This window comes from Rhodococcus sp. NPDC003348 (assembly GCF_053589375.1).
In genome coordinates, this window is sequence record NZ_JBSFRT010000002.1 from 1 (window position 1) to 113,856 (window position 113,856).

The 113,856-nt window shown below is 69.6% G+C and carries 104 protein-coding genes, 2 tRNA genes and 1 pseudogene; 66 read left to right on the forward strand and 41 right to left on the reverse strand.

The annotated features are described in order from the left end of the window. Positions 1-129 precede the first annotated feature (129 nt). On the reverse strand, positions 130-2,709 hold the full coding sequence (gene pepN / locus ACWDU4_RS01425) for an aminopeptidase N (protein WP_450112062.1): 2,580 nt from the start codon (positions 2,707-2,709) through the stop codon (positions 130-132). Positions 2,710-2,786: 77 nt separating this feature from the next. Further along, positions 2,787-4,019, reverse strand: a complete 1,233-nt coding sequence (locus ACWDU4_RS01430; RefSeq protein WP_450112063.1) for an NAD(P)/FAD-dependent oxidoreductase — start codon at positions 4,017-4,019, stop codon at positions 2,787-2,789. Positions 4,020-4,152: 133 nt separating this feature from the next. On the opposite strand from ACWDU4_RS01430, the gene ACWDU4_RS01435 reads away from it, so the two are divergent. Continuing rightward, a complete protein-coding gene (locus ACWDU4_RS01435) occupies positions 4,153-4,776 on the forward strand; it encodes a DsbA family oxidoreductase (RefSeq protein ID WP_450112064.1) in 624 nt (207 codons plus the stop codon). Between the two features lie 70 nt (positions 4,777-4,846). Here ACWDU4_RS01435 and ACWDU4_RS01440 read toward each other — a convergent pair whose 3' ends face one another. Both ACWDU4_RS01440 and ACWDU4_RS01445 read right to left on the reverse strand, forming a co-directional pair. Next, positions 4,847-6,025, reverse strand: a complete 1,179-nt coding sequence (locus tag ACWDU4_RS01440) for an acyl-CoA dehydrogenase family protein (protein WP_450112065.1) — start codon at positions 6,023-6,025, stop codon at positions 4,847-4,849. 65 nt (positions 6,026-6,090) lie between these two features. Further along, a complete protein-coding gene (locus ACWDU4_RS01445; RefSeq protein ID WP_450112066.1) occupies positions 6,091-6,972 on the reverse strand; it encodes a M48 family metallopeptidase in 882 nt (293 codons plus the stop codon). Positions 6,973-7,034: 62 nt separating this feature from the next. On the opposite strand from ACWDU4_RS01445, the gene ACWDU4_RS01450 reads away from it, so the two are divergent. Beyond that, entirely contained in the window at positions 7,035-7,514 is a 480-nt protein-coding gene (locus ACWDU4_RS01450; RefSeq protein WP_450112067.1) for a ribose-5-phosphate isomerase, read from the forward strand. Between the two features lie 6 nt (positions 7,515-7,520). Beyond that, positions 7,521-8,318 carry an Fpg/Nei family DNA glycosylase gene (locus ACWDU4_RS01455; protein ID WP_450112068.1) on the forward strand — a complete coding sequence of 266 codons (798 nt, stop codon included), beginning with the start codon at positions 7,521-7,523 and terminating at the stop codon, positions 8,316-8,318. A gap of 52 nt (positions 8,319-8,370) precedes the next feature. Here ACWDU4_RS01455 and ACWDU4_RS01460 read toward each other — a convergent pair whose 3' ends face one another. Beyond that, on the reverse strand, positions 8,371-9,189 hold the full coding sequence (locus ACWDU4_RS01460; protein ID WP_450112069.1) for a DUF1542 domain-containing protein: 819 nt from the start codon (positions 9,187-9,189) through the stop codon (positions 8,371-8,373). 164 nt (positions 9,190-9,353) lie between these two features. Here ACWDU4_RS01460 and dinB point away from each other — a divergent pair, with 164 nt between their 5' ends. Beyond that, positions 9,354-10,589, forward strand: a complete 1,236-nt coding sequence (dinB, locus tag ACWDU4_RS01465; protein WP_450112070.1) for a DNA polymerase IV — start codon at positions 9,354-9,356, stop codon at positions 10,587-10,589. Positions 10,590-10,591: 2 nt separating this feature from the next. Here the strand turns inward: dinB and ACWDU4_RS01470 are convergent, their stop codons facing one another. The 4 genes from ACWDU4_RS01470 to ACWDU4_RS01485 form a co-directional block, all read right to left on the reverse strand. After that, a complete protein-coding gene (locus ACWDU4_RS01470) occupies positions 10,592-11,728 on the reverse strand; it encodes a nitronate monooxygenase (protein ID WP_450112071.1) in 1,137 nt (378 codons plus the stop codon). A gap of 92 nt (positions 11,729-11,820) precedes the next feature. Then, positions 11,821-12,777 carry an SDR family oxidoreductase gene (locus ACWDU4_RS01475; protein ID WP_450112072.1) on the reverse strand — a complete coding sequence of 319 codons (957 nt, stop codon included), beginning with the start codon at positions 12,775-12,777 and terminating at the stop codon, positions 11,821-11,823. Further along, a complete protein-coding gene (locus ACWDU4_RS01480; RefSeq protein WP_450112073.1) occupies positions 12,774-13,706 on the reverse strand; it encodes a bile acid:sodium symporter family protein in 933 nt (310 codons plus the stop codon). Before ACWDU4_RS01480 ends, ACWDU4_RS01475 begins: the two co-directional genes overlap by 4 nt. After that, the gene (locus ACWDU4_RS01485; RefSeq protein WP_450112074.1) at positions 13,693-15,045 is read right to left on the reverse strand and encodes a flavin-containing monooxygenase; all 1,353 of its coding nucleotides are present in this window, start codon (positions 15,043-15,045) and stop codon (positions 13,693-13,695) included. Before ACWDU4_RS01485 ends, ACWDU4_RS01480 begins: the two co-directional genes overlap by 14 nt. Before the next feature lie 117 nt (positions 15,046-15,162). Between ACWDU4_RS01485 and ACWDU4_RS01490 the strand changes: the two genes are divergently transcribed. Continuing rightward, positions 15,163-16,212, forward strand: coding sequence for an Lrp/AsnC family transcriptional regulator (locus ACWDU4_RS01490; protein ID WP_450112075.1), 1,050 nt, complete (start codon positions 15,163-15,165; stop codon positions 16,210-16,212). 16 nt (positions 16,213-16,228) lie between these two features. On the opposite strand, the gene ACWDU4_RS01495 is transcribed toward ACWDU4_RS01490, so the two are convergent. Then, a tRNA-Gly gene (locus ACWDU4_RS01495) sits at positions 16,229-16,302 on the reverse strand. Positions 16,303-16,455: 153 nt separating this feature from the next. Here ACWDU4_RS01495 and ACWDU4_RS01500 point away from each other — a divergent pair. The 5 genes from ACWDU4_RS01500 to clpX all read left to right on the forward strand — a co-directional run bounded on the left by ACWDU4_RS01500 (position 16,456) and on the right by clpX (position 21,009). Continuing rightward, positions 16,456-16,532 (forward strand) — tRNA-Pro (locus ACWDU4_RS01500). A 78-nt stretch (positions 16,533-16,610) separates the two neighbouring features. Next, positions 16,611-17,975, forward strand: a complete 1,365-nt coding sequence (gene tig / locus ACWDU4_RS01505) for a trigger factor (RefSeq protein WP_450112076.1) — start codon at positions 16,611-16,613, stop codon at positions 17,973-17,975. A gap of 174 nt (positions 17,976-18,149) precedes the next feature. Continuing rightward, positions 18,150-18,779 carry an ATP-dependent Clp protease proteolytic subunit gene (locus tag ACWDU4_RS01510; protein ID WP_450112077.1) on the forward strand — a complete coding sequence of 210 codons (630 nt, stop codon included), beginning with the start codon at positions 18,150-18,152 and terminating at the stop codon, positions 18,777-18,779. A gap of 41 nt (positions 18,780-18,820) precedes the next feature. After that, positions 18,821-19,483, forward strand: a complete 663-nt coding sequence (locus ACWDU4_RS01515) for an ATP-dependent Clp protease proteolytic subunit (RefSeq protein ID WP_450112078.1) — start codon at positions 18,821-18,823, stop codon at positions 19,481-19,483. 248 nt (positions 19,484-19,731) lie between these two features. Further along, positions 19,732-21,009 (forward strand): ATP-dependent Clp protease ATP-binding subunit ClpX, encoded by a 1,278-nt coding sequence (gene clpX, locus ACWDU4_RS01520; protein ID WP_450112079.1) that lies wholly within the window; start codon positions 19,732-19,734, stop codon positions 21,007-21,009. Between the two features lie 61 nt (positions 21,010-21,070). Here clpX and ACWDU4_RS01525 read toward each other — a convergent pair whose 3' ends face one another. Genes ACWDU4_RS01525 through pcaB form a run of 4 tightly spaced genes read right to left on the reverse strand, consistent with a single transcriptional unit; the run spans position 21,071 to position 25,618 of the window. Further along, positions 21,071-22,282 (reverse strand): acetyl-CoA C-acetyltransferase, encoded by a 1,212-nt coding sequence (locus ACWDU4_RS01525; RefSeq protein WP_450112080.1) that lies wholly within the window; start codon positions 22,280-22,282, stop codon positions 21,071-21,073. A 20-nt stretch (positions 22,283-22,302) separates the two neighbouring features. Further along, the gene (locus ACWDU4_RS01530) at positions 22,303-23,082 is read right to left on the reverse strand and encodes an IclR family transcriptional regulator domain-containing protein (protein ID WP_450112081.1); all 780 of its coding nucleotides are present in this window, start codon (positions 23,080-23,082) and stop codon (positions 22,303-22,305) included. Then, positions 23,079-24,296, reverse strand: a complete 1,218-nt coding sequence (gene pcaDC / locus ACWDU4_RS01535) for a bifunctional 3-oxoadipate enol-lactonase/4-carboxymuconolactone decarboxylase PcaDC (protein ID WP_450112082.1) — start codon at positions 24,294-24,296, stop codon at positions 23,079-23,081. The genes ACWDU4_RS01530 and pcaDC overlap by 4 nt, the downstream gene beginning before the upstream one ends. Beyond that, the gene (gene pcaB, locus ACWDU4_RS01540) at positions 24,293-25,618 is read right to left on the reverse strand and encodes a 3-carboxy-cis,cis-muconate cycloisomerase (RefSeq protein ID WP_450112083.1); all 1,326 of its coding nucleotides are present in this window, start codon (positions 25,616-25,618) and stop codon (positions 24,293-24,295) included. The genes pcaDC and pcaB overlap by 4 nt, the downstream gene beginning before the upstream one ends. Before the next feature lie 211 nt (positions 25,619-25,829). Between pcaB and ACWDU4_RS01545 the strand changes: the two genes are divergently transcribed. The 12 genes and pseudogenes from ACWDU4_RS01545 to ACWDU4_RS01600 all read left to right on the forward strand — a co-directional run bounded on the left by ACWDU4_RS01545 (position 25,830) and on the right by ACWDU4_RS01600 (position 38,205). Next, the gene (locus ACWDU4_RS01545) at positions 25,830-26,579 is read left to right on the forward strand and encodes a CoA transferase subunit A (protein WP_450112245.1); all 750 of its coding nucleotides are present in this window, start codon (positions 25,830-25,832) and stop codon (positions 26,577-26,579) included. Then, a complete protein-coding gene (locus tag ACWDU4_RS01550; protein WP_450112084.1) occupies positions 26,576-27,223 on the forward strand; it encodes a CoA transferase subunit B in 648 nt (215 codons plus the stop codon). Before ACWDU4_RS01545 ends, ACWDU4_RS01550 begins: the two co-directional genes overlap by 4 nt. 123 nt (positions 27,224-27,346) lie before the next feature. Continuing rightward, a complete protein-coding gene (locus ACWDU4_RS01555; RefSeq protein WP_450112085.1) occupies positions 27,347-28,165 on the forward strand; it encodes an IclR family transcriptional regulator in 819 nt (272 codons plus the stop codon). Between the two features lie 53 nt (positions 28,166-28,218). Beyond that, a pseudogene (locus tag ACWDU4_RS01560) lies at positions 28,219-29,460 on the forward strand (cytochrome P450); the annotation flags it as partial. Positions 29,461-29,466: 6 nt separating this feature from the next. Next, positions 29,467-30,555 carry a PEP/pyruvate-binding domain-containing protein gene (locus ACWDU4_RS01565; protein WP_450112246.1) on the forward strand — a complete coding sequence of 363 codons (1,089 nt, stop codon included), beginning with the start codon at positions 29,467-29,469 and terminating at the stop codon, positions 30,553-30,555. A gap of 32 nt (positions 30,556-30,587) precedes the next feature. Then, complete coding sequence (locus ACWDU4_RS01570) at positions 30,588-32,402, forward strand: PEP-utilizing enzyme (RefSeq protein WP_450112086.1); 1,815 nt, start codon at positions 30,588-30,590, stop codon at positions 32,400-32,402. Position 32,403: 1 nt separating this feature from the next. Beyond that, a complete protein-coding gene (locus ACWDU4_RS01575) occupies positions 32,404-33,150 on the forward strand; it encodes an SDR family NAD(P)-dependent oxidoreductase (protein WP_450112087.1) in 747 nt (248 codons plus the stop codon). A gap of 13 nt (positions 33,151-33,163) precedes the next feature. Continuing rightward, the gene (locus ACWDU4_RS01580) at positions 33,164-33,484 is read left to right on the forward strand and encodes a 2Fe-2S iron-sulfur cluster-binding protein (RefSeq protein WP_450112088.1); all 321 of its coding nucleotides are present in this window, start codon (positions 33,164-33,166) and stop codon (positions 33,482-33,484) included. Positions 33,485-33,486: 2 nt separating this feature from the next. Continuing rightward, the gene (locus ACWDU4_RS01585; RefSeq protein ID WP_450112089.1) at positions 33,487-34,788 is read left to right on the forward strand and encodes an NAD(P)/FAD-dependent oxidoreductase; all 1,302 of its coding nucleotides are present in this window, start codon (positions 33,487-33,489) and stop codon (positions 34,786-34,788) included. A gap of 2 nt (positions 34,789-34,790) precedes the next feature. Continuing rightward, entirely contained in the window at positions 34,791-35,438 is a 648-nt protein-coding gene (locus ACWDU4_RS01590; RefSeq protein WP_450112090.1) for an HD domain-containing protein, read from the forward strand. After that, entirely contained in the window at positions 35,435-36,898 is a 1,464-nt protein-coding gene (locus ACWDU4_RS01595) for an aldehyde dehydrogenase family protein (RefSeq protein ID WP_450112091.1), read from the forward strand. Before ACWDU4_RS01590 ends, ACWDU4_RS01595 begins: the two co-directional genes overlap by 4 nt. Positions 36,899-36,927: 29 nt before the next feature. Next, positions 36,928-38,205: a LuxR C-terminal-related transcriptional regulator gene (locus tag ACWDU4_RS01600; RefSeq protein WP_450112092.1), complete on the forward strand. Its 1,278-nt coding sequence runs from the start codon at positions 36,928-36,930 to the stop codon at positions 38,203-38,205. Here ACWDU4_RS01600 and ACWDU4_RS01605 read toward each other — a convergent pair. Further along, on the reverse strand, positions 38,189-38,899 hold the full coding sequence (locus tag ACWDU4_RS01605; RefSeq protein ID WP_450112093.1) for an SGNH/GDSL hydrolase family protein: 711 nt from the start codon (positions 38,897-38,899) through the stop codon (positions 38,189-38,191). The two genes, ACWDU4_RS01600 and ACWDU4_RS01605, sit on opposite strands and share 17 nt — an antisense overlap. Positions 38,900-39,019: 120 nt before the next feature. On the opposite strand from ACWDU4_RS01605, the gene ACWDU4_RS01610 reads away from it, so the two are divergent. The 4 genes from ACWDU4_RS01610 to ACWDU4_RS01625 all read left to right on the forward strand — a co-directional run bounded on the left by ACWDU4_RS01610 (position 39,020) and on the right by ACWDU4_RS01625 (position 42,509). Then, positions 39,020-39,625, forward strand: coding sequence for a TetR/AcrR family transcriptional regulator (locus tag ACWDU4_RS01610; RefSeq protein ID WP_450112094.1), 606 nt, complete (start codon positions 39,020-39,022; stop codon positions 39,623-39,625). A gap of 135 nt (positions 39,626-39,760) precedes the next feature. Beyond that, complete coding sequence (locus tag ACWDU4_RS01615) at positions 39,761-40,849, forward strand: S-(hydroxymethyl)mycothiol dehydrogenase (RefSeq protein ID WP_450112095.1); 1,089 nt, start codon at positions 39,761-39,763, stop codon at positions 40,847-40,849. Beyond that, complete coding sequence (locus ACWDU4_RS01620) at positions 40,849-41,508, forward strand: MBL fold metallo-hydrolase (RefSeq protein WP_450112096.1); 660 nt, start codon at positions 40,849-40,851, stop codon at positions 41,506-41,508. The genes ACWDU4_RS01615 and ACWDU4_RS01620 overlap by 1 nt, the downstream gene beginning before the upstream one ends. Before the next feature lie 62 nt (positions 41,509-41,570). Further along, entirely contained in the window at positions 41,571-42,509 is a 939-nt protein-coding gene (locus ACWDU4_RS01625; RefSeq protein WP_450112097.1) for a barstar family protein, read from the forward strand. 3 nt (positions 42,510-42,512) lie between these two features. Here ACWDU4_RS01625 and ACWDU4_RS01630 read toward each other — a convergent pair whose 3' ends face one another. Both ACWDU4_RS01630 and ACWDU4_RS01635 read right to left on the reverse strand, forming a co-directional pair. Then, positions 42,513-42,773, reverse strand: a complete 261-nt coding sequence (locus tag ACWDU4_RS01630; protein ID WP_450112098.1) for a hypothetical protein — start codon at positions 42,771-42,773, stop codon at positions 42,513-42,515. Next, on the reverse strand, positions 42,731-44,407 hold the full coding sequence (locus ACWDU4_RS01635; RefSeq protein ID WP_450112099.1) for a DUF222 domain-containing protein: 1,677 nt from the start codon (positions 44,405-44,407) through the stop codon (positions 42,731-42,733). The genes ACWDU4_RS01630 and ACWDU4_RS01635 overlap by 43 nt, the downstream gene beginning before the upstream one ends. A gap of 311 nt (positions 44,408-44,718) precedes the next feature. On the opposite strand from ACWDU4_RS01635, the gene ACWDU4_RS01640 reads away from it, so the two are divergent. Then, positions 44,719-45,153, forward strand: a complete 435-nt coding sequence (locus ACWDU4_RS01640; protein WP_450112100.1) for a DUF6632 domain-containing protein — start codon at positions 44,719-44,721, stop codon at positions 45,151-45,153. Between the two features lie 15 nt (positions 45,154-45,168). Here the strand turns inward: ACWDU4_RS01640 and fdhD are convergent, their stop codons facing one another. After that, on the reverse strand, positions 45,169-45,993 hold the full coding sequence (gene fdhD / locus ACWDU4_RS01645) for a formate dehydrogenase accessory sulfurtransferase FdhD (protein ID WP_450112101.1): 825 nt from the start codon (positions 45,991-45,993) through the stop codon (positions 45,169-45,171). Then, the gene (locus tag ACWDU4_RS01650) at positions 45,993-48,305 is read right to left on the reverse strand and encodes an FdhF/YdeP family oxidoreductase (protein ID WP_450112102.1); all 2,313 of its coding nucleotides are present in this window, start codon (positions 48,303-48,305) and stop codon (positions 45,993-45,995) included. Before ACWDU4_RS01650 ends, fdhD begins: the two co-directional genes overlap by 1 nt. Positions 48,306-48,409: 104 nt before the next feature. Between ACWDU4_RS01650 and ACWDU4_RS01655 the strand changes: the two genes are divergently transcribed. Together ACWDU4_RS01655 and ACWDU4_RS01660 are read left to right on the forward strand one after the other, a co-directional pair. Next, positions 48,410-49,429 carry an iron-siderophore ABC transporter substrate-binding protein gene (locus tag ACWDU4_RS01655; RefSeq protein WP_450112103.1) on the forward strand — a complete coding sequence of 340 codons (1,020 nt, stop codon included), beginning with the start codon at positions 48,410-48,412 and terminating at the stop codon, positions 49,427-49,429. Positions 49,430-49,556: 127 nt separating this feature from the next. Beyond that, a complete protein-coding gene (locus ACWDU4_RS01660) occupies positions 49,557-50,357 on the forward strand; it encodes an SDR family oxidoreductase (protein ID WP_450112104.1) in 801 nt (266 codons plus the stop codon). Here the strand turns inward: ACWDU4_RS01660 and ACWDU4_RS01665 are convergent. From ACWDU4_RS01665 to ACWDU4_RS01675, 3 genes are read right to left on the reverse strand one after another with little or no spacing between them, the layout of a single operon-like run. After that, positions 50,292-50,711 (reverse strand): DMT family transporter, encoded by a 420-nt coding sequence (locus ACWDU4_RS01665; RefSeq protein ID WP_450112105.1) that lies wholly within the window; start codon positions 50,709-50,711, stop codon positions 50,292-50,294. The two genes, ACWDU4_RS01660 and ACWDU4_RS01665, sit on opposite strands and share 66 nt — an antisense overlap. Continuing rightward, positions 50,708-51,034 carry a DMT family transporter gene (locus ACWDU4_RS01670; protein WP_450112106.1) on the reverse strand — a complete coding sequence of 109 codons (327 nt, stop codon included), beginning with the start codon at positions 51,032-51,034 and terminating at the stop codon, positions 50,708-50,710. The genes ACWDU4_RS01665 and ACWDU4_RS01670 overlap by 4 nt, the downstream gene beginning before the upstream one ends. 11 nt (positions 51,035-51,045) lie before the next feature. Continuing rightward, positions 51,046-52,482: an amidase gene (locus ACWDU4_RS01675; RefSeq protein WP_450112107.1), complete on the reverse strand. Its 1,437-nt coding sequence runs from the start codon at positions 52,480-52,482 to the stop codon at positions 51,046-51,048. A 78-nt stretch (positions 52,483-52,560) separates the two neighbouring features. Between ACWDU4_RS01675 and ACWDU4_RS01680 the strand changes: the two genes are divergently transcribed. The 10 genes from ACWDU4_RS01680 (at position 52,561) to proB (ending at position 65,260) form a co-directional block, all read left to right on the forward strand. Further along, positions 52,561-53,163 (forward strand): GNAT family N-acetyltransferase, encoded by a 603-nt coding sequence (locus ACWDU4_RS01680; RefSeq protein WP_450112108.1) that lies wholly within the window; start codon positions 52,561-52,563, stop codon positions 53,161-53,163. Positions 53,164-53,187: 24 nt separating this feature from the next. Continuing rightward, a complete protein-coding gene (locus ACWDU4_RS01685) occupies positions 53,188-55,884 on the forward strand; it encodes a valine--tRNA ligase (protein ID WP_450112109.1) in 2,697 nt (898 codons plus the stop codon). After that, complete coding sequence (gene folC, locus ACWDU4_RS01690; RefSeq protein ID WP_450112110.1) at positions 55,881-57,296, forward strand: bifunctional tetrahydrofolate synthase/dihydrofolate synthase; 1,416 nt, start codon at positions 55,881-55,883, stop codon at positions 57,294-57,296. Before ACWDU4_RS01685 ends, folC begins: the two co-directional genes overlap by 4 nt. Next, positions 57,293-57,709 carry a DUF4233 domain-containing protein gene (locus ACWDU4_RS01695; protein ID WP_450112111.1) on the forward strand — a complete coding sequence of 139 codons (417 nt, stop codon included), beginning with the start codon at positions 57,293-57,295 and terminating at the stop codon, positions 57,707-57,709. Before folC ends, ACWDU4_RS01695 begins: the two co-directional genes overlap by 4 nt. 19 nt (positions 57,710-57,728) lie before the next feature. Next, the gene (gene ndk, locus ACWDU4_RS01700; protein ID WP_450112112.1) at positions 57,729-58,148 is read left to right on the forward strand and encodes a nucleoside-diphosphate kinase; all 420 of its coding nucleotides are present in this window, start codon (positions 57,729-57,731) and stop codon (positions 58,146-58,148) included. Positions 58,149-58,591: 443 nt separating this feature from the next. Continuing rightward, entirely contained in the window at positions 58,592-61,759 is a 3,168-nt protein-coding gene (locus ACWDU4_RS01705) for a translation initiation factor IF-2 N-terminal domain-containing protein (RefSeq protein WP_450112113.1), read from the forward strand. Between the two features lie 212 nt (positions 61,760-61,971). Next, positions 61,972-62,283 (forward strand): 50S ribosomal protein L21, encoded by a 312-nt coding sequence (rplU, locus tag ACWDU4_RS01710; protein WP_387470023.1) that lies wholly within the window; start codon positions 61,972-61,974, stop codon positions 62,281-62,283. A 43-nt stretch (positions 62,284-62,326) separates the two neighbouring features. Then, entirely contained in the window at positions 62,327-62,590 is a 264-nt protein-coding gene (gene rpmA / locus ACWDU4_RS01715; RefSeq protein ID WP_345343038.1) for a 50S ribosomal protein L27, read from the forward strand. Positions 62,591-62,693: 103 nt separating this feature from the next. After that, on the forward strand, positions 62,694-64,154 hold the full coding sequence (gene obgE, locus ACWDU4_RS01720; RefSeq protein ID WP_450112114.1) for a GTPase ObgE: 1,461 nt from the start codon (positions 62,694-62,696) through the stop codon (positions 64,152-64,154). A gap of 5 nt (positions 64,155-64,159) precedes the next feature. Next, positions 64,160-65,260, forward strand: a complete 1,101-nt coding sequence (proB, locus tag ACWDU4_RS01725) for a glutamate 5-kinase (protein ID WP_450112115.1) — start codon at positions 64,160-64,162, stop codon at positions 65,258-65,260. A gap of 34 nt (positions 65,261-65,294) precedes the next feature. On the opposite strand, the gene ACWDU4_RS01730 is transcribed toward proB, so the two are convergent. After that, entirely contained in the window at positions 65,295-66,131 is an 837-nt protein-coding gene (locus ACWDU4_RS01730; RefSeq protein WP_450112116.1) for an NAD-dependent protein deacetylase, read from the reverse strand. 68 nt (positions 66,132-66,199) lie between these two features. On the opposite strand from ACWDU4_RS01730, the gene ACWDU4_RS01735 reads away from it, so the two are divergent. Beyond that, on the forward strand, positions 66,200-66,661 hold the full coding sequence (locus ACWDU4_RS01735; protein WP_450112117.1) for a VOC family protein: 462 nt from the start codon (positions 66,200-66,202) through the stop codon (positions 66,659-66,661). Between the two features lie 29 nt (positions 66,662-66,690). Here ACWDU4_RS01735 and ACWDU4_RS01740 read toward each other — a convergent pair whose 3' ends face one another. After that, positions 66,691-66,855: a hypothetical protein gene (locus ACWDU4_RS01740; RefSeq protein ID WP_450112118.1), complete on the reverse strand. Its 165-nt coding sequence runs from the start codon at positions 66,853-66,855 to the stop codon at positions 66,691-66,693. Between the two features lie 161 nt (positions 66,856-67,016). On the opposite strand from ACWDU4_RS01740, the gene ACWDU4_RS01745 reads away from it, so the two are divergent. Beyond that, positions 67,017-67,646 carry a TetR/AcrR family transcriptional regulator gene (locus ACWDU4_RS01745; RefSeq protein WP_450112119.1) on the forward strand — a complete coding sequence of 210 codons (630 nt, stop codon included), beginning with the start codon at positions 67,017-67,019 and terminating at the stop codon, positions 67,644-67,646. Between the two features lie 60 nt (positions 67,647-67,706). Here ACWDU4_RS01745 and ACWDU4_RS01750 read toward each other — a convergent pair whose 3' ends face one another. The 11 genes from ACWDU4_RS01750 to ACWDU4_RS01800 form a co-directional block, all read right to left on the reverse strand. After that, positions 67,707-69,086, reverse strand: a complete 1,380-nt coding sequence (locus tag ACWDU4_RS01750) for an ABC transporter substrate-binding protein (protein WP_450112120.1) — start codon at positions 69,084-69,086, stop codon at positions 67,707-67,709. Between the two features lie 20 nt (positions 69,087-69,106). Continuing rightward, entirely contained in the window at positions 69,107-69,820 is a 714-nt protein-coding gene (locus tag ACWDU4_RS01755; RefSeq protein ID WP_450112121.1) for an SDR family NAD(P)-dependent oxidoreductase, read from the reverse strand. Then, positions 69,817-70,626 (reverse strand): TauD/TfdA dioxygenase family protein, encoded by an 810-nt coding sequence (locus ACWDU4_RS01760; protein WP_450112122.1) that lies wholly within the window; start codon positions 70,624-70,626, stop codon positions 69,817-69,819. The genes ACWDU4_RS01755 and ACWDU4_RS01760 overlap by 4 nt, the downstream gene beginning before the upstream one ends. 16 nt (positions 70,627-70,642) lie before the next feature. Further along, positions 70,643-71,182 (reverse strand): hypothetical protein, encoded by a 540-nt coding sequence (locus tag ACWDU4_RS01765; protein ID WP_450112123.1) that lies wholly within the window; start codon positions 71,180-71,182, stop codon positions 70,643-70,645. Positions 71,183-71,231: 49 nt separating this feature from the next. Further along, positions 71,232-71,702 (reverse strand): hypothetical protein, encoded by a 471-nt coding sequence (locus ACWDU4_RS01770; RefSeq protein WP_450112124.1) that lies wholly within the window; start codon positions 71,700-71,702, stop codon positions 71,232-71,234. Positions 71,703-71,719: 17 nt separating this feature from the next. Next, the gene (locus ACWDU4_RS01775) at positions 71,720-73,108 is read right to left on the reverse strand and encodes an aromatic ring-hydroxylating oxygenase subunit alpha (RefSeq protein ID WP_450112125.1); all 1,389 of its coding nucleotides are present in this window, start codon (positions 73,106-73,108) and stop codon (positions 71,720-71,722) included. A 572-nt stretch (positions 73,109-73,680) separates the two neighbouring features. Continuing rightward, positions 73,681-74,604 carry a D-isomer specific 2-hydroxyacid dehydrogenase family protein gene (locus ACWDU4_RS01780; RefSeq protein WP_450112126.1) on the reverse strand — a complete coding sequence of 308 codons (924 nt, stop codon included), beginning with the start codon at positions 74,602-74,604 and terminating at the stop codon, positions 73,681-73,683. 16 nt (positions 74,605-74,620) lie between these two features. Continuing rightward, positions 74,621-75,019 (reverse strand): ectoine synthase, encoded by a 399-nt coding sequence (locus tag ACWDU4_RS01785; RefSeq protein ID WP_450112127.1) that lies wholly within the window; start codon positions 75,017-75,019, stop codon positions 74,621-74,623. A gap of 14 nt (positions 75,020-75,033) precedes the next feature. Next, positions 75,034-76,296, reverse strand: a complete 1,263-nt coding sequence (ectB, locus tag ACWDU4_RS01790; protein ID WP_450112128.1) for a diaminobutyrate--2-oxoglutarate transaminase — start codon at positions 76,294-76,296, stop codon at positions 75,034-75,036. After that, positions 76,296-76,811, reverse strand: coding sequence for a diaminobutyrate acetyltransferase (ectA, locus tag ACWDU4_RS01795; protein ID WP_450112129.1), 516 nt, complete (start codon positions 76,809-76,811; stop codon positions 76,296-76,298). The genes ectB and ectA overlap by 1 nt, the downstream gene beginning before the upstream one ends. 278 nt (positions 76,812-77,089) lie before the next feature. After that, complete coding sequence (locus ACWDU4_RS01800; protein ID WP_450112130.1) at positions 77,090-79,186, reverse strand: DEAD/DEAH box helicase; 2,097 nt, start codon at positions 79,184-79,186, stop codon at positions 77,090-77,092. Between the two features lie 95 nt (positions 79,187-79,281). Here ACWDU4_RS01800 and ACWDU4_RS01805 point away from each other — a divergent pair, with 95 nt between their 5' ends. Then, on the forward strand, positions 79,282-80,502 hold the full coding sequence (locus ACWDU4_RS01805; protein ID WP_450112131.1) for an amidohydrolase: 1,221 nt from the start codon (positions 79,282-79,284) through the stop codon (positions 80,500-80,502). A gap of 35 nt (positions 80,503-80,537) precedes the next feature. Here ACWDU4_RS01805 and ACWDU4_RS01810 read toward each other — a convergent pair whose 3' ends face one another. The 3 genes from ACWDU4_RS01810 to ACWDU4_RS01820 form a co-directional block, all read right to left on the reverse strand. Next, complete coding sequence (locus tag ACWDU4_RS01810) at positions 80,538-82,328, reverse strand: AMP-dependent synthetase/ligase (protein WP_450112132.1); 1,791 nt, start codon at positions 82,326-82,328, stop codon at positions 80,538-80,540. A gap of 75 nt (positions 82,329-82,403) precedes the next feature. Next, positions 82,404-83,294 carry a ribokinase gene (locus ACWDU4_RS01815; RefSeq protein WP_450112133.1) on the reverse strand — a complete coding sequence of 297 codons (891 nt, stop codon included), beginning with the start codon at positions 83,292-83,294 and terminating at the stop codon, positions 82,404-82,406. An 86-nt stretch (positions 83,295-83,380) separates the two neighbouring features. Beyond that, positions 83,381-84,859 carry an MFS transporter gene (locus ACWDU4_RS01820; RefSeq protein WP_450112134.1) on the reverse strand — a complete coding sequence of 493 codons (1,479 nt, stop codon included), beginning with the start codon at positions 84,857-84,859 and terminating at the stop codon, positions 83,381-83,383. A 372-nt stretch (positions 84,860-85,231) separates the two neighbouring features. Here ACWDU4_RS01820 and ACWDU4_RS01825 point away from each other — a divergent pair, with 372 nt between their 5' ends. From ACWDU4_RS01825 to holA, 11 genes are all read left to right on the forward strand, one after another. Continuing rightward, entirely contained in the window at positions 85,232-86,506 is a 1,275-nt protein-coding gene (locus ACWDU4_RS01825) for a glutamate-5-semialdehyde dehydrogenase (protein WP_450112135.1), read from the forward strand. Between the two features lie 23 nt (positions 86,507-86,529). Next, on the forward strand, positions 86,530-87,411 hold the full coding sequence (locus ACWDU4_RS01830; protein ID WP_450112136.1) for an AAA family ATPase: 882 nt from the start codon (positions 86,530-86,532) through the stop codon (positions 87,409-87,411). 29 nt (positions 87,412-87,440) lie between these two features. After that, positions 87,441-88,889 (forward strand): vWA domain-containing protein, encoded by a 1,449-nt coding sequence (locus ACWDU4_RS01835; protein WP_450112137.1) that lies wholly within the window; start codon positions 87,441-87,443, stop codon positions 88,887-88,889. 45 nt (positions 88,890-88,934) lie between these two features. Next, on the forward strand, positions 88,935-89,636 hold the full coding sequence (nadD, locus tag ACWDU4_RS01840; RefSeq protein ID WP_450112247.1) for a nicotinate-nucleotide adenylyltransferase: 702 nt from the start codon (positions 88,935-88,937) through the stop codon (positions 89,634-89,636). Continuing rightward, a complete protein-coding gene (gene rsfS, locus ACWDU4_RS01845) occupies positions 89,637-90,101 on the forward strand; it encodes a ribosome silencing factor (RefSeq protein ID WP_450112138.1) in 465 nt (154 codons plus the stop codon). A 101-nt stretch (positions 90,102-90,202) separates the two neighbouring features. Beyond that, positions 90,203-90,784 carry a histidine phosphatase family protein gene (locus tag ACWDU4_RS01850; RefSeq protein WP_450112248.1) on the forward strand — a complete coding sequence of 194 codons (582 nt, stop codon included), beginning with the start codon at positions 90,203-90,205 and terminating at the stop codon, positions 90,782-90,784. After that, entirely contained in the window at positions 90,774-91,553 is a 780-nt protein-coding gene (gene octT / locus ACWDU4_RS01855; RefSeq protein ID WP_450112139.1) for a diglucosylglycerate octanoyltransferase, read from the forward strand. Before ACWDU4_RS01850 ends, octT begins: the two co-directional genes overlap by 11 nt. 5 nt (positions 91,554-91,558) lie before the next feature. Further along, the gene (locus tag ACWDU4_RS01860) at positions 91,559-92,446 is read left to right on the forward strand and encodes a DegV family protein (RefSeq protein WP_450112140.1); all 888 of its coding nucleotides are present in this window, start codon (positions 91,559-91,561) and stop codon (positions 92,444-92,446) included. Between the two features lie 87 nt (positions 92,447-92,533). Further along, positions 92,534-93,370: a ComEA family DNA-binding protein gene (locus ACWDU4_RS01865; protein ID WP_450112141.1), complete on the forward strand. Its 837-nt coding sequence runs from the start codon at positions 92,534-92,536 to the stop codon at positions 93,368-93,370. 50 nt (positions 93,371-93,420) lie between these two features. Further along, positions 93,421-95,715, forward strand: coding sequence for a ComEC/Rec2 family competence protein (locus tag ACWDU4_RS01870; protein ID WP_450112249.1), 2,295 nt, complete (start codon positions 93,421-93,423; stop codon positions 95,713-95,715). Between the two features lie 9 nt (positions 95,716-95,724). Beyond that, on the forward strand, positions 95,725-96,693 hold the full coding sequence (gene holA / locus ACWDU4_RS01875) for a DNA polymerase III subunit delta (RefSeq protein WP_450112142.1): 969 nt from the start codon (positions 95,725-95,727) through the stop codon (positions 96,691-96,693). 90 nt (positions 96,694-96,783) lie between these two features. Here holA and rpsT read toward each other — a convergent pair whose 3' ends face one another. Then, a complete protein-coding gene (gene rpsT / locus ACWDU4_RS01880; protein ID WP_387469975.1) occupies positions 96,784-97,044 on the reverse strand; it encodes a 30S ribosomal protein S20 in 261 nt (86 codons plus the stop codon). 217 nt (positions 97,045-97,261) lie between these two features. Between rpsT and ACWDU4_RS01885 the strand changes: the two genes are divergently transcribed. From ACWDU4_RS01885 to ACWDU4_RS01900, 4 genes are read left to right on the forward strand one after another with little or no spacing between them, the layout of a single operon-like run. Further along, positions 97,262-98,932 (forward strand): circularly permuted type 2 ATP-grasp protein, encoded by a 1,671-nt coding sequence (locus ACWDU4_RS01885; RefSeq protein ID WP_450112143.1) that lies wholly within the window; start codon positions 97,262-97,264, stop codon positions 98,930-98,932. Beyond that, the gene (locus ACWDU4_RS01890) at positions 98,919-99,887 is read left to right on the forward strand and encodes an alpha-E domain-containing protein (protein ID WP_450112144.1); all 969 of its coding nucleotides are present in this window, start codon (positions 98,919-98,921) and stop codon (positions 99,885-99,887) included. Before ACWDU4_RS01885 ends, ACWDU4_RS01890 begins: the two co-directional genes overlap by 14 nt. Then, positions 99,884-100,726, forward strand: coding sequence for a transglutaminase family protein (locus ACWDU4_RS01895; RefSeq protein ID WP_450112145.1), 843 nt, complete (start codon positions 99,884-99,886; stop codon positions 100,724-100,726). Before ACWDU4_RS01890 ends, ACWDU4_RS01895 begins: the two co-directional genes overlap by 4 nt. 54 nt (positions 100,727-100,780) lie before the next feature. Then, entirely contained in the window at positions 100,781-101,554 is a 774-nt protein-coding gene (locus tag ACWDU4_RS01900) for an aquaporin (RefSeq protein WP_450112146.1), read from the forward strand. A gap of 66 nt (positions 101,555-101,620) precedes the next feature. Here the strand turns inward: ACWDU4_RS01900 and ACWDU4_RS01905 are convergent, their stop codons facing one another. After that, positions 101,621-102,172: a type II toxin-antitoxin system PemK/MazF family toxin gene (locus ACWDU4_RS01905; RefSeq protein ID WP_450112147.1), complete on the reverse strand. Its 552-nt coding sequence runs from the start codon at positions 102,170-102,172 to the stop codon at positions 101,621-101,623. Between the two features lie 140 nt (positions 102,173-102,312). Between ACWDU4_RS01905 and ACWDU4_RS01910 the strand changes: the two genes are divergently transcribed. From ACWDU4_RS01910 to ACWDU4_RS01920, 3 genes are all read left to right on the forward strand, one after another. Further along, entirely contained in the window at positions 102,313-104,202 is a 1,890-nt protein-coding gene (locus tag ACWDU4_RS01910; RefSeq protein WP_450112148.1) for an alkyl/aryl-sulfatase, read from the forward strand. 200 nt (positions 104,203-104,402) lie between these two features. Continuing rightward, positions 104,403-106,277, forward strand: coding sequence for a translation elongation factor 4 (lepA, locus tag ACWDU4_RS01915; protein WP_450112149.1), 1,875 nt, complete (start codon positions 104,403-104,405; stop codon positions 106,275-106,277). Positions 106,278-106,360: 83 nt separating this feature from the next. After that, the gene (locus ACWDU4_RS01920) at positions 106,361-107,290 is read left to right on the forward strand and encodes an NAD(P)H-dependent flavin oxidoreductase (protein WP_450112150.1); all 930 of its coding nucleotides are present in this window, start codon (positions 106,361-106,363) and stop codon (positions 107,288-107,290) included. 110 nt (positions 107,291-107,400) lie between these two features. Here the strand turns inward: ACWDU4_RS01920 and ACWDU4_RS01925 are convergent, their stop codons facing one another. Continuing rightward, entirely contained in the window at positions 107,401-109,398 is a 1,998-nt protein-coding gene (locus ACWDU4_RS01925; protein WP_450112151.1) for a glycoside hydrolase family 15 protein, read from the reverse strand. 64 nt (positions 109,399-109,462) lie between these two features. On the opposite strand from ACWDU4_RS01925, the gene ACWDU4_RS01930 reads away from it, so the two are divergent. From ACWDU4_RS01930 to ACWDU4_RS01955, 6 genes are all read left to right on the forward strand, one after another. Further along, entirely contained in the window at positions 109,463-109,675 is a 213-nt protein-coding gene (locus tag ACWDU4_RS01930; RefSeq protein ID WP_450112152.1) for a hypothetical protein, read from the forward strand. Positions 109,676-109,811: 136 nt separating this feature from the next. Continuing rightward, positions 109,812-109,901: an Ms4533A family Cys-rich leader peptide gene (locus ACWDU4_RS01935; protein WP_354003507.1), complete on the forward strand. Its 90-nt coding sequence runs from the start codon at positions 109,812-109,814 to the stop codon at positions 109,899-109,901. A 167-nt stretch (positions 109,902-110,068) separates the two neighbouring features. Next, positions 110,069-111,115: a sulfate ABC transporter substrate-binding protein gene (locus tag ACWDU4_RS01940; RefSeq protein WP_450112153.1), complete on the forward strand. Its 1,047-nt coding sequence runs from the start codon at positions 110,069-110,071 to the stop codon at positions 111,113-111,115. Between the two features lie 7 nt (positions 111,116-111,122). Continuing rightward, entirely contained in the window at positions 111,123-112,046 is a 924-nt protein-coding gene (cysT, locus tag ACWDU4_RS01945) for a sulfate ABC transporter permease subunit CysT (protein ID WP_450112154.1), read from the forward strand. Further along, complete coding sequence (gene cysW, locus ACWDU4_RS01950; RefSeq protein ID WP_450112155.1) at positions 112,043-112,849, forward strand: sulfate ABC transporter permease subunit CysW; 807 nt, start codon at positions 112,043-112,045, stop codon at positions 112,847-112,849. The genes cysT and cysW overlap by 4 nt, the downstream gene beginning before the upstream one ends. Then, positions 112,846-113,838, forward strand: coding sequence for a sulfate/molybdate ABC transporter ATP-binding protein (locus ACWDU4_RS01955; protein ID WP_450112156.1), 993 nt, complete (start codon positions 112,846-112,848; stop codon positions 113,836-113,838). The genes cysW and ACWDU4_RS01955 overlap by 4 nt, the downstream gene beginning before the upstream one ends. The last annotated feature ends 18 nt before the right edge of the window (positions 113,839-113,856 follow it).

The following is a 113,856-nucleotide window of genomic DNA, read 5'->3' on the forward strand; positions in this document are numbered from 1 at the left end:
CATCCGCCCACCCCCTACAAACCCCCCCCAATCAACACACTCTTCCCCCCCCCACCATCTCCCTATCTAGCGCAGTCTCGACCAGAGGGGTGTCCCTCGCCCGATCGGGCGAGGGACACCCCTTTTCGGCTATTCGGCGTCGAACGCGCGGGCGGCCAGGGACCGCACGATGCCGGCCCGGCCCTCGACGACGAGGCGGCGCAGCGCCGGCGGATGCTCGCCGGCCAGGAACGCGTCCGCCGCGGCCACCGAACCCTCGCTGATCGACCACGCCGGGTACAGCCCGACGACCACCGTCTGCGCGACCTCGCTCGAGCGGCGCTCCCACACGCCGGCGATGTCGGCGAAGTAGCGCGCCACGAACGGCTCCAGCAGTTCGCCCTGGCCGGGCCCGGCGAAGCCGCCGATGATGGACCGCGCCGTGATGTTCGCGACCGAGTCGTCGCCCACGACCGTCGCCCACGCCTGCTCCTTGACCGCGGCCTGGGGGCGCGCCGCCCGAGCCGCGGCCGCCGCCCGTGCCCCGGCCGCGGTCGGGTCGCGCTGCGCCTCGGCGTCGATGAACGGCGACTCGGGACCCTCCGAGTCGACCTCACCGGCCGCCGCCAGCGCGGTCACCACGCGCCAGCGCAGGTCCGTGTCGACGGTCAGTCCGGGCAGGCCGACCGTCTCCGGCGCGGCGTCCAGCAGTTCGGCCAGCACCTCGGTGTGCCACGGCGACAGCTGCGCCCCGGTCAGCGCGTTGACGAACGCGAGCTGGTGGTCGGAGCCGGCCTCTGCCTCTCGGGCCAGTTCGAGCAGCCGGTTCGCGAAATCCGGCCAGCCGGCCTCGGTGGCCCAGCCGGGTTCGGCATAGGACGCCAACGCGGTGTGCGCCTGCATAAGCAGCCGCTGCACGACACCCACCTCGGTCTCGGCGCCGATGCCGCGCTGCACCAGGGCGACGAAGTCACGCGCCTTGAGCTCGGCCTGCCGCGTCATCTCCCACGCCGCCGACCACACCAGCGTGCGGGGGAGCGGATCGACGATGTCGCCGATCCGGGCGATCGCGGTCGCGAGCGACTCGGGGTCGAGCCGCACCGAGCAGTACGTCAGGTCGTCGTCGTTGACCAGCACCAGCTTGCCGCGGGCATTGCCGACCAGCTCGGGAACCTCGGTGCGCGGACCCTCGATATCGAGTTCGATGCGCTCGGTGCGGACCAGCTTGCCGTGCGGGCCGTCGTCGTAGATGCCGATCGCGAGCCGGTGCACGCGCGTCTCGCCCGCCCCGGGTGCGGCACCGTCCTGCAGCACCGCGAACGAGGTGAAGTTGCCGTCGGCGTCAACCTCGAACTCGGGCCGCAGGATGTTCAGGCCGGTCGTCTTGAGCCACTGCGCACCCCAGTCGGACAGGTCGCGTCCCGACGAGCGCTCCAGGGCAGCGAGCAGGTCGTCGAAGGTGGCGTTGCCGTAGGCGTGCTCGGCGAAGTAGGCGCGCAGTCCCGCCAGGAACGGTTCCAGCCCGACGTACGCGACGAGCTGCTTGAGCACCGACGCGCCCTTCGCGTAGGTGATGCCGTCGAAGTTCACCTCGACGGCGGCGAGGTCGGGGATGTCCGCGGCGATCGGGTGGGTGGACGGCAGCTGGTCCTGCCGGTACGCCCATGACTTCTCGACGTTCGCGAAGGTCGTCCAGGCGTTGGTGTACTCGGTGGCCTCGGTCTGGCACAGCACCGACGCGAAGGTGGCGAACGACTCGTTGAGCCACAGGTCGTCCCACCACTTCATCGTGACCAGGTCGCCGAACCACATGTGCGCCATCTCGTGCAGCACCGTCTCCGCGCGGCGCTCGTACGAGTAGCGGGTGACCTTGGACCGGAAGACGTAGTCCTCGAGGAACGTCACCGCGCCCGCGTTCTCCATGGCGCCCGCGTTGAACTCGGGCACGAACAGCTGGTCGTACTTTCCGAACGCGTACGGAATCCCGAAGTTGCGGTGGTAGAAGTCGAAGCCCTGCTTCGTCTCGGTGAACAGGCGCTCGGCATCCATGTGTTCGGCGAGCGAGGAACGGCAGTAGATGCCGAGCGGAACGTGGCCGTGCTCGTCGGAGTACGAGTCGGTCCACTGCGCGTACGGTCCGGCGATCAGTGCCACCAGGTAGGTGCTCATGCGTGGGGTGGTGCGGAAGTGGTGCTCACCCGGCGTCGCGACCAGGGTCTCGACGGTCGCGGCGTTCGAGATCACCTTCCAGTCCACCGGCGCGGTGACCCGGATGTCGAAGGTGGCCTTCAGGTCCGGCTGGTCGAAGCACGCGAACATCCGCTTGGCGTCCGCGGTCTCGAACTGCGAGTACAGGTAGACCGCGTCGTCGGTGGGGTCGACGAAGCGGTGCAGTCCCTCGCCGGTGTTGGTGTACAGGCAGTCGGCGTCGATCACCAGCTCGTTGCGGGCCGCGAGGCCGGTGAGCGCGATCCCGGTTTCCTCCGAGTAGCCGGAGATGTCGACCGGGAGGCCGTTGAGGGTGGCCGAGTGCACGGTCTTCGCGATCAGGTCGATGAACGTCGCGCCGCCCTCGGAGGCGTCGAACGTGACCGTGGTGCGGGAGCGGAACGTGCTCTCGCCCGGGGCCCCGGCACCGTCGGTCAGGTCCAGGTCGACGGCGTAGTTGTCGACGGTCAGCAGCGCCGCGCGCTCTGCTGCCTGCTCGCGGGTCAGGTTCGGTGGGGCCACGTTTCGACGCTCCTCGGGATTGGATTCGGTAACGGACGACCCCTATCCCATCACGCGCGGGCGACGCGATCGACCGCTCACCCGAAGACGTCGTCCAGCGCGACCGCCGGATCGGTCAATCGATCGACGTCCACGGGCTGCCGGGAGCCGACGAGTTCCTTGACGTCGTCGGTGACGTCCCAGACGTTGACGTTCATTCCCGCCAGCACCCGGTTGTCCCCGTCGAGCCAGAACGCGACGAACTCGTGCCGGGCGGCGTCACCACGGACCGCCACCCGCGCATACCCGTGCGGGGCGTACCCGACGTACTCCATGCCCAGTTCGTACTGGTCGGTGAAGAAGTACGGCAGGTTCGTGTACTCGGCCGGGTGCCCGAGCATCGTCGCGGCCGCGACCGCAGGCTGGTTGAGGGCGTTGGCCCAGTGCTCGACGCGGATCCGGGCGCCGAGCACCGGGTGCTGCTGGGCGGCGATGTCGCCGATCGCGACGACATCGGGGTCGCTGGTGGTCAGGGACGCGTCGACGAGGACGCCCCCGTCGACGGCCAGACCGGCGCTCTCGGCGAGTTCGACGTTCGGTTGCGCGCCGACCGCGACCAGCACTGCGTCCGCATCGACCACCTCGCCGGTGCCCAGGCGCACCCCGGTGGCGCGCCCGCCGGCGACGACGACGGCGTCCACCGCGCTCTCGAGGCGCAGGTCGACACCGTGCTCGCGGTGCAGTTCGGCGAACAGGGTCCCCATCTCGGGACCGAGCGCCCCCAGCAGCGGGAGCGGCGCGGTCTCCACCACGGTCACCATGGCGCCGTGTCCGCGGGCGGCCGCGGCGACCTCGAGGCCGATCCATCCGGCACCGACGATCACCAGCCGAGCGCCGTGCCGCAGTGTCGCGAGGAGCGCGTCGGACTCGTCCACGGTGCGCAGGAAGTGCACTCCGTCGGCGCCGGAGCCGGGGATCGGGGGCCGTCGCGGTCGGGAACCGGTGGCCAGCGCCGCCTTGTCGTAGTGAACGGTGCTGCCGTCGGGGAGCGTGACGGTGTGGGCCGCGGGGTCGAGTGCGGTGACGGTGGTGCCCAGGCGCAGGTCGATGTGGTGGTCGCGGTACCAGTCGGAGGGGTGCACGGTGAAGTCGGCGAGTGGCTTGCCGCCGATCAGGTGGTCCTTCGACAGCGGCGGCCGCTCGTACGGCAGGTGCTCCTCCGCGCAGAACAGAACGATCCGGCCGTCGAAGTCCTTCTCTCGCAGTGCCTGTGCGAGTTTGGCGCCGGCGAGCCCACCGCCGACGATGGCAAAGGTCCGGCTCGTTGACATCGGTCACCCTCCGGGGTCCGCGGGTACGTCCGTACCTGTCGACCGTACTGCCCGGCCGCGGTGGGCGGGAAGCAAACGCGGCAGGTGTTGGTTGATCCCACAGGACGACTGTTCCCACCGACGAGTGATGGAGATGCGCGTGAGCGAGAGCCTGCAGAAGGACACCGCCGATTTCTGGTTCGACCCGCTGTGCCCGTGGTGCTGGATCACCTCGCGCTGGATTCTCGAGGTGGAGAAGGTTCGCGACATCGACGCCCGGTTCCACGTGATGAGCCTCGCGGTGCTCAACGAGGGCAAGGACCTCCCGGAGGAGTACCGCGCGATGATGGAGAAGGCGTGGGGCCCGGTCCGCGTCGCGATCGCCGCCGCGCAGGCACACGGGGACGAGGTGCTCCGCCCGCTGTACACCGCGATGGGCACCCGGATCCACAACGAGGGCAACAAGGACTTCGGTGTGGTGATCGCCGAGTCCCTCGCCGAGGTCGGGCTGCCCGCCGACCTGGCATCCGCCGCCGACACCGACGTCCACGACGAGGCGCTGCGCGCGAGCCACAAGGCGGGTATGGACGCGGTGGGCGACGACGTCGGTACCCCGACGATCCACGTCAACGGCGTGGCGTTCTTCGGTCCGGTGCTCTCGCGGATCCCGCGCGGCGAGGACGCCGGCCGGGTCTGGGACGGCGTCGTCGCGATGGCGTCCTACCCGCACTTCTTCGAGCTCAAGCGCACCCGCACCGAGGGCCCGTCCTTCGAGTAGCGGCGCTTCGCGCCCGTGCGCGCTTCCGGTGGCCAGGGCTACCGGAAGCGCGCACAGGTGGCGCGGCCGCCTAGATCATCGAGCGGTGGATGCCCTGCGGCTCGCCACCGAGCTCGGTGAGCGCGGACGCGTAGAAGATCGAGCCCGGCACGTGGATCGCGTGTGACAGGCCCGCGTGCGCGTCGCGCCAGAACCGCTGCAGCGGCAGCTTGTTCTGCAGCGCGCCGCCACCGGAACGGGCGAAGATCTCGTCCACTGCCCGCACCGCACGCCACGCGGCGGCGGTCTGGGTGCGCCTGCCGACGGCCCGCTGCTCGAAGGTGACCTCCTTGCCGCTGTCGGTGATGTCCCAGAAGCGGTCCACCGTCTCCAGGATCGCGGCGCGGGAAGCAGCGATCTCCGCGGCCGCCTCACCGATCGCGAACAGCACGTGCGGATCCTCCTTGATCGGCACGCCGGTGATCGCCACCCGGTTCTTCTGCGTGGCGATGTGGATCGCCAGGGCGCCCTCGGCGATGCCGATCAGCGAGGAGGTGATGCCGAGCGGGAAGATGCACGAGAACGGGAAGTTGTACAGCGTCTCGGGCCGGCCGGCGTTCTTCGGCGCGGTGCCGTCGTACACCGTCGCGGAGTCGATGGTCCGGTGCTCGGGAAGGAATGCGTTCTTGACGATCAGGTCCTTGCTGCCGGTGCCTCGCAGGCCCACGACGTCCCAGCTGTCCTGGTCGATCTCGTAGTCGCTGCGCGGCAGCAGCACGTGCAGGATCTTCGGCGGCATCTGCGGCTTGCCGTTCTGATCGCCGACCATCGCGCCGATCATCACCCACTGGCAGTGGTCGGTACCCGAGGAGAACGACCAGCGGCCGTTGAGGATGTAGCCACCGTCGGTCGGCACCGCGACACCCATCGGCGCGTACGGTGACGCGATCCAGGTGTCCTGGTCCTGACCCCAGACCTCCTCCTGCGCCTTTGGATCGAAGAACGCCATCTCCCACGGGTGCACGCCCACGATGCCGCTGACCCAGCCGGTGGCGCCGTCCATCGCGCCGATCGCCATCGCGGTCTCGGCGAACTCCCGCGGGTGCACCTCCAGGCCCCCGTGACTCTTCGGCTGCAGCATCCGGATCACGCCGGCATCCTTCAACCGCTTGGCGCTGGCGTCGGTCAGGCGCATCAGCTTGTCGCCCTCGACACCGTCCGCGCGGATCTCGTCCGCGTACTGCTCGATCCGATCCAGGACCTGCCCCATGACTTCCCTCATCTCTGACGTCGGTGGTCCGCTTCCTCCGGAATACTAGAACACGTTCTAGTTGGTTAGGGGCGAAAGAACACTCGCCCGTGCCGGGACCGGTCCCGGAGTGCGCTTGCCCGCCAGGTGAGCACCGGATGGCCGGCGAGCAGGTTCACCAGCCAGGGGAAGAATCCGGTCTCGGTGCGTGCGCGGTCGGCCATCTCGTGGAAGCCGACCAGTCCCAGCAGGTACTTGCCTGCGCCCATGACCCCGATCGCCCCGGCGGCGCCGTCGGGCCGGTAGCACAGGCCGTGGTTGTCGGCCGTGTACTCCTGCGCCCGTGAGAGCGCCGAGCCGAGCACCGGGATGTAGTTCGACGCGAACATCCCGAGCTGACGCCAGTAGGAGGCGTGCCCCGCAGCGATGTGCCCCACCTCGTGGCCGATGATGAACGCCAGGGCCTCCGGGTTGCGGGCCTGCCCGCCGACCTCGAACAGGTCGCTGTAGACCACCACGTACCGACGGAACCCGTGTCCGGAGGCGAACGCGTTGATCTGGCCGTTCCCGAGAACGACGTAGCCGTCCGGCACCTCGGCCATGCCGAAGCGAGCCGCGGCGTCGACGAGCATCCGGTATCCGTCGGGGAACTGTGTCGGCGACATCTTCACGCCGTTGACACGCTGCGCCGCGTACATCCGACCCCGTGCGAGGTACACCAGAACCGGGGCCGCCAGCAGGAGCGTCGCCACGTAGTCGAGACTGCCGCTCAGCAGCATGCCGAGCGCCGTCAGGTATGCGATTGCGGTGACCCCGACCGCGAGGACGAGCAGCGGATTCTCGAACCGGTGCCGGGCCGGCATCCCCCACGGAGACAGTCCGCGGGGCGGAACCACTTGCGGCGGTGGGAAACCCGGCGCAATCGGGGGCATGGGTGCGTGTCCCGGTGCGGGCGTGTACTGCTCCATGTGTTCCGACTGTAGGCGTGGGCGCCTCGTTCGCCCGGTTGCAGACCTGTCAGAATTGGGCCATGCGCGTATACCTGGGTGCCGACCACGCCGGCTTCGAGCTCAAGAACACCATCAAGGACCATCTGATCGCGAACGGGCACGAGGCCATCGACTGCGGGGCGCACGAATACGACGCCCTCGACGACTACCCGGCGTTCTGCATCGACGCCGCGCGCCGCGTCGTCGAGGACGAGGGCAGCCTCGGCATCGTGCTCGGTGGCAGTGGTAACGGCGAGCAGATCGCGGCGAACAAGGTGCCCGGCGCCCGCTGCGCGCTGGCGTGGAGTGTCGAGACCGCGCAGCTCGCGCGTCAGCACAACAACGCCCAGCTGATCGGAATCGGCGGCCGCATGCACTCGGTCGAGGAGGCGCTCGCGATCGTCGACGCGTTCCTCGCGACCCCGTGGTCGGAGGAGGAGCGCCACCAGCGTCGCATCGACATCCTCGCCGAGTACGAGCGCACCGGCGTCGCCCCCGCCGTCCCGGGCGCCGAGAACTAAACACGCATGCCCGAGGGGCACACCCTCCATCGACTCGCGCGGGAGCACCAGCGACACTTCGCCGGTGCTCCCGTTCGTGTGTCCAGCCCGCAGGGCCGGTTCGAGGCCGGCGCGGCAGCCGTCGACGGGCGCGTCCTCGAACGGGCCGAGGCCGTCGGGAAGCACCTGCTCCACCACTACGAGGGCGGCCGGATCGTGCACGTGCACCTGGGCCTGTACGGCAAGTTCACCGACCTGCCACTGCCGATGGGTGAGCCGGTCGGGCAGGTGCGGATGCGCATGGCCGGTGCCGACATCGGCACCGACCTCCGAGGCCCGACGGCCTGTGAGATCTACGACGAGCCCCAATTGCGCGCTCTCGAAAGCAGACTCGGCCCCGACCCTCTGCGTTCCGATGCCGACCCAGACCGGGCCTGGCGCCGGATCTCCAAGTCCCAGACCGCGATCGGGTCGTTGCTGATGGATCAGGCGGTGCTCGCCGGTGTCGGCAACGTGTACCGCGCCGAGGTCCTCTTCCGGCACGGCATCCACCCCGAGCGGCCCGGGTCGAAGATGAGTCGCGGCGAGTGGGACGAGATCTGGGCCGACCTGGTCGCGCTGATGGCCGTCGGCGTGGACGCCGGAGTGATGCACGTGGTGCGTCCCGAACACGACAACGGTGCGCCTGCCTACGCGGTGGACCGGCCGCGGACCTACGTCTACCGGCGCGTGGGGGAGTCGTGTCGGGTGTGCGGTACGCCCGTCCTGCACGCGGTCATGAAGGGCCGCAACCTCTTCTGGTGCCCGACCTGTCAGCCCGCCTGACGCACACAGCGGCCCGGGTCCGAGGACCCGGGCCGCTGCCGTTGTTCGTGACTCAGAAGTCGAAGCCGCCGTCGAAACCGCCGCCGTCGAAGCCGCCGCCGCCCCAGTCGCCGCCGCCCATGTCTCCGCCCCAGTCGCCACCGGCGTCGCCGCCCATGTCGCCACCGGCGTCACCGCCCATGTCGCCACCGTCGCCGCCGCCGGCCTCCAGTCCGTCCTGGTAGCCGTCGCCGTAGCCGTTCTCGAACGCCTGGGCGTCATACGGGACGCCGGACATGCCGCTGAACATCGCGGAGAACAGCATCATCGAGCCCAGACCCCACGCGCCGGCGACCAGCGCCGGCTTCCACCACGGCTCGGAGTACCAGCCGGCCGGGACCGGGCGGCCGGCAACCCGACCGCCGGGGTAGTAGTTCGGGGTGGCCGCGGACGGGTTCGGCGAGGCCGAGACCTGCCGGCCCTCGAACTCGATCTGCCGGTCCTCGGTGACCTGGCCCGCGGACTTCTGACCGTCGATGCTTGGCACCTCGGGGCCGGGGTCCATGCCCATCGCGGTTCGTGCGGCGCGGATGTAGTAGAGGCCCTCGAGCGCGGTCTGCTTGGCGAGGCGTGCCTGTGCCGGGGTGTTGGCCTGCTCGATCTGCGAGCCTGCCGCGGTGTAGCGCTCGGAGGCGTCGGCGAGCGCCTGCTTGGAGGCGTCGTCGGTGCCGGTCAGGTTGTAGACCTGCCCGCCGAGCCGCTCGATCGACTGCCGGGCGTCGGCCTTGGCGTCCTCGAGTTGGTTTGCGGTGTGCCCGGCGGTCTTCTTCTGGCTCTTCATGACCAGGTAGACGACGGCGCCGAGGACGACGAGGATCAGGAGGAGTTCCACGCGAGACCTTCCAGTCGAACCAGGCCCGACACGCTTTCGAACGCGGCGGGGCGATGATTCGAGCACAGGGACAAATCGGACAATCACAGGATACCGGTGATTCGACACCGCCTCCTGTTCTCCTATCGTGAAACGCCGGAGTTGTCGGTGGCCGATGCGAACATGTGTTCGTGTCCAACCCCGAAGCGCATGAGGCGTCGATCCTGCACGCCGATCTCGACGCCTTCTACGCGTCGGTCGAGCAGCGGGACGACCCGTCGCTCCGCGGAAGGCCGGTGATCGTCGGCGGCGGGGTGGTCCTCGCCGCCAGCTACGAGGCCAAGGCCTTCGGTGTGCGGACCCCGAGCAACGGTGCCCAGGCGCTGCGGCTGTGCCCGCAGGCCGTGGTCGTGCGGCCTCGGATGAAGGCGTACGCCGAGGCAAGCAAGGCCGTGTTCGAGGTATTCCGGAACACCACCCCGCTGGTGGAGGGCATCTCGATCGACGAGGCCTTCCTCGATGTCGGGGGCCTGCGCCGGGTGTCCGGCACTCCGGTCGAGATTGCCACCCGGCTCCGGCGTGAGGTCCGTGAACAGGTCGGGCTGCCGATCACCGTCGGGATCGCCCGCACCAAGTTCCTCGCCAAGGTGGCCAGCGCCGTCGGCAAACCGGACGGGTTGCTGCTCGTCCCTCCGGATCGTGAGCTCGAGTTCCTGCACCCGCTGCCGGTCGAGCGGTTGTGGGGTGTCGGTGCGGTGACGTCACGCAAGCTCCGCGATTACGGCATCGCCACGGTGGGGCAGATGGCGGCCCTACCGGAACGCGAGCTCGCCGCCGTGGTGGGGCAGGCGGCGGGACGACACCTGCACGCGTTGGCCTGGGCGCGGGACCCGCGCCGCGTGCAGACGGGCGCCCGGCGACGCTCCATCGGCGCCCAGCACGCCCTCGGGCGCCGGCCGCGATCCCAGGATGAGATCGACGTCCTCGCCGCGGCACTGGTCGACCGCGTCACCCGTCGACTGCGCCGAGCAGGCCGGGTCTGCCGCACCGTGGTGGTGCGGATGCGGTTCGCGGACTTCACCCGAGCCACCCGCTCGTTCACGCTGCCGCAGGCGACGGCGCGCACCGAGACGATCCTGTCGGCGGTGCGGGCCCTGCTCGACCAGGCGCGGCCGCTGATCCTCGGTCAGGGGCTGACGCTGATCGGGGTCGCACTGACCAATCTCGACCGCGAGGGCGCCGAGCAGCTGGCGCTGCCGTTCGACGCCGGGGTCGGGGCGCCCGAGCGGGCGTCGCGGGACGTCACCGCCCTCGACACCGCACTCGACTCGGTGCGGGATCGCTTCGGCGCGGTGGCCGTCACACGGGCCGCGCTGCTCGGGAAGGATCGGGGCCAGAGCGTCCCGATCCTTCCCGACTGACATCAGGCGTTCGCGGCCGCCTCGTTGAGCTGCTCGAGGGTGCCGGTGGCCTCGAGGTACTCCTGCACCCACCGCTCGATCACCGCGGAGGTCTTCTCGACCTTGGTGAACTGGCCGACGACCTGGCCGACCGGGTTGAATGCGACGTCGACGGTCTCGTCCGGGTACTTGTGGGTGGCTGCGACGGCCATCCCGGACACCATGTACTGCAGCGGCATGCCGAGCGGCTCCGGGTTGCCCTCCGTCTCCCACGCCTCGGTCCAGTCGTTCCGCAGCATGCGGCACGGCTTCCCCGTGAACGAGCGGCTGCGGACCGTGTCGCGGCTGGAGGCGTCGATGTACGCCTGCTGCTGGACCGTGGTGTTCTCGGCCTCCTCGACCATCAGCCACTGCGAGCCGGACCAGGCGCCCTGGGCGCCCAGGGCCAGCGCCGCGGCGATCTGCTGACCGCTGCCGATGCCGCCCGCGGCGAGCACCGGAACCGGTGCGACCTCCTTGACGACCTGCGGCCACAGCACGATCGAGCCGACCTCGCCGCAGTGGCCGCCACCCTCGCCGCCCTGCGCGATGATGATGTCGACGCCGGCGTCCGCGTGCTTGCGGGCCTGGTACGGCGAGCCGCACAGCGCCGCGACCTTGCGGCCCGCGTCGTGGATGTGCTTGATCATGTCGGCAGGCGGCGTGCCGAGGGCGTTCGCGATCAGCGTGACCTTCGGGTGCTGCAGCGCGACCTCGACCTGCGGGGTCGCCGTGGCCTCGGTCCAGCCGAGAAGCTGCAACGCGTTCTCGCTGCCGTCGTCGGGCAGGGGCACGCCGTGGTCGGTGAGGATCTTGCGTCCGAACTCGAGGGTGGACTGCGGCACCATCGACTGGAGCATCTTCGTGAGCTCGTCGGCGGACAGGTTCGAGTCCATGCCCTCGTACTTGTTCGGGATGACGATGTCGACGCCGTACGGGTGGTCGCCGATGTGCTCATCGATCCACTTCAGTTCGATCTCGAGCTCCTCGGGAGTGAACCCGACCGCGCCGAGCACGCCGAAGCCGCCGGCCTTGCTCACGGCGACGACGACGTCACGGCAGTGGGTGAACGCGAAGATGGGGAACTCGATGCCGAGTTCGTCGCAAAGCGGGGTGTGCATACGACATTCCTTCACTGAGGCGGATGGCAGACTGAAACATGTTCCACCTTAAGTGGAGCGGCTTCCGGATTGGGGCGGTCTGCGCATCGTTCTCAGTCGACTGCCAGGGTCCGTCCGGCGCGCGCCGCCCGCCACGCCGCGAACGCCTCCCTGGTCGTGTACCGCGGCGTGTATCCGAAGACGCACTTGAGGCGGTCGTTCTTGAGCACGGGACGGTACTGCAGGAACTTCGTCTGTTCCGGTCCGTGCACGGTCAGCCCCAGCGCGTTGCCGACGGCCAGCCCCGCGCGGACCGCGGCCGCCGGGACCGCGAGCGTGGGCTTGCCCAGTGTCTCGGCGATCTCGTCGATCGTCATCGCGCCGTCCCCGGCGACGTTGAAGATCCCGGTGCGGGTGCCGGTGACGGCCTGCACCATCGCGGCCGAGACGTCCTCGTCCCAGACGAAGACGAACGGACTGTCGCTGCCGCGGATCTTGAGCAGCCGCTTCTTGTCGAACAGCGCGGTGATCTGGTTGTCCACGTCGGCACCGAGAATGGTGCCGATCCGGAACACCGTCTGCTCCAGGTGGGGATGGTCGCGTCGGTACTCGGCGAGCATCTCCTCGACGAGACGCTTGTGCCGGCTGTAGGCGAAGCTGTCGTTGCCGCGCAGCGGCGTGACCTCGGTGATCCAGGGTGGATTGTCGGCGTGGTAGCCGTACGCGGCCCCGCTGGAGGACACGACGATCCGCCGGACGCCGTGTGCCACGCACGCCTCGAGGACGTTGCGCGAGCCGTCGACGTCGACGCGGTACTCCTGCTCGCGGGTCGTCGACCTGCCGGGGTTGACGATGGAGGCCAGGTGAACGACAGCCGTGCTGGGGTGTTCGGTCAGCGTCGCGGTCAGCGACGCCGGGTCGCACACGTCGGCGGTTCGGTAGACGACGCCGTCCAGTTGCTCGGCGGGCGGGCGCAGGTCCACGCTGATCACCTGCGCGCCGGCGTCGCGGAGCCCGCGAACCACCGACCGCCCGAGAAATCCGCTACCGCCCGTGACAGTCACGGTCATGCCGGAACCCCTTCCTTGTTCGTGGTGTCCCTGTTCGTGGTGCGACGTCGCGCCCACGCGCTCGCCAGGACGAGCCCGGCGACGATGTCCCAGATGCCCCACCAGCCGGCCACGATGGCCATGCCACCGAGGCCGTCGAAGAACGTGAACACCAGGCCCAGGCCGAGCCCGGCATTGCGGACGCCGACCTCGAACGTCACCGCCCGCCGGCTGTACTCGTCGAGTCCGGTCGCGGTCCCGCACAGATAGCCGAGCGCCAGGGCCGCCGCGTCGTGAAGGAACACCGCGACCAGGACGACCCCGATGTGCGCGGCGAAGACGGAGAAGTTCCCGGCGAGCGCGGCGGCGATGAACACAAGCAGTGCGAGCAACGAGAGGTTCTTGACCCAGGGTTCGGCCGCGGCCGCCCAGCCCGGCCGCCGGTTCGCCAGCAGCAGACCGAGGGCGAACGGGACACCGATGATCAGGGCGATGTCGGCGAGCATCGCGGCCGGGCTCAGCGAGACCGAGCGCAACAACGCGTCGGTCTCGGCCTGCCGGCTGCCCCAGAAGGCGATGTTGAGCGGCATCAGGAAGATCGCGAGCACGTTCGAGATGCCGGTCATCGACACCGACAGGGCGACGTTGCCCTTCGCGCGGTGCGTGAGCACGTTGGAGATGTTGCCGGGTGGGCAGCACGCGACCAGGATCATGCCGAGCGCGACCGACGGCGGCGGATTCAGTGCCAGCGTGAGCAGGTAGGTCACCGCGGGGAGCAGCAGGAACTGCGCGGTGATGCCGACGGCCATCGCGCGTGGCATCCGCAGAGCGGCGCGGAAGTCGTCGACCGTGGTGTCGAGGGCGATCCCGAACATGATCGCGGCGAGGACGACGTTGAGCAGGGTCAGCGACGTCGGGTTGAAGTTCAGCACCACGTCATCGATCGGCATGATCGGCTCCCTTCGGGACGACGGCCGCGGTGTCCAGGCGCGCGATGTGCTCGGTGACGGCGCGGCGGTACGCGTCCTTGTTCACGTAGTACGACATCCGGTCCAGTTCGAGGTACCGATAGCCGCCGCTGAGATCCGGCCGCGGTCCCGCCACCCGGGCCGCGAACTCGGCGGCGGCGTGCGGGGACTCGTCCTGCGCGCGAATCACCTTCGCGACGAGTTCGGCCTGCTCGTGCCGACCCTGCCAGCCGATGCCGGATGCCTCGACCATGCCGAGCACGAAGAGGTTGCGATGCCGCCGCGAGGCGATGTTCAGGTACAGAGACGGGGCGCGACCGGCCCAGTCCAGGTGTTCGGGATCGATGAACGGGTAGTGCAACCGGTAGCCGGTCGCGCACATCACCAGGTCGTAGTCGCGGCGGTCTCCGTCGACGAAGTGGACGGCGGTGCCGTCGAACCGGGCGATGTCGCGGCGGATGGTGACGTCGCCGTGTCCGAGGTGGTGCAGGATCAGCGAGTTCACGACCGGGTGCGACTCGTAGATCCGGTGATCCGGCACCGGGAATCCGAACCGGACGGGGTCGCCGGTGAACATGCGCAGCAGTCGCCCGTCGACGCGTTGCTTGAGCCAGGGCGGCAACTGCGCGCGGCCCCCAACGGTGTCGGCGGGGCGCCCGAACACGTACTTCGGCACGAAGTGGTACCCGCGGCGGACGCTGAGGTCCACCGACCGGGCATGGTGCACGGCGTCGACGGCGATGTCGCAGCCGCTGTTGCCCGCCCCCACCACGAGCACCCTCTTCCCGTCGAAGATCCGGGGATCCTTGTAGGCGCTGGTGTGCATGACCTCGCCCGAGAAGGCGCCGGGGAAGGCCGGAACATTCGGCTCGGAGAGGGTGCCGTTGGCGATGATCACCCCGCGGTAGCGGGCGGTCGTGCGGCGGCCGTCGGTCTCGGTGTCGACCATCCAGTGGTCGCCGTCGGGTTCGACGCGGACCACGGTCGTGCCGAAGCGGAAGTGCCGATGCAGGTCGAACCGGAGCGCGTACGCCTCGAAGTACTCGCGCAACTCGGAGTGTCCCGGATAGTCGGCGGCGCTGTCGGGCATCGGGAACTCGGTGAACTGCGTCGTCGTCTTCGACGAGATGAGATGTGCGGAGTGGTAGACCGTGCTGCGCGGGTTGTCGATGTTCCAGAGTCCACCGACCTCCGAGTGCGACTCGAATCCGTCGAACGCGATGTCGAGCCGGGACAGGTTGCGGGCCGCGGCGAGGCCGGACGGTCCGGCTCCGATGAGCGCGTAGCGGTCGTCGGTGCTCGTGGGCGGTGGTGTGGACATGATCACCCGGGCCTTTCGTGCCGATGGGCCGGATCCGCGGATTCGGCGCGTCGGTGAATCGTCCCGTTCGCTGCGACGGTGTCCACGTTTTGCAGGAAACCGTGAGAATAATTGGGTATGACGCAGGAAACTGACGGCAGCATCGACGAGGTGGACCTCCGGCTGATCAACGCGCTCCAACTCGCGCCGCGGGCGTCGTGGACGCAGCTGGCCGGGGCGCTCGACCTCGACCCGGTGACCCTGGCCCGCCGGTGGCAGCGGCTCGCCGGGGCGGGCAACGCGTGGATCACGGTGTCGCCGGCCGCGAGCGTGTTCCGGCAACTCTGCACCGCCTTCCTCGAGATCAGGTGCAGCCCGGACCGGGGAACCGCGGTGGCCGAGGCGATGCTCGACCACACCCTTGCGGTCACCGTCGAGCGGGCGAGCGGCGACGACGACCTGCTGGTGACGGCCGGCGCCCCCGACCTCGCGGCGATGTCCCGGTTCGCGCTCGAATTCGTCGCGGCGGTCGACGGCGTCGAATCGGTCCGGACACGGCTGATCACGCAGTGGTTCACCGAGGGCAGTCGATGGCGCCTGAACGCGCTCGGACCGGAGGAACGCTCCACACTGCCTGCCGCACGCAGGTCCGGGGGAGGAGTGGGTGCCCCCGCGATGTCGCAGGCCGACAGGGCGTTGCTCCGGATGCTCTCGCAGGACGGACGGATGTCGCTGACCGACCTCGCGGCCGGAGTGGGGATCAGCGCACCCGCCGCGCGGCGACGACTCGACCGACTGCTGCAACTCGAACTGGTCACCATGCGGTGCGAGTTCGCGCGCCCGCTAGCGGGATACGCGGTGCTCGCGACCTTCTGGGGGCGGGTGCCGCCCGCCGGACTGGAGGACACCGGACGGCGCCTCAGCCGCGAACCGGAGGTGCGCAACTGCTTCGCCCTGCACGGCCCGAACAACCTGGTCGCCCAGGTGTGGCTCCGGTCGGTCGGCGACCTCGGTGCGTTCGAGCAGCGACTCGCGGACGGTTACCCGGATCTCGACGTGCGGGACCGGTCGGTGGTCCTGCGTCTGCACAAACTGCTCGGGCACGTGCTCGACGAGCGGGGCAGGCGGGTGCGCTCGGTGGTGCCGGACGTGTGGGGAAACGACGAAGGCCCGTCACCTCGACGGTGACGGGCCTTCTCCCTGCTGGAGGGGATGACGGGAATCGAACCCGCGTAGCTAGTTTGGAAGACTAGGGCTCTACCATTGAGCTACATCCCCGAAGCACACGACATCTTGGGATCGCCATGACTGCCGTCTGCGTTGGAGACTGTACATAACCTCGCTTTGGATTCGCCAATCGGGTGGTCGTAGGATTCCCACTCGGTGCGGATGCCGCGGTTTCGATCGCGGTGTCGGTGCTTCGCGAACGGACGGGGTGTGGCGCAGCTTGGTAGCGCATCCGCTTTGGGAGCGGAGGGTCGCAGGTTCGAATCCTGTCACCCCGACCAGGGACAACATGAAGAAGACGCGGGCATCCGAAGACCGGGTGCCCGCAGACCGGATAGACCACACGAAGGAGCATGTCCGTGAAGAGCACCGTCGAGCAGCTGAGCCCGACGCGGGTCCGTATCAACGTTGAGGTGCCCTTCGAGGAGCTCAAGCCCGACTTCGACAAGGCGTACAAGGCCCTCGCCCAGCAGATCCGTCTCCCCGGCTTCCGTCCGGGCAAGGCTCCGGCGAAGCTGCTCGAGGCCCGTGTCGGCCGCGGCGCCGTCCTGGAGCAGGTCGTCAACGACGCGCTTCCCGCTCGCTACACCGAGGCCGTGACGGCCGGCGAGATCAAGGTCATCGGCCAGCCCGAGATCGAGATCACCAAGATCGAGGACGGCCAGGAGCTCGCGTTCACCGCCGAGGTCGACGTCCGCCCGGAGATCACCCTGCCCGACTTCTCGGCCCTCGCTGTCGAGGTCGACCCGATCGAGGTCACCGACGAGGCCGTCGACGAGCAGCTGCTGTCGCTGCGTCAGCGTTTCGGCACCCTGGTTGGCGTCGACCGCGCCGTCGAGGAGGGCGACTTCGTCTCCATCGACCTGTCCGCCACCGTCGACGGTGAGGACGTCCCGGAGGCTTCCACCACCGGCCTGTCCCACGAGGTCGGCTCCGGCCAGCTCATCGAGGGCCTGGACGAGGCCGTCGTCGGGCTCAAGGCCGGCGAGTCGAAGGAGTTCACCACCAAGCTGGTTGCCGGCGAGCACGCCGACAAGGAGGCCGTGGTGACCGTGAAGGTCGACACCGTCAAGAAGCGTGAGCTGCCCGAGGCCGACGACGAGTTCGCCCAGATGGCCAGCGAGTTCGACACCCTCGAGGAGCTGAACGCGGATCTGCGTGAGCGCGTCGCCCGGGTGAAGAAGGTCGAGCAGGCCGGCCAGATCCGCGACAAGGTCCTCGAGACGCTGCTCGAGACCGTCGAGGTCCCGCTGCCCGAGGCCGTCGTCAAGGCGGAGGTCGACGCCGCGCTGCACGACGCGATCCACGCGCTCGACCACGACGAGGCCAAGCTCGGCGAGCTGCTCGAGGCGCAGGGTTCCTCGCGTGAGGAGTTCGACAACGACACCAAGGCCGCCGCCGAGAAGTCCGTCAAGACGCAGCTGCTGCTCGACGCGATCGCCGAGGCCGAGGGCACCAACGTCGGCCAGCAGGAGCTGACCGAGCGGATCCTCTTCCAGGCGCAGCAGTACGGCATGTCGCCGGATCAGTTCATCCAGCAGATCCAGCAGGCCGGTCAGCTCGGCGCGGTGTTCGCGGACGTGCGCCGCGGCAAGGCGCTGGCCACGGTCGTGGAGAAGTTCGCGGTCACCGACACCACCGGTGCCACCGTCGACACCAAGGAGCTGTTCGGCAGCCCCGACGAGGACGGCACGGACGAGTCGGCCGACTCCGACGAGAGCTAGTTTTCACGCCATCAGCGAACAGGGGCGGCACCGGGACTCCGGGGCCGTCCCTGTTCGTTAGTGTCTGTGTCAGGAAGCAACGTTTCAGTGATCGTGACGACTCGAGCGATCGAGAACCGGCGATCGAGAAACCCCAGTGATCGAGCAAACTCAGCGATCGAGAAGGCAGGTACCGTGACTTCACAGAACCCGGCGGCTTCGCAGGGCCCCGCCATGACTTCGGCCACGTCAGGTCTGAACCTCAGCGACTCGGTGTACGAGCGGCTGCTCCGTGAACGCATCATCTTCCTCGGTACCCAGGTCGACGACGACATCGCGAACAAGCTGTGCGCCCAGATCCTGCTGCTCTCGGCCGAGGACCCGACGCGCGACATCTCGCTCTACATCAACTCGCCGGGTGGCTCGGTGACGGCAGGAATGGCGATCTTCGACACCATGCAGTTCGCCGAGTGCGACATCGCGACCTTCGGCATGGGCCTGGCCGCGTCGATGGGGCAGTTCCTGTTGTCCGCGGGCACCAAGGGCAAGCGGTACGCCCTGCCGCACGCGCGGATCATGATGCACCAGCCGTCCGCCGGTATCGGGGGCACCGCGTCCGACATCGCGATCATGGCCGAGCAGTTCGCCCACACCAAGCGTGAGATGGCCGAGCTGATCGCCGAGCACACCGGTCAGACGGTCGAGCAGATCACCGAGGATTCGGACCGCGACCGCTGGTTCACCGCGACCGAGGCCAAGGAGTACGGCTTCGTCGACCACGTCATCTCCCGCGCGCGGCAGGCCGGCGGCACCGGCAACAACTAGCCGCCGCCCGTCCGACGCCCCTACCCTTCCTGGAGAAGCAGATGACCAACCTGTACAACCCCCGCGCGCTCTCGGGCACCGCCCCGGCCGGCCCGTCGGCCCGCTACATCCTGCCGCAGTTCACCGAGCAGACCAGCTACGGCGTGAAGACCTCCGACCCGTACAACAAGCTGTTCGAGGAGCGGATCATCTTCCTGGGCAACCAGGTCGACGACGTGTCCGCGAACGACCTGATGGCGCAGCTGCTGGTGCTCGAGTCGCAGGATCCGGACCGCGACATCACGATGTACATCAACTCGCCCGGTGGCTCGTTCACCGCGCTGATGGCGATCTACGACACCATGCAGTACGTGCGCGCGGACATCACCACCGTGTGCCTCGGGCAGGCGGCGTCGGCGGCGGCGGTGCTGCTCGCGGCAGGCACCCCGGGCAAGCGGCTCGCGCTGCCGAACGCGCGGGTGCTGATCCACCAGCCGGCCACCGGCGGCATCCAGGGCCAGGTCTCGGACCTCGAGATCCAGGCCGCGGAGATCGAGCGCATGCGTCGCCTGATGGAGGACACCCTCGGCCGGCACACCGGCAAGGACCCGCAGGTGATCCGCAAGGACACCGACCGCGACAAGATCCTGACGGCCGACGAGGCCAAGGAGTACGGGATCATCGACGACGTCCTGGCCTACCGGAAGCTCTCCGCGCAGAAGTGACGTCTTCCGCGCTGTTGTGACGCACTGGTGCCGACCCGCCCTGACCTGTAACGGGTAGGGCGGGTCGGCGCGAAACACGGTCAACAAGTCGACCCCGTTCCGGCTGGGCGGGTACGGTCACAGTCAGGGGTTTCGCCCGCGCCGGGCGAGGGCCCGCGACATCAGCCCAACCAGCAGCTCGAACAGCCGGCCCGGAACGGTCAGCACCCGTAGCGAGTGCAGCTGAGAAGGAAGTAGGACCTGACGAGATGGCACGCATCGGTGACGGCGGAGACCTGCTGAAATGCTCGTTCTGCGGCAAGAGTCAGAAGCAGGTGAAGAAGCTCATCGCGGGCCCCGGGGTGTACATCTGCGACGAGTGCATCGACCTGTGCAACGAGATCATCGAGGAAGAGCTCGCCGAGTCCAGTGAGGTCAAGCTCGACGAGCTGCCCAAGCCGGCCGAGATCCGTGACTTCCTCGAGAACTACGTGATCGGGCAGGACGCCGCCAAGCGGACCCTCGCGGTCGCGGTCTACAACCACTACAAGCGCATCCAGGCCGGCGACAAGGGCCGCGACGTGCGCGGGGAGACCGTCGAGCTGGCGAAGTCGAACATCCTGATGCTCGGCCCGACCGGCTGCGGCAAGACGTACCTGGCGCAGACGCTCGCGAAGATGCTCAACGTTCCGTTCGCGATCGCGGACGCGACCGCACTGACCGAGGCGGGCTACGTCGGTGAGGATGTCGAGAACATCCTGCTCAAGCTGATCCAGGCGGCGGACTACGACGTCAAGCGCGCCGAGACCGGCATCATCTACATCGACGAGGTCGACAAGATCGCCCGCAAGTCGGAGAACCCGTCGATCACCCGCGACGTGTCCGGTGAGGGCGTGCAGCAGGCGCTGCTGAAGATCCTGGAGGGCACGCAGGCGAGCGTGCCGCCGCAGGGTGGACGCAAGCATCCGCACCAGGAGTTCATCCAGATCGACACCACCAACGTGCTGTTCATCGTCGCCGGTGCGTTCGCGGGCCTGGAGAAGATCGTCTCCGATCGGGTCGGCAAGCGCGGCATCGGTTTCGGTGCCGAGGTTCGCTCGAAGGCGGAGATCGACACTCAGGACCACTTCGCCGAGGTGATGCCGGAGGATCTGATCAAGTTCGGTCTGATCCCCGAGTTCATCGGCCGTCTTCCGGTGGTCGCGTCGGTGACGAACCTGGACAAGGAATCGCTGGTGCAGATCCTGTCGGAGCCGAAGAACGCGCTGGTCAAGCAGTACACCCGGCTGTTCGAGATGGACGGGGTGGAGCTCGAGTTCACCACGGACGCCCTCGAGGCGGTGGCCGACCAGGCGATCCTGCGTGGCACCGGTGCCCGCGGTCTGCGCGCCATCATGGAAGAGGTCCTGCTGCCGGTGATGTACGACATCCCGAGCCGCGACGACGTCGCCAAGGTGGTTGTGACCGGCGAGACCGTCAACGACAACGTGCTTCCGACGATCGTCCCGCGCAAGCCGGACCGCGAGCGCCGCGACAAGTCGGCGTAGCAGCCGGAAACGACGAAGGCGCCCCCACCACCTGGTGGGGGCGCCTTCGTCGTTGGAGGGGTCAGCCGAGCCGCTCGAAGACGGCGGCGAGGCCCTGCCCGCCGCCGATGCACATGGTCTCGAGACCGTAGCGGCCCTCGCGCCGGTCGAGTTCGCGCAGGAGGGTGGCGAGGATGCGGGCGCCGGTCGCCCCGACGGGGTGGCCGAGGGAGATGCCGGAGCCGTTCGGGTTCAGCCGCGGGTCGGTGGGGTCGAGGTCCCAGGTCCGCAGGACGGCGAGGGCCTGCGCGGCGAACGCTTCGTTCAGTTCGATGACGTCCATGTCGGCGAGGGTGAGCCCGAGCCGGCCCAGGGCCCGTTCGGTCGCGGGGACCGGCCCGATGCCCATCGTCCGCGGCGCCACCCCGGCGACCGCCCAGCTCGCGAGCCGAGCGAGGGGGCGCAGTCCCAGCGCGGCGGCCTTCTCCGACGTGGTGACGATGCACACCGCGGCGCCGTCGTTCTGGCCGCTCGCGTTGCCCGCGGTCACGGTGGACTCGGGGTCGACACCGGCGCGGATGGCCCTCAGCTTCGCGAGCGACTCGACGGAGGTGTCGGACCGGGGGTGCTCGTCGGTGTCGACGACGATCGGATCCGACTTGCGTTGCGGGACCGGAACTTCGACGATCTCGTCGGCGAAACGTCCGTCCTTCTGGGCGGCGACCGCGCGCTGATGCGACTGGACGGCGAGGGCGTCCTGGTCGGCGCGGCTGATGGAGAACTCGGCGCGCAGGTTCTCGGCGGTCTCGATCATGCCGCCCGGGACCGGGAAGTTCTTGCCGCCCGCGGTGACCCGGGCCCGCGCGAGGCGGTCCATCAGGGCGACGCCGTCGCCCTTGACACCCCAGCGCATCCCGGTGGCGTAGAACTCGGCCTGGCTCATCGATTCCGTGCCGCCGGCGAGGATCAGCTCGGATGCGCCGGTGGCGACCTGCATGCATGCCTGGACGACGGCCTGCAGTCCGGATCCGCAGCGGCGGTCGACCTGGAGTCCGGGCACGTCGATGCCGAGTCCTGCGTCGAGCGCGGCGATCCGGCCGATCGCGGGGGCGTCGCCGCCGGGGGACGCCTGGCCGAGGATGACGTCGTCGATCTGCGAGCCGTCGATGCCGGTGCGGGTGACGAGTTCGGTGATCACCGTCGCGGCAAGCGATTCCGGGGCGATGTCCTTGAACACGCCTCCGAACCGGCCGACCGGGGTGCGCAGCGGTTCACAGATGACGGCGTCGATCATGGTGGGTCCTCACATGTGTTTCAGGGTTGGGATTGCGTGCGCACCAGGTCGGCGCCGATCGCGTCGACGGTGCTCAGGAGTGCAGGCAGCAGGTCCGTCCGCACCGCCTCGGCGGAGTAGCGGGCGGCCTGCGTGGAGATGTTGGCGGCGGCGACCACCGTGCCGCTCGCGTCGCGGATCGGGGCGGCGAGGGAGCGCAGCCCCTCCTCGAGTTCCTGATCGACGATGCAGAATCCGTCGGCGCGGACCTTCGCGATCTCGTCGCGCAGGGCGTCGGGGGTGGCGAGGGTGCGAGCGGTGAGCGGGGTCAGCATGACGGTCGTCAGATAGTCCTCGAACGCGCTCTCGGACAGTCCGGCGAGGAGCACCCGGCCCATCGAGGTGGCGAACGCGGGGAACCGGGTGCCGATGGTGATGGCGACGGTCATGATCCGGCTGACCGGGACCCGCGCGACGTAGACGACGTCACCGTGGTCGAGGATCGACACCGATGCGGACTCGTGCACCTGCTTGGTCAACGCTTCGAGGTGCGGTCCGGCGATCTCCGGCAGCGTCAGGCTCGACAGGTAGCTGTAGCCGAGCTCGAGGACGCGCGGCGTCAGCCAGAAACCCGATCCGTCGGTGCGCACGTAGCCGAGTTCGACGAGGGTGAGCAGGAACCGGCGGGCGGTGGCGCGGGTGAGTCCGGTGGTCTTGGCCACTTCGCTCAGGGTCTGCCGAGCGTGCTCGGCGTCGAATGCGCGGATGACGGACAGTCCGCGGGCCAGGGACTGCACGTAGTCGGGTGACGCTTCGATCATGGTCCGGAAGGCTCCTCGGTGTCGGTCGTGCCGGCGGTGTCGACGGTGTCGGCTGCGGTGTCGGCCGATCCGGCCCCGTCAGCGAGAGCATTCTTGCCGAGGGCGAATGCGCGGTTGCTGTTCGGTACGCCCGCGTAGATCGCGGTGTGCAGGAAGACTTCCACCAGTTCGTCGGCGGTGACGTCGTCGCGCAGTGCCGCGCGGATGTGCATGTCGAGTTCGTGCTCGTTGCCGACCGCGGTGAGGATCGCGAGGGTGAGCAGGCGTCGGGTGTGGTGGTCGAGACCGGGTCGGGTCCAGATGTCACCCCACGCGGTGCGGGTGATGAAGTCCTGGAACGGTGCGGTGAACGCGGTGGTGCCTGCGATCGCGCGATCGACGTGGGCGTCGCCGAGGACGGTGCGCCGCACCCGCATACCGGCCTCGTACGCCTCGCTGCGTTGCGCGGGGCCGGCCACGTGGGCGGCGACCAGCGCGGTGACCCGGCCGGCCTGTTCCACACTGGCCAGGTGTGCTGCCGGATCGAGCACGTGCAGTGTGGAATTCGCGATTCCGTCGGCGATCGCCCGCAGGTCCGCCGGAGTGGTGGCGGGGTCGTGACGGCCCGCGATCACCAGCGTCGGCGCCGCGATGCGGGCGAGATCGGCGCGGCCGTCCCATCCGGACAGCGCCTCGCAGCAGGCCGCGTATCCCTCGTCGGCGGTGGCGTCCACCATCGCCCGCGACGACGCGATCAGTTCGGGGTCGCGGGCGGCGAGCCCGTCGGTGTACCACCGTCCGACGACGCTCTCGGCGATGGACCCGGTGCCATCGGCGCGGACGGCGGCCGCCCGGTCCAGCCAGGTCTGTGGTTCGCCGAATCTGGCGGAGGTGCACAGCAGGGTTAGCGTGTGGACGCGGGTGGGCGCGTGGGCGGCGATCCACTGGGCGACCGCGCCGCCGAGGGACAGCCCGACCAGGTGCACCGCGGGCTGTTGCAGGTTGTCGAGCAGCGCCAGTACGTCGCGGCCGAGGTCGTCGATCGTGTACGGCCCTGAGGGAACCGGGGATTCGCCGTGCCCGCGCAGATCGACGGCGACGACGTTGGCGTCCGCGGACAGGGCCCGCACCTGGGGATCCCACATGGTCCGGTCCGACCCGAGCGACCCGAGCAGGACGACGGTCGGGGCGCCGGGTCCGGGGCCGGTGACCTGGTGGGCGAGGGCGACCGTCACCGGGTCTCCTCCTTCGTGGTCGATCGGGCGGCCAGCACGCGGTCGACGAGGTCGCCGGCGTGGCCGAGGTAGGTTGCGGGATCGAGCAGTTCACGCACCGCCTCGGGTGCGAGGAACTCGACGACCGCCGGGTCGGTGTCCAGCGGCCGGCCGGCCAGGCATGCGGCGGTGACCAGGTCGCGCGCGGCGCCGGTGTGCCCGGACAGGGCCGCGGTGACGCGTTCGGCGAGCAGCATCCCCCCGGTCGCGTCGAGGTTGCGGCGCATCGCGGCGGCGTCCACCTGCAATCCGCTCAGGCACTGGCCGATTCTGTGCGCGGCGCCGCCGGTGAGCCGGAGCAGGTCGGTGACCGTTTCCCACTCGGCGTGCCAGGCACCCGTGGCGCGCTGGAACTCGTGGGACATCGAGCCGAGCACGGTCGCGACGAGTCCCGGCACCCGCACGGCCGCGCCCCGCGCGGTCACGGCCGCGACCGGGTTGCGCTTGTGCGGCATCGCGGACGAGCCACCGGGGGCGTCCTCGGCGACCTCGCCGACCTCCGTCGCGGCCATCAGCACCACGTCGCCTGCGATCTTCGCCACGACGCCCGCGGCGACCCCGAGGGCCGATGCGATCTCGCCGATCCGGGTCCGCTCGGTGTGCCATGGCACGGACTGCCGGGCCAGGCCCAGCTCGTCGGCGAGCCGATCGGCCACCTCGAGCCCGAGCGGGTGCAGCGCTGCGAGAGTGCCTGCGGCACCACCGAATTGCACCGGAAGATGGGCGATCACGGTGGTGAGGGAGCGGTGCGCCCGGTCGAGGCCCGCGCACCATCCCGCGGCCAGCGCCCCGAATGTGGTCGGCAGTGCCTGCTGGCCGAGGGTGCGGGCGGCCATCGGGGTGTCCCGGTACCGACGCGCCAACGATGCCGCGGCGTCCGCGGCCACCGCCAGGTCGTCGGCCACCACGGCGCCGGCTCGCCGTGCTATCACCATGAGCGCGGTGTCGAGGATGTCCTGGCTGGTCGCGCCGGCGTGCACCGCCGATCCGGGCACCCCGGCCGGTGCGCACTCGGCGCGCAGGTGCTTGACCAGGGGGATGACCGGGTTGCCACCGGCTGCGCCCTCGACGCCGAGCAGCGCCGGGTCGAGTGTGCCGGACAGAGTGTTGGCGGCTGACGCGATCGCGGTCGCCTGGTCGGAGGTGATCACGCCGGAGTCGGCGGCCGCGTGGGCGAGTGCGCTCTCGACTTCGAGCATCGCCGCCACCCATGCCCGATCGGACAGCAGTGGATCGATCCGCTGCGCCCCGAACACCGGATCGAACAGCTCACCCCGGGTCACGCGGTCCTCCGGGAGTGGCGTGGGGGCGGGTGCAGCATGTGCGGCCTTTTCGTCGTGGGAACCGTACGGCCTGTTCGTGATGAGAACGCAGCGCCGCTATGCGAACACGATAGGGCCTCGCAGTGACTCGGGCAACGCCGGCCCCGAAATATGTTCGCAATGCGGACGCATGTTCACAGAACGCACGACCCGCGCTATCGTGGTCGCCGTGATGGACAAAGTCATTTCCACAGCAGCCGAAGCGGTGGCGGACATCCCGAGCGGCGCGTCACTCGCGGTCGGCGGATTCGGGGTGGTCGGCGTGCCGGAGGCGTTGATCGCGGCACTGCTCGAACAGGGCGCGACCGATCTCGAGACCGTCACCAACAACCTGGGAATCGACGGGTTCGGTCTCGGCACGCTTCTCGCCGCCAACCGGATCCGGCGCACGATCAGCTCCTATGTCGGAGTGAACAAGGAGTTCGCCCGGCAGTACCTGGCCGGTGAGCTGGAGGTGGAGCTGACGCCGCAGGGCACCCTCGCCGAACGGATGCGTGCCGGCGGCGCCGGTATCCCCGCCTTCTTCACCCCGGCCGGTGTCGGTACCCAGGTCGAGACCGGTGGCCTGCCCCGCAGGTACGACGGCGACGGCGGCATCGCGATCGCCAGCCCGCCGAAGGAGACACGCGAGTTCGACGGCGTCACCTACGTGATGGAGCGCGCCATCGTCACCGACTACGCGCTCGTCCATGCGTGGAAGGGCGACCGGCACGGAAACCTCGTGTTCCGCAAGAGCGCTCGCAACTTCAACCCGCCCGCGGCGGCGGCCGGCCGCATCACCGTCGCCGAGGTCGAGCACCTCGTCGAGCCCGGTGAGATCGACGCGGACGAGGTGCACACCCCGGGTATCCACGTGCAGCGTGTGGTGCACGTGCCGGTGGTCGGTGAGAAGCAGGTCGAGAACAGGACGGTGCGGAAGTGAGCTGGACCAGGGACGAGATGGCGGCCCGTGCCGCACGGGAACTCGAGGACGGGCAGTACGTCAACCTCGGCATCGGCATGCCGACGCTGATCCCGAACCACATCCCGGACGGCATCGAGGTCGTGCTGCACTCGGAGAACGGGGTGCTCGGGGTCGGGCCGTATCCGTTCGAGGACGAGGTCGACGCGGATCTGATCAATGCGGGCAAGGAGACGATCACCGTCCTGCCCGGCGCATCCTTCTTCGACTCGGCGCAGTCGTTCGGGATGATCCGCGGCGGCCAGGTCGACGTCGCGGTGCTCGGTGCGATGCAGGTCAGCGAGACCGGCGACCTCGCGAACTGGATGATCCCCGGCGCCATGGTCAAGGGCATGGGCGGCGCGATGGACCTGGTGCACGGCGCTCGCCGCGTCATCGTCCTCACCGACCACTGCAGCAAGACCGGCGAGCCGAAGATCGTCGTCGAGTGTTCGTTGCCGCTCACCGGAAAGCGGTGCGTCAACCGGATCATCACCGACCTGGCGGTCCTCGACGTGACGGCGGACGGTCTGCGGTTGGTCGAGACCGCTCCCGGTGTGACCGTCGACGAGGTCCGGGCCGCGACCGGGGCCGAACTCCTCGTCGACGTCGTCGCGGTCGGCTGACCGGCGACGAGACGCCCTCGAACGGCGCCCCGGCTGCAAGCCGGGGTGCTGTCGGCGTTGCGGGGTGTCGATGCCGGCGAGTAGGAGTGACAGCGAGGGGAGGCGGTACGAGAGGATGCTGCGATGGCCGGACAACCCCGTGAGCCGGGGCGCACCACGACCTCGCGGGTGCTCGCGATCCTCGAGGCTTTCGAGTCGGGGGCCGAACCCCTGCCGCTCACCGACATCGCCACCGCGGCGGATCTGCCGCTGAGCACGGTGCACCGGCTCGTCGGCGAACTGGAGAGCTGGGGTGCACTCCAGCGCGGCTCGGACGGGCGCTACCAGGTCGGTATCCGGCTGTGGGAAATCGCCCAGAACGCCGGCCAGGGGCTGCGTGACATCGTGCATTCGCCGCTGCAGGACCTGTTCGACCTGACTCGGGAGACGGTGCACTTCGCGGTGCGGCGCGGCACCGAGGCGATCTACGTCGACCGGATCTACGGGAGTCGGCGAATCCCGCGGATCGCACGGGTCGGTGCACGGCTGCCGCTGCATCCGACGGCCGTCGGCAAGGTCTTGCTGGCGTACGAGGAGGACTGGTTCCGCGAGGCGTACCTCTCCCACGCGCTCGAGCGCCGGTCGCGATACACGATCACCGACGCCCGTCGCCTGGCGCGAGAGCTGGACCTCGTGCGGGAGAACGGGTACGCGCAGACCCGCGAGGAGATCGCGCTCGGGCTCTGTTCGGTGGCGGTGCCGGTGCACGCGCCCAAGGGCGACGTCGTCGCGTCCGTCGGCATGGTCCTGCCCAGCTCGCGGTACGCCGAGATCCCGCGATTCCTCCCCGCGATGCGGGGGACCGTCACCAGGCTCGAGAAGCTCTTCCGGGACCTGCCGCAGCCCGTTGAGCAGGCAATTCGAAGCTTCTGGCTCGACTCTTCCGTTGAACGGAAGAAATAGCTGGGCCGCGCGCCCGTCGCACGTGAAGGTGGTCTCCATCACAAGGAGGATTCATGGAGACCAGCATCACCACCGCCGGTTGTCCCGTGGCCCATCACGGCTACGAACCGTTCGCGATGACCGACCCGTTCCCCGCCTACTCCCGTCTGCGTGCGAACGAACCGGTCATGTTCGACGAACGGATCGACTGCTGGGTGATCAGCCGCTACGACGACGTGAAGGCCGTCTTCGACGACTGGGAGACGTTCAGCAGCGAGAACGCGCAGGCGCCGGTCCGTCGGCACGGACCCCAGGCGCGAAAGGTCATGGAGGACGGCGGATTCACCGCATACTCCGGTCTGTCGGCGCGGATTCCCCCGGAACACACCCGAATTCGGAAGGTCGTGTCGAAGGCGTTCACGCCGCGGCGGTACCGGGCCCTCGAACCGTTCATCCGCGACAACGTCGACGCCCAGCTGCGGGCGATGCTCGCGCGTCCGGACCGGCGCGGCGACCTGCTGCGCGACCTCGCCTACGAGGTGCCGACCGTGACGATCTTGACGCTGATCGGCGCGGACGCCGGCCAGGTGGACACCTTCAAGCGATGGTCCGACTCCCGCGCGGCGATGACCTGGGGCGACCTGAGTGACGAGGAGCAGATCCCGCACGCGCACAATCTCGTCGAGTACTGGCAGGAATGCCGGCGCTTGGTGGCGCATGCCCACGCCCACGGCGGCGACAGTCTGGTCGCGGACCTGGTGCGAGCCCAGCGGGAGGGGGACCCGATCAGCGACCACGAGATCGCGTCGGTCTGCTACAGCCTGCTGTTCGCCGGTCACGAGACCACGACGACCCTGATCTCCAACACCCTGCGCCTGCTGCTCGCACACCGCGATCAGTGGGCCGCCCTCGCCGCGGACCCGCAACTGATTCCCGCGGCCGTCGACGAGGTGCTCCGGTTCAGCCCGTCCATCGTCGGGTGGCGACGGAAGGCGCTGCGGGACACCGAGGTCGGCGGAGTCGCGATCCCCGCTGGGGCCAACCTGCTGCTGCTGATGGGATCCGCGAACCGCGACGACGCCCGATTCGAGGACCCGGACGTCTTCGACATCTCGCGGGCCAACGCGCGCGAGCACGTGGCGTTCGGGTACGGCATCCACTACTGCCTGGGCAACATGCTCGCGAAGCTGCAGACCCGGATCGCGGTGGAGCAGGTGCTGGCCCTTGCCCCCGATCTGGAACTGCTCGACCCCGATGCCATCACGTTCGGAGACAACCTGTCGTTTCGGGTCCCGACCGCGGTGCCGGTGCAATGGGGCGGAGTGGACGAGGGCCCGTACATCCAGTTCTTCGACGACGACACCGCGCCGCGGCACGAACTGCTCGGTGGCAAGTGCGCGTCGCTGGTGTCGATGACGCAGGCCGGTATGCCGGTGCCGCCCGGGTTCGCGGTCACGACCGCCCTCTACGACGACTTCGTCGCCGAATCCGGTGTCGCCGAAGGAATTCGGAGGCTGCTCTCGGATATCGACCCGGACGACGTTGCGCAGGTCGACACCGTCTCCGCCCGGATTCGCGATGCGATCGTCTCCCGGCCGGTACCGGACCGACTGCGACGGCTGACGATCGAGGCGTACGAGCGCTTGCAGTCCGGTTTCGACGAGCCGGTTCCGGTGGCGGTGCGGTCCTCCGCGACCGCCGAGGACCTGCCCGACGCGAGCTTCGCCGGCCAGCAGGACACCTACCTGTGGCTGACGGATCTCGATTCGGTGACCGAGCACATCCGCCGGTGCTGGGCGTCGTTGTACACGAGCCGCGCGATCACCTACCGATTGAAGAACAACATTCCGGACGAAGGACTGTCGATGGCGGTGGCCGTCCAGAAGATGGTCAACGCAAAGGTCGCCGGTGTCGCGATGACACTCGACCCCACCAACGGTGACCGCTCGAAGATCGCCATCGACGCGTCCTACGGGGTGGGGGAGATGGTCGTCTCCGGGCAGGTGACTCCGGACAACATCGTGCTCGACAAGGTGACACTGGGCCTGGTCACCGAGAAGGTGGGCGCCAAGCACTCCGAGCTGATCCCGGACGCCGAGTCCCGCAGCCTGGTCGAGCGGGAGGTGGACCCGAGCCGCCGCGCGTGCCGGTGCCTGACCGAAGACGACCTGCGCGCGGTGGCGACGATCGCCAAGCGTGCCGAGAAGCACTACGGGTGCCCGCAGGACATCGAGTGGGCCCTCGACGCGGACCTGCCCGACGGGCAGAACCTGCTGCTGCTTCAGTCCCGTCCGGAGACTGTCTGGTCGTCGAAGCCCGCGACCGCCCCGACCGCCTCGCCGGCGAAGCCGCGCAGCTTCAGCGTGGCCGGCATCACGAAGTCCATGACCCGACGCCCCGTCGCCCACTGACCGACCCCGTGACCACGATGAGGAACATCCCCATGTCGATGAAGTCCTTCCCAAGCCCCTTCACGCTCGAGACGCCGGAAGGCGCCGAGGGCTGGCAGGAGCTGTACCCATACAACCTGGTGTTCCAGGACAGCCTGCAGGAGGCCGAGGACGAGAAATTCTGGTTCTGCGACAGCCAGCACTGGCCGACCGTGTTCAAGCCGTTCGAGACGATCGGCGGCGAGTTCGCGGTCAAGTGCCTCGGCCAGTACAACACCCGGCACCTGCTGATCCCGAACTCGAACGGCATCGAGTTCCGGATCCACCTGGGCTACCTGTACATGTCCCCGATTCCAGCTCCCGAGAACGAGTTCGAGTCTCGGGTACCGCATTTCGAGGAGCGCGCGGCCTACTACTACCAGAACTGGGATCGCCTTCTCGAGGAGTGGCACAAGAAGGTGCGCACCACGATCGACGAGATGGCCGCGCTGACGTTCGCCAAGCTGCCGGACATGGTCTCGATCGAGGACATCACCTCGGGCAGGGCGAAGGACGGGACCGAGGTGCTGCTCGAGAACTACGACCGGCTGATCCAGCTGTGCTACCAGAACTGGCAGTACCATTTCGAGTTCCTCAACCTCGGCTACATCGCCTACCTCGACTTCTTCGGGTTCTGCAAGCAGGTGTTCCCGAACATCCCGGATCAGTCGATCGCCACGATGGTGCAGGGCGTGGACATGGAGCTGTTCCGGCCGGACGACGAACTCAAGAAGCTCGCAACCCTCGCCGTGGAACTGGGGCTGGACGCGGCCTTCGACGATCCGACCGACGCGAGCGCCACCCTCGCCGAGGTCGGCGCCGCGGAGGGAGGGGAGGGGTGGCTCGCCGCGTACCGGACCGCGCAGGATCCCTGGTTCAACTTCACCGTCGGCAACGGCTTCTACGGCCATGACAAGTACTGGATCGAACACCAGGAGATCCCGCTCCAGTACATCGCCGACTACATCCGCCGGCTGCGAAACGGCCAGGACATCATGAGGCCCGTCGCCGAGCTCGCTGCCGAGCGGGAACGGATCTCCGCCGAGTACCGCGACCTGCTGAGCGGTGAGGACCGGGACACCTTCGACGGCAAGCTGGAACTGGCTCGTACCGCCTACCCGTACGTGGAGAACCACAACTTCTACATCGAGCACTGGACGATGGGGGTGTTCTGGCGCAAGGTTCGCGAGCTGTCCCGGATGCTGCACGAGGAGGGCTTCTGGGAGCAGCCGGACGACCTGCTGTACCTGAGTCGGGGCGAGGTCCGCGAGGCGCTCTTCGACCTCGCCACCGGCTGGGGCGTCGGTGCCGCACCGATCGGTCCGAGCTACTGGCCCAAGGAGATCGAGCGTCGTCGCGGGATCATCGACGCGCTGAAGTCGCGCCGGCCCGAGCCTGCCCTGAACACCCCGCCCGAGTTCATCACCGAACCGTTCACCAGCATGCTCTACGGCATCACCACCGAGCAGGTGCAGCAGTGGCTCGCCGACGACGAGGACACCTCCGGCGGGCTGCGGGGTATGGCCGCGTCCCCGGGTGTCGTCGAGGGTGTCGCCCGGGTGGTGACGAGCGCCGACGAGCTCACCGAGGTCCAGGAGGGCGAGATCCTCGTCGCCCCGATCACCGCCCCGTCCTGGGGCCCGATCTTCGGGAAGATCACGGCGACCGTCACCGACATCGGCGGCATGATGAGTCACGCCGCGATCGTGTGCCGGGAGTACGGCCTGCCCGCGGTCACCGGCACCGGGTCGGCGTCCACTCAGATCCGGACCGGTCAGCGACTACGGGTCGACGGCACCGCCGGCACCGTCACCGTGCTGGACGCGTGAGATGACGACCGCGAGAACCGTGCTGATCACCGGCGGCGCAGGCGGACTCGGGCGCGCCTTCGCACTCGGCTTCGCCGGGCGCGGCCACCGGGTCGCCGTCGCCGACATCGACGGCGCAGGCGCGCAGGAGACCGCGCGTCTGGCCGGTGACCTCGGTGCCGAGGCAACCGCCCTCACCGTGGACGTCACCTCCGTCGACTCCACGGACGCGATGGCCGCGGCCGTCGCCGAGTTCGGTGGCGGCAGCATCGACGTGCTGGTCAACAACGCCGCGATCTACGCGGGGGTCACCCGCAGCCCCTTCGAGCAGATCGACCCCGCCGAATGGGACCGGGTGATGGCGGTCAACCTCAAGGGGCCGTGGATGTGTGCGCGGGCGTGCAGTCCGTACCTGGAGTCCGGATCCCGCGTCGTCAACGTCTCGTCGGCGACCGTCTACAGCGGGTCCGAGCAGTGGATGCACTACGTCGCCTCCAAGGGTGGAGTGGTGGCGATGACCCGGGTGATGGCCAAGGAACTCGGTCGGCGGTCCATCACCGTCAACGCCATCGCACCGGGGTTCACCCTCACCGAGGCCAGCTACGGGCTGATCGAGGGCGCCGAGAACTACGGCGTCGACCGCGGAGCGATCAAACGGGCCAGCAGGCCGGAGGACATCGTGGGCGCGGCCCTGTTCCTCGCCTCCGAGGAAAGCAGCTACATCACCGGACAGACGCTCGTCGTCGACGGCGGACGCCAGTTCATCTAGGAGAGACACAGTCATGCCCAAGGTCACATACACCGACTGCGAGGGGAATTCGCGCGCGTTCGACGGGAACGTCGGCGACTCCGTGATGGAGGTTGCGATGCGTAACGGCGTCCCGGGAATCGTCGCCGAGTGCGGCGGATCGCTGTCCTGCGCGACGTGCCACGTCCTCGTGCGCGACGACGAGTTCGCGGCGCTGCCCGACATGGACGAGATGGAGGACGAGATGCTCTACGGGACCGCGGCCCCTCGTGAAGACAGCTCGAGGCTGTCCTGCCAGATCAAGCTCACCGCGGACATGGACTTGCACGTGCGGACTCCCGAAGTGCAGGTGTAGCCGTGGCCGACCACGACGGCGGTCTGCTGATCATCGGGGCGAGCCAGGCCGGGGTGCAGCTGGCCGGCTCCCTGCGTGCCCTCGGCTACGAGGAGCCGATCACGTTGCTCGGAGACGAGAACCACCGCCCGTATCAGCGGCCCGCCCTGTCCAAGGAGTTCCTGCAGGGCGAGGTCACGGCCGAGTCGCTGATCTTCCGCACCGCCCAGTACTGGGACGAGCACCGGATCCGGCTGGTCAAGGGTGAACGCATCACTGCGATCGACCGCACGAACGCCGGCGGAGGCGTCGCGCGTTCCGAGTCGGGAGCGCGGTTCGCGTTCGATCGACTCGCCCTCACTGTCGGGGCGCGGGCCCGGCGGCTCGACGTGCCCGGTGCCGATCTGGGGGGAGTGCTGTATCTGCGCAACGCCGACGACGCGCTGGCGTTGAAGGCCCGGATGCCGGACGCCACCGACGTCGTCGTGATCGGTGGCGGATTCATCGGGCTCGAGGCCGCGGCCAGCGCCCACAAGATGGGCAGGAAGGCAACGGTTCTCGAGGCCGGACCGCGACTGATCGGCCGTGCTGTCGGGCCGGAGACCTCACGCTTCTTCCTCGACGCGCACCGCAGTCGGGGCATCGACGTCGTCCTGAACGCCCGGATCGCCAGGATCGTCGGCACCGAGGGAGCCGTCACCGGCGTGGAGCTGGCCGACGGCCGGGTCGTTGCCGCGCAGATCGTTCTCGTCGGCATCGGCGTCCTTCCGAACACGGAGCTGGCCGAGGCCTTGGGCCTGGAGTGCGACAACGGAATCCGCGTCGACGAGTACGCCCTCGCCTCCGACGGCGTCACCGTCGCGGTCGGCGACTGTGCGAACCTGCCCAACCCTGTCCGTGGCGCGCCGCCCGGGGACCGGATCCGCATCGAGAGCGTCAACAATGCGATCGAACAGGCCAAGGTCGCCGCCTACTCGCTCACCGGCCGCCGCGCGGAATACGCCGGGACCCCCTGGTTCTGGTCGAACCAGGGCGATCTGAAGCTGCAGATCGCCGGACTGTCCACCGGCCACGACCGGACGGTCGTCCGACGCGACGACGAGAAGGGCCGGTTCTCGGTCCTGTACTACCGGGACGGGCAGATCACCGCCGCCGACTGCGTCAACCACCCGCTCGACTTCATGGCGGTCAAGAACGCACTCGCCAAGGGCGCGAACATCCCCGCCGGCCCGGCGGAGAACGCCGCCACACCACTGAAGTCGATCATCACCGAGGGCCCGCCCGCGGCGACAGCGCCGCCGGCGACGGCCCGGTCAGAGAGGTAACCATGCGCATCCCGACGACCCAGAGCGTCGACACGTCGCCGATCGCCGCCGCACCGGACGAACCCACCGATCTCGATCCGGTATGGAAATCCGTCGTGCCGGAATCCCGGGCCCGCAGCAACGACATCCATCTGCCGATCTCCCTCGCCTACGCCCAGCGGCTGTGCCTGGCGTACCCGCACGCGGACTCCCTCGTCGTGCGGATCGCGATCCTGCTGCACGACACCGGCTGGGGTCGGGTCGACGAATCCCGGATCATCTCCGAAGGGTTCAGCGGCGACTGGCGCAAGGCCGCGATCCGGTACGAGCACGAACGCCAGGGGTGCATCATCGCCCGGGAGGTGCTGCCGTCGCTGGGCTACGACGACGAGTTCGTCGAGCGGGTGTGCGCGATCATCGACGGTCACGACACCCGGCCCGACGCGCACTCGCTGGAGGACGCGCTGGTGCGCGACGCGGATCGGCTCTGGCGGTTCGGCGTCACCGGAATCGCGTTGGCTTCCTCGTGGTTCGGGCTGACCCCGGCCCTCTACTGCGACCGGCTCGAGATCGAGATCGTCCCGGAGCTCAAGACCGAGGCTGCCGTCGAGATCGCGGCGGCGGAGTTGGCACGCTCCCGTGCCCTGCTCAAGACCGAGGTGCTGAGGTGAGGCGATCGGCGGTCCAGCTCCCGTACACCCATGTCGACGACGTGTTCGTCGACGGCGAATGGGTACCGGCCACGAGCACCGACCGGATCGACGTCGTGGATCCCACAACCGAGGAGACCTGGGGTTCGGTGCCCGATGCCTCTCCGGAGGACGTCGACCGCGCCGTCACGGCCGCCGACCGGGCCTTCCGTGGCGCCGGATGGTCGGATCTCTCGCCCTCGGTGCGCGCGGAGTACCTGCTGCGGCTGGCGGACGAGATCGAGAAGCGGGCAGCACCGATGTCGTGGACCAACACCCGCGAGAACGGCAGTCCGATCGCCGAGACGGCGGGCGCGGCGACGAACGCGGCGGGCATCTTCCGGTACTTCGCGTCGCTGGCGTCGTACCTCGAGTCCGAGGACGTGCGCCCCTACCCGAACCGGCCCGGCGAGACGGCGGTGTATCGCGATCCGATCGGGGTGTGTGCGCTCATCGCGCCGTGGAACTTCCCGATCAACCTGGTCGTGGCCAAGCTGGCGCCGGCACTGATCGCGGGCTGCACCGTGGTGATCAAGCCGGCGTCGCCGACGCCGCTGTCGATCCGGTTCGTCGTCGACGCGGCACTGGCCGCGGGTCTGCCGCCGGGGGTGATCAACCTGGTGACCGGTTCCGGGAAGGTCGGCGACCGCCTGGTGCGGCACCCGCTGGTACGGAAGGTGGCCTTCACCGGGTCGACACCCGTCGGTCGGAGGATCGCCGCCGCGTGCGGCGAGCTCCTGCGCCCGGTGACCCTCGAGCTCGGTGGGAAGTCGTCGGCGATCGTGCTCCCCGATGCGGACCTGGACGCGATGTCCGAGGTGCTGATCCGGTCCTGCATGCGCAACACCGGGCAGACCTGCTACATCTCCACACGCATCCTCGCTCCCGCGCAGCGCTACGACGAGGTGGTCGACATGGTCACCCGGACCGTCGCCGCAGGCAAGCAGGGTGACCCGTTCGACGAGGACACCGTCTTCGGTCCCGCAGCGACCCGGGCGCAGTTCGACATCGTCCTCGATCACCTCGAGTCGGCACACGAGGAAGGCGCCCGCGCCACGACCGGTGGCGCGAGGGCCGACGTCGAACGCGGCTGGTTCGTCCAGCCGACGGTGTTCGCGGACGTGACGCCCGGGATGCGGATCGCCCGTGAAGAGGTCTTCGGGCCGGTCGTCGTCGTGCTTTCGTACGACACCGTCGACGAGGCGGTGGCACTGGCCAACGACACCGAGTTCGGCCTGGGCGGACTCGTCTTCGGGCGCGACACCGACGCCGCGATGCGGGTGGCGCGACGCATGGACACCGGTTCGGTCGGCGTGAACTTCTTCGCCTCGAACCACAGTGCGCCGTTCGGTGGGCGCCACGACTCGGGGTTGGGTGTGGAGTTCGGAGTGGAGGGGCTCGGCGCCTACCTGACCCCGCAGTCCGTGCACCGGGCCGGCTGAGCATCCAGGTGTCGACTAAGGTGCCGCGGGTGAGCAGTTCGACCCGCGGCACCGAGGTGGACCGACTCGACGCGCTGCGCGGCGTGCTGGTCGGGCCGCTACCGGAGATCGGGCGCAGGTTCTCGCCGCTGGTGGCGCCGTTGGTGCCGCATTCGGCCCTGGTGATCTTCACCCGGGAGTGCACCGGCCGGCCGCGCAAGGTCGCAGGCGACCCGCGGATCGTGGACCGGGTCACCGTGGCAGAACTCGACCGGCTGCGTACCGAACTCGGTCCGGCGCAACCCGATTCGTCGATCGTCCACCGCGGAACCGCGGTGCTTGGCGGACGGGAACACCCGGTGCACGCGATCCTCGACCGCACGGACACCCTTCTGGTGGTGATCCCACGCGGTAAGGCCGAGGTCGACACCGACCTGCTCGGCGCCCTGTTCTCCGTCGTCGCCCTCGGCATCCAGTTGCAGGTGCGGCACGCCAGCCCCGCCTACCTGGCCGAGTCGCGGGCCGCGTCCGCCGAACGGGCCCGCACCGTCGCCGAACTCACTCAGGCGCACGCCGCGACACTGGAGACCATCCTCGCGACCCTGCGGTCGCCCGACCTCGACGACACCCGCGCGCGGGCGACCGCGCGGGAGTCGGCGACTTCCGCGCTGATCGGCCTCCGCACCGCCGTCGACCAGCACCGCGCGATGGCCGAAGAGGCGGTGACCACCGCGTTCGCCCGCCTGCGGGGAGAGCTCCGGGGCCTGGTGCCCGAGGGCGTCGGCGTCGAGTTCGTCGACCCGCCGGTCGGCGGACGGGGTCTGCCCGGCGAGGTCGCGCACGCGGCGCGGGCCGTGGTGCGCGGTGCGGTGCTCGGGCTGGTGGTGCAGCCCGACCTCGGTCGCGTGCGGGTGGCCTGGGACTGTGACGGCGCGAATCTGCTGATCGACGTCCGGGACGACGGCCGCGGCGCCGTCGACCTGGCCGAACTCGCCCGGCAGCTGCGCCCGCGCGTCGAAACCCTCGGCGGCACATACGAATCCGAGTCGACCCCGGGGTGGGGCTCCCGACTGTCGGCGACTCTGCCGCTGGACCACGCCGAGTCGGGGGAGGGCAGTCACGCCCTGTCGGTGCTCGGTCCGCGCGAGATCGAGGTGCTCGAACACCTCGTCGCCGGCAGGCGCAACCGGGTGATCGCGGAGCGCTTGCAGGTCAGCGAGAGCACCGTGAAGTTCCACGTGGCGGCGGTGCTGCGCAAGCTCGAGGTCGGCACCCGCGGCGAGGCCGCGGCGCTGGCCGCCGACGCGGGGGTCAAGGCCGCGCCCTGAGCGCGTCCGCGGCCTGTCTCGTGATCCGGGTGTGCAGCGCGCGCACCATTTCCGTTGCCAGCACTGCGTGGCCGCTCATCGAGAAGTGGATACCGTCGGCGCTGAGGAGATTCGGGCGCAGGCGCATCGGGTGCTGCCAGAGGTCGACACAGACGGCGTCGTACCGGCCGGCCAGTTCCCGCATCGTGTCGTTGAGGACGATCATCCGCTCGCGTATCGCCTGTAGTCGCGGTCCGCGGAAGTTGTCGGCGAACGTGAGCGTGGTGATGGCGGCGCCGGTGGCTGCGACCCGATCGAAGACGGTCGTGACGTTGGCGCGCATCGCGGCGAGGTCGGCGTCCGGGGACCACAGGTCGTTCGCGCCGCAGGTGATGTGCACCAGGTCGGGTGCGAAGTCGGAGACGGGTTCGATCTGGGTGTCCAGCACCCGGGCGCTGGTGGCACCCATCCGGCCGGTGTTCAGGTAGGCGAGGTCGGGCTGGGCGGTCCGCAGCGAGTTCGCGACCCGATCCGCCCACGAGACGGTCGCGTATCCCGGGCTGGGATCGCCGATGCCCTCGGCGATCGAGTCGCCGAGGACGGCGAACCTCCGCCACGGGGCACCGGCGAGGAGTTCGCCGAGATCCTGCTGGGGAAGGCAGTACGGGTCGGTCGCCTCGGTGAGTCCGGCCGGAACGGTAAGGGTGTCGGTCATGATCATCGCTCCTGGGGTTCGCGGTGCCCGGATCGGCACTCGGAAACAAAACGTACGATCGATCGTGTAATTAAAGTACGATCGTTCGTGTGCTTTGGCAAGACCTGGAAGGATGGACACGTGAGCGACACGACCACCGACGGCAGGCTGCTCAAAGGCGCGCGGGCGCGTGCCTCCATCGCTCGGCACGCCGCCGACGTCGCATCGGTCGAGGGGTTGACCGGGCTGAGTCTCGGGCGGCTCGCCGCCGATCTCGGTCTCAGCAAGAGTGGTGTCGCGACGTTGTTCGGCACCAAGGAGAAACTGCAACTCGCGGCCGTGCAGGCGGCTCGGGAGGTGTTCGTCGAGCGCATCGTGCGCCCCGCCCTCGTGGAGGAGCCGGGACTGCCTCGGCTGAGGGCGCTGATCGAGCGGTGGTTCGAGTACGTGAGCGAACCGGTCTTCCCGGGCGGATGCTTCCGCGCGGCGACGATCGCCGAATTCGACAGCAGGCCGGGCGCCGTTCGGGACGCCCTGGCCCGCGATCGCGTGGAATGGCTCGCCCTGCTGGAAGGTGAGGTTGCATGCGCGCAGGAAGACGCGGGCCACGGCGTGCCGTCGCCGGGGGAGGTGGCGTTCGAGATCGACGCGGTTCTCGGCGCGCTGAACACCGCCCTGCGGATGGACGACGGTGAGGCGATCGAGCGGGCGCAGGCGATCCTCGGTCGGATCCTCGGGGGCCTGTAGGCGGGCCGTCTGGCATTTCGGCTAGGTGGAACCATCCTTTCGGTCAGGTCGCCGACGTGGGTGATCGGGCTACGGTCGACATGCGGGTATCGCAATGTGTGCACCCGCATGTCGACAAGGTGAGGAGACCAGGCCATGCCGCAGCAGGTACGAGGCGTGATCGCGCGCTCGAAGGGCGCACCGGTGGAGATCGTCCCGATCACGATTCCCGACCCCGGCCCGGGCGAGGTCGTGGTCGCGGTCGCCGCCTGCGGCGTCTGCCACACCGACCTGACCTACCGTGAGGGCGGCATCAACGACGAGTACCCGTTCCTGCTCGGTCACGAGGCCGCGGGTGTGGTCGAAAGTGTCGGTGAGGGAGTCGATTCCGTCGCCGTCGGTGACTTCGTCGTGCTGAACTGGCGGGCCGTCTGTGGCCAGTGTCGCGCCTGCAAGCGAGGCCGTCCGCAGTACTGCTTCGACACCTTCAACGCCACCCAGAAGATGACTCTCGAGGACGGCACCGAGCTGACCCCGGCGCTCGGCATCGGCGCGTTCGCCGACAAGACCCTCGTCCACGCCGGTCAGTGCACCAAGGTCGATCCGTCCGCCGACCCGGCCGTCGTCGGCCTGCTCGGCTGCGGCGTGATGGCCGGCATGGGTGCCGCGATGAACACCGGCAACGTCGGCCGCGGCGACTCGGTCGCCGTCATCGGCTGCGGCGGTGTCGGCGATGCCGCGATCATGGGCTCGCGCCTGGCCGGCGCGGGCACGATCATCGCGATCGACCGCGACCCCAAGAAGCTCGAGTGGGCCACCGACCTCGGTGCCACCCACACCATCAACGCCACCGAGGTCGACGACGTGGTCGAGGCCGTGCAGGAGCTGACCGGCGGCTTCGGCGCCGACGTCGTCGTCGATGCCGTCGGCCGTCCCGAGACCTGGAAGCAGGCCTTCTACGCCCGCGACCTGGCCGGCACCGTCGTCCTCGTCGGTGTCCCCACCCCGGACATGACCCTCGAGATGCCGCTGGTCGATTTCTTCTCGCGCGGCGGATCGCTGAAGTCGTCGTGGTACGGCGACTGCCTGCCCGAGCGTGACTTCCCGATGCTCGTCGACCTGTACCAGCAGGGCAGGCTGCCGCTGGAGAAGTTCGTCACCGAGCGGATCGCTCTCGATCAGGTCGAGGAGGCGTTCGAGTCGATGCACCGCGGTGAGGTGCTGCGTTCGGTGGTGGTCCTGTAATGGCGAGCGACGCGACGGGGAATCGACACAGTGGCGCCCTGCGGGTCGACCGGGTCGTCACGTCGGGGACGTTCAGTCTCGACGGCGGCACCTGGGACGTCGACAACAACATCTGGCTGATCGGCGACGACTCCGAGGTCGTGATCGTCGACGCCGCCCACACGGCGCAGCCGATCATCGATGCAGTCGGTGGCCGGAAGGTTGTCGCGATCGTGTGCACGCACGGGCACAACGACCACGTCACCGTCGCGCCGGAGCTGTCCGAGCGGCTCGACGCGCCGATCCTGCTCAGCCCTGCCGACGACGTGCTCTGGGAGATGACCCATCCCGGCGTCGCGCACGGCACCCTCGAGGACGGGCAGCGGATCACGGTGGCGGGCACCGACATCCAGGCGATCGCAACTCCCGGCCACTCGCCGGGCTCGACCTGCCTGTACCTGCCGGAGGCGGGGGAGCTGTTCACCGGCGACACCCTGTTCTCGGGCGGCCCGGGTGCGACCGGGCGGTCCTACTCGGACTTCCCGACGATCATCGGCTCGATCCGCGACAAGCTGTTCGCGCTGCCCGCCGAGACCAAGGTGCACACCGGTCACGGCGACGGCACCACGATCGGCACCGAGTCCCCGCACCTCGAAGAGTGGATCAAGCGCGGTAGCTGAGTTTCGCCGTGACGGGCCCCGTGCTGCCGGTTCCGGCGGTACGGGGCCCGTAGGCTGCGGTGATGGCGCGAGAGTCCCTGTTCGATCCGACCGACCGGAGCCTGTTCGTCGAGCAGCGGCAGCGGTTCGACTGGGCGCTGCTGCAGAACGGCTGCGTGTTCCGATACCCGACCCGCTTCGGCCTCGACAGTGCGGGCAACCGGCTCGCCGGACTGGGCTATCTCGTGCACCGGATCGACGGGAGGGCGTGGACAACGGTCGACGACCTGCACGACGCGCTCGCGTCGGCGATGTCCTTTCCCGCCTACTACGGCCGAAACCCTGCCGCGTTCAACGATGTTCTGTACGACGTCGCCGAATTCGTCTACGGAAGCGATCCGGCGAGCACCGGAACGGTGCTCTCGATCGCGGGCTTCGACTCCCTCGTCGAACTGGATCGGTGGAACGCGAACACGCTCCTGGACATCTTCGCCCGGCACGCGCGGCTCGCCGCGCTCTGCGGACATCCGATGCTGTGCCTGGTCGAGTCGACCGCCGCCGATCTGGAACGGGTCGGGAGTGAGAGTGTTCTCACGGGCCCGCTGTGGGATGTCGAGCCCGATCCGCCGGCACCGTTCCACGACGGCGACGTCGTCGAGAACGAGCTGCAGATCTACGCGACAGAGGTCGGGGCCGTCGAGTACGTCGCCAGGTTGCGTGAGGTCCTCGCCGACACCCTCGACCCCCTCGGCCGCTGGCAGATCCTCGAACCGGTACCGGTACCCGAGCGGCTCGCGGAGTTCCACGCGGCCCATCGGCCAGAGCCGGCGCCTCCCGGCACCCGGCTGTGGGACGTGTCGGTGGGCCTTCGCGGCGAAGGGGACCACAACCTGCTCGCCGACCGGATCGTGCACGTTCTGCACGATGTGGGAATGCGCTTCGACCAGTTGATCTCCGGGTATCACGCTGCCGGGACCGAGGCGCGGGAGACCGCGATCCAGCGGTTTCCGGACCTCGCGTGAGCGTCAGAACGGTGGCGCATCGTCGATCGGCATGGTGACCGACACCGTCGGTCCGCCGCGGCGGCCGGTGATGCGGGGGCGCGGGCCGGTCGGGTCGGGGGTGCCGGTTGCTCCGCCGGGGAGGGTGACTGTCGTGGTGCCGAGTGTGGAGGTCCACAGCAACGCGTGTCCGGTGGTGCGGGAGTCGCCGAGGGCGACCACCCGCCACAGGCCGAGTGTCTTCAGCTGATGGTGGAATGCGCACAGGCACTGCAGGTTCGACACGATGGTCCAGCCTCCCGCGACCGGGTCCCAGGCGAGGTGTTCGACGATGTGGTCGAGTTGGCACTGGGCCGCGGGACGGGTGCAGCCGGGGAACCGGCAGTGGCGGTCGCGGGCGCGGCGGTGGCGGCGTCGGGCCGGTAGGTCAGCGCGCCGGCGGGCGGCGCGATCAGCCCGCCGTGCCCGTCGCGAAGCGTTCCCCAGGCGAGCGACGGGTTTGCGCGCACGGCAGCGAGAATCGCCTCGGCCATGGTGCCGACACTCGTCGGGACCATCGGTGGGGGTGGCGGTTCCACGGAGGTGCCGCCGCGATCGGGTACCGGTCCGGCCGTGCGTCGGCTGCCGCGGGTGAGGAACGAGCGCACGCAGAACCTGGGCGGTGGAGATGCCGCGGTGTGTGGCGGTGCATGTTGAGGGTTTGGAGTCGGTGAGTCGCTCGCCGTCTCGTCAACGGCGTCTTTCGTGGATGAACCGTGCGCGGTCGCGCCGTCACCATCAGAAGTCTCGTGAACGCTGCCGGTAGCAGAATCCTCCATGCCGGTCGACCCCTTGTCGGTGTGCGTCTCGGTCGCTCCGTTTGTGGTTCGACGCTCGTTGTCCGCGCCGGCGGCCTCGTCCTGCACCCGGTGGGGGTGTCCATCCTCGTCGCGGTGCTTGGTCCTGTCGTCGTCTCTGTGCTCGACGAGGCCGAGTTCCTCGGCTAGTTCGAGGATCTCGGTGAGCATCGCCTGCCAGGTCCCGTTCGCCGCCAACTGGCGTGCCAGGACCGGATCTATCAGGCCGTGGCCGTGCAGGTGGGCGGGCTCGGACAGCAACCCGAGCAGTGTCGGCAGGTCCACGGTGATCTGGGTGAGGGGCGCCCGCCGCCCGGGCAGCGCCTTCGTTTTCGCGGCGTCGCAGTCGTCGCGGCCGCAGGTGCACTCGAGGTACGGCTCGCGGTGCGCGAGCGCCATCACCGAATCGACCAGCTTCTCCTGGGCGCCGCGCCGGTCGTGACGGCACACCGTCCCGGCGAACTCGGCGACCAACTGCATGAACGCCTCACCCTCCTGCGGGGTGACCGTCACCTCGACCGTCGAACCACCCCGCCCGGACCGCTTGACGACCCGCCGTGAGAACCGCTGAACATCCTCCCGCTGCTCGGCGGCCTCGTCGGGACTGTGCGCGGCGACGAGGCGTTCGATCTCGCCGGCCAGCGGTCCCGGTGAAAGGTGCCGTGCCGCGGCCAGGATCTGCGGTTCGAGTGCCGTCACCGTCGCCGCCGACAGTCCCGCCGTCTCCCGCGAGATCGCTCGCGCCCGAGCAAGATCCAGATCCCCGGCCTCGAAGGCGGCGCGGGTGCGTGGCAGCCGCAACCGCAAGTCGATCCCGAGAGCCGCGAACGACTCGGCCACCGTCTTCGAACACCCCAGGCGCACCGCGAGCTCCGCGATCGCCGCATTGCCGCAGTCGGTGATCTTCCCCGACCCCAGCTCGACATCCCGTTCGATCCAGGCATCCCACAGTGCGCCCGCGGCCAGCACCTTGCGCGCCGCCGCCTGGTTCTCGACCCTGGAGCTGTCCGTGACCGTGGCCAACAGAACGGCGTCGGTCGACATCTGCCCGCCACCCCTGAGCTCGACCCCCGACTCGAACATGTATTCGATTCTACCCCGACGGTCCGACACGTATCGGGAATCTTCGATGCCGTCTGGCTTCGATTCCGTCAGCGCCAGATCTCTTCGTAGGGTGCACCCTCTCGCGCATCTCTTCCCGGCGACAGAACTCGAGTCCGAACTCCAGGTGGCGCAACCCGGAAGATCGATCCTGACCTTCCCGCCGAACTGTCCATCGCGGCGTGTATGACTGGACTCACGCCTGATCGGCGCCACCCCGCGTAGCGTGGTTCCACGATCGCCTTTGACGGTCCTGGAAATGCCCTCGAGCCCGTATCCCCTTGGAGCGCGCAATGGCATCTTCGTACAGCTACAGACTTCTTCGGATCGCGCTCGTCGTCGTCGGCGCGGCGATGATTCTTCTCTATCCGCTGGCCGTGGTGTGGCCGTCGGGGTGGGCATGGGAACCCGGTGCCCCTCACGAGTCCAACTACTTCATGATGATCGTCGGTCTGTACGTGACGCTGGGCGCCTTCCTCTGCAACGCGGCGCGACGTCCCGAGGCCAATATCAGCTTGATCTGGTTCGCTGTGTGGTCGAGCGTCGTCCACGCCGCAATCATGGCGGTGCAGTCCTTCGGCGATGGCGACCATCTGGGACACCTGTGGGGAGATGTCCCGGCGCTGCTGCTTGCGGCAATTGTGCTGGCGGTCCTCGTTCGGTCTTCCGGCCTCGGGCAACCTCCTCCCGTCCGACGTACGAACGAGGTGGCCGATGGCCCGACCTGAGATCGGCGACCACCGTCACGGCAGCTTGATCCGCTGCTCCCCGGTGTAGACGTTCATGGTCTCGCCGCGGAGGAACCCGACCAGTGTCAGGCCGGACTCCGCGGCGAGGTCGACCGCGAGCGACGACGGCGCCGAGACCGCGGTCAGCATCGGCACCCCCGCCACGACGGCCTTCTGCACCAGCTCGAACGAGGCCCGTCCGCTGACCGCGAGGATCGCCTCGGACAGCGGCACCCGGCCCTCGGTCAGCGCCCAGCCGAGGACCTTGTCGACGGCGTTGTGCCTGCCGACGTCCTCCCGCAACGCCAGCAACGCCCCGTCGGCGGTGAACAGTCCGGCCGCGTGCAGGCCACCGGTTGAATCGAACACCCGCTGCCGGGACCGCATCGCGTCCGGCAGCGAGGCCAGCACGTCCGCCGGGACGGTCAGGGGCGAGTCGGCCAGCACGTACGGCGCCCGCACCCGCACCGCGTCGAGCGACGCCTTCCCGCACACCCCACACGCGGACGTGCTCAGGAAATTGCGCTGCGCGACAACCGGTTCCGGTACGCCGGGCGCAAGTGCGACATCGAGGACGTTGTAGGTGTTCGCGCCCTCCTCGTCGACACCGTCGCAGTAGCGGATCACCGAGATGTCCCGGGCGGACCGGATGATCCCCTCGCCGAGCAGGAACCCGTGCACCAGGTCGATGTCGTTGCCCGGGGTGCGCATGGTGACCGCCAGCGACCGACCGGCCATCCGGATCTCCAGCGGTTCCTCGACGGCGAGGCTGTCCGGTCGGCGGACCGTGCCGGTCGGCCCGATCCGAAGTACCGACCGCCGGGCGGTGACGCGTCCCATCAGTTGCCCCCGACCGGCTCCAGGCGCACGACGACGGCCTTGGAGACCGGCGTGTTGGACTTCGCGGCAACATGATCGAGCGGGATCAACGGATTGGTCTCGGGATAGTAGGCGGCGGCGTTGCCCTTCGGGGTCGAGTACTCGACCACCCGGAAGTCGTGCACCCGGCGTTCCTCGACGGTGCCGTCGACCGCCGTCCACTCGGAGACGATGTCGACCCGGGACCCGTCGATCAGATTCAGGTCCACGAGGTCGGCCGCCGAGACGAACACGACGCGCCTGCCGCCCTTGACGCCACGGTAGCGGTCGTCGAGGCCGTAGATGGTGGTGTTGTACTGGTCGTGGCTGCGCAGTGTCTGCAGGATCAGCCGCCCGGGCGGGGTCGGCACCCACTGCAGTTCGCCGGTCACGAAGTTCGCCTTGCCGGTGTGCGTGGGGAATTCGCGGCGATCGCGCGGCGGATGCGGCAACTGGAAGCCGTCCGGCCGGCGCACCCGCTCGTTGTAGTTCTCGCAGCCGGGCACCACCCGGGAGATGGCATCCCGGATCCGGTCGTAGTCGGCGGACAGGGACGCCCACGGGACGCTGTGGCCGGCGCCGAGCAACTCGAGGGCCAGGTCGCAGACGATCGCGACCTCACTGCGCAGGTGCTCGCTCACCGGCGTCAGGTTGCCGCGGGACAGGTGCACCATCGACATCGAGTCCTCTACGGAGACAACCTGTTTCCCGCTCGCCTGGATGTCCTTGTCGGTGCGGCCCAGGGTGGGCAGGATCAGCGCGGTGGTGCCGGTGACCACGTGCGAACGATTCAGCTTGGTGGAGACCTGCACCGTCAAGCGGCACCGGCGCAGCGCGTCCTCCGTCGCAGCGGTGTCCGGGGTCGCGCGGATGAAGTTACCGCCCATCGCCACGAACACACCGGCCTTGCCGTCGCGCATGGCCCGGATCGCGTCGACGGTGTCGAGGCCGTGCTTGCGAGGACTGGTGATCCCGAACTCGCGATCGAGGGCGTCGAGGAACGAGTCCGGGGCCTTCTCCCAGATCCCCATCGTGCGGTCGCCCTGCACGTTCGAGTGACCGCGCACGGGGCAGACGCCGGCGCCGGGCTTGCCCATCATGCCGCGCATCAGTAGCAGGTTGGTGATCTCCTGGATGGTCGCCACACCGTGGGTCTGCTGCGTCAGACCCATTGCCCAGCAGGCGATCGTGCGCTGCGAGCGAATCAGGGCGTCGGCCGTCTCCCGCAACTGGGTCATCGTCAGGCCGGTGGCCCCGAGGACGGTGTCGAGGTCGACGGTGCGGGCTGCGCGCTCGTACTCCTCGAACCCGGCACAGTGCTCGTCCACGAACGCCCGGTCCACGACGGTGCCCGGTGCGGCGTCGTCTGCCTCGAACAGCAGCCGCGCCAGCCCGCGGAACAGGGCCATGTCGCCGCCGAGCCGGATCTGCAGGAACTCGTCGGCGATGTCGACACCGCGGCCGACCACGCCGCCGACCTTCTGCGGGTCCTTGAATCGCAGCAGGCCCGCCTCGGGCAGCGGGTTGATCGCGATGATCTTCGCGCCGTTGCCCTTCGCGGCCTCCAGGGTGGAGAGCATCCGGGGATGGTTGGTGCCGGGGTTCTGACCCGCGATCAGGATCAGGTCGGCGAACTCGAGGTCGGGAACCGTCACCGACCCCTTGCCGATACCGATGGACTCGGACAGCGCGCTGCCCGACGACTCATGGCACATGTTCGAGCAGTCCGGCAGGTTGTTGGTGCCGTAGCTGCGGATCATCAGCTGGTACAGGAACGCGGCCTCGTTGCTGGTGCGCCCGGAGGTGTAGAAGACGGCATGGTCGGGTGTGGGAAGTGCGCGGAGTTCGCCGGCGATCAGGCGGTACGCCTCGTCCCAGCCGATCGGCGTGTAGTGCGTCGCGCCCTCGCGCAGCACCATCGGGTGAGTGAGCCGGCCCTGCTGACCGAGCCAGTAGTCCGTCCTGTCCGCGAGTTCGGCGACGGAGTGCGCCGCGAAGAACTCCGGGGTGACGGTGCGCAGCGTCGCCTCCTCGGCGACGGCCTTGGCGCCGTTCTCGCAGAACTCGGCGGGCTTGCGGTGGCCGGGGGTCTCCGGCCAGGCGCATCCCGGGCAGTCGAATCCGTGCCGCTGGTTCAGTCGGGTCAGCGTCTGCGCCGTTCGGACCGTGCCCATCTGCTCGACGGCCCGCTGCAGCGACACCGCGACGGCCTCGACACCGGCGGCGTGGTCCTTGGGGTGGGTCACCACGAGCTGGGATTCGTCGATGTCCTGGGCGGGGCCTCTGCGCGTCATGTGTCCATACTGGCCCGGTCGGTGGTCCGCGGGAAGTCGGACCGCCCGCCGCGGTCGATATTTCGGCTAACCTTCCCTCGCTTTTGTCGAGGAAGGGTGGTGCGATGGCCGGGCTGACACGTCGCGGGTTTCTGATCGGGACGTGGGGGGCCGTGCTCACGTCCGCGGGGGTCGGCTGCGGCGGTGGCGAGCAGACCGAGGCGTCGACCGGCGCCACGCTGACGACACGCTACGGTCGCACCGTCGTCGGTGCCGACCCGCGCCGTGTCGTCAGCGTCGGCTACAACGACCACGACGTGGTCCTCGCCCTGGGCGTGATCCCCGTCGGGGTGTTCGACTGGTACGGCGACAAGCCCGACGCGACCTGGCCGTGGGCCCACGACCTGCTCGGCGGCGCGCACCCGACTGTCGTCGGTACCTCGAGCAGCGGCATCGACGTCGAGGCTGTCGCCTCGACCGACCCCGACCTGATCGTCGGCACCTACTCCGGGCTCACATTGCGCGAACACGACATGCTCTCCGTGCTCGCCCCGACCGTCGCACAGCCGGACGAGTTCGCCGACTTCGGTGTGCCGTGGCAGATCCAGACCCGGGTCATCGGCAAGGCGCTGGGCCGGTCGGCGAAGGCCAACGAACTCGTCCGGTCGGTGCAGGGACGGTTCACCGAGGTGGCCGCCGCGAATCCGTCGTTCGCGGGCAGGACCGTGATCGTCGGCGCGCTCAAAGGGCCGGGTCAGTTCGGCGTCTACGGTCCCGAGGACCCAAAGGTTCGGTTCTTCACCGAACTCGGTTTCGTCAACCTGCCCGTCACCCAGCAGGTCACCGGAACCAACTTCGCGCCGATCAGCACCGAGCAGCTCACCCTCGCCGATGCCGATCTACTCGTCTGGTACGCCGGCGGCGGCTTCGGCGACAAACTCCGCGCCGAACTCGACCGGACGCCGGTCTACGCGGATCTGCGCGCAGTCAGAGAAGGGCGGGTCGTCGTCCTCGAGGACGACGCGGCCGAGGCGATGGCGTGGAGCACCGTGCTGTCACTGCCCTACGCGCTGAAGGAGATTCCCCCACGGGTCGCGCCACTGCTGGCCGGACACGGGCCGCGCACCGTGCCCGGCGCCGGGTGAAGTTCGCGGGCTGCACCGTCTCGGGCCCGTACGACACCGTCATGGGCTAGGTTCGTCGGCACGTGTGCCCGAGCGGAGACAGCCGGCATCGCCGGCGCGGGGCACGGCACGAAGGGGCGGTCGAGGCATGAGTGTTACTCGGACAGCGTTGGTCACTGGGGCATCGTCGGGCATCGGCGAAGCCGTGGCACGGGCGCTTGCCGGTCGCGGCTGGAAGGTGTACGGCACCAGCCGGAACCCGTCCTCGCTCCCGCACCCGATTCCCGGCGTCGAGTACCTGCCGCTGGACCTGACCGACGAGGCGAGCATCGTCGCGTGCGCCGAGGCAGCGGGCGCGGTGGACGTGCTGGTGAACAACGCGGGGGAGAGCCAGAGCGGGCCACTCGAGGAATTGCCGATGGAGGCGATCGAGCGACTGTTCCGCACCAACGTGTTCGGGGCGGTCCGCCTGACCCAGTTGCTGCTTCCCGGCATGCGGGCCCGGAACTACGGGCGCGTGGTGATGGTCGGGTCGATGCTCGCGAGTTTCCCCCTCGCACACCGCTCCTCGTACGTGGCGACGAAGGCAGCGATCAAGGGCTTCGCGACCGCCGCGCGACGTGAGGTGTCACCCTTCGGGGTTGCGATCACCACCGTCGAACCCGGGTCGATCAGTACCGGCATCGGTGAGCGCCGCACCCACTACCTCGCCGAGGGGTCGCCCTACACCGACGACTACCGCACGATGATCGAACATCTCGACGCCAACGAACGGTCCGGCATCACCGCCGACCGGGTGGCTCAGACCGTGCTCGCCGCCATCGACGCGGACAAGCCGAAGCCGCTGTACGCGGTCGGCAGCAACGCGCCGGTGGTGTTCGCGCTACGCCGGATCGCGCCCCGCGGGCTCGTCGAGAAGATGATCGCCCGGCGGCACGGCCTGCGCTGAGTCCGCGACCGAGGTGTCGTGATGGTCGCCGCCGAGATTGAGCACCACCACACCGGCGACGATGAGGGCCAGGCCCGCCACCTTCGCGATCGAGAGCGGCTCACCGAGCAGCACCACCCCGATCACCGCGACCGCTGCGGTGCCGATGCCCGACCACAGCGCGTAGGTCAGGCTCACCGGGAGGGTTCGCAACGCCTGCGCCATGCACGTGAACGACGTGACGTAGCCGGCGATCACGACCAGTGACAGGGCGGGCCGGGTGAACTGTTCGGTGCTGTCGAGCAGGACGGTGGCGATGATCTCGCTGGTGATCGCCGCCGCGAGGAACGCCCACGCACGCGCTCGGGCGGTCACGCGACACCACCGAGGTTCAGTGCGACGACACCGGCGATCACCAGACCGATCCCGAGGATCTTCGACGCCGAGCGGGGTTCGTGCAGGATCAGCATCCCGATCGCCGCGATGACGGCGGTGCCGACGCCGGCCCACACCGCGTACGCCACCCCGACATCCAATTGGCGCAGGGCCTGCGACAGGCAGTACAGCGCCGCGCCGTACAGGCCCAGCACCGCGACGGTCGGACCGGGCCTGCGGAACCCGTCGCTGCGCGGAAGCAGACTGGTGCCCGCCACTTCCGCGCAGATCGCCACCGCCAGGAAGATCCACGCCGTCGTCATGGCCGCCAAACCTAGTCGGCGAACACCGGTGGTTGGCGTTCACGCCACGGCACCGCCTGCTCGAGTTGCGCCGCGACCGCAAGCAGCAGGTCCTCGCGTCCGACCGCGGCGACGAGCTGCACCCCGATCGGCAGTCCCTCACGGCTCTGCCCGAGGGGCAGGCTGATCGCCGGATTGCCGGAGATGTTGAACGCGGCGGTGAACGGGCCGACCTCGAGAATCCGGCGGATCCACGAGCGCACCGTGTGGCCGTCCTCGTCGTACTCGAGCGTGCCGTGGGGTGGGGGCAGCTGCGCCAGCGTCGGCGTCACCAGCACGTCGACGGTCGTGAAGAACGTGCCCACCGCACGGGTCACGCGGCCCTGCGCGTCGAGTCCGGCAGCGACGTCGAGCATCGTCGCTGCGGCGGTCTCGCCGAGCACGACCCTCGAAACAGCTTCGAGCAGATCGGGACTCGGACGCACCGGTGCCCGCAGCATCGCCGCCCCGGTGGCGTACGCGGTGAGCACACACGCCTCGACCACGTCGTCCGCATCGACCGGCGGGGCACCCTCGACGACGTCGTGCCCGATCCACTCGAGCACCCGCCCGACGTTCACCGCCGCGTCGGCGACCTGACGGTCGACCGGGGCGCCGGCGGCCGTGGACACCGCGATCCGCAGCCGGCCGGGATCGGTGCGGGCGGCGGTGGCGTACGGCCGGGCCGGGGGAGCCGCGGCGTACTTCTCACCGACGATCGGTCCGCTGACCGCGTCCAGGAGTGTCGCGCAGTCCCGCACCGTGCGGGTGAGCCCGAACTCGTACACCTGCCCGAATCCGACCTCGCCGGCGGGAACACTGCCCGAGGCTTCGCCCGAGAGGGACGACTCCACCGGCACTCGGCCCCGGCTCGGTTTCAGCCCGACCAGTCCGCAACACGACGCGGGCACCCGTAGCGACCCGGCGCCGTCGTTGCCGTGGGCGATCGGTACCGCACCCGCCGCGACCAGCGCGGCCGAGCCGCCGCTCGACCCGCCGGTCCCTCGGGTCGGGTCCCACGGGTTGCGCGTCGGCCCGTATCGACGGGATTCGGTCGCGAAGTTCAACCCCAGCTCGGGAGCGGTGCTCTGGCCCAACGCGACCAGCCCGGCCGATCGCAGTCGCCCCATGAGTACGTGGTCCTCGCGCGCGACGGCACCGCGGATCGCACGGCTGCCCAGGGTGAACGGCACTCCCCGCACGAACGGGCCGCTGTCCTTGACCACGAACGGCACCCCCGCGAGCGGTCCGGTCGGGTCGGCCACCGGGGCAGGGTCGAACAGGGGCAGCGTCAACGCATTCAGGTCGGCGTTCACCGCGTCGAGTGCGCGCCGCGCAACCGACTCGACCTCGGCCGCGGTCACGTCCCCGGACCGGATCGCGGTGGCCAGCCCGACCGCGTCGAGGCTCGCGTATTCGTGGAGATGCACCGTGCCATCACACCCTGGGGGCGGCGGATCGGCCATCGAATTTCGGTACCCGAGAGCGCAGTCGGGTTAGCCTCGGGCATGGCCACCGTGCGCGCCGCCACCCGATCCGACGTCCCCGCAACCGCCCGTGTGCTGGCGCGGGCCTTCGATGACGACCCGGTGATGACGTGGATGTGGCCCGACGTCGCGGACCGGCGGCGAGGCCTGCCGCGGATGTTCGCCGCCTTCACTCGGCACCACCACCTGGCGCACGGCGGGGTCGAGCTGGCCGCAGCCGACGGCGGCACCGTCGGGGCCACGTTGTGGGATCCCCCCGGCCACTGGCGCCAGTCCGGGTGGACCCAGGTGCTGATGATGCCCTCGATCATGCGGGCGTTCGGCCGCCGCACCGGCGTCGCTCGCGCGGTGGGCGAGACGATGGAGTCGGTGCATCCGGAGGAGCCACACTGGTATCTCAGCGCAATCGGCACGGACCCCACGGTCCGTGGTGGGGGCCACGGTCATGCCCTGATGCGGTCGCGCCTCGACCGCTGCGACGTGGAGCACGCGCCCGCCTACCTGGAGTCGAGCAAGGAGTCGAACGTGCCCTACTACCAGCGCTTCGGCTTCGAGGTGACCCGGGAAATCGTGATCTCGGGAGGCGGTCCCACCCTGTGGGCCATGTGGCGCGAACCACGGTAGGTGCCGTTCTCTAGAATTGCGCAGGTGACCAGTGCCGCGCCGCAAGACCCCAAGAACCCCGCCGACGCCCTCCCGAAGAGCTGGGACCCCAGCACCGTCGAGGAGCAGTTGTACGAGGGCTGGGTAGCGGCCGGATACTTCGAGGCCGACGCGACCAGCGACAAGCCCGGCTACTCCATCGTCCTGCCGCCGCCGAACGTCACCGGCAGCCTGCACATGGGCCACGCCCTCGACCACACCCTGATGGACGCGCTGACCCGCCGCAAGCGGATGCAGGGCTACGAGGTGCTGTGGCTGCCGGGCATGGACCACGCCGGTATCGCCACCCAGACCATCGTCGAGAAGCAGCTCGCCGCCGACGGCACCAAGAAGGAAGACCTCGGCCGCGAGGCGTTCATCGAGCGGGTGTGGGACTGGAAGCGAGAGTCCGGCGGCACCATCCAGGGCCAGATGCGTCGCATCGGCGACGGCGTCGACTGGTCCCGGGACCGTTTCACCATGGACGAGGGGCTGTCCCGTGCCGTCCAGACCATCTTCAAGCGGCTCTACGACGACGGCCTGATCTACCGCGCCGAGCGCCTGGTCAACTGGTCGCCGGTGCTGCAGACCGCGATCTCCGACATCGAGGTGAAGTTCGAGGAGGTCGAGGGCGAGCTCGTGTCGCTGCGCTACGGCTCCCTCGACGACGCCGAGCCGCACGTGATCGTCGCGACCACCCGCGTCGAGACCATGCTCGGCGACACCGCCGTCGCCGTGCACCCCGACGACGAGCGCTACAAGCACCTGGTCGGCACCACCCTCGAGCACCCGTTCACCGGCCGCCGGATCCCGATCATCGCCGACGACTACGTCGACCCCGAGTTCGGCACCGGCGCCGTGAAGATCACCCCGGCGCACGACCCCAACGACTTCGAGATGGGCCTGCGGCACAACCTGCCGATGCCGACCATCATGGACAAGACCGGCAAGATCGCCGACACCGGAACGCAATTCGACGGCATGGACCGGTTCGAGGCCCGGGTGAAGGTGCGCGAGGCCCTCGCCGAGCAGGGGCGCGTCGTCGCCGAGAAGCGTCCGTACGTGCACAGCGTCGGCCACTCCGAGCGGTCCGGCGAGACCATCGAGCCGCGGCTGTCGATGCAGTGGTGGGTCAAGGTCGACTCGCTCGCCAAGGCTGCCGGCGACGCGGTCCGGAACGGCGAGACCACCATCCACCCGGCCAGCCAGGAACCGCGCTGGTTCGCGTGGGTCGACAACATGCACGACTGGTGCATCTCCCGCCAGCTGTGGTGGGGCCACCGGATCCCGATCTGGTACGGCCCGAACGGCGAGGTGCAGTGCTTCGGCCCCGACGAGACCGCTCCCGAGGGCTGGGAACAGGATCCCGACGTCCTCGACACCTGGTTCTCGTCCGGACTGTGGCCGTTCTCCACGATGGGCTGGCCGGACAAGACTCCCGAGCTCGAGAAGTTCTATCCCACCAGCGTTCTCGTCACCGGCTACGACATCCTGTTCTTCTGGGTGGCCCGGATGATGATGTTCGGTACGTACGTCTCCGGCGACGACGCGGTGCAGGGTGACGGCGAGCGAAGCGACGAGCGAATTGGGCTCGGCACCGTGCCGTTCACCGACCTGTTCCTGCACGGCCTGGTCCGTGACCAGTTCGGCAAGAAGATGTCGAAGTCCCGCGGCAACGGCATCGACCCGCTGGACTGGGTGGACCGTTTCGGCGCCGACGCGCTGCGCTTCACCCTGGCCCGCGGCGCCAACCCGGGCAGCGACCTCGCGGTCGGTGAGGACCACGCGCAGTCGTCCCGCAACTTCGCGAACAAGCTGTTCAACGCCACCAAGTTCGCGCTCATGAACGGCGCCGTCGTGGCCGACCTGCCGCCGCGCGAGCAGCTCACCGACGCCGACCGTTGGATCCTGGACCGCCTCGAGCAGGTCCGCACCGAGGTCGACGAGGCGTTCGAGCGCTTCGAGTTCTCCAAGGCGTGCGAGGCGCTGTACCACTTCGCGTGGGACGAGGTCTGCGACTGGTACCTCGAACTGGCCAAGGTCCAGGTGGCCGAGGGCTCCGTGCACGCCGACGGCACCAAGGCTGTGCTCGGCAACGTCCTCGACACGCTGCTGCGTCTGCTGCACCCGGTGATCCCGTTCGTCACCGAGACCCTGTGGAAGGTGCTCACCGGTGGCGAGTCCGTGGTGATCGCGTCCTGGCCGTCCGCAACCGGCGTCCCGGCCGACGCCGACTCCGCCCGCCGGATCGGTGACCTGCAGAAACTTGTCACCGAGATCCGCCGGTTCCGCAGCGACCAGGGCCTCAAGCCGTCCCAGAAGGTGGCCGCCCGGCTGACCGGCGCTGCCGACGCGGACATCGAGGGCCAGCTGGCGGCAGTCTCCTCGCTCGCCAAGCTCACCGAGCCCGCGGACGGGTTCGCCGCCACCGCATCGGTGGAGGTGCGGCTGAGCCGCGCCACCGTCACCGTCGAGCTCGACACCTCCGGTGCCGTCGACCTCGGCGCCGAGCGCAAGCGACTGGAGAAGGATCTCGCGGTCGCCGAGAAGGAACTCGCCGGAACTGCCGCGAAGCTGGGCAACGAGGCGTTCCTCGCCAAGGCGCCCGACGCCGTCGTGGACAAGATCCGCGGCCGGCAGCAGGTGGCGCAGGAGGAGATCGCCCGCATCACCGCGCGACTGAAGGAGTTGGGTCAGGCGTGAGCGACGAGCAGGGGACACCGTCCCCGGTGGATCTCGCGGAGCTGGCACTGGTCGAGGCGGAACTCGACAAGCGTTGGCCCGAGACGAAGATCGAGCCGTCCCTGACCCGGATCGCGGCGCTGATGGACCTGCTCGGGTCGCCGCAGCAGGCATACCCGGCGATCCACGTCGCCGGAACCAACGGCAAGACGTCGGTGACCCGGATGGTCGACGCCCTGCTCACCCGGCTGCATCGCCGGGTGGGCCGGACCACCAGTCCGCACCTGCAGCTGGCGACCGAGCGGATCAGCATCGACGGCACGCCGATCTCGCCGCGCACCTACGTCGACACCTACAACGAGCTCGCGCCGTACATCCAGATGGTGGACGCCCAGTCGCAGGCCGCGGGCGGCCCGGCGATGAGCAAGTTCGAGGTGCTCACCGCGATGGCGTTCGCCGCGTTCGCCGAGGCGCCCGTCGACGTCGGCGTCATCGAGGTCGGGCTCGGGGGCCGCTGGGACGCAACGAATGTCATCGACGGTCAGGTCGCGGTGATCACTCCGATCAGCCTCGACCACGCCGAGTATCTGGGTACCGATCTCGCCGGTATCGCCGCCGAGAAGGCTGGGATCATCAAGAAGGCGCCCGACTCGCTGGTCCCGCGCGACACCGTGGCGATCCTGGCGCAGCAGGAACCCGAGGTGATGGACGTACTCCTGCGTCGCGCCGTCGAGGCGGACGCCGCCGTCGCGCGCGAGGGATCGGAGTTCAAGGTCCTGGCCCGGCAGATCGCCGTCGGCGGGCAGCAACTCGAACTGCAGGGCCTCGGCGGCGTGTACACCGACATCTTCCTGCCGATGCACGGCGAGCACCAGGCGCGCAACGCCGCCCTCGCCCTCGCCGCGGTCGAGGCGTTCTTCGGCGCAGGCCCGGACCGGCAACTCGACGTCGACGCGATCCGTGAAGGCTTTGCGTCCCTGACGAATCCGGGTCGGCTCGAACGGGTCCGCAGCGCGCCGACGGTGTTCCTCGACGCCGCGCACAATCCCGACGGCGCTCGCGCGCTCGCCGCGGCCCTGGCCGCCGAGTTCGATTTCCGCAAGCTCGTCGGTGTCGTCGCGGTTCTCGGGGACAAGGACGCCGACGGCATTCTCACCGCGCTCGAGCCGGTGTTCGACGAGATCGTCGTCACCCGCAACGGCTCTCCCCGCGCGATGGACGTCGAGCAGCTCGCCGATCTGGCCGTCGCCCGTTTCGGCGACGAACGGGTGGTGGTGGCACCGACCCTCCCGGATGCGCTCGAGACGGCGATCGGGCTGGCAGAGGAGGTCGCCGAACCCGGCGAGGCCATCTCGGGAGCCGGCGTCGTCGTGACCGGATCCGTCGTCACCGCGGGTGAGGCCCGCACCCTGTTCGGAAAGGACCCCGCGTGAGCACCCCCGACAACTCGGCGGCAGACGAATTCGGCGGATTCAAGCCGCCCACCACAGACCCGTGGAAGGGATTCCGCGGCGTATGCTCCGGCACCCTGATCCTCGAGGCCATCGTGGTGTTCCTCGGGATCCCCGCGGTCGCCAAGCTCGGTACGGGCATCGGTACCGGCTCGATCGTGTATCTGACCGTCCTGGGTGTCCTGATGATCCTGGCGTGCGGTGTGCAGTCCCGTCCGTGGGCGTTGGGCCTGGACCTCGGCCTGCAGGTGGCGCTGATCGCGGGTTGGTTCATCCATCCGGCGATCGGTGTGATGGGCCTGGTCTTCGCCGCGGTGTGGATGTACCTGCTGTATCTGCGCAAGGACATCCAGACGCGGATCGAGCGGGGACTGCTTCACGGTCAGCGGGACTGACCCACTACTCTGACACCCCGTGACTGAGCGCACCCTGGTACTGATCAAGCCCGACGGCGTTGCCCGCAACCTCGTCGGGGACATCCTCGCGCGAGTCGAGCGCAAGGGCCTGTCCGTCGCCGCGCTGGAGATGCGGACCGCCGACGTCGACGTCGCGGGCAAGCACTACGCCGAGCACGCCGAGCGTTCGTTCTACCCGGACCTGCTCGAGTTCATCACCTCCGGCCCGCTCGTCGCGGCCGTCGTCGAGGGTCACCGCGCCATCGCCGCGTTCCGGCAGATCGCCGGCGGCACCGACCCGGTCGAGAAGGCGCTCCCCGGGACCATTCGTGGCGATTACGCCCTCGACGGTCAGCAGAACCTCGTGCACGGATCGGATTCGACCGAGTCCGCCGAGCGCGAGATCGCGCTCTGGTTCCCGCAGCTCGCCCGCTCCTGAAGTTCCCCACTCTCACGACCCGCCTCAGGTTCCCCGGCCTCGCGCCGGGGAACCTGAGGCGGTTTCGGGCGGCTGTGGTGCGGCGTTGGCGCGGGCCGCAGTCGACGTGTGGGATACTGGTGACGGTCGACCCGCACCCGCTTCGTGGTGACTCGAATTCGGGTGTGGTCCGACCGGATGACACCACGACTCGATGCCCGCATCGCTGCCGCCCGGCGGAGGAAATCCCTCCCCGTCGGCACGCTGGATGATCAGGCGCACGGGACGCGGAGATCAGCCTGCCAGGCGCCGCACGAATTGGACGTGACCGCTTCGATCACCGACAAACCGTGCGGGGCGAGACCAGACGAACTCACACCCAGGTGTGAGCACACAGACAGCGCCCTCGAGTGGCCGCGCACATCCGTATGGGTGGACGCGCCCGGGGGCCCGAGGAGACTTACGTGGCCGATCAAGCGCCGCCCGAAACTTCACAGCCCACCGAGCCGGCCTTCCCGGAGAAGATGCGCGTCCACGCGCTGGCGAAGATGCTGGGACTGACCAGCAAGCAGGTCCTCGCCCAGCTCGCCGAGTTCGGTGTGGAACTGCGCAGCGCGCAGTCCAGCCTCGACCGCGCGCTCGCCGAACGCGTGCACGCCGCGCAGAGTGCGCCCGAAGCCGCGCCGGCCGAGCCCACCGGTGCCGAGCCCGCCGGTGCCGAGCCCACCGGTGCCGAGCCCACCGCCGAAGAGGTGCGGGCCGGAGCCGATCTGATCGCCGAGGCGCAGATCCCCGAACAGCCGGGCCTGTTCACCGACGTGGACACCGAGCAGGCGCCCGCCCCGGCGGACGAGGCTCCGCTGTTCCAGGCGCCGTTGTTCCTGCAGCCCGAGGCCCCGGTCGCCGAGCCCGCCCCGCGTCGTCGCCGTGCCCGACGAGAGGCCGCGGCTCCCGACGAGGCCGCGCCGATCGAGGTCACCACCGCTGGGGTCGCCGAGCCGGCTGCCGCCGAGCCCGCGGTCGTCGAGCCGACCGCGACGGAGGAGGCCGCGACCGAGGCGCCCGCCGAAGCGCACGCCGAGGACGAGACCGGCGAGGGTCACGGCCGTCGCCGCCGCCGTGGCCGCCGTGGCCGAGGGCGTGGCCGAGGCGAGCAGGGCTCGGAGAGCGAGACCACCGAAGAGGCAGAGCCGACCGAGGCCGAGACCGCCGAGGAGACGTCCGGCGGCCCGGAGTCCGAGGGCGCCGAAACCGCGGAGGCAGAAACCGAGGGCGAAGCGGTCGAGGGCGAGGAGACCGAGGGCGAGGAAGGCGGAACCAGCCGTCGCCGCCGTCGTCGCCGCCGCCGCAAGGGCAGCGCCGACACCGACACCACCGAGGACGACGGTGTCGCGACGGTGGTCCACGAACGTGAACCCCGCACCAAGGCCCGGGCGAAGGACGAGGTGCAGGGCATCTCCGGCTCCACCCGGCTCGAGGCGAAGCGGCAGCGCCGTCGCGACGGACGTGACGCCGGCCGTCGGCGTCCGCCGATCCTGACCGAGTCCGAGTTCCTGGCCCGCCGCGAGGCGGTGGACCGGGTGATGGTGGTCCGCGAGAAGAGCGGTGCCGCGCACCCCGACGGCCTGACCCAGGTGGCGGTGCTCGAGGACGAGGTCCTCGTCGAGCACTTCGTCACCACGTCGGCGTCCGCGTCGATGGTCGGCAACGTCTACCTCGGCCGCGTGCAGAACGTGCTGCCGTCGATGGAGGCCGCGTTCATCGACATCGGACGCGGACGCAACGGTGTCCTGTACGCCGGCGAGGTCAACTGGGATGCCGCCGGACTGGGCGGGAACAGCCGCAAGATCGAGCAGGCACTCAAGCCCGGCGACCAGGTGCTGGTTCAGGTCTCCAAGGACCCCGTCGGACACAAGGGTGCCCGGCTGACCACGCAGATCTCCCTCGCGGGCCGGTTCCTCGTGTACGTGCCGGGCGGCACGTCCACCGGAATCAGCCGCAAGCTGCCCGACACCGAACGCAAGCGTCTCAAGGAGATCCTGCGCGAGGTCGTGCCGCCGGAGGCCGGTGTGATCATCCGCACGGCAGCCGAGGGCGTCAGCGAAGAGGAGCTCGCCCGCGACGTGCAGCGGTTGCAGTCGCAGTGGAGCGAGATCGAGAAGCAGGCCGAGGCCGCGGACAAGGGCAAGTCGGGCAACCCGAAGGCACTCTACGAGGAGCCCGACCTGCTGGTGAAGGTCGTGCGCGACCTGTTCAACGAGGACTTCTCCAAGATCGTCATCGAGGGCGAGAAGTCCTGGTCGACGGTGGAGAACTACATCAAGACCGTCGCCCCCGACCTGCTGCCGCGGGTCGAGCGATACGAGCCGCAGTCCGGTGGACCGGACATCTTCGCGGTCAAGCGGATCGACGAGCAGCTGGCCAAGGCGCTCGACCGCAAGGTGTGGCTGCCGTCCGGCGGCACCCTGGTCATCGACCGCACCGAGGCGATGACCGTGGTCGACGTCAACACCGGCAAGTTCACGGGATCCGGCGGCAACCTCGAGGAGACCGTCACCCGCAACAACCTCGAAGCCGCCGAGGAGATCGTGCGGCAGATGCGGCTGCGCGACATCGGCGGCATGATCGTCGTCGACTTCATCGACATGGTGCTCGAGTCGAACCGGGACCTGGTCCTGCGCCGGCTCACCGAGGCGCTCGGCCGGGACCGCACCCGCCACCAGGTCTCCGAGGTCACCTCGCTGGGCCTGGTCCAGATGACCCGCAAGAAGCTGGGCACCGGCCTCGTCGAGGCGTTCTCCACCACGTGTGAGCACTGCCACGGACGCGGCATCATCGTGCACGCCGACCCCGTCGAGGTGCGCTCCGGTGACGACGGTGGCGCGCGGACTCAGGGCAAGGGCGAGTCGGGCGGTGGCCGTCGCAAGCGGGGCCGCGACAAGTCGGCCGCGCCCGCCGAACAGCCGGTGGTGGAGAAGAACGGACACACCCCCGAAGCGGACGCGACCGCCAAGCGCGCCCACCCGGTGGCACTCGCGATGGCCGCGCACCTGCACGACGAGGAGGCACCCGCAGAGCCCGCGGAGCCTTCGGGTGAGGTGAAGGCCGGCGAACCGGAGACCACCACGCAGGCGGAGCCCGGAGTCGTCGCAGTGGTCGAGCCGGCCGCTGCTGCGGAGGCGGAGCCCGAAGCAGTCGCCGAGGCGGAGCCGGAAGCTGTCGCAGCGGCGGAGCCCGAAGTTGTCGCGGTGGTCGAGCCGGCCGCTGTCGCCGAGGCGGAGCCGGAAGCTGTCACGGTGGCGGAGCCGGAAGCTGTCACGGTGGCGGAGCCGGAAGTAGTCACCGAGGTGATCGAGGCACCCGCCGCACCTGCGCGTGGGCGTCGCCGGGCACGACGTGCGTCCCGTGCGTCGGCCGCGCCGACGGCCACCGACATCCCGGAGTCGGGCACGGTGGTCACCATCGCGGCCCCCGAGCGGGTGGAGGAGCCGACCGCGGTCGTCGTCGAGGCGCCGGTCGCGGAGCCGGCGGTGTCCGGCGGTGACGGCACCGCGCCGGAACCCGTCGTGGCGAAGCGCCGGCCCCGCAGGCGCGCGGCCGGACGTCCCGCGGGACCGCCCGCGGAGGCGTGAGCGGCCGACCGGTCGAGGTCACGGGAATGGTGACGGGTGGGGCGGTTTGACCCTGCCTCTCGCCATCCCGTAATCTTGACCGGTCGCTACTCGGTGACACAGCTCTGCTGCGCCCGACAGGGTGCCGGGGGTGTCCGGGAAGCAAGTACACCAGACCAGTCGCGTGGCTACTGCCGCGCGAGCACGTTCGAACTAGCAAGGGGTAGCCGTCGATGGCAACGTATGCGATCGTCAAGACCGGCGGAAAGCAGTACAAGGTCGCTGTTGGTGACCTCGTCAAGGTCGAGAAGATCGAGGGTGAGCCCGGCGCTGCTGTCTCGCTGACCCCGGTTCTCGTCGTCGACGGATCCGAGCTGACCACCGACGCCGACAAGCTGGCCAAGGTCACTGTCACCGGTGAGGTCGTCGAGCACACCAAGGGCCCGAAGATCCGGATCCACAAGTTCAAGAACAAGACCGGTTACCACAAGCGTCAGGGCCACCGGCAGAAGCTGACGGTCCTCAAGGTCACCGGCATCAAGTAACTCGAACTTCCGAGACTTTTTCTAGAACCCAGGAGGGTCCGTCATGGCACATAAGAAGGGTGCATCCAGCTCGCGCAACGGTCGCGATTCGAATGCCCAGCGACTCGGCGTGAAGCGTTTCGGCGGTCAGTCCGTCAGCGCAGGCGAGATCCTGGTGCGTCAGCGCGGCACGCACTTCCACCCGGGCGTCAACGTCGGCCGTGGCGGCGACGACACCCTGTTCGCCCTCGCTGCCGGTGCCGTGGAGTTCGGCACCAAGCGTGGACGCAAGACCGTGAACATCGTTCCGGTCGAAGCACAGGCCTGAGTCTGCTGCTTCGAGCAACGCTTCCAGGAGGGGCGGGCCAGGGTCACACACCCGGCCCGCCCCTCTTGCTTTTCACCGACTGAAGGAAAGGGATCCGGCAGTCATGTCACGATTCATCGACCGCGTGGTGCTGCACGTCAGCGCAGGCAAGGGCGGCAACGGTTGCGCCTCCGTGCACCGCGAGAAGTTCAAGCCGCTCGGCGGCCCCGACGGCGGCAACGGCGGCCGGGGCGGTGACGTGGTCCTCGTCGTCGACTCCAACGTGCACACGCTGCTGGACTTCCACTTCCACCCGCGCGCCAAGGCCACCAACGGCAGGCAGGGCGAGGGCGGAAACCGGGAGGGCGGCAACGGTTCCGACCTGATCCTCAAGGTTCCGGACGGCACCGTCGTGCTGGACAAGGACGGCCGGATCCTCGCCGACATGATCGGCACCGGAACGCAGTTCATCGCCGCGCAGGGCGGTCGCGGTGGCCTCGGCAACGCGGCGCTGTCGTCGAAGGCACGCAAGGCGCCCGGCTTCGCCCTCCTCGGCGAGGAGGGTGTCGAGCGCGACCTGGTGCTGGAACTGAAGTCGGTCGCCGACGTCGGCCTGGTCGGTTTCCCGTCCGCGGGTAAATCGTCGCTGGTGTCCGTCCTGTCCGCCGCCAAGCCCAAGATCGCGGACTACCCGTTCACCACGCTGCAGCCGAACCTCGGTGTCGTCTCCAGCGGCGACACCACCTTCACCGTCGCGGACGTGCCCGGCCTGATCCCCGGCGCCAGCGACGGCCGCGGTCTCGGCCTGGACTTTCTGCGTCACCTCGAGCGGTGCGCGGTGCTGGCACACGTCGTCGACTGCGCCACTCTCGAACCGGGCCGCGACCCGGTGTCCGATGTCGACGCGCTCGAGGCGGAACTGGCGGCGTACAAGCCCGCCCTGTCCGGCGACGCGAGCCTCGGCGACCTGGCGGACCGGCCGCGCATCGTGATCCTCAACAAGGCCGACGTGCCGGACGCCGCGGAACTCGCCGAGATGGTGACTCCCGAATTCGAATCGCGCGGCTGGCCCGTGTTCACGATCTCCGCGGTGAGCAGGGAAGGCCTGCGGCCCTTGACCTTCGCGCTCGCGAAGATGGTCGAGGAGTACCGCATCGCGCATCCGCCGGCTGCGCCGAAGCGTCAGGTGATCCGGCCGATCGCCGCCGACGAGACCGGGTTCAGCATCATCGCCGACCCCGAGACCCCCGGTGGATTCATCGTCCGCGGCACCCGTCCCGAGCGCTGGATCCGGCAGACCGCATTCGACAACGACGAGGCCGTTGGCTACCTCGCAGACCGGCTGGCCCGGCTCGGTGTCGAGGACCAGCTCGTCAAGATGGGTGCCGAGCCGGGTTGCTCGGTCACCATCGGTGACGTCAGCTTCGACTGGGAGCCGCAGACTCCCGCCGGCGTCGATCTCACCCGTACCGGACGCGGCACCGACGCCCGACTCGACCAGGTCGATCGCATCGGTGCCGCCGAACGCAAGCACGCGCACCGGGTTCGGCGCGGCCTCGAGGCCGCGGACCCCGAAGACCAGTGACCGGGGTGTCGAGCACTCGCACCCAGATCGCGGGCGCACGCAGCGTCGTGGTGAAGATCGGCTCGTCCGCGTTGACGAGCCTCGAATCCGGTTTGGACCGACGCAAACTCGATGCCCTCGCGGACGCGATCGAGGCGCGGATGCAGGCCGGATCCGATGTGGTCGTCGTGTCGTCGGGCGCGGTCGGTGCGGGCATCGCCCCGCTCGGGTTGTCGAGGCGTCCCCGGGACCTCGCGACCAAGCAGGCCGCGGCCAGCGTGGGCCAGCTCCGGCTCGCACACGCCTGGGGCACGTCGTTCCACCGCTACGGCCGGGTGGTCGGACAGGTGCTGCTCACCGCCGACGACATCGCCCGCCGCACCCAGTACCGCAACGCGCAGCGGACCCTCGACCGGCTGCGGTCACTGCACGCGGTCGCGGTGGTCAACGAGAACGACACCGTCGCCACGGCGGAGCTGCGGTTCGGTGACAACGACCGGCTCGCGGCGATGGTCGCGCACCTGGTCAGCGCCGACGCGCTGGTCCTGCTGTCCGACGTCGACGGCCTCTACGACGGTGATCCCCGCAAGGGCGGTGCGACGCTGATCCCGGAGGTGACCAGCCCCGAGGACCTCGACGGCGTGGTCGCCGGCTCCGGGGGAGCACTCGGCACCGGCGGCATGGCGTCGAAGCTGTCCGCGGCCCGGCTCGCCGCCGACTCCGGGGTGCCGGTGCTGCTCGCCGCCGCGACCGACGCCGCGGAGGCACTGTCGACCGCGAGCGTCGGCACCGCGTTCGCGGCCCGGCCCACCCGGCTCTCGGCGCGCAAGTTCTGGGTCCGGCACGCCGCCGACACGCAGGGCGAACTGCACCTCGACGCCGGCGCGGTCCGCGCGGTCGTGGACAAGCGCCGATCGCTGCTGCCCGCGGGCATCACCGCCACGAGCGGCCGGTTCCTCGGTGGCGACGTGGTGTCGCTCGTCGGCCCCGAGGGTGCGCCCGTGGCGCGCGGGGTGGTCGCGTACGACGAAGCCGAACTCGAGGAGATGCTCGGCCGGTCGACGATGGAGCTGCCCTCCGACATGCAGCGCCCCGTCGTCCACGCCGACGACCTGGTCCGCCTCTGACCCATCCGCGGGGGAGGGTGAAGACCGGGAAGGGTCAGGTGGTGAGGGCGGCGAGGGTTTCGGAGCAGCCGGCGTCGAGCTTGAGGGTGGCGAACTCGTCGCCGCGGGTGGTGCCGCGGTTGACGATCGCGACGGGCATGCCGAGCTTCGCGGCGCGCCGGACGAACCGCAGGCCCGACATCACCGTCAGCGACGAGCCCAGCACCAGCAGCAGATCGGCCGACTCGACCATGGCGAACGCGGCGTCGACGCGGTCGCGGGGGACGGACTCGCCGAAGTACACGATGTCCGGCTTGAGGATGCCACCGCAGCGTTCGCAGTCGACGACGCGGAAGTGTGCGGTCTCCTCGATCACCGCATCGGCATCCGGCGCGATCTCGACGCCCGTTGCGGCGGCGACGGATTCGGCGAATCCGGGGTTCGCGGCGTCGAGGCGTTCGGCGAGGGCGATGCGCGAGATCCGGTGCTCGCAGCCCATGCATCGCACCTGCGCGTAGCTGCCGTGCAGGTCGATCACCGACCTGCTGCCCGCCTTGGTGTGGAGCAGGTCGACGTTCTGGGTGAGTACGCCGCGTACCACGCCGGCCCGTTCGAGCGCGGCCAGTGCGCGATGCCCCGCGTTGGGCCGGGTGCCGTCCATGTACCGCCAGCCGAGGTGGTTCCGCGCCCAGTAGTGCCGTCGGAACTCGGCATCGCCCATGAACTGCTGGTACGTCATCGGGTTGCGGGGAGGGGAGTCGGGCCCGCGGTAGTCGGGGATGCCGGAGTCCGTGGACATGCCCGCGCCGGTCAGCGCGACCACGGTCCGGCCCCGGATCAGCGTCACCAGGTTCGCGACATCCGTCGACGGCGGTACGGACGTGGCGGTCATGGAATCCAGGCTAACCCTGTCGTGAATCTTCAAGACCCTGAGCCTGCCGGTGGCGCAGGCTGGCTGTCATGACCACCGTTGATCCCATCCCCGCCGGATACCGCACCCTGACCCCGTTCCTCGCAGTGCCCGACGGCGCCGCCGCCCTCGACTTCTACCGACGCGGCCTCGGCGCCGAGATCGTCGATCGGATGGACGCCCCCGGCGGCGGCGTGATGCACGCCGAGATCCGGGTCGGCGACTCGATGCTGCAACTGTCCGACGAGATGCCCGACTACGGTCTGCGCGCGCCCGAGCCGGGGTGGGTGCACAGTTCGCTGGTCGTGTACGTCGAGGACTGCGACGCCTTCGTCGATCGTGCCGTCGGAGAGGGTGCGACCCTCGTGACAGAGGTGCAGGACACCTTCTCCGGTGACCGGCACGGCGTCTTCATCGACCCGTTCGGTCACCGCTGGGCCGTGTGCACCAAGGTCGAGGACGTCCCCTCCGAGGAGGTCGCACGCCGCGCCCGGGAACTGTTCTACGCGTAGGTGTTTCGGTTCACACGCCGTGGGCGCCGTCAGCGGTCCCTGTGTTTGCCCTCGTCGTCGATCACCGTCGGCGGGCCGTCGGGGTGCGGTGCGCCGCCCTCGTTGAGCCAGTCGGCGATTTCGGCGGCGTCCTCGGACGTGACGGGCCGACGCTTGCTGAACAGGGATTTGACCGTGTTGCCGATCTTCGACATGAGCTGATGCTATCGGCGCGGGCGCCGCGCGCCGACGAGCCCGGCGAATCCCCAGCTACCCGGGCGTGGCATGCGACCGCCCATCGGTGGTCGGACCCGGCCGGGTCGAGGCCGGGTGTGAGAAGGTTGGCGGAGAAGCTTCCGACCAATCAGGAGATGTCGTGTCGACCACCTCGCTGCCGCTGGGGCGACCCGTGGGGTCCAAGGGGGAGGAGACGCGGGAGCGCATCATCGCGGCGGCGATGCGTTGTGTGGCCGAACTCGGATACTCGCGTGCCACCATTCGCGAGATCGCGCGGACGGCCGGAATCACCAGCGGCAGTCTCTACCACTATTTCCCCAACAAGTCCGAGCTCGTCACCGCGACATTTCTCGAGCTCGCGGAGCTCTCGATTCCTCGGTTCACGGCCGCCGCGGACCGGGCGGACGGCGTCGTCGACAAGCTCATGGCGGTGTTCGACGAGGGTGGCCGGCTGATGCGCGACTACCCCTTCGCGGTTGCATTCGATCGGGCCATCCGGGTCGAGGCGGCCGAACATCTGCATCTCGGCGAGGACAGCGATTCGATCTTCGCGGCGCTGCGCGGTGTCGTGGTCGGTATCGTCGAGCAGGCGGACGCGGACGGTGCACTCGCTTCGGGCGTGGAGGTCGACAGCGCTGTGAACGTGATCCACGCGATTCTGCGCGGGCTCAACGAGCAGGCGGCGACGGCGACACCGGAGGAGTACCACGCGACGGTGCGTGCGTTGAAGTTGCTGCTCCAGGGCAGTCTGTTCCACATGACCGGATAGACGCATCACGCACCGCGGTGGCTCCGCGGTGCGTGATGCGCTGTTGGTCACGCCGTGCTGTCAGCGAAAGTCGCTCTGGCTCAGGCCGACATCGGCGAGGGTCATCGGCTGACCGAAATCGGCCGTGTACTTGCGAGGCGGAATGTCGCAGCGGTAGATGCCGTTGTCGGGATTGAAGTCCGCGGCGGTCCATCCACTGGACGTCGCGCGCTCGACGTTGAAACAGGGTTGCGGCGGAATCGGTTCGGCCAGGTTTGCCGCGGCGTGCAATCCGCCTCCGGTCCAGGCGGTCTCCTGCTGTGCCTGGTTGAACACACACGCGCGGGTGAGGTCGTCACCGCAGTGTGACGCCGCCTTGGCGAACAGCAACCAGGACGACCACGCCCGCATGGCGGGCAGTGTGATCTTCGCGTCCGGCGCGTACTTGTCGTACAGCGACCGGAGTTCGGCAACGGTGGGGTCGTCGCTCTCCAGCGGGGTCATGCCGCTGAGGTCGACGACGTTGTTCTGGAAATCTGCGGACTTGCCCAGCAATTCGATGAACTGGGGGTTGTACGCGTTGTTGTTCGCGTCGATCCAGTCGAGCTTGTAGTCCATGGCGGTGAGGACGTCCTCGAGCTTCGCGAGCTGCTCCCAGGTTCCCATGAAGATGAGACCCTTGACGCCCTTGCTCTTGATGGCCTGGGCATAGGGCGTCCAGTCCGACACCCCCATGGCCGGGTACAGCTCGTCGTAGACGACCGTCGCACCCATGGATGCGAGCGTCTCGGCGTTCATCTGACCGAGGACCTTGGTGACGGCCGAGTCGCCGTTGATCATGCCGACGGCCGCCTTGGAGTCCGGATACGCCTCGTTCAGCGTCCACGTGCGGAACCCGGCGTAGTTGTCATATCCCGGGATCTTCGCCGGCGATGCACTTATCTCCAGGTCGGCGCCTGCGGACCGTTCCTGGACCACCTGGGCAGGAAAGCTCGGCAACAGGCAGCTGAGCCGTTCCTTGACGCCGAGGGCATCGAGGCCCGCGCCGCCGCCGACCAGTGCGAAGTCCTCCCGGCACGCTTCGATCATCCGCTGCCGCGGCTCCATCAGCTTCGCGTCGCGGGTCTCCGCGACGATCTTGCGGCCGTTGATGCCGCCGGCGTCGTTGCACCACGACGTGAACACCTTTGCGGCGTCGACGAACTCGGAGTTCTTCGTGAATCCGATGTCGGAGAACACCCCTACCTGGATTGCGTCGGCGGTGACGCCCTGGGCGGACGCACTCGAGGCGTCTCCGGGCTGACAGATGTCCGTCAGATCACCGAAATCGGCGGAGGCCGCAGCCCCCGAGGGCGACTTCGCGGGCCCCGCATCGGATTCCACGCTACCGCTGCGGCCGCTGCATCCGGCGACCAGCACGGCCGTCGCCGCCAGCGCTACCACTACCTTGTGTCGTTTCAACGATGGCTCCTTCTCTCGGCCTAGGTGTTGCGCCCGCCGTTCACGCCGAGAATCTGGCCGGTGATGTAGCCGGCTTCCTCGGACGCGAGGAACGAGCACGCGGCGGCGATGTCCTCGGGCCGGCCCGCCCGGCGGACCGGGGTGCGTGCGATGTGCTCGTCCACGGTGCCGCCCAGCTGACCGCGGGACTCGGCCCGGCGCAGCATCGGGGTGTCGACGAACCCCGGGGGGACGGCGTTGACCGTGACACCACGCGGGCCGTACTCCAGGGCGAGCGCCTTGGTCAGGCCGTTCACCCCGGATTTCGCGGCGACATACGAGGACATGAACGGCTGGCCCGAATGGGTACTGGACGAGGAGATGTTGACGATCCGGCCCCAGCCCGCGTCGACCATGTCGGGCAGCGTGGCCTGGGTGCAGTGGAAGACGCCGTGCAGGTTGACGTCGATCGTCGCCCGCCATTGCTCGAAGGTCAGCTTGCGGAACGGTCCGAACACCTCGTTCCCCGCCCCGTTGACCAGGATCGTCACCGGCCCGAACCGCTCGCGGACCTCGGCGAGGGCCTCCTCCACCCGGTCCCGGTCGGTGACGTCCACGACGTAGCCGTGCTCGTCGTCGGCCGGCGCCAGGTCGAACACCGCGACCCGGTGTCCGTCCAGCCGCAGCCGCTGTGCGACCGACTTCCCGATGCCGGACCCGCCTCCGGTGACCACCGCGGTCCGCGCTGCGCTCACGTCCACGGCTCGTCACCGACGACGGTGCTGCGCCGCATGAGACGTTCGGACGACGCGTCGTAGGGCAGGGCACGGTGCAGCATCCCGGTGTTGTCCCACACCACCATGTCCCCGGCCTCCCACTCGTGGGTGTGGCAGAAGCGTTCCTGCGTCGCCCACGCCTGCACCTCGTCGAGCAGGGCGCGGCTCTCGACCGGGTCCATCCCGACGACGTGGTCGGCGGTCGCACCGATCACCAGCGATCGGCGGCCGTCGCGGCGTTCCCAGATCAGCGACGACTCGTGGGTGGGCAGCGTCCGCCAGCCGGCGAGCTGTTCGTCCGTCGGATCGGGGCAGGCGGTGCGCTGCGCCGCCTCGAAACTGTGCAGCACCCGATGTCCTTCGTACCGTTTGCGTTCCGCCTCCGGCAGTGCCTCGTAGGCCGCGTAGGTGCTGGCGAACTCCGTGCCACCGCCGGTCGCGGCGGGCTGCCTGCAGGTCAGCACCGTCACCTTCGCCGGTACGTCACTGCAGGTGTCGTCGATGTGCCAGTTCAGGGTGGCGTGGAGGTACTCGGCCGACCGGCTGACCGCCGGATCGAGGGAGACGGTCATCAGTTCCATGCCCGTCCGCGGTTGCACCACCTCGCCGAATCGCCGGCTGAAGGCGAGCTGTGCCTCGTCGTCGAGGTGGAGTCCGCGCACCACCAGGACGCCGCGCCACCGCAGGGCCTCGGTGAGACGCGCGACGACGGTGTCGTCGGTGAGATCGACGCCGCCGGTCACCTCGACACCGAAGGTGGCGGTCAGGGCTTTCGTCGCCATCATCGGATTCCCCTCCGGCTCACAGGGACACGCCGGCTCGGTCGAGGCACCGGTGTACCGCCTCCATGTACGCGGTCTGGCCGTGGAACGGCCCGCTCACTCCGATCGCGACCTCGAGGAAGGGGCTGTACTCGTCGTTGACGTGGGTCTCCCAGCGGGTGATCTCGGCGTCGTCGTTGGTCTCGACGAAACTGTACGAGTAGAAGCCCATCGAGACGCCGTCGACCGTGGTGCCCTGCCAGCGGGTCTTCATGACGAAGCCGTTCTCGGCCGGCCAGTGCTTGAAGCTCACCGGCTTCCAGTCCGGGAAGGTCAGCGAGTACGCCTTGGCCTCCAGCGTGGAGGTCCGGGCCGTGTCCTCGGCGACCTCGCTCATGAGGATCACCTGCTCGCCGGTGAAGTAGGGCGAGGTGTAGATCGCGTCGGGCGCGAACTTCCACGCACCCGGGCCGTTTTCGTCGGTGTACTCCTCGCCGTCCTGCACACCTTGACGCAGGTATGCGTTGCCGTACCCCTCGGCCATGGCGCGATGGCGTGCGATGCGTTCTTCCAATTCCACTTTCGGTCTCCTCACTCGAATGTTGTGAATGCTGGGTGCAGGCAACCGGTCATCCCGAGATCTCGACGCCCTCGTAGCTCTCGAGCATCCCGTTCTCCGGCAGTGCCATCTGCAGGTAGACGTCGATGTGGCGGATCCTGTCCGAGTCGTCGAACTCGTACACCGACACCGAGTTGACGACGCTGCTGAAATCGCCGATGGTGCTGCGTTCTTCGAGTTCGAGGAACACCGCGTCCGGCGTCTCGGTGACGCGCTTGAACGAGCAGTCCCAGTCGGAGGATGTGGCCCAGTTGGTGAGGAACTCGACGTAGCCGGTCCAGTCCATCACTTCCTTGAAGTTCCCCACACGCTCGAACTCGTCGACTGCCACCAGGCGAGCCAGCGGCGCCCAGCTGTCGGTGGTGAAGCCGGGCTTCTTCGCCTCGTCGACGAGACGTTTGGTGGTGAGGCCGTACTCGAGGACGCGGCGTGCGCGCCCGGTGTGCTCGTCGAAGACGTCTTCGATTCGCTTTTCGGTCATGGGTTTCTGCTCCCGTCTCAGGACGTCGCGGCTGCCGCGAGGTAGCGGTCGACGACGGCGTGGTAGTGCGCGATGACGACTTCCTCCTTGACCAGGGTGAGGTGGTCGAGTGCGCGATTGCGCAGACCCCGTTGCTGTCGCGGCATCTGCTCGTAGTCCTGCTGGAGGGCGAGGAAGTACTTGAAGCTCCCCGGCTCGTCGACCTCGATCGGTTCGGCGCGGTAGGCGTCACGCAACTCCTGTGGCAGCCACATGTAGCTCGTGACGTGCCAGATGCAGCGGTTCGGGTCGCCGTCCGGATCGGGCAGAGCCATGATGACGGTGGCCTCGCCGGCCCGGATCGTCATGAAGAAGTTGGGGAATAGCACCCATCCGTGGTTGTCGCTCATCTGCGCATCGGTGAGCTCGCTGACGTCCAGGCCCATCGCGGTCAGGGTGTCCCGGGTCGCTTCCTGCAGAATCGTCCGGGCGGTCACTCCGTCCGGGAAGGTCAGCGGGCTGCCCTCGGTGCGGTGCGCGTCGACGAGTTCCTCGAATCGGGGCAGGATCGCGGTGAGAGAGGGGAAGGTTTCGGGGAGTTCGCGGATTCCTTCGACCTGTTCCTCGGGGCCGGCGTCACCGACCTGCGCGACCTCGAACGGCGCGCACGAGACGATGTGCTTGTCCAGGAAGCGGTAACGGCTCATCGTCGGGTCGATCGTGATCGCCCTGAGCAACTGGGGGTGGATTCCGGAGATGTGATAACCCTCGGAGAAGGCGTCGATGACCACCTTCCAGTTGCAGTCCAGTCCCTCGCGGACGTTCATGACCGTGACCATGTCCTCGAGGTGATACGGCTCGAGCATCGCGCGGACCTCGGGGCCGAGGAAGTCGGCCAGTGGTTCCGCGTCCGGGTCGGGATTGAGGAAGACGAACCCGGCGAAGGTGTCGACCGAGACCTCGAGCAGTGAGTTCTCGTCCTTGTCGATCGGTCCGAGCACCTTCTCGTGCAGGACGCCGCGCAGTGTGCCGTCGAGATCGTAGGACCACAGGTGGTACTGGCACAGGAATCGCTTCGAGTTTCCCCGGCCGGCGCACAGCGGGTTGCCCCGGTGTCGGCAGGCGTTGACGAAGCCCCTGATCCGCTCGTCCTTGCCGCGCACGAGGATGAAGGACTGGTCCAGAATCTGGTAGACCTTCCAGTCGCCGACCGCGGGCAGCTCGTCGACGCGACCGGCGATCTGCCAGATCTTCATCCAGACCGCTTCGCGTTCCCGGTCGGCGTATTCGCGGGAGGTGTAGCGGTCGGTGGGAACGCGCATGGTGAACTCGTCGGGTCCGATGTCGGCCAGGCCGCGACCGGTGTCCACCCAGTCGCCCGGACGCGGGGGCTGTGCCGAGTCGGGTGTCGTTGATACGGACTGCATCGAAATCGCTCCTCTTGGTGGTGAGCACCCCGGTGTCGGGGGAGGGCTGTGTGTTCACCGGCACCCGTACGCCGGGTGTCGGTGAAGGAACTGTCTGTGGCGCAGATGGTTACGAGACAGGTGTGGACACGTCGAGGCATGCCCCTACGGCACGAGCGCGCGATGGCTGGTGCCGGGGACCGCTGACGGTCGTACAACTGGTGGTGAGTGGTGCCGGTTTCCGATCGAAACGGAGACCGCAGATCACGTGCGGGACTGGCTCTCTCCCCGTGCGTCGAGGGCGCGACGCCGTGGTCGAGGTGAAGCTGTCTACGGGCTGACGTGCTCACGGGCGGGGGTGGTGTGACCGCGCCGGTGTCGCCGGACTGTGCGTCGGGTTCGCGCGGTGGGCGCGGACCCCCATCCCCTAAAATCAATCGCGTGATTGATTAATTCATGATGACCACAGCGGTCCGGGGTTGTCAATGGGATTCGGCGGATTCGGCACGAGACAGCAGTGCGCCCCGGGTGGCGACCGGTGCGAGTGCAACCGGTTGCCACCCGGGGCGCGGGGGAGCGTGTCAGTTGGCCGGTCAGTAACCGGTCGACGGGTCGATCCGGGCGACCAGCGGCTCGCCGCCCGCGAAGCGGGCGACATTGGCGGCGACGTGCTCGGCGAATGCCGGGGGCCGCACCGCCGGCGGGTTCGAGCAGTGCGGGGTGATGATGGCGTTCGGCAGGGCCCACAGCGGATGCCCGTCGGGCAGCGGTTCGGGGTCGGTGACGTCGAGCCCGGCACCGCCGATCGTGCCGTCGCGCAGCGCGGTGACGAGGGCGTCGGTGTCGACGAGGGAGCCGCGCGCCACGTTGATCACCCAGGACCGGGGGCCCAGCCGCCGCAACTGCTCGGCACCGACCAGGTGCCGGGTGTCGGCGGTCGCGGGGGCCGCGATCACGACATGGTCGACCTGGCTCCACATCTCGTCGGTGCGCTCGGCGGGCAGCGTCACCTCGGCGCCGGGTACCGGTGTTCCGGACCGGTTCACCGCCACCACGGTCGCGCCGACCGCCGTCAGCATCGGGACCAGCGCGCGGCCGATGCCGCCGGCGCCGAGGATGCCGACCCGGCTGCCACGCAGCGTCCCGACCCGGCCGAAGAACTCCTGCTGCCGCCAACTTGTCGCGGTGATCTGGTCGGGGAGCGAACGCACACCCGCAAGCAGCAGAGTGAGCGCGTGCTCGGCGACGGTGGCCGCGAACGCCCCCGCCGCGGAGGTCCATTCGACTCCCGGATGGCGGGCGATGATGCCCGCGGCGAACCACTCCTCGACCCCGGCCGAGTAGAGCTGCACCCAGCGGATCGACTCCGGCAGCGTCTCGGGGAACCTCTCCGGCCCGGCGTCCCAGACCAACGCCCGTGCCCCCTCCATCGGTGACCACTGTCCGCCGGCGCGGACGATCGCGTCCATCAGGGCCGGATCGGCGTGAGGTCCGAGGGCGACGGGCACGGGCGTCATGGCGTACTCCTGAACGTCAGGCGGGCATCTCGATCAGCGGGTAGGCGCCATTCTCGTCGTGCACCTCCCGGCCGGTGACCGGGGGGTTGAACACGCACAGCATCCGCATCTGCGTGACCGGTTCGACGCGGTGCCGTTCGTGGCCGTCGAGCAGGTACATGGTGCCCGGCCGCAGTTCGTGCACCTCGCCGCTGTCCAGGTCGGTGAGGATGCCGTCGCCCTCGATCAGCCAGACGGCCTCGATGTGGTTGGCGTAGTGGAACTCGTTGACCGAGCCGGGGGCGATGGTGGTCTCGTGGAAGGAGAACCCGACGCCGTCGCCGGCGAGCACGATGCGCTTGGAACGCCAGTTGCCGTCGGCGCTCGTGATGTCGCGGTCGGTGTCGGTGATCTCATCGGTGGTGCGAACGATCATGGGAAATCTCCTCGTCAGGCGCAGACCTTGGCAGTGGCTTCGGCGAGAATGCTCAGGCCGTGGTTCAATTCGTCGCTCGTGATCGTCAGGGGCGGAAGAAGTTTCACGACCTCGTCCGACGGGCCCGAGGTCTCGGCCAACAGGCCCTCGTCGTATGCGAGGCCGCACACCTTCACCGCCTTGCCCGGATCGTCGAACACCAGGCCCTGCACCATTCCGCGACCGCGGGTGCTGACGCCGTCGAACGAATCCGCGAGGTTGGCGAAGATCTCCCCGATCCGCCGGCCCTTGGACGCGGTGGACAGCTGGAGCAGATCGTCGGACCAGTACTGCTCGAGCGCGGCGGTGGCCGTGACGAAGGCGGGGTTGTTGCCACGGAAGGTGCCGTTGTGTTCGCCGGGGGACCAGACGTCGAGTTCCGGCTTGAACAGGGTCAGGGCCATCGGAAGGCCGTAGCCGCCGATGGACTTCGAGAGGGTGACGATGTCGGGCGTGATACCGGCGATCTCGAATGAGAAGAACGGGCCGGTGCGACCGCAGCCCATCTGGACGTCGTCGACGATGAGCAGGATCCCGCGCGAGGAGCACAGGTCGGCGAGGGCGCGGAGCCACTCGGGGCGGGCGACGTTGACGCCCCCCTCGCCCTGGACGGTCTCGACGATCACGGCGGCGGGCCGGTTGAGGCCACTGCCCGCGTCGTCCAGGACGCGCTCGAACCAGTGGAAGTCGGGCATCTCGCCGTCGAAGTAGTTGTCGAACGGCATCGGCGTGGAGTGGACGAGGGGGACCCCCGCGCCCGCACGCTTCATGGAGTTGCCCGTGACAGAGAGGGACCCGAGGGTCATGCCGTGGAAGGCGTTGGTGAAGTTGACGATCGACTCGCGTCCGGTGACCTTGCGGGCGAGCTTGAGCGCCGATTCGACCGCGTTGGTGCCGGTGGGTCCGGGGAACTGGACCTTGTAGTCGAGTCGGCGCGGCGTCAGGACGAGGTCCTCGAAGGTCTCGAGAAAGCGCCGCTTGGCGACGGTGTGCATGTCGAGGCCGTGGGTGATGCCGTTGGCGTCGATGTAGTCGAGGAGGGCCCGCTTGAGGACCGGGTTGTTGTGGCCGTAGTTCAGTGCGCCTGCCCCGGCGAAGAAGTCCAGGTACTCGCGACCGTCCTCGGCGCGCAGCCAGGACCCGGACGCGGACTCGAAGACGGTCGGCCAGGACCGGCTGTAGCTGCGGACCTCGGATTCGAGGGTGGTGAAGATGCTGGTGTCGACTGCGGTGGTCATCATCGCGCTCCTTCGGTGCTCTCGTCCCCGACGACGTAGAGCTCTTCGGATTCGTGCGTATCGGGAAAGTGATTGGGGGTGAAAAGTTCTCGCTTCGTGATGGTGGTGTAGCGGTTGCGGGCCAATGCCGTGAACAGGGCGATCGACGCGGTGTTGTCCGGGCTGATCGTCGTTTCCAGGCGGGTGATCCCCTGGTGTGCAAGGTGATCGAGGAGGTCGCCGAGCATCGCGGCGGCCACTCCCTGGCCGCGTGCGCTCTCGTCGACGGCGACCTGCCAGACGAACACGGTCTGCGGGTCCTGTGGCCGGACGAATCCGGTGACGAACCCGACGACGCGACCGTCGATCTCGGCGACGGTGGAGCTGTCGTGGAAATCTCTGCACCACAACAGGTAGGAGTAGCTGGAATTGAGATCGAGCACTCGCGAGCCGCGGGCGATCTCCCACATCCTGGTTCCGTCGGCGACCGTCGGCCTGCGGCAGGCGGTCGCCCGGTGCCTCGGGTCGTCCGTCATCGTCGGCGGGTGAAGTGACAGGGTTGGGGTACTGCTCTCCGTAGCTGGCTTCATATGCAATCCGAACGTAACAACGGGAGCACGGCCGTTTCACCCCCGTGATGCGAAATTGGTTGCAACACGCCGGGTTCGATGCTGGTGAGACCATGGATGTGATGTGCGACACATTGTGTAGCGCTCGGGGTGTTTCGGGCGATTGTGGTCGTCCTCGCGGACCTCGTCGGCGCGGCACCCGACAGGCGGACGGCCACCGTCGTCAGGGGCCGTCCGCGGCTCGATCAGCTGACGCTCGCCAACGCGAACGGCAGGACGGCGTCGGCGCCCGCCGACCGGAGTTCGCGCGCCGCCATCGTCAACGTCCAGCCGGTGTCCGACAGGTCGTCGACGAGCAGGATCGGCCCGCTGACCGCGGTCAGGTCCGGTGCCGTCCACGCGCCCGCCAGCCCGGCGACGCGGTACGCGGAATTCGCCGCCGACACCGGGGGGTGGCCGGGTGTGCGGGGCAGGACGCCGAGATCGGTCAGCCGGCCCACCTGCGCCAGCCGGGCCGCAAGCGACGACACCAGCTGCGGTCGGGACTCGGACTCGAGCGCGATCACCGACGTCGGGCGCACTGCCCAGTCCCAGGACGCCAGCACCTTGATCGCGGCGTCGACCACGGCGTCCGGGACGGGACCGTCCGGGCCGTCGAACAGTGCGCGCAGTCGCTGACCCCAGCCGAGGTCGGACAGCCTGCCGAGCACCCGCCCGGTCTCCGGGCCGTCGGTGATCTTCCCGGACAACGAGACTCCGAGCTTCGCCAGGCCGGTCGGCCACTGTTTGCGGGGCGCCAGGTCCACACCGGGGCGGTCCAGGCGGGCCCTCGCCCGGGCGATCGACTCCGCGTCGACGGTGGCGTCGACGGCGACGCCGGTGCAGTTGTCGCAGCGACCGCACGGCGCCGCACCGTCCGACAGCAGCGGGTCGTCGAGCTGGCGACGCAAGAACTCCATCCGGCACATCGACGTGGTTTGATAGTCGACCATCGCCTGCTGCTCGGCCGACCGGGCCCGCTCGAGCCGCTCGTAGCGCGGTGCGTCGTACACCCACGGCTGCCCGGTGCCGATCCAGCCGCCGCGCACCCGGCGGACCGCCCCGTCCACATCGAGCACCTTGAGCACCATCTCCAGCCGCGACCGGTTCAGCTCGACCAGCGGTTCGAGGGCCTGCGTGGACTGAGGACGCTCGGGGTCGAGCACCTCGAGCACGCGCCGCACCACGTGTTCGTGTGGGAAGGCAACGGAGGCAAAGTAACTCCAGATCTGCCGGTCCTCGTGCCCGGGCAGCAGCACCACCTCGGCGCGGTCGGTGGAGCGGCCGGCGCGGCCGACCTGCTGGTAGTACGAGATCGGGGAGGACGGCGCCCCCAGGTGCACGACGAACCCCAGGTCGGGCTTGTCGAAGCCCATCCCGAGGGCCGACGTTGCGACCAGTGCCTTGACCCGGTTGTTCAACAGGTCCGCCTCGAGTTGCTCACGCTCGGCGGTGTCGGTTTGCCCGGTGTACGCGGCGACCGTGTGCCCCTGCTCGGCGAGCAGCGCGGCGAGGTCGCGGGCCGCGGACACCGTGAGGGTGTAGATGATGCCCGACCCGGGCAGCGAGTCGAGCCGTTGCCCGAGCCAGGCCGCCCGCTCGGTCGCCTCGTCGATACGGACCACCGACAGCGACAGCGACTCGCGTTCGAGTCCACCGCGCAGTACCAGCGTCTCGGCGCCGCCGACGCCGAGCTGGGCGGAGACGTCCGCGACCACCCGGTCGTTGGCGGTCGCGGTGGTGGCCAGCACCGGGATGCCGTCGCCCAGTTCGGCGATCAGGGTGCGGATGCGCCGGTAGTCGGGACGGAAGTCATGGCCCCAGTCGGAGACGCAGTGGGCTTCGTCGACCACGACGAGGCCGGCGTCCGCGGCCAGGGACGGCAGCACCTGGTCCCGGAAGTCGGGGTTGTTCAACCGTTCGGGGCTGACCAGCAGCACGTCCACCTCGCGGTCCGCGATGCGCTGGTGGATCTCGTCCCACTCGGTGACGTTGCCGGAGTTGATCGTCGCCGCCCGCACCCCGGCGCGTGCGGCGGAGTCGACCTGGTTGCGCATCAACGCCAGCAGCGGCGAGACGATGACGGTCGGGCCGTGCCCGCGGGCCCGCAGCAGCTTCGCGGAGATAAAGTACACCGCGGACTTGCCCCAGCCGGTGCGCTGTACGACCAGTGCGCGCCGCCGCTGGACGACCAGCGCCTCGATGGCGACCCACTGGTCCTCCCGCAGCCGTGCGTCCGGGCCTGCGAGTTCCCGTAGCAGGGCTTCGGCGTCGGCGCGTAGATCCGTGGTGGCTGAGGTCATGGCGTCCATCGTGCCCGACGACGCCGACAACGATGACCGCCTGCCGGGACCTGACGCCGAAATCCGCTACGGCGTGGTAGGCCTGATGGATGGACGTGACCGATCACACGATTCTGTCGGGTTTCGACGCGCTCGCCGCCGAGCTGGTCGACCTCTACCGAGACCTGCACGCGCATCCCGAGCTCTCGCACGCCGAACACCGCACGGCGGGAATCGTCGCCGAGCGGCTCGCCGCGTCCGGGTACGAGGTGACGGCCGGCATCGGAGGCACCGGCGTGGTCGGGGTGCTGCGGAACGGCGACGGGCCGGTGGTGCTGCTGCGGGCCGACATGGACGCGTTGCCGGTCCGCGAGGACACGGGGCTCGAGTACGCGTCCACCGCCACCGCGGTCGACGGCGCGGGCGACACAGTGCCGGTGATGCACGCGTGCGGTCACGACATGCACGTCACCTGCCTGCTCGGTGCCGCGGACCTGCTAGCCGCCGGGCGGGAGCAGTGGTCGGGCACTCTCGTCGCGCTGTTCCAGCCCGCCGAGGAGCTCGGCGACGGCGCCCGCCGGATGATCGACGACGGTCTCTACTCGAAGATCCCCGCCCCGTCGGTGGTGCTCGGCCAGCACGTCATGCCGGGCCCGGTGGGCACCGTGTTCGCCAGCCCCGGCACCGCGATGGCCGCGGCGCGCAGCGTGCAGATCCGGATGTTCGGCCGCGGCGGGCACGGGTCGATGCCCGACCACACGATCGATCCGGTCGTGATGGGCGCCTCGACCGTGATGCGGCTGCAGACCCTGGTCTCGCGTGAGGTGTCGCCGACCAACCCGGCCGTGGTCACCGTCGGCTCGTTCCAGGCAGGCACCAAGGAGAACGTCATCCCGGACGAGGCGGTGCTCAAGGTCAACACCCGAGCCTTCGACACCCACGTCGCCGAGCAGCTCGCCGAGGGCATCACCCGGATCGCCAACGCCGAGGCCGACGCGTCCGGTGCCCCGATGCAGCCGGAGATCACCGAGCTGAACAGCTTCCCGCTCACCGTGAACGACGCCGACGCCACCCGGCGCACCCTCGGGGTGCTGCGCGGCCTGCTCGGCGACGACAAGGTGTTCGAGATCGGGCCCGTCGCGGGCAGCGAGGACGTCGGCGACCTCGCCACCGAACTCGGAATCCCGCTCGCCTACTGGTTCTTCGGCGGGTTCGACATGAGCGACGGAACGCCGCTGCCGTCCAACCACTCCCCGCAGTTCGCCCCCGCGATCCGGCCCACCCTGGACACCGGGGTGGCGGCGCTGGTGACGGCCGCGCTGGAGTGGCTGGACTGACGGCGGCGCCGGGGTGGGCGCCGCCTCCCGGCGGGTCAGTCCGTGTACATCGCGTCGAACACGGCGGCGAAGTTCTCGCCGACCACCTTCCGTTTGATCTTCAGGGTCGGGGTCAGCTCGCCGGTCTCCTGGGACAGGTCCCGGTCGGCGATGGCGAACTTCTTGACCTGTTCGGGCTGAGCCAGTTTGGCGTTCGCGGCGTCCACAGCCTGCTGGACGAGATCGACGACGGTCGGGTGTGTCGACAGCGCGGCGATCGAATCCGGGAGGCCCTGGGCCTGCGCCCAGGGCAGTACCGTCTCCGGGTCGAGGGTCACCAGCACCACCGGGTAGGGGCGGCGGTCGCCGTGCATGACGGCCTGGCTGATCCAGGGTGAGCGCTTGAGATCGTTCTCCAGGTTCGCCGGTGTCAGGTTCTTGCCGCCTGAGGTGACGATGATGTCCTTCTTACGGCCGATGATCGAGACGTAGCCGTCCTCGTCGATCGACGCGAGGTCGCCGGTGTGCAACCAGCCGTCGGTGATCGCCCCGAACGACGCGTCCTCCATCTTGTAGTAGCCCTGGAAGATGTTGCCGCCCTTGAGTAGGAGCTCGCCGTCCTCGGCGACCCGGGCCTCGATGCCGGGCAGCGTCCGGCCGACGGTGCCGAACCGGTGGTTCCGGGCGGTGTTCACCGTCGCGCCCGTGGAGGTCTCGGTCATTCCGAAGCCCTCCATCAGCGGCACGCCGCAGCCGTAGAAGAACTCGAGGATCTCCTTCGAGATCGGGGCGGCTCCCGTGATCGCGAGATCGAGGTTGCCGCCGAACAGGGCCCGCACGCCCTGGAACAGTGCGGCATCGGCGGCGTCGAACTGCGTCCTCAACTCGGCGGGCACCGGTTCGCCCGCCTGCTCCATGTCCCGCACCCGGACCCCGAGTGCCGCGGCGGCGAGGATCCGGTCACGCTCCTCGGCAGGCTTGGATCCGACCGCCAGGGTGTAGACCTTCTCGAACACGCGCGGCACCGACGGCAGATGGGTGGGCCGCACCTGCATCACCTCGGCGACGATGCGGGCGGTGTCGCCGCCCCAGTAGGCGATGACCCCGCCGCGGTCGAACGCCAGCAGTTGGAAGAGCAGCGCGAATGCGTGCGCGAGCGGCAGGAACAGGTACAGCACCATGTCCTCGTCGGATTCGATGCCCTCGATCTCGTCCAGGGCGACATTCGCGGTCATGATCGCGCGGTAGTTGCCGTGGGAGAGAACGCAGCCCTTCGGCGGCCCCGTGGTGCCCGAGGTGTACATGAACACGTACGGATCCGACGGATCGACCGCGGCCGAACGTCGCCGCAGTTCCTCGGCGCCGGCCGCGCGGCCCCGTTCGCGGATCTCGTCCGCCGGCACCGCACCCGCCGCCTCACCGCCCTGGACGACGATCCACTCCAGAGCCGGGAGCTGGTCGCGGACGGCCGCGATCTTGGCGACCTGCTCGGCGTTCTCGCAGACGATGCCGCGGGCCTCCGAATTGCCCACCACCCACGCGCATTCCTCCGCGGAGTTGGTCGGGTAGACCGAGACGTGCACGCCGCCCGCCGCGACGATCGCCAGGTGCGCGATCGACCAGTCCGGGCGGGTGGCTCCGAGGACCGCGACGCGGTCGCCGGGAGACAGCCCGAGGTCGATCAGGCCGGCCCCGAAGTCGGTGACCCGGTCGGCGAGCTCCCGGTAGTTGATCTCTTCCCACTGGTCCGGTGTGCTCTGCCAGCGCGCGGCGGGACGGTTGCCGTACGCCTCGGCGGCACGGAACGCGAGATCCGCGATGGTCGTGCCCGCAACTGTCCGGTTCATCCGGTACCCCATTCGACGGGCGGCATGTGATCTGACTCACTCTGGCCGCAGTGGGGCGATGGTATGCCAGGCGAACTAGTTGCGCATCGATTTGGCGTCCGGATGTCGCGCGAGCAGATCGTCCACCTCCGCGGCGGTGGGGGAGGACGCCGCCGCGCCGGGTCGGGTGGTCGCCAGTGCCCCGGCCGCGGTCGCGCGCTGCAGCGCCGCCGTCGGACCGAGGTGCCACGACGCGGCGAGGGTGCCGGTGAACGCGTCGCCGGCGCCGGTGGTGTCGACGACCGCGACGGCGTGTGCCTCGGCGTGCGCCGAGGCACCGTCGGGTCCTCGCCAGCGGGCGCCTCGACCGCCCAGTGTCGTGATCAGGTGGGGCACCCGGTCCAGGGTGGCTTCGCCGAGCTGGCCGGCCTCCGTCTCGTTGACGACGAGCACATCCACGGCGGCGACGAGCGCATCCGGAAGCGGACCCGCCGGAGACGGATTCAGGAACACCGTGGTGCCCGCGGCGCGGGCGTGCTCGGCAGCGGCGGTGACCGTCGGGACCGGCAGTTCGAGCTGGCACAGCAGCACGTCCGCGCGTGCGACGGCGGCGAGGTCCGCCTCGGTCAGGGTGGTGACGGTGGCGTTCGCGCCGGGCACCACCACGATCGAGTTCTCGCCCGTCGCATCGACGGTGATCGCGGCGACCCCGCTCGGTCCGGGCGCCACGCGCAGCAGTGTCACGTCAACCCCCGCGTCGGCCAGGCCGGCCCGCAGTGGTGCGGCGAACGTGTCGTCGCCGACCGCGCCGAGGAAGGTGACGTCCGAGCCCGCGCGTGCCGCCGCGACCGCCTGGTTGGCGCCTTTCCCGCCCGACCCCGTATGGAATCCGTTGCCCAGCACCGTTTCTCCTGGACGCGGCATTCGGGGAGTGGTGGCCACGAGGTCCATGTTGACGCTGCCGAGGACGGTCACGGTGCCGGACATGAGCTCAGGGTACTGACCGAATGTGGGATTCGGTCACTTCACGTGATCGAATCCCACATTCGGTCGGATGGTGGGGTGGTGACTGCTCAGGCGTGATCGGCCTGCGGCCGGCGGGCGAGTTCGGTTGCGGCGTGTGCGGTTCGGGTCCGCAGGCGCCGCAGCACGGTACGGGCCTCGGATTCCGTGGCGACCGCGGGGGCGCAGCCCTCGAGCGGGCGTCGTGCGGTCTCGGGGATCAGCAGGACCGCGAAACCACCGATCAGGGCGGCGCCCATCATGTAGAAGGGTGCGACGAGGGTGCTCCCGGTCGCGTCCTCGAGTGCCGTGATCGCCAACGGGGTCGTGCCGCCGAACAGTGAGACCGCGAGGTTGTACGCGATCGCGAGCGCACCGTAGCGGACACCGGTGGGGAACAGGGCGGGCAGCACCGACGGGAAGACGCCGACGAACAGCAGCAGCAACGCACCGAGGATGGCCAGACCGACGATCACCGGGAGGTAGCCGCCCTGTCCGATCAGCAGGTACGCCGGCAGGGACAGGGCGAAGAAGCCGGCGAAACCGATGAGCAGCAGTGGCTTTCGGCCCAGCCGGTCGGAGAGTGCGCCGACCCGGGTGATCGCCGCCATCATCGCGACCATCACCACGATCATCAGGAGCAGGCCGTGCGTCTCGTCGTATCCGAGGGTGTTCGACAGGTAGGTCGGCATATAGGTGAGCAGACCGTAGTGCGCGATGTTGTAGGTCGCGACGAGGACGATGCACAGCAGCATCGGCCGCCAACTGCCCGTGACGGTCTCGCGCAGCTTCGCCAGCGCACTCACCTGGGGGGACTCCGCGGTCCCGTCGGTCTCGGTGCGGGCGTCCTCCAGCGCCCGGAATGCAGGTGTCTCCTCCAGCCGCAGACGCAGGTACAGGCCGATCAGCCCGAGCGGGCCCGCGATCAGGAAGGGGATCCGCCAGGCCCAGCCGACCAGGGCCTCGTCCGTGGTCAGCGCCTGGATCGTGGTCACGAGGGCTGCGGCGGCGACGTAGCCGGCGAGCGTGCCGAGTTCGAGGAAGCTGGCGAAGAACCCGCGGCGGCGGTCCGGGGCGTACTCGGCGACGAAGGTGCTGGCGCCGCCGTACTCGCCACCGGTTGAAAAGCCCTGCAGGAGACGGAACACCACCAGCAGGATCGGTGCGGCCACCCCGATCGACGCGTAGCTCGGAACGAGTCCGATCGCGAACGTGCTCGCGGCCATCATGACGATCGTCGTGGCCAGCACACGCTTGCGTCCGATCCGGTCGCCGAGCGGCCCGAAGAAGAGCCCGCCGAGTGGGCGCACGACGAAGGCCGCGGCGAAGATCGCGAAGGTGGACAACAGCTGTGCCACGCCGCTGGCCTCGGGGAAGAAGACCTTCCCGAGTGTGGTCGCCAGGTAGGCGTACACGCCGAAGTCGAACCATTCCATCGCGTTGCCGAGCATCGTCGCCTTCACGGCCCGCTTGACCGATGACTCGTCGACAACGGTGACGTCGGGTGACGCGGTGATGTCGGCGCTGCTGATCTGTGATTGTGGGATCATGTGTGCGCTCCTCAGCGCTGCCGTCCCGAGCTCGTGCCCGGCAGGCATGTGCCGCGCCGGCGGGGTACGTACCTGATGTACGCATCTTTTCGACGCCCGCACGGCGGCGGTGCTGGTCGGGTGTCGACGGCGCGCGGCCCTGTGGCTCTGTCCGGCCCCCACCGGATGGCTCTGGCTCGCGGCAATGCTCCGAAACCGTTCCGGTACACCGTCACGTCGACGCGGTACCCGGTCCGAAGCCACCAGCGGATAACGAAGCCACGCTAACAATCGCCCATGTGTGTGTCGAACTTCCGTGCTCGTGTCGAACTCCGCGGTGTGACGGGCACTCCGCCCCGCACCCCTGTGCTTAGCGGTCGTTACGCTGTACTCATGACCGCGGTGAACGAGGGTGCCCAGGTGACCGACTCCGTCCGGGAGGCCGTGCACGCGGCCGCGCGCCGCGCACGCGTGGCGTCGCGGACGCTGGCGCTGCTGACCACGGCGCAGAAGGACGCGGCCCTGCACGCCGCCGCCGACGCCGTCCTCGCCGCGACCGACACCGTGCTCGCGGCGAACGCCGTCGACGTGGAGACCGCCCGCGCCGCCGGCACCGAGGAATCGCTGATCGACCGGCTGCGGCTGACCGCCGACCGGATCGACGGCATCGCCTCCGGTCTGCGGCAGGTCGCCGGCCTCGCCGACCCGATCGGCGAGGTCGTGCGTGGCACCACCCTGCCGAACGGCCTCGAGATCCGTCAGCTGCGCGTCCCGCTCGGCGTGGTCGGCATGGTCTACGAGGCCCGGCCCAACGTCACCGTCGACGCGTTCGGTCTGGCACTGAAGTCCGGCAACGCCGCCCTGCTGCGCGGCTCTTCGTCGGCCAAGACCTCCAACGCCGCCCTCGTCGAGGTGTTGCGCTCCGCGCTGACCGCACAGGGGCTGCCCGCCGACGCCGTGCAGCTGCTGCCCAGCGAGGACCGTTCCTCCGTCACCCACCTGATCCAGGCCCGCGGACTCGTCGACGTGGTCATCCCGCGTGGCGGCGCCGGACTGATCAGTGCCGTCGTCCGCGACGCCACGGTGCCGACCATCGAGACCGGTGTCGGCAACTGCCACGTCTACGTGCACTCCGCGGCCGACCTGGTCAAGGCAGAGAGAATCGTGATCAACGCCAAGACCCGCCGGCCCAGTGTGTGCAACACCGCCGAGACGATCCTGATCGACGCCGCCATCGCGGACACCGCGGTTCCCGCGCTGACGCAGGCGCTGCAGGCGCAGAGCGTCGTCATCCACGGCGACCTGGAGGGCCAGGTGCCCGCCACCGAGGCCGACTGGGCCGAGGAGTACCTGACCCTGGACGTCGCGATGAAGGTGGTCGCCGACCTGAACGCGGCGGTCGAGCACATCGACCGCTACGGCACCGGGCACACCGAGGCCATCGTCACCGACGACCTGTCCGCGGCCCGCGAGTTCACCGCCCGCGTCGACGCGGCCGCCGTCATGGTCAACGCGTCGACCGCCTTCACCGACGGGGAGCAGTTCGGGTTCGGCGCCGAGATCGGCATCTCCACCCAGAAGCTGCACGCCCGCGGCCCGATGGGCCTGCCCGAGCTCACCTCCACCAAGTGGGTGGTGTGGGGCGACGGTCACACCCGCCCCGCCTGACCTCCAGCCCGAAAGGTTCCATCGTGGATCGAGCACTTCCCGTCACCCCGCCCGTGTTCAGCAGCGTCGACGACGTCATCGCCCGGCTCGCCGAGACCGGCTACCTCGCGGACAAGGGCACCGCCACCGCGGTGTTCCTCGCCGACCGGCTCGGCAAGCCGCTGCTCATCGAGGGTCCGGCCGGTGTCGGCAAGACCGAGCTGTCGCGGGCCGTGGCGCAGACGTCCGGCGCCGAACTGGTGCGGTTGCAGTGCTACGAGGGCGTGGACGAGGCCCGCGCCCTCTACGAGTGGAACCACGCCAAGCAGATCCTGCGCATCCAGGCCAGCTCGGAGCACTCGTGGGACGAGACGAAGCAGGACGTGTTCGCCGAGGAGTTCCTGCTCTCACGCCCGCTGCTGACCGCGATCCGCCGCGAGGACCCGACCGTGCTCCTGATCGACGAGGTCGACAAGGCGGACGTCGAGATCGAGGGGCTGCTGCTCGAGGTGCTCAGTGATTTCGCGGTCACCGTGCCCGAACTCGGCACCATCACCGCCACCCGCAAGCCGTTCACGGTGCTGACCTCCAACGGCACCCGGGAGCTGTCCGAGGCGCTCAAGCGGCGCTGCCTGTTCCTGCACCTGGACTTCCCGGACGCCGACCTCGAACGCCGTATTCTCGCCAGCCGGGTTCCCGAGCTGCCCGAGGCGGTCGCCGAACAGCTCGTGCGCACCATCCGGGTGCTGCGTGGCATGCAGCTCAAGAAGCTGCCGTCGGTCGCGGAGACCATCGACTGGGGTCGCACCCTGCTCGCACTCGGGATGGACACCCTCGACGACGACGCGATCCGCACCACGATGGGCGTCGTCCTCAAGCACCAGTCCGACCAGCAGCGCGCTGCCGCCGAGCTGCGCCTCAACTAGGTCGCGGGCGAGAAGACACAGGAGGCGTCATGGCCGTCACCGCAGGCCCGTCCGGGGTTCCCGCGGCACCGTACGGGCTGCCCGGGCATCTCGTGGACTTCGTGGAGGCCCTGCGCAAGCGGGGGATCGCCGTCGGGCCGTCGGAGACAGTCGACGCCGGTCAGGTGATGTCGGTGCTCGACCTCCTCGACCGGGAGGCGCTGCGGGAGGGGCTCGCCTGCGCGCTGCTGCGCAGGCCCACCCATCGGGCCACCTACGACGCCCTGTTCGACCTGTGGTTCCCGGCCGGGGTCGGTCAGCGCGCCGACGGCACCGGGGAGATCGACGTCGACATCCCGCGGGGCGAGGACGGCGAGGTCGACTTCGAGGCGCTGCGCGAGCTGATCGCCGGACTGCTCGTGGACGGTTCCCCGGAGGCACTTGCCCGGGTCGAACAGTTGACGGCGCAACTCGTCGAGCAACTCGGCCAGTACCAGTCCTCGAAGGGGCCCTCATTCTCCGCCTACCAGGCGCTGCGGGACGTGGCGCCGGAGACGCTGCTGTCGCGGATCCTCGACGGCCTGCTCGGCAACGCCGGCCAGGCCGAGCACGAGGCCGCCGACTACGCCACCGAGATCGCCCGCCGCACGGCGGCGCAGCGGATCGCGGACTTCCGCAAGATGGTCGAGGTCGAGACACGCCGCCGCTCCGCCGAACAACTCGGCAGGGAGCGGGTCGCGAGCTACGGGGTGCCCAAGCTCGCGGAGGAGGTCGACTTCCTGCGCGCGTCCGACACCGAGATGGTGGCGTTGCGGCGCACCGTGACACCGCTGGCGCGCAAGCTCGCGAGCAGGCTCGCCGCCCGCCGCAGACGGTCCCGGGCCGGTGCGATCGACCTGCGCAAGACCCTGCGCAAATCGATGTCCACCGGTGGGGTCCCGATCGACCTGGTGCTGCGCAAGCCCCGTCCCGCCCGCCCGGAGCTGGTGGTGCTGTGCGACGTGTCGGGATCGGTGGCCGGGTTCTCGAACTTCACGCTGCTGCTCGTGCACGCGCTGCGGGAGCAGTTCTCCCGGGTGCGGGTCTTCGCGTTCATCGACACCACCGACGAGGTCACCCGGTTCTTCGACTCGGGGGCCGATCTCGGCGCGTCGATGTCGCGGATGATCCGGGAAGCGGACCTGATCGCCTACGACGGGCACTCCGACTACGGCAACGCGATCGGGGTGTTCGCGGAGCGGTTCGCGCACACGCTGACCGGGAAGACGTCGATGCTGATCCTCGGCGACGCCCGCAACAACTACCGCGACACGAACGTCGCGTCGCTCGCACACCTGGCCACCGTCGCCAAGCACACGCACTGGCTGAACCCGGAGCCGCGCGGACAGTGGGGCAGCGGCGACTCCGCCGCCAAGGTGTACGCCGACGTGGTGCAGATGCACGAGTGCCGCAACGCGCAGCAGTTGGCGGCCGTCGTCTCCGGGCTGCTGCCGATCTGACGCCGGACCGTGCCAGTAAGCTCGATCCTCGTGCGAAACGCAGAGATGGCCGGCAAGCGCCGACGGCGGCTGGGCGTGATGGGTGGCACGTTCGATCCCATCCACCACGGACACCTCGTCGCGGCCAGTGAGGTAGCCGACCGCTTCGATCTCGACGAGGTCATCTTCGTCCCGACCGGGCAGCCCTGGCAGAAGGCGGGCAAGGACGTCAGCGCCGCCGAGGACCGCTACCTGATGACGGTCATCGCGACCGCGTCGAACCCGAGCTTCTCCGTCAGCCGGGTCGACGTGGACCGCCACAAGGACACCTACACCGTCGACACCCTCCGTGACCTGCACTCCCAGCACCCCGACGCGGACCTGTTCTTCATCACCGGCGCCGACGCGCTCGAGACGATCCTGTCCTGGCAGAATTGGGAGGAGATGTTCGAGCTGGCCAAGTTCGTGGGTGTGAGCCGGCCCGGGTACGAGCTCGGCGACGACCACCTGGCCGAACATCTCGCCGACCGCCCGGACGCCCTGACCCTCGTCGAGATCCCCGCCATGGCGATCTCGTCCACGGACTGCCGGAAGCGGGCAAGTGAGAACCGGCCCGTCTGGTACCTGGTGCCGGACGGGGTGGTGCAGTACATCTCCAAGCGCAACCTGTACCGACCACGCGATGCCGAGCGCCTCGACGGGGCGGTCACGGTGTCGGGGCCGGCACCGCAGAACAACATCAGTCAACCGAACCGGGAGAACACCTAAGTGAGCGCATCCGCCGAAGCACTCGAGATGTCGCGGATCGCCGCGCTGGCCGCAGACGAGAAGCTGGCCAACGACGTGGTGGTGCTCGACGTGTCCGAGCAGTTGGTCATCACCGACTGCTTCGTCATCGCCTCCGCCTCCAACGAGCGCCAGGTCAACTCAGTCGTGGAGAACATCGAGGACAAGCTCCGCGAGGCCGGGCACAAGCCGGTCCGCAAGGAGGGCACCCGGGAGGGCCGCTGGGCGCTGCTCGACTACGTCGACCTGGTGGTCCACGTCCAGCACGACGACGAGCGCAACTTCTACGGCCTGGAGCGGCTGTGGAAGGACTGCCCGATCGTCCCGGTCGACGGCATCGAGCCGCGGTCGACCGAATGGGGTGCCGACTCCGACGGTGACGTCGTGGACGAGCAGGCCGCCGAACTGGGCGGCGCCGACCAGGGCGAGCCGGAGTCCGGGCGGTGACAGCTGCCGCGGCGTCTCCGGCGCGGCATTCGATCGCGGCCCCGCCGCGGCGACTGATCCTGCTGCGGCACGGGCAGACCGAGTACAACGCCGGTGACCGGATGCAGGGCCAGCTCGACACGGACCTGTCCGAGCTCGGGCGCGTGCAGGCCAAGTCGGCGGCCCGGGCGTTGGGCGAGCGCGGCCCGGCCGAGATCGTCAGCTCCGACCTGCGTCGGGCGCTGGACACCGCGACCGCGCTCGGTGATCATGCCGGGCTGGCCGTCGCCACCGACCAGCGACTGCGGGAAACCCACCTCGGCGAGTGGCAGGGGCTCACCCACACCCAGGTCGACGAGCGTGATCCCGGTGCCCGCGCCGCCTGGCGTGCCGACGCCACCTGGGCTCCGCCCGGCGGGGAGAGCCGAGTCGACGTCGCCAGGCGGTCGGTCCCGGTCGTGCAGGAACTGCTCGCCGCCCGCCCGGGATGGGGCGAGGACCCGGTCGTGCTGGTCGCGCACGGTGGCCTGATCGCCGCACTGACCGCCGCGCTGCTGGATCTGCCGGTGGACCGGTGGCCGGTGTTCGGCGGTCTCGGCAACACCAGTTGGGTGCAGTTGACCGGGCACGGGGAACCCGACGCGGTGTCCTGGCGCCTGGACGTGTGGAACGCCTCCGCGAGGGTGGCCGGCGATGTCCTCTGACCTGGATACGGCTCCCGGGCGGGGCGACCGCCCGACCCTGCTGGTGATCGCCGACTCGCTCTCGTACTTCGGACCCAAGGGCGGCCTGCCCGCCAACCATCCTCGGATCTGGCCGAATCTCGTCGCCGCCGAACTCGGCTGGGACGTCGAGTTGGTCGCGCGGATCGGCTGGACCAGCCGGGACGCGTACTGGGCGCTGATCCAGGATCCGCGGGTGTGGGCGACGGTGCCCAGGGCCGCTGCGGTCGTGTTCGCGGTCGGCGGGATGGACTCGCTGCCGTCCCCGCTGCCGACCGCGCTGCGGGAACAGTTGCGGTACGTGCGGCCGCCGGCGCTGCGCCGTCAGGTCCGCAACGCCTACCAGTGGCTGCAACCCCGACTGTCCCCGCTCGGGTGGCCGGTCGCGCTGCCGCCGAAACTGAGCGTCGAGTACCTCGAGGAGTGCCGCACGTCGCTGGCCTACATGCGGCCGGAACTGCCGGTGATCGGCTGCCTGCCGTCGGTGCACCTGAGCGACGCCTACGGCAAGGTGCACGCCGGCCGGCCGGCCGCGGTCCGTGCGCTCGAGCAGTGGAGCGCCGAAACGGGTGTTCCCCTGGTCGATCTGGCACAGGCGGTCCGCCCGGACATCTTCTCCGGCGAGGGAAACCCGGACGGCATCCACTGGGGCTGGGCCGGACACGAGGCCGTCGCCGAGGCGATGCTGTCCACGATTCGCGGCGTCCTCGCCGGGGACGGCGCGCACGCGGTCGTCGACGAGGCCCGGTAGGCCCGATGTCCGTCGTCGTCGTCACCGACTCCTCGGCCTACCTCGACCCGGACCTGGCCGAGGAACTCGGCATCCGGGTGGTTCCGTTGCACGTGCTCGTCGACGGGGAGGACCTGCGGGAAGGGCTCGACCCGATGCCGGAGGATCTGTACATCGGTACCGGGGTGACCACCTCCGGCGCCTCGCCGGGCGAACTGACGGCCGTGTATGCGCAGGCGCTCGAGGACAGCGGCGGCGACGGCGTCGTCGCCGTGCACATCTCGCGGCAGTTGTCCGGGACGTGGGAGGCGGGCCGACAGGCCGCGCAGGAGCTGGGGGAGAAGGTTCGCATCGTCGACTCCCAGTCCACTGCAATGGCTTTGGGATTCGCCGTACTGGCGGCGGCTCGGGTCGCGCGCGCGGGTGGCGGGCTGCGCGCCGTCTACGAGCGGGCCGTCGAGGTCGCGGACCGGGGCCGGGTCCTGATCATGGTCGACCGGCTCGACCACCTGCGTCGCGGCGGCCGTATCGGTGCCGCCGCCGCGCTGCTCGGTACCGCGCTCGCGATGAAGCCGGTGCTGCACCTCGTCGACGGCAAACTGGTGCTGCGGGAGAAGACCCGCACCGCGACCAAGGCGCTCGCCAAGCTGGTCGACGCCGCCGTCGACCAGGCCGGTCCCGGCGACGTCGCGGTCGCGGTGCACCATGTCGGCGCAGCCGAGCGGGCGGCCGAGGTGGCCGCGGCCCTGCGCCCACGACTGCCGGACGCGAGCGAGTTCGTCGTCGCGGAGTTGGGGCCGGTCATCGCCAGCCATCTGGGGCCGGGTGCGGTCGGGTTGCTGGTCGTCCCGGGGGGTGCGGGCGCAGGTCCGGAGGTCGGCGACCCCGCGTCGGACACCGGCGACACCGAGTAGTCCACAGCGCCGGAATTCATCCACAGCCCAGCGGGTTTGCGCCCGTTGTGCGGAAATTCGCTCCGAGCGCCGTCCTAGCGTCGGGGCATGGGCAGCACCGACGAGGCACGCGAGCAGATCCGGCGCAGACTCGACGCCGTCACCGGACGAGGCGCAGCGGCGCCCGGGACGGGGGAGGGCGCCGACCCGTCACCTGACGACGCGCAGCCCGGCTGGCTCGACCCGGATCCCGAGCCGTCCGGTCCGCGTCTGCGCTTCGCACCCGGCCGGCGAGGGGTGGTCGCGCTGGCCCTCGTCGCACTGACCGCGGCAGGGATCGGCGCGGTCGTGGTGTGGCGGGACCGTCCGGTCGCGCAGACGGTGGCACCGCTGCCGGTCGCCGCGGCGGTCCCCGCCGGCGACGAGCCGACCGACCCGCCGCGGTCCGACCCTGCGCCGTCCGGGCCGCCGGCCGAGGAGCTCGTGGTCAGCGTGGTCGGTCTCGTGCACACCTCCGGCCTGGTCCACCTGCCGGAGGGCTCACGGGTCGCCGACGCGCTGGCCGCTGCGGGAGGTGCCCGCGACGGGGCGGACCTGTTGGGGCTCAACCTCGCTCAACGGCTTAACGATGGAGATCAGGTGCTGGTCGGCGTCGCTCCGCCGCCCGGCGCGGCACCGGTCGCGGGCAGCGCGACCGTGGGTGCCGGGCCGGGTGCAGGGACGGCTGCGGCCGCCTCGGCCGGTCCGAACGGGCCGGTGAACCTGAACGCGGCCACCGAGCAGCAGCTCGATGCGCTGCCCGGCGTCGGTCCGGTCACAGCCGCCGCGATCGTCGCCTGGCGCACCACCAACGGCCGGTTCACCGATGTCGAGCAGCTCGGAGAGGTGGACGGCATCGGCCCGGCCCGCCTGGAGAAGCTGCGCGACCTCGTGACGGTTCGGTGACGGACCGGCAGGCCCGTCCGATCGACCTGCGGCTGCTGCCGTCCGCCGTGATGTGCTGGGCCGCAACCGCGATCGGACTCGTGGCCGGCTGGCGTGCGGCACTGTGGGTGGCGGTCGTCGCCACGTCGGGTGCGGTGGCAATCGGGCTGATCGTCCGTCGCGGCCGGTGGTCCGCGCTGGCCGGAACCGCCGTCGCGGCGTTGCTCGTCGGCGCCGGATTCGCGGGAGCCACCGCGGTGCGTGCACACGCCGTCGCGACGCATCCCCTCGCCGACCGCGGCGGGTACGTCACCCTCACCGTCGACACCCGCGGCGATCCCGAGCCGGTCCGGTCCGCGCGCGAGGACACGGTGATGGTGCGGGCCGCGTTGCGGACGATCGGGCGGGGCGCCGGCGCGGTCGAGGTGGGCGGCGCGGTCCTGGTGTTCGCCCCGTCCGACGGCTGGCAGGATCTGTTGCCCGGCCGGCGGGTGGAACTGCGTGGCGCGGTGAGCAAACCGAAGCGCGCCGACCTGACCGTCGCGGTGGTCCGCGCCACCGGCCCACCCCGCCTGCTCGGGGAGCCGTCCTGGGCGCAGCGGGCCGCCGGACACGTGCGGGACCGGTTCGCCGCGGCATCGGCGCGGTCCCTGCCGCCCGACGCCGCGGGACTGCTGCCGGGACTCGTCGTCGGCGACACCACCGCTCTGCCGGAACTGGTGGAGGACGACTTCACCGCCGCCGGGCTGAGCCACCTGACGGCGGTCTCGGGCGCCAACGTGAGCATTCTGCTCGGTGCGGTGCTGCTGCTGACCCGCGCGCTCGCGCTCGGGCCACGCACGACCGCCGTCGTCGCCGGAATCGCGTTGGTGGGCTTCGTGATTCTCGCGCGGCCGTCGCCCAGTGTGCTGCGGGCCGCCGCGATGGGGGCGGTGGTCCTGCTGGCGATGGTCGTGGGCCGGCGGCGGCAGGCGATGCCCGCGCTCGGCGCCGCGGTCATCGCGCTGCTCGCCCTGTACCCGGACCTGGCCGTCAGTTTCGGCTTCGCACTGTCCGTGGCCGCGACCGCAGCGCTGGTGCTGGTGGCGCCGCGCTGGGCGCGGTGGCTGCAGCGGCGCGGCTGGCCGCGGGTGGCGGCGGAGGCGGTCGCGGTGGCCGTGGCCGCGCACGCCGTCACGGTGCCGCTCGTCGCCGCGATGGCCGGCACCGTGAGCACGGTGGCGGTCGCGGCGAACCTCGCGGTCGCGCCGGTCATCGCCCCGGTCACGGTGATCGGTGCGGTGGTCGCGGCGGCGGGCACGGCGTGGCTTCCCCTGGGTGCGCTCGCCGCCCACGTCACCGCGCCGCTGCTGTGGTGGCTGCTGTGGGTGGCGCGGACGTCGGCGGCCCTCCCCGGCGCGTCGGTCTCGGTGCCGTCCGGTGCGATCGGGTTCGCGGTCATCGCCGCCGTGGTGGTCGCGGCGGTGACGGCGATCGCCGTGCGGCGGCTGCGGGTCCTGCTCGCCGCGATGCTGCTCGGGGTGGCCCTGGTGTGGCTGCCGGTCCGGATGCTGTGGCCGGGATGGCCGGCGCGCGGCTGGGTGCTGGTGGCGTGCGACGTCGGGCAGGGCGACGCGTTGGTGCTCGACGCCGGGAACGGGTCGGTGGTGGTCGTCGACGCGGGGCCACAACCGAGACCGGTCGACGACTGTCTGCACCGTCTCGGCGCGCGATCGGTGGCCACCGTCGTGCTGACCCACCTGCACGCGGACCACATCGACGGACTGCCCGGGGTGCTGCGAGGGCGGTCGGTGGGCGGCGTGGTGACCGGCCCGATGCGGCTGCCGGAGGAGGGGTTCGGCCAGGTGCAGCGGCAGGCGTCGGCGGCGGGGGTGCCGGTGGTCGAGGCGCGGGCCGGGCAGACGCTGACGGCGGGGGCACTCACATTCCGGGTGCTCGGCCCGACCCTGCCCGCGCCGCGCGACCCCGGCGACGGCGACGCCGCCGCCAACGACCAGTCGCTGGTGCTGTCCGTGGACACCGTCGCCGGCCGGATCCTGCTCACCGGGGACGTCGAGGCGGACGGACAGCGGGATCTGCTGCGGGACCGGGTCCCGGTCGCCGCGGACATCCTCAAACTTCCACACCACGGCTCGCGCACCACCACACCGGAGTTCCTTCGCGCGGTCGGGGCGCGGCTGGTGATCGTCTCGGTCGGCGCCGACAACACCTTCGGCCATCCCAACCCCGGGATCCTGAGGACCCTGCAGGAGATGGGCGCCACCGTCGCGCGCACCGACCGCGGCGGCGACGTCGCGGTCAGCCGCGGCGGGGGCGGGGGTGTCGCCGTCACGCACCGCCGGCGCCGACGCGTCGGCCGGGCGTGACAGGATCGTGTGGTGACCTCCGCCGCTCCCGCACAGCTGCATCTCGTTCTCGGTGACGAGGAATTCCTCGTCGCCCGCGCCGTCTCCGCGATCGTCGCGGAGGTACGCGCGGCATCCGACAATCCCCAGGACGTGCCCGTCAGCCGGTTGCGGACCGGCGACACCAGTCCCGCCGAACTCGCGGAACTGCTCAGCCCGTCACTGTTCGCCGAGGACAAGGTCATCGTCCTCGAGGCCGCAGCCGAGGCAGGCAAGGATGCGGTCACCCTGGTGCTGGACGCCGCGGCCGCGCCACCCGACGGGTTCACGATCGTCGTGCTGCACTCCGGGGGAGGCCGGGCGAAGGCGATGGTCGGTGCGCTGCAGAAGTCGGGCGCCCAGGTGCACGAGTGCGCGAAACTCAAGCCGACGGAACGCGCCGACTTCGTGCGGTCCGAGTTCCGGGCCGCCGGGGTGAGGGTGTCCCCGGAGGTCATCGAGACGGTGCTCGACGCGGTCGGCTCCGACCTGCGCGAGCTCGCCGCGGCCTGCTCACAGCTCGCCGCGGACACCGGCGGGAAGATCGACGCCGCGGCGGTGCAGCGGTACTACTCCGGCAAGGCCGAGGTGTCCGGATTCGACGTCGCGGAACTGGCGGTCGCGGGCGACCGGTCCGGGGCACTTGAGGCCCTGCGCTGGGCGATGCTTCGGAGTGTGCCGCACGTGCTGCTCGCCGACGCCCTCGCCGACGCCGTGCACACGATCGCCCGGGTGGACTCGGCCGGCCGCGGCGACCCGTTCCGGATGGCGTCGGGCCTGGGCATGGCCCCGTGGAAGGTGAAGAAGGCACAGGCGCAGGCGCGTGGCTGGCGGCCGGAGACCCTCGGTTCGGCGCTCGAGGTGGTGGCCCAGCTCAACGCCGACGTCAAGGGTGCCGCGGCCGACGCCGACTACGCGGTGGAGTACGCCGTCCGCCGGGTCGCCGAGCTGCGCGGCTGACCGGTCTTTCGCATGTCCGGCCCGGGCCCCCGGACATGCGAAAAGACCGCCCGGTCGAGGACCGGGCGGTCTCCAGCGATGACGTTTAGGTCAGAGCTTGTTCGCAGCCAGCGCGAGCGCCGACTTCTTGTTGGCAGCCTGGTTGGCGTGGATGACGCCCTTGCTGGCAGCCTTGTCGAGCTTGCGGCTGGCGGAGACGAGGAGCTCGTTGGCCTTGTCCTTGTCGCCCGCGGCAGCAGCCTCGCGGAAGGAACGGATCGCGGTACGCAGCGAGGACTTCACCGACTGGTTGCGCAGTCGCTGACGCTCGTTGGTACGGATCCGCTTCACCTGGGACTTGATGTTGGCCACGCGTAAAATCCTGTCGTCTTCGCTGGTTTTCTGGTTGAGAAAGCTTCGGGTGCGTATGTGCACCGACAGGCCACGTTACCAGTGCCGAACCTGATGACCCAAACCGCGGGTCGCTCCAGGCTGTTGCCAGGTGCCGGAAACGCAGTTGTTTCAGGCTGCTCACCTGCGCGTTACCGTGCGCGCTGCCGGGTGGCTGCCGCTGGCGGACCATGGGCGGATGAACGCCCGAACAGTCACGAAACCAGTCCCCGGAACCGGGGCGGGGGACGTGTTCGACGGATACACCGACATCGGCCGCTACGCCCTCGCCTACGACGAGATGTTCGATGCAGGCGGCGCCGTGCGGCCACCCTACGAGGGGATCTTCGCCGCCCTCGAGCCGTCGAACGCCGCCGATCTCGCCGCCCGCGCCGACGCGCTCGCCCGGGCGTTCGTCGATCAGGGGGTCACCTTCTCCCTCTCCGGGCAGGAGCGGCCGTTCCCGCTGGATCTGGTGCCCCGGGTGATCGCCGAACGCGAGTGGGCCGCCCTCGAGCGGGGCATCACCCAGCGCGTCCGGGCGCTGGAGATGTTCCTCGCCGATGTGTACGGAGACCAGGAGATCCTGCGTGACCGGGTGGTCCCGAAACGTCTCGTCACCTCGTGTGAACACTTTCACCGCGAGGCCGCCGGGATCGTGCCTCCCAACGGCGTCCGGATCCACGTCGCAGGCATCGACGTCGTCCGCGACGCCACCGGCACCTTCCGGGTGCTCGAGGACAACCTCAGGTCCCCGTCCGGGGTGTCCTATGTGATGGAGAACCGCCGCACCATGGCGCGGGTGTTTCCCGACCTGTTCTCTTCGCACCGGGTGCGGGCCGTCGGTGACTACGCCGCACAACTGCTGCGGGCGCTGCGGGCGTCGGCCGCGGTCAACACCGCGGACCCGACGGTGGTGGTGCTGACCCCCGGCATCGCGAACTCCGCGTACTTCGAGCACTCGCTGCTGGCGCGGCAGATGGGTGTCGAACTCGTCGAGGGTCGGGACCTGTTCTGCCGCGACAACGTCGTCTACATGCGCACCACCGAGGGGGAGCGGCAGGTCGACGTCGTCTATCGCCGCATCGACGACGACTTCCTCGACCCGATGCACTTCCGGCCCGACTCAGTCCTGGGCGTCGCCGGGCTGCTCAACGCGGCCCGGGCGGGCAACGTCGTCATCTCCAGCGCCGTCGGCAACGGGGTCGGTGACGACAAACTGGTCTACACGTACGTGCCCTCGATCATCGAGTACTACCTCGGCGAGAAGCCGCTGCTGGCGAACGTCGACACCTACCGGTGCTGGCTGCCGGACGAGTGCGAGCAGGTCCTCGACCGGCTCGCCGAGCTGGTGATCAAGCCGGTCGAGGGGTCCGGTGGCTACGGCATCGTGTTCGGGCCGGATGCCTCGCGTCGGGAACTCGCCGAGGTCGCCGCGAAGATCCGCGCCGACCCGCGCGGCTGGATCGCGCAGCCGGTGGTCCAGCTGTCCACCGTGCCGACCAAGGTCGGGGACGTCCTCGCGCCGCGACACGTGGACCTGCGCCCGTTCGCCGTCAACGACGGCGAGGGCGTGTGGGTGCTGCCGGGCGGACTGACGCGGGTGGCGCTGCCGGAGGGGTCGCTCGTCGTCAACTCCAGCCAGGGCGGCGGCAGCAAGGACACCTGGGTGCTGGCCGGCCGGGTCCCCGACACCGAACGCGAGCTCGGCGGGGGTGAACTGGTCGGGGAGCCGGTCCGGCCCGGGCACAGCGAACTCGGCCCGGAACTGTCCGCCGGACAGCAGCAGCAACAGCAGCAGCAAAACGCCAGACAACGGCAGGCGGCCGGGTCGGACGGGAAGGCGGTGGGCCCCGATGCTCGCACGTAACGCGGAGTCGATGTACTGGATCGGCAGGTACGTCGAGCGCGCCGACGACACCGCCCGGATCCTGGACGTCGCGGTCCACCAGCTGTTCGAGGACTCCACCGTCGACCCGGACCGGTCGTCACGGCTGCTGCTTCGGGTGCTCGGCATCGACACGCCGGAAGGTCCGCTCGACGTGTGGTCGCTCACCGATCTGGTCGCGTTCGGTAGGGATCGAGGGGGCTCGATCGTCGACTCGCTCTCGCGCGCACGGGAGAACGCCCGCGGTGCAAGGGAAGTGACGTCCACCGAGATGTGGGAGTGCCTCAACACCACGTATCACGGTCTCGCCGAACGGGAGAGGGCCGCGCGCAGGCTCGGTCCGCACGAGTTCTTCGCCTACGTCGAGACCCGCGCCGCCATGTTCGCCGGCCTCGCCGACTCCACCCTCAGTCGTGACGACGGCTACCGCTTCCTGCTGCTCGGCCGCTCCGTCGAGCGGGTCGACATGCTGGTGCGACTGCTGCTCTCGCGTGCCGGGGACCGCAACAGTTCCCCGGCCTGGGTGACGGTGCTGCGGTCGGCCGGCGCCCAGGACACCTACCTGCGCACCTACCGCGGGGCCCTCGACGCCCACCGCGTCGTCGAGTTCATCCTGCTCGACCGGTTGTTCCCGCGGTCGGTGTTCCACGCGATCCGGCAGGCGGAACTGTGTCTCGACCAGCTCGACACCCACCCGCACAGCCGGGTCGGGACCCGCGACGAGGCGCAGCGCATCCTCGGGCGGGCCCGCAGCGAGCTCGAGTTCCTGCCGCCTGGGGTGGTGATGGAGGACCTGCAACTGCGCCTGCTCGCGCTGCAGAACACCTGCCGCACCCTGGGGGAGGCGATCGCGCAGCAGTACTTCCACTCCGCCCCCTGGGTGGCGTGGACCGACGCCGGGGCCGGGGTGGCCGCGGGAGTGGAGGGGGAGCGATGACCTGGCGACTGCGGGTGGTGCACACCACCGGATTCGCGTACAACGCACCGGTGACGTCGTCGTTCAACGAGGCCCGGTTGACGCCGCGCAGCGACGCGCGGCAGAACGTCATCCACAACCGGGTCGAGACGGTGCCGGCCACCCGGGCGTACCGCTACACCGACTACTGGGGCACCGCGGTCACCGCGTTCGACCTGCACGCCCCGCACACCACGCTCGCCGTCACCGGCTCGTCGGTGGTCGAGACCGAGGCGGTCACGATCCCTGCGGACACCGTCGGCTGGGATCGGCTGGGCGAGGATCACATTCGCGACCAGTACGGCGAATACCTGTGCGGCACCGGCTATGTCCCGTCCAGTGACCACTTCGACGACGTCGCGCAGCGTCTGCGTCGCGAGTGCCGGCCCGCCGAGGCCGTCGTCGCGGCCGCCGGATGGGTGCACGAGCAGATGTCGTACGTTCCGGGGTCGACCGGCGTGCACACCTCGGCACTGGAGGCGTGGGAGGAACGGCGCGGGGTCTGTCAGGACTACGCGCACCTCACCTTGCTGCTGCTGCGTGCCATGGGAATTCCCAGTCGATATGTGTCCGGCTACCTGCATCCGAATCCGGATGCGGCACTGGGTGAGGCGGTCAGCGCCGAGTCGCATGCCTGGGTTCAGGCGTGGACCGGGTCGTGGTGGGGATACGACCCGACGAACGCGGTCCTGGTGAACGAGCAGCACGTGTCGGTTGCCGTCGGGCGGGACTACGCGGACGTGCCGCCGCTCAAGGGAATTTACTCGGGAGGTGGCTCGACAGACCTCGATGTCGTTGTGGAGATGGTACGTCTCGCGTAGCGTCCGGCCGGAGCTATTCCCGTTCCGTCCTTCGACGCAGCAAAAAGGTGGCACATGTCTCCCACAGCACAGGAAATCTCCGAGAAGGAACACTTTTCCGATGCCAAGAAGTACGTCGCTGAAGGCATCGGCACGTTCGTGCTGGTGTTCGTCTCGGTCGGCACGGCCGTCATCGCGGGCAGCAAGGTCGGCAATCTCGGGGTCGCGCTCGCCTTCGGTCTGACCCTGGCGTTCCTGGTCTACGCGATCGGCCCGGTGTCCGGCTGCCACGTCAACCCGGCGGTCACGTTCGGCCAGTTCCTGATCGGACGCATCGAGGCCGTGAAGGCGTTGATGTACGTGGGCGCCCAGGTGCTCGGCGGTCTCGTCGCCGGTGTGGTGCTGTTCGCGGTCGCCAAGAGCCTGCCCTCCTACGATCGGGCGACCAACGGGCTCGGCGCGAACGGGTGGGGCGACCACAGCCCGTCCGCGATCCAGGGGCCGCTCGGCGGCGTCCTGCAGAGCGGCTACGGGATCGGCGCGATGATCGTGATCGAGATCCTGCTCACCGCGCTGCTGGTGTTCGTGGTCCTCGCGTCCACCGACCAACTGTCCGACGTGCCGCTCGCCGGCATCGCGATCGGCTTCACCCTCGCCGTCATCCACATCATGTCGATCCCGATCGACAACACCTCGGTCAACCCGGCGCGCAGCTTCGCCGTCGCCTGGTACCAGGACGGCGCGCCGGTTCAGCTGTGGGCCTTCATCGTGTTCCCGCTGATCGGTGGTGCGCTGGGCGCGTTCGCGTACCGCTCGCTGTTCGGACGCTTCGACCGGCTCCACGACTGACAACTCGTTTCGCGACCGATGATCGGGCGCCGGCCACTGTTGGCCGGCGCCCGATCGGCGTTCGTGTCAGGACCAGCCGTGGTCTCGGCGCAGCCGGGCGGCGACCTTGTCGAAACGGCCCTTGTCGAGAATCGCGCCCTCACGGCGGATCCCGGCCTCGGGGACGTCGAGGACCCGGTCGAGTCGCACCCAGCTCGGGCGGTGCTCGCCGTCCCAGGCGCCGGCACCCAGCGCCAGCCAGTTGCGCTGGCCCTCCCGGTCCGAGTTCGACGACAGCATCAGGCCGAGCAGGGTCTCGCCGTCGCGTCCGACCACGAGCACGGGCCGGTCCTTGCCCTTGCCCGCGTCCTCCTCGTACGCGACCCAGGTCCAGACGACCTCGCCGGGATCGGCGCGGCCGTCCAGGTCCGGTGCATACGCGACGGTGCGGGCGCGGTGCGCCGTCGGGGCCGAGGTCGATGACACCGGGCGCCCGGGCCGGACCGGCTTTCGTTCCGGCGCCGCGGTCTTCGCCCGGGGCAGCACCCCGGACTTCTGCAATCCCTTCAGCAGCCGCGGGCCCTCACGCAGTGCGATGTCGCCGAGTTGCCTGCCGATCCGCGTCCACTTCGAAGCCATGCCTCCAACCTAGCGACGGGTGCGGTCCGGTCGGATGGGCACCCGCCACGGCACCGATTCATCCGGTCTGGGTGAGGGCGCCGGATCGTCGCCGGTGACATGCTCGCGGCGAGCCCCGAGGAATGACGAGGAGAGATGCCATGAGCAGCGATGCCACCGCGACTGTCCAGAACGGGAACGCGAGCGCGTCCCGAGAGCTCCCGTTCGGCGACGTTCAGGACTTCGAGGACGCCCGGCGCGGCTTCGTCGCGGCGCTCGAACCCGGGGTGGTCACGAACGCGAGCGGCGAGGTGGTGTGGGACAGCGACGGATACGCGTTCCTCGACGAGGACTGCCCGCCAACGGTCCATCCGAGTCTGTGGCGGCAGTCCCGGCTGTGCGCGATGCAGGGGCTGTACGAGGTCGCCGACGGGATCTACCAGATTCGCGGGCTGGACCTGTCCAACATGACCCTGGTCGAGGGCGACACCGGGGTGATCGTGATCGACCCCCTCATCTCGGCCGAGACCGCCGCCGCCGGGCTGGCGCTGTACCGCGAGCACCGCGGTGAACGGCCGGTGACGGGAGTGATCTTCTCGCACTGCCACATCGATCACTTCGGCGGCGTCAAGGGTGTCACCACCGAGGAGGATGTGGCCGCGGGCCGCTGCCCCATCCTGGCGCCGACCGGATTCGTCGAGCACGCGGTGGCGGAGAACGTGTACGCAGGCACCGCCATGGGGCGGCGGGCAGCCTACATGTACGGCGCCGCGTTGCCGCGCGGGCCGCTGGGAGCGGTCGGCGCCGGTCTCGGACCGACCACCTCGACGGGGACACCGACCCTCATCACGCCTACCGTCGACATCGGCCGGACCGGGCAGACCGAGGTGCTCGACGGCGTGCGCATCGAGTTCCAGCTCACACCCGGCACCGAGGCGCCCTCGGAGATGAACTTCCACTTCCCGGACCGGCGAGCCCTGTGCATGGCGGAGAATGCCACGCACACGCTGCACAACCTCCTGACCCTCCGTGGTGCGCTGGTCCGTGACCCGCACGTGTGGGCGAAGTACCTGACGGAGTCGATCAACAAGTACGCGGCGGAATCGGACGTCCTGTTCGCCTCGCACCACTGGCCGACCTGGGGCACCGAGCGGCTCACCGAGTTCCTGTCCCTGCAACGCGACCTGTACGGCTTCCTGCACGACCAGACGCTGCGGGCGATCAACAAGGGCGTCACGGGAATCGAGTTCGCCGAGGAGATTCAGCTCCCGCCCGCGATCGAGCAGGCGTGGCACACACACGGCTACTACGGTTCGGTCAGCCACAACGTCAAGGCCATCTACCAGCGCTACATGGGCTGGTTCGACGGCAACCCCGCGACCCTGTGGCAGCACACGCCCGTCGACGCGGCGCAGCGGCACGTCGAGTTCATGGGCGGTGCGCAGGCGGTCCTGGACAAGGCCCGCGAGTCGTTCGCCGCGGGTGACTATCGCTGGGTCGCACAGGTGGTGAACTATGTGATCTTCGCCGATCCGGACAACGCCGAGGCGAAGGCACTGCAGGCCGACACCCTCGAGCAACTCGGATTCGGGTCCGAGAACGGCACGTGGCGGAACTTCTTCCTCATGGGTGCCTACGAACTGCGCCACGGCGCGATCGGAACCCCCACCGTCACGGCATCCCAGGACATCTCCGCGGCGCTCAACGTGGAGCAGCTGTTCGACGCGATCTCGCTGCGGGTCGACGGGCCGCGCGCCTGGGCAGCGCGGGTCACGATCGACTGGCATCTGACGGATCCCGCGCTCACCCACCGCACCCAGCTCCGCAACGGGGTGCTGGTGCACTTCGACGTGGACGGCGAAATGCCCGCACCCGATGTCGCGTTCACCCTGACCCGGCAGAATCTGCACGACGCCCTGCTCGGCCACCGCGGTCTCGACGCCATGATCGCGGCGCAGGAGGTGGCGGTCGACGGCGACGCCGGCAAGCTGGTCGAGCTGGTCGGCTATCTCGATGCGCCCGACCCGGACTTCGCCATCGTGACGCCCTGACCTCACGGCCCACCTTCGACCCCCGGACCGCGGGACGTGCGGTCCCCGCGCAGTGAAGTCGCCGGTGGTGACCCTCGATGTGTACGCGCACCTGCCGTCAAGGGATGATGGGAGGGCACGGGACGCGGCGGACGTCGTCCCGGTGCGGGACCAGTACGGGACGGGCGACCGGACCGGGTCGGTACAGGTGCGCGAGTGAGATGAGGGAATTGGGCTTGAGCAGCAACTTCGCGGAGACGACGTTCACGGATCCGTCGCGGATCCGGAACTTCTGCATCATCGCGCACATCGACCACGGCAAGTCGACGCTGGCGGACCGGATGCTGCAGCTCACCGGGGTCGTCGAGGAGCGCGCGATGCGCGCGCAGTACCTCGACCGCATGGACATCGAGCGCGAACGCGGCATCACGATCAAGGCGCAGAACGTGCGGCTCCCGTGGACCGTCGAGAACGAGGACGGCACCACCGAACAGATCGTCCTGCACCTGATCGACACGCCGGGCCACGTCGACTTCACCTACGAGGTCTCCCGCGCGCTCGAGGCATGCGAGGGTGCGGTGCTGCTCGTCGACGCCGCGCAGGGCATCGAGGCCCAGACCCTGGCCAACCTGTACCTGGCGATGGAGAAGGACCTCACCATCATCCCGGTGCTCAACAAGATCGACCTGCCCGCGGCCGACCCGGACAGGTACGCCGCCGAGATCGCGCACATCGTCGGCTGCGAGCCGGAGGACGTGCTGCGGGTCTCCGGCAAGACCGGTGTCGGTGTGAAGGAGCTGCTCGACGAGGTCGTCAAGCAGGTGCCCGCGCCGGTCGGCGACGCGGACGGTCCGGCGCGCGCGATGATCTTCGACTCGGTCTACGACGCCTACCGCGGCGTCGTCACCTACGTGCGAGTGGTGGACGGCAAGATCCGTCCCCGCGAGAAGATCACCATGATGTCGACCGGTACCACCCACGAACTGCTCGAGGTGGGCATCATCTCGCCCGAACCCAAGGCCACCGTCGGCCTCGGCGTCGGCGAGGTCGGCTACCTCATCACCGGCGTCAAGGACGTGCGCCAGTCCCGAGTGGGCGACACCGTCACCACCTTCCGGGGCGGCGCTTCCGAGCCGCTGACCGGCTACCGCGACCCCAAGCCGATGGTCTACTCCGGTCTGTACCCGATGGACGGCTCCGACTACCCGGTGCTGCGCGACGCGCTGGACAAGCTGCGCCTCAACGACGCCGCGCTGGCCTACGAGCCGGAAACGTCCGTGGCGCTGGGCTTCGGCTTCCGCTGCGGCTTCCTCGGCCTGTTGCACATGGAGATCACCCGAGACCGCCTCGAGCGTGAGTTCGGCCTCGACCTCATCTCCACCGCACCGAACGTGGTGTACCGCGTGATCATGGAGGACGGCTCCGAGCACGAGGTGACCAACCCGTCGTACTGGCCCGAGGGCAAGGTGCGCGAGGTGTACGAGCCGATGGCCAAGTGCACCGTCATCGCGCCGAGCGAGTACACCGGCGCGATCATGGAGCTGTGCCAGAGCCGCCGCGGCGAGCTCGGTGGCATGGACTACCTCTCGGAGACGCGTGTCGAGCTGCGTTACACGCTGCCGATGGGCGAGATCATGTTCGACTTCTTCGACGCCCTCAAGTCCCGGACCAAGGGCTACGCCAGCCTCGACTACGAGGAGGCGGGCGAGCAGCAGGCCGCGCTCGTCAAGGTCGACATCCTGCTGCAGGGCGAGGCCGTCGACGCGTTCAGCGCGATCGTGCACAAGGACTCCGCCTTCGCCTACGGCAACAAGATGACCACCAAGCTGCGCGAGCTGATCCCGCGCCAGCAGTTCGAGGTGCCGATCCAGGCCGCGATCGGCTCGAAGATCATCGCCCGCGAGAACATCCGCGCGATCCGCAAGGACGTGCTCGCCAAGTGCTACGGCGGCGACATCAGCCGTAAGCGCAAGCTGCTCGAGAAGCAGAAGGAGGGCAAGAAGCGGATGAAGACCATCGGTCGGGTCGAGGTCCCGCAGGAGGCCTTCGTGGCGGCGCTGTCGAACGAGTCTGTCGCGGACAAGCCCAAGAAGTAGGCGCTGCGCGCCCGTGAGTCTTACCGGTCCGCACCGGGCCGCACAGACTCACGGGCGGCGGAGTCGCAGCCGAGAGGGGAACGATGCTCGAGACCTGGTTGACGGAGACGTTGGGACTCGAGGTGCCGATCCTCGGCGCCCCGATGGGTGGACGCGCCGGCGGCGCGCTGGCCGGCGAGGTGTCGAAGGCCGGTGGCCTCGGCATGCTCGGCGCGGCCCGGTACACGACGCCGGAGTGGATCGCGGCGGAGGCGGCGGTCGCGCGTGAGCGCGGCGGTCGGGTCGGCATCGGCCTGATGACGTGGTCGCTCGACGACGACGACACCCTCCTCGGCGCCGCGATCGACGAGAACCCGACACTGCTGACCCTGTCGTTCGGTGATCCCGCGCCGTACGTGAAGCGGGCGCACGCCGCCGGGATTCTCGTTGCCTCCCAGGTGAACACGCTCGAGGATCTGCGGGTCGTCGAGCGGGCCGGGGTGGACGTGGTCATCGCGCAGGGCGGCGAGGCCGGCGGGCACACCGGGCGGATCGGCACCCTGCCGTTGCTGCAGGAACTGCTCGACGCCACCGAGTTGCCGGTCCTGGCGGCCGGCGGCATCGGCACCGGCCGCGGCCTGGCGGCGGTGATCGCGGCCGGTGCGCAGGGTGCGCTGATCGGCACCGCGCTGCTGGCCAGCCCCGAGACCGTCGGCCCCGACTACGCCCGCACCGCCGTCGTCGACGCAGGCAGCGCCGACACCGTCTACACCGCGGTGTTCGACCGGGCACGGCACCAGCCGTGGCCCGAGCGATGGGGCGGACGGGCCATCGCCAACGACTTCACCCGCGACTTCCACGGCACCGACACTCCGGTCGAGCAGTTGGAGCAGGCGTACGACGCCGCCGATCCGCGCCGCGGCGTGGTGTACGCGGGCGAGGCCGTCGGCCTGGTGCGCGACGTGCGGCCCGCCGGTGAGGTGGTGCGGCAGATCGCCGCCGACGCCGAGCGGCTCCTGTCCCGCTTCTCCTGACCCGGGCACACCCCCGTCCATCTGACCGAATGTGGCCTTCCGTCACTTGAAGTGACCGAGGGCCACATTCGGTCGAATGGGCTGGGGGGTGGCGGGGCGGGCGGGTGGGCTCACATGGGGGAGTGCGCGGGCTGGAAGGCTCCGGTGTCGCCGGCCTCCTCGGCGCGGATGACGTGCACCACCGCGTTGATCAGCGCCAGATGGGTGAACGCCTGCGGGAAGTTGCCGAGATGCCTTCCGGTGCGGGGGTCGATCTCCTCCGCGTACAGCTTGAGGGGACTCGCGAAGCCGAGGAGCCTCTCGCACAGGCGCTTCGCGCGGGCAAGCTCACCGATCTCGACGAGTGCGGACACCAGCCAGAACGAGCAGATCGTGAACGTGCCCTCCTCGCCGGACAGTCCGTCGTCGGTGGTTTCGACGCGGTAGCGAAGCACCAGGCCGTCCTCGGTGAGCTCGTCCGCGATGGTCAGCACGGTGGCGCGGACGCGGTGGTCGTCGGCGGGCAGGAAGCGCAGCAGCGGGACCAGTAGCAGCGAGGCGTCCAGCGACGGGTGCCCGTACCGCTGGGTGAACACCCCCCGCTCGTCGACGCCGTGCTCGAGGACGTCGGCCTTGATCTCGTCCGCGATCTCCGACCACTGCTGCGCGTACGACTTCTCGCCGTGCAGCGCAGCGAGTTTCGAACCCCGGTCGAGAGCCACCCAGCACATCACCTTCGACGAGGTGAAGTGCTGCGGTTCGCCGCGCACCTCCCAGATGCCGCGATCCGGTTGCCGCCAGTGCTTGATCGCCTCTTCCACCTGGCGTTTGAGCAGCGGCCACAGTGCGTCCGGCACCTGGTCACGGGAGCGGACGTGCAGGTACACCGAGTCGAGCATGGTGCCCCAGATGTCGTGCTGCTTCTGGTTGTAGGCGCCGTTGCCGATGCGGACCGGGCGGGCACCGTCGTAGCCGGACAGGTGGTCGAGTTCGGATTCCTCGAGCGTCTTCTCGCCGCCGATCCCGTACATCACCTGCAGCGAGTCGGGGTGTCCGTGGTCGGACTGCGACACGTCGGAGATGAACGCGAAGAAGTCGTTGGCCTCCCGGTCGAGTCCCAGGGTGTACAACCCCCACAACGCGAACGTGGAGTCCCGCACCCACGCGTAGCGGTAGTCCCAGTTTCGCTCCCCACCCGGCGTTTCCGGCATCGACGTGGTGGACGCGGCGAGCAGTGCGCCGGTCGGGGCGTAGGTCAGTCCCTTCAGCGCCAGGGCGCTGCGCTGCAGGTAGCCGCGCCACGGGTGGTCGGGGAAGCGGCCGATGGTGATCCACTGGCGCCAGCACTCGGCTGTCGTCCACATCTTGTCGGCGGCCTCGTCGAACGTCTGCGGCGCAGGCAGATCCGACCACGACAGCGCAACGAAGACGTTGTCGCCCTCCTTCATCCGGGTGCGGGCCCGCGCCTCGCGGCCCTCGATGCCCAGCTTCAGGTTGGACGTCAGGCGCAGCGTCGGGTGTGCGCCGATCGCGCTGCCGTCGCAGGTCGCGGTGGCCTCCTCGTAGACCTTGCCGGTGTACTCCCACTTCGCCGGTGTCCGGTGGTAGTCGAACGAGGGCTCGCAGCTCATCTCCAGCTCAACCACGCCGCTGACACATTTCACCGTGCGCAGCAGAATGTGCTCGGCGTCCCAGTCGGTCGGGGTGCGGCGGTGGCTGCGCGACCGTTGGTCGTTGTTGTGCCACGCACCCATCACCAGGGCATCGCGGACGATCAGCCACCCGGTCTCGGTCTGCCAGGTGGTCTCGACGATGAGCCCGCCCGGCAGGTACCGGCGGGCCGCCGGGACGTTCTGTCCGTACGGGCCGATCCGGAAATGACCCGCGCTGCGGTCCAGCACCGCGCCGAACACGCTCGGCGAGTCCGGCCTCGGGATGCACATCCACTCCACCGAACCGTTGCGCGCGATCAGGCACGTCGTCTCGCAGTCCGAAAGGAACGCGTAGTCGTCGATCGGGGGAAACCTGCTGCGGTGCGTCGAGGTCTCGACCGTCGCAGGCAGGTTCGCGGAGAGCGACTCGTCGGTGCCGGTGCTCAGCCCGTTCACATCGTGTTCGGTGGCCGTCATCTCCACATCATGGGCGCGGTGGGCGCCGTCGTCCACCGCAGACGCGCCCGCGTAGGGTGAGGGCGTGAATCAGATCGCCAGTTGGTGGGACGGCCTTGAATTGTGGGTCATCGGTCTGCCCTACGTTCCGCAGTTGCTGCTGGTGATGGCGGTCGCGATGCCTGCCGCATACGGTGTCGCGCGCATCTTCGACGTGGCGCTGGCGCGGGCGCTCGCCTTGCTCGGACGCGACCGGGACCAGGTCTCGGCGGAGGTCGTCGCGGCGGGTGAGCGCTGATGCCCCGGTCTCGCGTCACCCTGATGCTCATCGCCCTGCTGGTCCTCGTCCTCATCGGCTGGCTGCTGACCCGTTGACCCGCCCCCGGCGGCCGCCGGGTTAGATCCGTCACCCGACCTCTGCTAGATTCGTCGGCGTGTCTGCCACTGCCGTACACCAGGTCCGCCATGAATTGGCGTTGATCGCTGTCGGCATGCTCGCAGTCGCCGACATCGACTGTTGTTGATCCCCTCCGCCGTTGTGCATCGCGCCGGCCGGTTCGCCCCACGCAGCGGGCACCTTCCTCACACTTCGTGTCCGTGAACGCAGCCGCCCGGCCGCGGCGTTCACGGCGGTCTCGACGACCCCCGTCCCCCCATTCGCCCCGCGCGGCGAATCGTGAAAGGCATCTCGATGAGCGTTCGTGCCCGCATCTCCCGTTTCGGCCTCCTGGCCGCCGTCGTCACCGCGGGAGCCGTCGCCCTGACCGCGTGCAGCGGCGGGTCCAGTGACGTGGCCGGGGGAGGCGAGAGCGGTTCCGGTGACGGCAGCGGCGGCACCGTCAGCCTGTACGCCTACGCCGTGCCGAAGCCCGGCTTCGACAAGGTGATCCCGGCGTTCCGGGAGACCGAAGCCGGCAAGAACGTCGATTTCCAGCAGTCCTACGGTGCGTCCGGTGACCAGTCGCGGAAGGTCAAGGACGGCGCGCAGGCCGACGTCGTCAACTTCTCGGTCGAGCCCGACATCACCCGCCTCGTCGACGCCGGCCTGGTGAGCGCCGACTGGAACAAGGACGCCTACAACGGAATTCCGTTCGGGTCGGTCGTCACCCTGGTCGTGCGCGAGGGCAACCCCAAGGGCATCAAGGACTGGGACGACCTGCTCGCGCCGGGCGTCGAGGTCGTCACCCCCAACCCCTTCAGCTCGGGCTCGGCGAAGTGGAACCTGCTCGCCCCGTACGCGGCGAAGAGCGACGGCGGCAAGAACCCGCAGGCCGGTCTGGACTACGTGAACGCGCTCGTGACCGATCACGTGAAGGTGCAGCCGAAGTCGGGCCGGGAGGCGACCGAGACCTTCCTGCAGGGCACCGGTGACGTGCTGATCAGCTACGAGAACGAGGCGATCTTCACAGAGCGCAACGGCGATCCGGTCGAGCACGTCACCCCGCCGACGACCTTCAAGATCGAGAACCCCGTCGCCGTGATCCAGAACAGCAAGGTCCTCGAGCAGGCCAACGCCTTCAAGGACTTCCTCTACACCACCGAGGGGCAGACCCTGTGGGCCGAGGCCGGCTTCCGGCCGGTGGACCCGGCGGTCGCGGAGAAGTTCGCCGCCGACTTCCCGGCTCCGGCGAAGCTGTGGACCATCGCGGACCTCGGCGGCTGGAAGGCCGTCGACGCCTCGCTGTTCGCCAAGGACACCGGGTCGATCGCCGTGATCTACGACGCCGCGAGCAAGTAGTCTCACCGTGACCAGTACCACTACGACGGGGGGATCGGTGTCCGAGATCGGCGGACCCGGCCCCGAGTCCGAAGACTCGTCCGCGACGCCGAGCGCGTCCACCCCACCCACCCGCCGCAGGCGCCGATGGTTCACCGTCACCGGCACCGTCGGGCCGCTCGGCATCGGCATCACGATGCTGTGGCTGAGCGTGATCGTGCTGCTGCCGCTCGCGGCGCTGACGGTCACCTCGTTCGAGGACGGCCTCAGCGGCTTCTGGGACGCGATCACCAGCCCCGCGGCCCTCGCGTCGCTGCGCGTCACCGTCTGGGTGTCGGTCGTGGTGGCACTGATCAATGTGGTGATGGGGACACTCATCGCGTGGGTGCTGGTGCGCGACGAGTTCCCCGGCAAGCGTTTCGTCAACGCCCTGATCGATCTGCCGTTCGCGCTGCCGACCATCGTCGCCAGCATCGTGCTGCTGTCGCTGTACGGGCCGAACAGTCCGATCGGCGTGCAGCTCAACGCCACCCAGCCCGGACTGGTCGTCGCGCTCGCGTTCGTCACCCTCCCGTTCGTGGTCCGGTCGGTGCAGCCGGTGCTGATCGAGACCGACCGTGAGGTCGAGCAGGCCGCCGCATCGCTCGGCGCGAGCAACTGGACCATCTTCCGCAAGGTGGTGCTCCCGACCCTGACCCCGGCGATCATCAGCGGTGCCGGCCTCGCGTTCGCCCGAGCCATCGGTGAGTACGGGTCCGTCGTCCTGATCGGCGGCAACATCCCTCGCGAGACCCAGATGACGTCGCAGTACATCCAGCAGCAGATCGAGATCGACCGTCCCGTCAACGCGGCTGCGGTGTCGGTGGCGCTGCTGGCGATCGCGTTCGTGACGCTGTTCGTGCTGCGCATCCTCGCGAGCCGCAGCCAGCGACGTGAGGAGCAGACGGCATGAACGTCTCGACCCCGACCCGCCTCGGTATGCGGGTGGTCGCCCTCGGCTACCTGGTGCTGCTGCTCCTCGTGCCCATCGGGGTGATCCTGTGGCGCACGTTCGAAAGGGGCATCGTCAGCTTCTTCGAGGCGATCTCCACCCCGGCGGCGATCTCGGCGCTGAACCTGTCGCTGCTGATCGTGGCGATCGTGGTGCCGATCAACGTGATCTTCGGCGTGATCACCGCCCTCGCGCTGGTCCGTGGCCGGTTCCCCGGTCGCGGACTGGTGCAGGCGGTGGTGGACCTGCCGTTCGCGGTCTCACCGGTCGTCGTGGGTGTGTCGCTGATCCTGCTGTGGGGCGTCAACGGCTGGTTCGGCGGGCTGGACTCGCTCGGGTTCCGGGTGATCTTCGGGCTGCCCGGCATGGTGCTGGCGACGATCTTCGTGACGCTGCCGTTCGTCGTTCGTGAGGTCGAACCGGTGCTGCACGAGATCGGCGACGAGCAGGAGCAGGCCGCCGCGACGCTCGGCGCCTCCAAGTGGCAGACGTTCTGGCGGATCACCCTGCCCGCGATCCGCTGGGGTCTGACGTACGGCATCGTCCTGACCGTCGCCCGCTCGCTCGGCGAGTTCGGCGCCGTGATCATGGTGTCGTCGGGCTTCCCCGGCGTCTCGCAGACACTGACCCTGCTGGTGCACTCGCGCTACATCGACGACCACAACACCTACGGCGCGTACTGCGCGGCGACGCTGCTGATGGGCATCGCCCTGGTGACGCTGCTGCTGATGACGCTGCTGGACCGCAAGAGGAGCAACGCATGATTTCGGTGATCGGCGCCCGTAAGAACTACGGCGACTTCGCCGCGCTCGACAACCTCACCCTGGACATTCCGTCGGGATCGCTGACCGCGTTGCTCGGACCGTCGGGATCCGGCAAGTCGACGCTCCTGCGGTCCATCGCCGGGCTCGAGCATCCCGATTCCGGCTCCATCACGATCGCGGGCAAGGACGTGACGGGGGTGCCGCCGCAGAAGCGCGACATCGGGTTCGTGTTCCAGCACTACGCGGCGTTCAAGCACATGACGGTGCGCGACAACGTCGCGTTCGGCCTCAAGATCCGCAAGCGTCCGAAGGCGGAGATCGACAAGCGGGTCAACGAGCTGCTTGAGATCGTCGGGCTCGACGGCTTCCAGCACCGCTACCCGGCGCAGTTGTCCGGTGGACAGCGTCAGCGCATGGCACTGGCCCGCGCGCTCGCGGTCGACCCGCAGGTGCTGCTGCTCGACGAGCCGTTCGGTGCCCTCGACGCGAAGGTCCGCGAGGACCTGCGCACCTGGCTGCGGCGTCTCCACGACGAGGTGCACGTGACGACCGTGCTCGTCACGCACGACCAGGAGGAGGCGCTCGACGTCGCCGACCGGATCGCGGTGCTCAACAAGGGCCGGATCGAACAGGTCGGCACCCCGCGCGAGCTGTACGACAGCCCGGCGAACGACTTCGTGATGTCGTTCCTCGGCCCGGTCGCCAAGCTGAACGGGCAGTTGGTGCGCCCGCACGACATCCGCGTCGGCCGCGACCCCAGCATGGCGGTCGCGCAGAAGGCGGGGACCGCGGAGTCGGCCGGCGTCACCCGTGCGACGGTCGAACGCGTCGTGCATCTCGGCTTCGAGGTGCGGGTCGAGCTCCGCAACGCGGCCACCGGTGATCTGTTCGCCGCTCAGGTCACCCGCGGTGACAGCGAGGCGCTGCAGTTGAAGGAGGGCGAGACCGTCTACGCCCGCGCCACGCTGATCCCGAACATCCCGGCCTGAATCGAACGAGAGCCGAGT

What these genes read in the sequence shown, in the direction of transcription:
- ACWDU4_RS01430 (WP_450112063.1), bottom strand. Translation starts at nt 4,019, where the DNA reads ATGTCAACGAGCCGGACCTTTGCCATCGTCGGCGGTGGGCTCGCCGGC.
- ACWDU4_RS01435 (WP_450112064.1), top strand. Translation starts at nt 4,153, where the DNA reads ATGCGCGTGAGCGAGAGCCTGCAGAAGGACACCGCCGATTTCTGGTTC.
- ACWDU4_RS01440 (WP_450112065.1), bottom strand. Translation starts at nt 6,025, where the DNA reads ATGGGGCAGGTCCTGGATCGGATCGAGCAGTACGCGGACGAGATCCGC.
- ACWDU4_RS01445 (WP_450112066.1), bottom strand. Translation starts at nt 6,972, where the DNA reads ATGGAGCAGTACACGCCCGCACCGGGACACGCACCCATGCCCCCGATT.
- ACWDU4_RS01450 (WP_450112067.1), top strand. Translation starts at nt 7,035, where the DNA reads ATGCGCGTATACCTGGGTGCCGACCACGCCGGCTTCGAGCTCAAGAAC.
- ACWDU4_RS01455 (WP_450112068.1), top strand. Translation starts at nt 7,521, where the DNA reads ATGCCCGAGGGGCACACCCTCCATCGACTCGCGCGGGAGCACCAGCGA.
- ACWDU4_RS01470 (WP_450112071.1), bottom strand. Translation starts at nt 11,728, where the DNA reads ATGCACACCCCGCTTTGCGACGAACTCGGCATCGAGTTCCCCATCTTC.
- ACWDU4_RS01475 (WP_450112072.1), bottom strand. Translation starts at nt 12,777, where the DNA reads ATGACCGTGACTGTCACGGGCGGTAGCGGATTTCTCGGGCGGTCGGTG.
- ACWDU4_RS01480 (WP_450112073.1), bottom strand. Translation starts at nt 13,706, where the DNA reads ATGCCGATCGATGACGTGGTGCTGAACTTCAACCCGACGTCGCTGACC.
- ACWDU4_RS01485 (WP_450112074.1), bottom strand. Translation starts at nt 15,045, where the DNA reads ATGTCCACACCACCGCCCACGAGCACCGACGACCGCTACGCGCTCATC.
- ACWDU4_RS01490 (WP_450112075.1), top strand. Translation starts at nt 15,163, where the DNA reads ATGACGCAGGAAACTGACGGCAGCATCGACGAGGTGGACCTCCGGCTG.
- ACWDU4_RS01515 (WP_450112078.1), top strand. Translation starts at nt 18,821, where the DNA reads ATGACCAACCTGTACAACCCCCGCGCGCTCTCGGGCACCGCCCCGGCC.
- clpX (WP_450112079.1), top strand. Translation starts at nt 19,732, where the DNA reads ATGGCACGCATCGGTGACGGCGGAGACCTGCTGAAATGCTCGTTCTGC.
- ACWDU4_RS01525 (WP_450112080.1), bottom strand. Translation starts at nt 22,282, where the DNA reads ATGATCGACGCCGTCATCTGTGAACCGCTGCGCACCCCGGTCGGCCGG.
- ACWDU4_RS01530 (WP_450112081.1), bottom strand. Translation starts at nt 23,082, where the DNA reads ATGATCGAAGCGTCACCCGACTACGTGCAGTCCCTGGCCCGCGGACTG.
- ACWDU4_RS01545 (WP_450112245.1), top strand. Translation starts at nt 25,830, where the DNA reads ATGGACAAAGTCATTTCCACAGCAGCCGAAGCGGTGGCGGACATCCCG.
- ACWDU4_RS01555 (WP_450112085.1), top strand. Translation starts at nt 27,347, where the DNA reads ATGGCCGGACAACCCCGTGAGCCGGGGCGCACCACGACCTCGCGGGTG.
- ACWDU4_RS01570 (WP_450112086.1), top strand. Translation starts at nt 30,588, where the DNA reads ATGTCGATGAAGTCCTTCCCAAGCCCCTTCACGCTCGAGACGCCGGAA.
- ACWDU4_RS01575 (WP_450112087.1), top strand. Translation starts at nt 32,404, where the DNA reads ATGACGACCGCGAGAACCGTGCTGATCACCGGCGGCGCAGGCGGACTC.
- ACWDU4_RS01580 (WP_450112088.1), top strand. Translation starts at nt 33,164, where the DNA reads ATGCCCAAGGTCACATACACCGACTGCGAGGGGAATTCGCGCGCGTTC.
- ACWDU4_RS01590 (WP_450112090.1), top strand. Translation starts at nt 34,791, where the DNA reads ATGCGCATCCCGACGACCCAGAGCGTCGACACGTCGCCGATCGCCGCC.
- ACWDU4_RS01605 (WP_450112093.1), bottom strand. Translation starts at nt 38,899, where the DNA reads ATGACCGACACCCTTACCGTTCCGGCCGGACTCACCGAGGCGACCGAC.
- ACWDU4_RS01615 (WP_450112095.1), top strand. Translation starts at nt 39,761, where the DNA reads ATGCCGCAGCAGGTACGAGGCGTGATCGCGCGCTCGAAGGGCGCACCG.
- ACWDU4_RS01620 (WP_450112096.1), top strand. Translation starts at nt 40,849, where the DNA reads ATGGCGAGCGACGCGACGGGGAATCGACACAGTGGCGCCCTGCGGGTC.
- ACWDU4_RS01625 (WP_450112097.1), top strand. Translation starts at nt 41,571, where the DNA reads ATGGCGCGAGAGTCCCTGTTCGATCCGACCGACCGGAGCCTGTTCGTC.
- ACWDU4_RS01635 (WP_450112099.1), bottom strand. Translation starts at nt 44,407, where the DNA reads ATGTTCGAGTCGGGGGTCGAGCTCAGGGGTGGCGGGCAGATGTCGACC.
- ACWDU4_RS01640 (WP_450112100.1), top strand. Translation starts at nt 44,719, where the DNA reads ATGGCATCTTCGTACAGCTACAGACTTCTTCGGATCGCGCTCGTCGTC.
- fdhD (WP_450112101.1), bottom strand. Translation starts at nt 45,993, where the DNA reads ATGGGACGCGTCACCGCCCGGCGGTCGGTACTTCGGATCGGGCCGACC.
- ACWDU4_RS01650 (WP_450112102.1), bottom strand. Translation starts at nt 48,305, where the DNA reads ATGACGCGCAGAGGCCCCGCCCAGGACATCGACGAATCCCAGCTCGTG.
- ACWDU4_RS01655 (WP_450112103.1), top strand. Translation starts at nt 48,410, where the DNA reads ATGGCCGGGCTGACACGTCGCGGGTTTCTGATCGGGACGTGGGGGGCC.
- ACWDU4_RS01660 (WP_450112104.1), top strand. Translation starts at nt 49,557, where the DNA reads ATGAGTGTTACTCGGACAGCGTTGGTCACTGGGGCATCGTCGGGCATC.
- ACWDU4_RS01670 (WP_450112106.1), bottom strand. Translation starts at nt 51,034, where the DNA reads ATGACGACGGCGTGGATCTTCCTGGCGGTGGCGATCTGCGCGGAAGTG.
- ACWDU4_RS01680 (WP_450112108.1), top strand. Translation starts at nt 52,561, where the DNA reads ATGGCCACCGTGCGCGCCGCCACCCGATCCGACGTCCCCGCAACCGCC.
- rplU (WP_387470023.1), top strand. Translation starts at nt 61,972, where the DNA reads ATGGCAACGTATGCGATCGTCAAGACCGGCGGAAAGCAGTACAAGGTC.
- rpmA (WP_345343038.1), top strand. Translation starts at nt 62,327, where the DNA reads ATGGCACATAAGAAGGGTGCATCCAGCTCGCGCAACGGTCGCGATTCG.
- obgE (WP_450112114.1), top strand. Translation starts at nt 62,694, where the DNA reads ATGTCACGATTCATCGACCGCGTGGTGCTGCACGTCAGCGCAGGCAAG.
- ACWDU4_RS01730 (WP_450112116.1), bottom strand. Translation starts at nt 66,131, where the DNA reads ATGACCGCCACGTCCGTACCGCCGTCGACGGATGTCGCGAACCTGGTG.
- ACWDU4_RS01735 (WP_450112117.1), top strand. Translation starts at nt 66,200, where the DNA reads ATGACCACCGTTGATCCCATCCCCGCCGGATACCGCACCCTGACCCCG.
- ACWDU4_RS01740 (WP_450112118.1), bottom strand. Translation starts at nt 66,855, where the DNA reads ATGTCGAAGATCGGCAACACGGTCAAATCCCTGTTCAGCAAGCGTCGG.
- ACWDU4_RS01760 (WP_450112122.1), bottom strand. Translation starts at nt 70,626, where the DNA reads ATGATGGCGACGAAAGCCCTGACCGCCACCTTCGGTGTCGAGGTGACC.
- ACWDU4_RS01770 (WP_450112124.1), bottom strand. Translation starts at nt 71,702, where the DNA reads ATGACCGAAAAGCGAATCGAAGACGTCTTCGACGAGCACACCGGGCGC.
- ACWDU4_RS01775 (WP_450112125.1), bottom strand. Translation starts at nt 73,108, where the DNA reads ATGCAGTCCGTATCAACGACACCCGACTCGGCACAGCCCCCGCGTCCG.
- ACWDU4_RS01780 (WP_450112126.1), bottom strand. Translation starts at nt 74,604, where the DNA reads ATGACGCCCGTGCCCGTCGCCCTCGGACCTCACGCCGATCCGGCCCTG.
- ACWDU4_RS01785 (WP_450112127.1), bottom strand. Translation starts at nt 75,019, where the DNA reads ATGATCGTTCGCACCACCGATGAGATCACCGACACCGACCGCGACATC.
- ectB (WP_450112128.1), bottom strand. Translation starts at nt 76,296, where the DNA reads ATGACCACCGCAGTCGACACCAGCATCTTCACCACCCTCGAATCCGAG.
- ectA (WP_450112129.1), bottom strand. Translation starts at nt 76,811, where the DNA reads ATGACGGACGACCCGAGGCACCGGGCGACCGCCTGCCGCAGGCCGACG.
- ACWDU4_RS01800 (WP_450112130.1), bottom strand. Translation starts at nt 79,186, where the DNA reads ATGACCTCAGCCACCACGGATCTACGCGCCGACGCCGAAGCCCTGCTA.
- ACWDU4_RS01810 (WP_450112132.1), bottom strand. Translation starts at nt 82,328, where the DNA reads ATGAACCGGACAGTTGCGGGCACGACCATCGCGGATCTCGCGTTCCGT.
- ACWDU4_RS01815 (WP_450112133.1), bottom strand. Translation starts at nt 83,294, where the DNA reads ATGTCCGGCACCGTGACCGTCCTCGGCAGCGTCAACATGGACCTCGTG.
- ACWDU4_RS01820 (WP_450112134.1), bottom strand. Translation starts at nt 84,859, where the DNA reads ATGATCCCACAATCACAGATCAGCAGCGCCGACATCACCGCGTCACCC.
- ACWDU4_RS01825 (WP_450112135.1), top strand. Translation starts at nt 85,232, where the DNA reads ATGACCGCGGTGAACGAGGGTGCCCAGGTGACCGACTCCGTCCGGGAG.
- ACWDU4_RS01835 (WP_450112137.1), top strand. Translation starts at nt 87,441, where the DNA reads ATGGCCGTCACCGCAGGCCCGTCCGGGGTTCCCGCGGCACCGTACGGG.
- nadD (WP_450112247.1), top strand. Translation starts at nt 88,935, where the DNA reads ATGGCCGGCAAGCGCCGACGGCGGCTGGGCGTGATGGGTGGCACGTTC.
- ACWDU4_RS01850 (WP_450112248.1), top strand. Translation starts at nt 90,203, where the DNA reads ATGCAGGGCCAGCTCGACACGGACCTGTCCGAGCTCGGGCGCGTGCAG.
- octT (WP_450112139.1), top strand. Translation starts at nt 90,774, where the DNA reads ATGTCCTCTGACCTGGATACGGCTCCCGGGCGGGGCGACCGCCCGACC.
- ACWDU4_RS01860 (WP_450112140.1), top strand. Translation starts at nt 91,559, where the DNA reads ATGTCCGTCGTCGTCGTCACCGACTCCTCGGCCTACCTCGACCCGGAC.
- ACWDU4_RS01865 (WP_450112141.1), top strand. Translation starts at nt 92,534, where the DNA reads ATGGGCAGCACCGACGAGGCACGCGAGCAGATCCGGCGCAGACTCGAC.
- ACWDU4_RS01870 (WP_450112249.1), top strand. Translation starts at nt 93,421, where the DNA reads ATGTGCTGGGCCGCAACCGCGATCGGACTCGTGGCCGGCTGGCGTGCG.
- ACWDU4_RS01885 (WP_450112143.1), top strand. Translation starts at nt 97,262, where the DNA reads ATGAACGCCCGAACAGTCACGAAACCAGTCCCCGGAACCGGGGCGGGG.
- ACWDU4_RS01890 (WP_450112144.1), top strand. Translation starts at nt 98,919, where the DNA reads ATGCTCGCACGTAACGCGGAGTCGATGTACTGGATCGGCAGGTACGTC.
- ACWDU4_RS01895 (WP_450112145.1), top strand. Translation starts at nt 99,884, where the DNA reads ATGACCTGGCGACTGCGGGTGGTGCACACCACCGGATTCGCGTACAAC.
- ACWDU4_RS01900 (WP_450112146.1), top strand. Translation starts at nt 100,781, where the DNA reads ATGTCTCCCACAGCACAGGAAATCTCCGAGAAGGAACACTTTTCCGAT.
- ACWDU4_RS01905 (WP_450112147.1), bottom strand. Translation starts at nt 102,172, where the DNA reads ATGGCTTCGAAGTGGACGCGGATCGGCAGGCAACTCGGCGACATCGCA.
- ACWDU4_RS01910 (WP_450112148.1), top strand. Translation starts at nt 102,313, where the DNA reads ATGAGCAGCGATGCCACCGCGACTGTCCAGAACGGGAACGCGAGCGCG.
- lepA (WP_450112149.1), top strand. Translation starts at nt 104,403, where the DNA reads ATGAGGGAATTGGGCTTGAGCAGCAACTTCGCGGAGACGACGTTCACG.
- ACWDU4_RS01920 (WP_450112150.1), top strand. Translation starts at nt 106,361, where the DNA reads ATGCTCGAGACCTGGTTGACGGAGACGTTGGGACTCGAGGTGCCGATC.
- ACWDU4_RS01925 (WP_450112151.1), bottom strand. Translation starts at nt 109,398, where the DNA reads ATGACGGCCACCGAACACGATGTGAACGGGCTGAGCACCGGCACCGAC.
- ACWDU4_RS01940 (WP_450112153.1), top strand. Translation starts at nt 110,069, where the DNA reads ATGAGCGTTCGTGCCCGCATCTCCCGTTTCGGCCTCCTGGCCGCCGTC.
- cysW (WP_450112155.1), top strand. Translation starts at nt 112,043, where the DNA reads ATGAACGTCTCGACCCCGACCCGCCTCGGTATGCGGGTGGTCGCCCTC.
- ACWDU4_RS01955 (WP_450112156.1), top strand. Translation starts at nt 112,846, where the DNA reads ATGATTTCGGTGATCGGCGCCCGTAAGAACTACGGCGACTTCGCCGCG.